This is a genomic window from Bradyrhizobium sp. th-b2, from assembly GCF_000426785.1.
GTDB classification, from domain to species: Bacteria; Pseudomonadota; Alphaproteobacteria; order Rhizobiales; family Xanthobacteraceae; genus Bradyrhizobium; species Bradyrhizobium septentrionale.
On sequence record NZ_AUGA01000004.1, the window covers coordinates 1 to 113,666 of the forward strand.

Sequence of the window (113,666 nt, forward strand, 5' to 3'; positions counted from 1 at the left end):
CTATACGAAGGCCACCGACAAGCGGATTCTGAAGCTGCTGCATAAGCCGCCACCGCAGGGGTTTGCGCGCTGGACTGGCCCGCTGCTGGCCGAGGCGCTGGGCGATGTTGATGTCCAATATGTCTGGCGGTTCCTGCGTAGCCACAAGATTGACCTTGCGGCTCGCAAGTCCTGGTGCAAGAGCAACGACCCGAACTTTACGGCCAAAGCCGCCGATGTTGTTGGCCTCTACGTCGCCCCGCCCGCGAAGGCCATTGTGCTATGCGTGGACGAGAAGCCCTCGATCCAAGCTTTAGAGCGAGCGCAGGGTTATCTGAAGTTGCCCAATGGCCGCGCCTTGACCGGCCAGAGCCACGATTACAAGCGGCATGGCACTACGACATTGTTTGCGGCGCTCGAAGTCGCCACCGGAAAGATCATCGCGGCTCATTCAAAACGCAGCTTCAGGAACACATCGATGCCTACGTCAACGCGGACAACGACAAAGCCGAGCCCTTCGTCTGGACCAAGAAAAAGGTTCGTCAACGCCCCTTCAAAGGCCGCCGTATCACTCAGCTCTGATTCCGGCTACTAGGATTGGTAGTTGACCGGGGCGCATCTCGGTATGAACGTTGCAGTCGCGGTCACCTCCTTGAGAGTCATGAGATGGCCGTCCATTATTGGGCGTCGCCGAAATTCAAAAGCGCATCCATCCACGATGATCGAGACGCTGGAAACGGAATGACAAATGATGATCGGCGCGACCATCATGGCCTCACCAAGACCGCCCGATGACGGCAACGATCCTGCGTGCGTTCATAAAGGCGATGAAGTCAAACGCTGTCGTCTTACAATCCGACATGCCGGCGCCTATGCCACCATCGCGCCGCAGTCCTGCATAGGAGTACCGATGTCCCTATTTGGCTCCGCGACTGGTCAGCTTCCTGAAAGCTAGAGCTATTGATCTGCAACTGCATCAAACGGAAAACATCGTCAAACGGAGTTACCATCGTCAAACGGAGTTACAAAGTGGTTCGTATCCATGACACGCTCGACGCGGCAGCATCGGTTTCCGGCAGCACATCACACGCCACTCAGCAAGATGAAACCACTGGCCAAGCGGCGTTCGACCTGCACCTGGATGAGATACCGCTGGAGCGGGAGCAACAAGCCGATGCAGGTCCTTCCCATGCTGTTGTCTCGGTTGACGTGGAGGATCGCCTCGATACGGTAAACCAGCAACCCGACATGAAGCTTGTTGTCGTTTCGAACCGCGTCGCGCCCTTCGACCCCAGTAAGCCCCAGACCGGCGGGCTTGCCGCGGCCCTCGAGCCGGTTGTGGAACGTTCCGGCGCGGTCTGGATGGGCTCCTCGGAGAAGCGCGGCGACGGGACCGAGCAGCCCCTCCCGCTCGTGAAGACCGGTGCAGGCGATGTGGCGAGGCTCGATCTGCCCGCCGCCGACTATCCTGGCTATTATCGAGGTTTTTCGAATTCGACGTTGTGGCCGGCATTGCACTCCCTACCGGACCGGATGTCGGGCTCGGAAGAGGATTATGGCAGCTATCGAAAGATCAACGACTTTATGGCACGTGCGGCGTTCGATTTGGGGGATCGGGACGCATTCTGGGTGCATGATTATCATTTGCTTCCGCTCGGTGCCGATCTGCATAAGCTCGGCATTGAGCGGCCAACCGGCTTTTTCCTACATACGCCATGGCCGGCGCCTGACATGATAGAGCGCGTACCACACCATCGCGAACTGATGACGTCGATGCTGAAGTACGATCTGCTCGGCTTTCAGACGAACCGGGATCTGAACAATTTCCTGGCCTGTCTCCAGACCCATTTCGGCCTGGAGAGCAAGGATGGCGTCGTGACCTCCGAGCGTGGTCAGACGCGACTTCGAAAATTCCCAATCGGTATCGATCCCAAGCAGTTCGCAGGGTATCTTGCGGCAGACCTCTCGCCCGCAGAGCAAGAAAAAATCTCGTCATTATTGCAGAATTTCGAGGGAGCGAAGTTTGCGATCGGCGTAGACCGACTCGACTACACGAAAGGTATCGACAAACGGGTCGAAGCTTTCAATCAGCTTTTAGCGGCCGAGCCGCACAGCATCTCGCTGTTGCAGATAGCGCCGTCTTCACGCGCCGACGTCGAAGAGTATCAAAAATATAAAGACGACGTGGAGAGCGCGATCAACCACGTTAATGCCGAGCATGGCACAGACGAGTGGAGTCCGATCCACTACAGGAATGACTCATTCAGCCAGGCTGCACTCGCGCGCCTCTACCGCGCGGCGCATGTCGGCGTCGTGACACCGTTGCGTGATGGAATGAATCTTGTCGCTAAGGAGTATGTTGCTGCACAAGATCCGAGGGATCCCGGCGTTCTGGTACTATCGAAGTATGCGGGTGCGGCTGAAGACTTCAACGAGGACGAGGCGCTGCTGGTGGATCCGAACCGTCCAGAAGAGATCGCGGCCGCAATTTCCAAGGCGGCCCACATGCCGCTTGAGGAGCGCGTCAAGCGCTGGCGGTCGATGATGGACAAACTTGAATCCTATACCATCCACGACTGGTCGGCGGACTACGTTCGGGAACTGGACAAAGGCCGCGTCACGGTTCCGGCTGATCAGTTCCAGTATCTCGGTCTCGGCTGGACCAACGAGGCCCAAATGCCCCTGTATCAGAACTATGCCGAGGCGCTGACCGCCTACAACGAGATCGATCCCTCGGATGCCGCTTTGAAGGAGGCCGCCTATGCAGACGTGAGGTCGGCCTTTGAGGCGTTAGCGGCTCCACTGAAGCATACGCAGGACAGACTCTGGGATCTGCCGGCGGCGACAGCTTCGCTCGCCAGTCGTCGCGGATAAGAGCCCGGTGCCGGGAATGACTGATTGGGAGAACGCGCTTCTGTAGCAGGACAGAGGAACAAGCCAGATCTGGGGCGCTGACGCGGTTCTCGCGGGCCGCGCAGGCCCGCATGGTGATCGGGAACGTGAATAAGCTGGGCTAGGGACCCCAACCAGCTCGCCAAGCGAATCATTGATATCGCCACTGGCGAGACGCCCGATCGCGATCTTACGCAGAGAAAGAGGGCAAAGACCCGGCTGCGGTGGCGCTAGGCAAGAAGGGCGGGAAGGCGCGGGCGGATACGCCATCGGGAAGGGGCACTCAGTAAGTGTCATATGGCGGGAAGCGAGATCGACACCATTTTCGGCTTCGAAAAGAGTCCACACCCTCACGAAACTGTCGGTGGGCGCAAAGTCGGTCGTAGTAGTCGGGTTGAGCCAAAGCGAATTTTTGACGCCATCGATGGTCGGATATTTGGACCGCCGTTTGGGCGTCAAGTCGCCCTGGTTCGCCGTTTAAGCACTACCGCTTTCCTCAATTAACCAAGCGAAATCTTTCGGGGGCAGTTTTCAAACTGACCCACTACCCAAAGCTGGCTAGGGGGCTAAAGCAGTCGAGGGCGGCCCCCAACGCCCTTGGAAGTTAAGCGAACCGCGTCAAACCCGTCTGGTCTTTATCGGCCGTGATCTGCCGATCAATATCCTCAAGCAAGGCTTTGAGGCCTGCTGCGCGTAACTGGCGGCATGCGATGGTTACTTGAAGCAAATGGGCAGCCTCTCGGTCTACGTCCGTTTACGCGCATTCACAAGGAGCGCAATGGGCGACGTCATTCGATTTACTCAAAGATCCGAGATCGAGCGGGCTCGTTTGATTCGAGAAGCTCGCGCGATCTACGCCAGCATATTCCCGCCGAACGATGCGGTCAGCCAACAGCCGGATGGCCGCCCCTCTCAAGGGACGCTACCGGGCGCATCGGATCCGATCCCTTTTTGCAAACTCGCAGTCGAGGGCGAATGACGGCATCCAACTTCTTTACGCAGCCAACTCTGCGTAACGGCTTCTGGTAAATTTGAGAAGTCGAGCAATGTCCGCTATTCGGTCGTTATCCGGGGGTAACCGGACGTATCGCGGAGACCGCATTCGGGCGCGAATGACTCATCGACCGCCCAGCAATCTATTTCAGAGCTCAAATCAAACATCTTCGGCGGGCAAGTCTGAGCCAGCATGAGAAGGAACTGCCAATGAAACGGCGAGCGTTCATATTCTGAGCCGATGGGGCTTGCGGCCCAGAGCCGATTAGTTTCGATTGGCTGGGATGATCTGGCTTATGCCGCCTACGGTGGCCCCTGCATGCTCGGTCTTCTATAAGAAAGCCCGCAAATTCTCTGACCCGAGCGGGATACCAAACATGTTCGTTTCATTTTTCCCCCGACCCAAGCTGTTCTTTCTGTCGGTAGTTGTCTGGACGGCGCTGGCAATGGCGGTTTGGTATGGCTTTGCCAAAAATTTCTTCCAAGCGGCTGAACAGCCGGTCGGCCTGGCGACGTTCTGGGCGGCACCGGCGCTCTGGTTCGATCTCTATTTTGCCCTGTGCGCCGCGCTCTTCGCGGCGGCCTGGATTGTGTTGGCGCCGCATCCCTGGGCGAATTGGTCTATTCTCGGCTCGGCGCTGATCCTGTTCACCTCCTACTTCCAGGTCCAGGTCAGCGTCGCGATCAACAGTTGGTATGGACCGTTCTACAACCTCGTCCAGGCCGCGCTTTCAAAATCAACGCCGGTCACGGTCGAGCAGTTCTACGGTGAATTGTCGACCTTTGCCGGCATCGCAGTGGTCGCGGTCGCGGTCGGTGTGGTGACGCGATTCTTCGTGAGCCACTACATCTTCCGCTGGCGGACCGCGATGAACGATTTCTATGTCACCAACTGGCCGCGGCTGCGCACGATTGAAGGCGCCTCGCAGCGGGTGCAGGAAGACACCATGCGCTTCGCGACCACCGTGGAAGGTCTCGGTGTCAATCTCATCAGTGCCGTGCTAACGCTCTTGGCCTTCCTGCCGGTTCTGATGAAGCTGTCCGGCGACATCACGGAGCTGCCGCTGGTTGGCGTCATCCCCTATCCGCTGGTGTTCGCCGCCGTGATCTGGTCGGTGCTCGGCACTGGCGTTCTCGCGCTGATCGGCATCCGCCTGCCGGCAATCGAATTTTTCAACCAGCGGGTTGAAGCGGCCTATCGCAAGGAGCTCGTGCTCGGTGAGGATGAAGCTGCCCGTGCCGATCCACCGACATTGAGCGTGCTGTTTGGTGATATCAGAAGGAACTACTTCCGGCTTTACCTGAACTTCATGTACTTCAACATCGGCCGCATCGTCTATCTGCAGACCGACGTCGTCTTTCCCTACCTCCTGCTCGCACCGACGATCATGGCCGGCAAGATCACGCTCGGTTCGATGAACCAGATTCTGAATGCGTTTTCGCAAGTGCGAACCTCGTTTCAGTATCTCGTCAATTCGTGGAGCACGATCGTTGAACTGATTTCGATCTATCAGCGGCTGCGGGCTTTTGAGGCTAAGATCGGTGGCCAGTCCCTTTCCTTCGATTGAGAGAGGGACGGAGCCCCTATCGTTGCGATGATCTCGCCTGCTGGGACGTCCGTATGAGTCCGTTCGTGGCACATAGCTGCCCCGGACGTGTGCGACGGCACGTCCGCAGTTGGCGAAAGCCGACACCGCATTCCAGGCGCATCCGTTGGCATCCAGCCCGAAAAAAATTCGGTCAGATACGAAGATGAGTCGAGAGCTGGCAGGTGAACCTGCCAGCGGAGAGCCGCGCCAAGCGGAAGCGCAAGGCGGGATAGCGTGGCTCAGCTGGGGCCATATACGCTAGGCCGGGGCCGTAGGGGCTCAGGGGCCTTTATATACTAAGCCGGGGCCTATTCGGGGCCTGAGCCTGCCAGCTCAGGTCCTTCGCTTTTCCAAGGCATTGAAAAGCCAACATTATTTATTCGCAAAGGGCTCTGGACAACAGGCCCACACGACTTCACCGTCCGCCTCATGCACACTCGTCACTCGCGCAATCGGCGTCCACCGCATCTCACCGCAACACCCGTGACGATGCGCAGCGCCCCTCGATCGGGTGAGACGGACACATTGAACATCTGAGTTGGGTGAAACGCCAAGCGGAATATTTTCTTATGCCGATATTGACAGGTTTTGCCGAGTTGCCCGTCGTGTCGAACCGGCAACACACCTCCGGGCCAACGCGGCGCCCAGGCGATCTTCGCTTTCCGGGATTCGAGCGCCGGAAATAGTCTCCGCCATCGTCGAGCTGCCGCTTCCTGCGATAAATCGTTGATCACCACGTCGCGCACAAATGGTGAACCGGAAATACCCACTCAGTTCGTGATCAAGGCGCAGGCAATCTCAGCCGCAGTTGCGCTGTGCCCGGACTGCTTCAGGGTTGCATCGGGACCGATCGGCGGCGTCGCACAAAAAATTGCTCGAACAATTCGTCACCACCGATATCTCTGGCGATTTCTCTCAATGCAAAGAATGGCATCAGCACAACAAACATGATCACCGCGAGCACGAGTTGTTCCAAAACACCCTGAGTCCCGATGCTGCTCATTACTGTCTTTCCCTTCCATAAGGCGGCCAGGCCTTCCTCGAGCAGATGAAATACAAGCAGAATAATCGAGAACACGGCAGACCTGTACGCGATCGGGTAGATCAAAGGCTTGTCTCGCAGCTCATCGGCGACGTGAAGCTCTTCTGCGACAAAAACAATCTTGGCCAGCACGAGGGCATTTATGATGGCAAAGCCCTGATGATAGAACGAGGCCTCTCCCAGAACGATCGATTTGTGAAGCGCGAACAGGCCGAGCAGTACCCAGAGATAAGCGAATATCCAAAGCAGCTTCTTTGCTTCGACGACGCCCTTCTCTTTCAGGCGGTTGAGCAGATCCTCGGCCATTCCTCGATCTCCTGCCAAATCTCGTTCGGTTAAATCACGCTAATGAACAAGTTTCGGCCGCTAGTTTCTGCCGGCCGTCGAACCGACGTTGGCGCGCTGAAATCGCTCCAATTCCTCCGCGAGGATCGGGACGCCGAGATTACAGGCCTGAACGCCCTGAACGACACACAACTTCAGGACCTCCATGATTTCTTCAATCGTTGCGCCGGCGACGAGCGCCCCCTTGATGTGGCGTCGCGTCCCGGGCGCATACATGTGGGTGTAAGACGCATCGAAAGCGACGCTTAAGAGCTCCACCTCTTTGGGCGCGAACGTGCCGCTTCCATAAACCCCCGCACCTGTCGCCATGAATGCGTCGGTCCAAACCGGGTCGAGCTGAAAAAACGGGTCCACGCCGTATTCCATTGACCGACCGACCTCATCTTGTCGCAGGCCGGTGTCGCGACCGGGGGCCTCGGAGCGGACCTAGCTCCGGCCGCTTTGCCTTCCTCAAGCAGGATAGGCGCGCCGAGGCTGCAGGAATGGATCGACATCACCGATGCCATCTTGAGGATGGTGAGAATCTCATCGCGGGTTGCCCCGGTCTGGAGCGCTGCGCGGATATGCCGCCGCGTACCTTCCGGATTGAGATTCGTGCAGGCGGCGTTGAGCGCTACGCCGACCAGTTCGACGAATTTCCGTGGCAGGACCCCGTCAACCCACGGATCGATTGTCATCTTCATGCACGCCGCAGCCCAGGCCGCGTCCCATTCGACGAGCTTGGCCCCGGCCGCGTCCCACGGACCCATCTCGCCCGGCGAGGCTGACGCAATTGCATGATCATTGATCATTTTTCTGCCTCGCTAGAATGAGAACTGGCTATCGGCATCCGGCGCCGTCCGCAACATCTGCCATAAGCCCCGCCCTCAGCCGAGGGCGGGACTTCGAAGTCTTCGTCAGCTAATTCCTCGCTGCCATCAACGCGGCTTGTGCAGCCCTGACCGGCTCTGGTGCGATCATGCACGCGGCGATTGGATGCGAGTCACCTCCGATGACGGCCGGTTTGATCTTCCCGTCGGTCGGCCACGTGAGGAAACCCGGATTGAACTCGGTAGGATTGGGCGGCATGCCGTTGTTTTGGAGCGTCTCGTCAACGCTGTTGTACCAGGTGCCGACCTTCATAATCTTGCGCGCCTCTTCTGCGGTCGCCACTTTGCGGCCGAACTCCTTGCAAAGCCGCACCACACCCTGAATTTGCTCGACCGTAGTCTTGCGCTTGCGATCGGCGCCCCAGAGATTGTCCTCGTTGCCGACGCGCACGTGCTGACCAAGCACAAGGGACATCGCGGAGATGGATATCAAACCTCTCATGCTGGACCAGAACGTGTTAACCGATCCCTGCGGCACGCGTTGCAGGAAATGCATCAGATCAAATGGATTTCGGCCGAGCGTCCCGCCGCCGTAAGCGCAGAGCGCCATGTTCAGCGGACCCATGTAAACGCCTGCACGGATCAACCGCTCGATGATCTCCCACTGGTGAACATGAGCGGGAACGAAGTAAGGCTGGATGCCATTCTTCCGAAGACGTTTGAGGTGCTCGACGTAGAAGGCAGGCGTCGAATCCACCACCATGCCGGACCACGCCGCAAGCACCTTGGGATCGTCCATGTGCGTCCCCTTGATGTCTTCCTTAGAGAACATCGAGGCGATGTCCCACAACGTGGTTCCGGTCGTAATCGTCACATATTCCGGCTTGGGGTCTATTTCCGTGAGCATGTGGCGGGTGTCGTAGTCGAGCCACTTCGCCTTGGCGTCATCCGTGTGCGGCGCGAACGAGATCGAGCCGCCGACTTGAATGATCATGTCCGGGACGGCTTCCTTCACCCGCCTCATCAGGTAATTGTACTCGTCGAAGTTCGTCGAACCCATACCGGTGGCCGGGTTGCGAACGTGGAAGTGCAACATGGTGGCGCCGGCTTCGTAGCAGTCCACCGCGGCCTGAACCTGCTCGTCCCAGGAGAGGGGAATATCACTCGCGTCACCCGGCAGCCACGCCGGACCGTACGGCGCCGCGGTAATAATGAGCGGTGCCATGTTTTCCGGGAGGATTGAATTGTCCGTGTAATACATCTTCGTTCCTTTCGGGTTGGCGTTAGCGGTCCATCGTGATCGTTTCGGAACTAGTCGGGCTCCGGCATCGGAAAGGCGGTCGGGTCGGCCTGCCAAATGCCGAAAGTGTTCTTCGCAGGGTCCGCCACAATGGTCACCCAGGCGGTCTTGGGCACCGCTGTCTTCGGGCGGATAATCGAACCGCCCAAGTGCAGAATCCGAGCAGCAGTTTCATCGAGCGAGGGCACGTTGACGAACAGCATCCAACCGTTCAAACCGGGAATCGCGCGATGCGTGAGCCCGCCATGCAATGCCGGTCCCTCGCCTGCGCCGGACTGGATGCGCCAGTAACCAATGCCGGGCATCTGCTCGACCTGCCAACCGAACGCCTTGCGATAAAAGTCGGCCAATGCGCGCGGCTGCTCACCGTAGATCTCAAAATGAGTGACTGTGTTTTTCATCATGATGATGGTTCAAGACGTCTGTCTTGCTTCGCCAATAATTTACGCCAGAAGCCCTTCTCGTCTTCGATCAGAGAATGCTCGTAGTGCTCTCAAAGTCGCTTTGTTAAATTGTATCGTCCTAAGATTGCTTGACGGCACGAGCCTTTCCCCGCGGCGTTGTATTCTTGTCAATGCGATCTATGACCGCACGCCAACTTGGGGTAAGGAGATCATGGCCAGAAATGAAATAAGATCGCTCGCTATTTTGCGACAATCCGATCTGATATTTTCCGCCGCGCAATGGCGGCTGTCACGCCGGGTCACAGCAGATGGATGGGCAACAGCGCGTCGGAGTTCTGGTCGCGCTCCCGCTAGTCCTGCAGGAGCTGGGCGAAGACCCCGCAAGGCTCATTGCCGGCGCCGGTATTGACCCTGAGTTGCTGCACAATCCCGAAAACTCACTCACCTTCGTTGAGCTCGGAAGACTTCTGGAGGCCTGCGTGACTGCGACGGGCTGCGAGCATTTTGGGCTGCTTGTCGGACAACGGTCGACCACCGAAAGCCTCGGACTGGTGGGACGGCTGATGCGGAATGCTCCGACGCTCAAGGACGCGCTTCTCGACCTGTGCACCAATCAAAAGCGCTACGTTCGTGGCGCGGTGGCGTACCTCGTTGTTCAGGACGAAATCGCTTTCCTGGGGTATGCCGTCCATCATCCGGCGATGTTGGCCATCGATCAGCTCAGTGACGGAGCAATCGCAGTAGGCTTCAACATAATTTCGGAGCTTTCAGGTACCGCACCTGATGAGGCCTTGCTGGCTCGCCGTGCACCCGGCAATCTCGCGCCTTACCGCCAATTCTACGGTTCTACCCCGAGGTTCGATGCACAACAGAATGCATTGGCCTTTCCTGCCAGCCTTCTCACACATCCCGTGCGTGGCGCCGATCGCGAGTTGCGCAAAACCCTGGAAAAATTGGTCGCCAGCTATTGGGCCGTCGAACAGCCGAGCGTTGCGCAAACGGTCACTCGCCTGCTCCGGGCTCGAATCGTTTTTCCCAACACGTCGCTGGAAACGGTGGCAACTGAGCTATCCATGCACCCCCGCACGCTCAATCGCCGATTGCAGGCGGAGGGCAAGAGTTTCCGGGACTTGATGAGTGAGGCGCGTTTTCAAGTCGCGCGTCAACTGCTCGAAGGGACCAGGATGGAGGTTACCGAGATCGCGCTTGCGCTCGGTTATGCCGAACCGAGCAGCTTCACACATGCATTTCACAAATGGTCAGAGATGACGCCCAGCGAGTGGCGCAAGCACGGAAACGCAGGACTTGATCGTCTGCAGTAGGCCTCGCGAGCCGTGGTGCAAAAAAGCCAGCGCCGCCGCGACACTTTGTTGATACGCGGAATATCCGGGTTGCACCAAAAGCCGGTCATCCACGACGCGACGGAATATCAGATTTTTTTTTGCGAAGGACCGCGCCTGGCTAGGCGTCAGGACCACACGACTTCACCGTCCGCCTCATGCATACTCGTCAGTCGCACACTCGGCGTCCACCGCATCTCACCGCAACACCCGTGACGATGCGCAGCGCCCCTCGATCGGGTGAGACGGATATATTGAACATCTGAGTTGGGTGAAACGTCGAGCGGAATATTTTCTTATGCCGATATTGACAGGTTTTGCTGAGTTGCCCTTCGTGTCGAACCGGCAACACACCTCGGAGCAAGATTGATGTGTTCGCAGCAATCGCTCTGCAATCAGGTCAATTGCTCGGGGGCAGCGGCACGCACGGCTCGGTAGATATTCACGATTACCGAGCTTCGAACAAAGGTCGCTATGTCCGAATCCCCGAGGGGCGCTGTTACGCCCGCCTCGATTGTTGACGCGCTGAAAGCTGTGGCCGGCGATCCGCCAAAGGCACGCGCGAGCTTTGCCAAAGGCCAGTGCGTCCACGGCACCTACATACCGTCCCATCAGGCGGAGGAAATCACGAAATCGCTGAGCTTCACGAGACCATCCCGCGTGCTGGCGCGCTTCTCCGTGGGCGGCGGCAATCCCGATGTGGCGGATACCGAAAGTCTCGTTCCGCGCGGCTTCAGCTTCAGGCTCGGCGACATCGGCCATCGCACGGATATCGTCGCGCAAAACTCTCCCGTTCATTATGCACGGACGCTCGCGCAGATGCTGGCGTTCCTGGAGGCGCGCATCCCGGGCCCCGATGGAAAGCCGGATATGGAGAAGGTCAGAGCATTCTCTGCCGCCAATCCGGAAACGCTGCATCACGTGAGCTACATCGCCACGCGGCCGCCTGGGAGTTTTGCCGGCACGACCTATTGGGGTGTGCACGCCTTCCCCGCCACCAATGCGATGGGCGAGATACGGTTCATCAAATTCAAGATCGCGCCGGTCGGCGGGGACGTGACGCTGGCGGGACCGGAAGCCAAGGCGAGGTCTGCCGACTTCCTGCACGACGAGCTCGAACAGCGGGTTGCTACGGGCAACATTCGCTTCAGCGTGCTCGCGTTGCTCGACCGCCCCGGCGACCCCACCATGGACCTGACTGTCCGATGGCCCGATGAGGATCATCGCGAAGCCGTGCGACTGGGGACGATCGTGATCACCGGCATCGAGCCAAACGAAACCTGCGATGGCTCCATCTTCGATCCGGCAAATCTCGCCGAGGGTATCGGTCACCCGCATGACGAGATCTTTGCAGCGCGCGCCACAGCCTACGCCATCTCACTGAAGATGCGTCGCTGATCAGACGGGCCGCTGCACATTGCCCGGAATTACGCATCCCCTCCGGACACGCCGAGCTTTTCGCGACGCCACACGCCCGGGCTGATCCCGACCACGGCCGTAAACACCCGCGTAAAGTGGCTTTGGTTGGCAAAGCCGGCCGATATCGCAATCTCGGCCAGGGGCAGCTCGCGCACCGTCATCAGTTGTTGGGCCACCTCGACACGCTGGCGGAGCAGCCACCGGTGCGGCGGTAGGCCGGTGGAGATTCGAAATGCGCGCGAAAAATGGCTGACCGAGAGGTCAAACTCGGCCGCGATTTGTTGCAATGGAAGCTTTCCACCGAGGTCGGAATCCAGTCTTTCGCAGGCGCGTTTCGTCTGCCACGGCGCGAGGCCACCGCGAGCCGGCTCGGCTCTGCGCTGCATTCCGCCATAGGTCTGCGCGACATGAACTGTAAATGCGAACAGCGAGTAGTCGATGAAGAGCCGATTGGTCTCAGTCGGCCGACGCAGCGCTGGCAGGAGCGCCCCACCGATATGACGGATGATCGGGTCGTCATGGCCGACGCCGAACTGACAGGGAAGATCGCCAACGCGCGGTGCGCGGGACTGCTCCGTGATGCCGTCGAGCGCCGAGCGCGGAAGATAGAAATGGAGGGAATGGAACGGCTTGTCGATGACGAATCGCGGATCGATCTTCATGTCGTACAAATATGTTGCGCCCGCTCGGATATCGGCCTTGGTGACGCACTTGCTGCGTGCCCAGAGCTCGCAGCTCGGGTAATCGTTAAGCTTCAGGCTGACAACATAGGAATCCTCAAGGACCATCCCGCCGGAAAGGCTCCGCACCGGGGCATCATCCCGGGTTTCAGTGACGGCGATCTCGGTATTGCGCAGTGAACGCGTGATCAACGAGGGCGGTTCATGCTCGAGATGCAAGAACCGCCTGACGTTCTGACCGTAGAAACCCCTCTGCGTCATGTGGGCCGTCCCATCGTCAGGAGTTGGGCCGGCTGCTCTCACTCGCATTGTCGCCTGCGCCATCTCATTGAAGACTCGCCGCTGATCGGACGAGCCGCCGCGCTGCCCGGAAATCACGCATCCCCTCCGGACACGCCGAGCTTTTCGCGGCGCCACACGCCCGGGCTGATCCCGACCGCGGCCGTAAACACCCGCGTAAAGTGGCTTTGGTTGGCAAAGCCGGCCGATATCGCGATCTCGGCCAGCGGCAACTCGCGCACCGTCATCAGCTGCTTTGCGGCCTTCACCCGCTGACGAAGCAGCCACTGATGCGGCGGCAGCCCGGTGGAGCTGCGAAAGGCCCGTGAAAAATGCCCGACCGAGAGGCCGAATTCAGCCGCGATTTGTTGCAGCGAAAGCTCTCCGCCCAGATCGGAGTCGAGCCTTTCACAGGCTCGTTTCACCTGCCAGGGCGCGAGACCGCCGCGGGCCGAATTAGTGACGCGCTGCAGTCCGCCATAGGCCTGTGCGATGTGCGCGCCGAACGCAAGCATCAGGTGATCGATGAAAAGCTGGTTCGCCTCGTCCGGCCGGCGCAGACCCTGCAGCAGCGCCGCGCCGACATGGCGCATCACCGCGTCGTCATGGCCGGTACCGAATTGACAGGCGAGGTCCTCGACGCGCGGCGCGCCGGCCTCTTCAGCGATACGATCGAGCGCCGAACGCGGCAGATAGAACTGGATGGAATGGAATGGCTTGTCGATGACATAGCGCGGATCCTGCCTGAGATCGTACAGCCATGTCGTACCAGCCCTGACATCCGCCTTGGTGACACACTTGCCGTGCTTCCAGAGTTCGCAGTCCGGATAGTCATGGAGCTTCAGGCTGACGATATAGGCCTCGTCTGCCATGGACCCGGAAAGACCCGGCACGGGGTTATCATTCTGCGTTTCGGCGGCAGCGAGATCGATGCCGCGCATTGAGCGCGTGATCACCGCGCTCGGCGCATCCTTCAAATGCAGGTAACGCCCTACCCTCTGCCCGAAGGTGCCTGCCTGGGTCATGTGGGTCGATCTCATCGTGAGGAGCTGGGCCAGGCGGCTCTGGGTTCGCCTGCGCGGTCGCCTGCATTATCCGGGATCGGCGCGCCGTGGTCTAGGTCTGCGGCGTATCGCGCGGCCATTGTGACCGTCTCGTGACGGGGACGATTTCCGCAGTGATTTCAACGCGCGGCATGCGACCGCGCTGATGACATCGATCAACGATGCTGACCTAACGCCCGCGGGCCCACCCGTCACACGACGCTTGCAGCAGGATCAGGCAAGGCGCGGCCGTTTTGGGAAAGAACCCGTAGTTCTCCGGGCCTAAAACGCGCAGCCAAAGCTCGCAGCATTGACCGGCAACAATACCGAACACCCGAAGCAACGGCTTCACGCCAACCCGGGCGTCGGGCCGGTGGCGCGCGCATGGCCTCGCAATACGAGTACAAGCCGATGAGCAAACCGATCCAGCACGATGCGCCAGAGCATTCGCAGGCAGCCCCCGAGGCGCGTCAAACCGACGTGCCAAGCAACGAGCACCGTACCGCCGATGCCGAGATGGCGCGCGTGCTCGGGACCACCCCGTTTCACATGGCTCTGGACTCCTCGGGTGCCGGGATCGCGCACTGGAAACATGATCCATTGCACGACGTCGTCGAGCCGATGACCCATCACGTCATCATGGCCTACAACGGCACGGTACAGCACGTGGAGCGGCGGTCGGGACAATCGGTTGCGACAGGAACGTTCCGGCCCGGCGTCGTGATCATCATTCCGGAAGGATCGAGCTCGCGATGGGATATTCCAAAACCCGTTGACGTGGTTCAGCTCTATCTTCCGCACGCCATGCTCACACGCGTTGCGGACGAGGTCGACGCGGCCACGCCGAAGGACATCCTGGAGCGCACGGGGCATCCCGATGCCATCACGTCCCGATTGCTGCTCAGCGCATCGGAGATCGTGGAGAGCAACGACGCGCTGGATACGTTGTTCAGGCAGCAACTGACCGAGTTGCTGGCCACCCGTCTCCTGCTGGCGCACGCCAGTTCGCCAACCACGATCCAGCCGGTCAGGGGAGGATTGGCGCCGAAAGCGCTGCTTCGCGCGATCGAGCGCCTGCGTTCGGACAGCGATTCTGACGTGTCATTGGCGGCGCTCGCGTCGGAGGCCGGCCTGTCGCGCTTCCACTTCTGTCGCGCCTTCAAGGAGAGTACCGGACTGTCACCCCATGCCTGGCTGCGCCAGCACCGGCTCGAGCAGGCAATGAACATGTTGCAAAACACCGATGAGCCAATCGTGTCAGTGGCGGCGGAGCTCGGCTACGCCTCGCAGACCGCCTTTGCCGCGGCGTTCAAGAAACTGACCGGCGAAGCACCGCGCGATTGGCGGCGACGCGCCCGTTAGCCGCAATCCATCTGCAAGCACGGCAATCTCGCTGGGGCAGCGGCAATGTCGATCCGATAGATCAGCATGGCCAACACCCGCAACGGATGGAGACTAGCGATGAACTGGAAGACATGCGTCACCGCCCTTCCTGCAATCGTTCCACCACGGCGAGCCATTGCGACCGCCCTCGTCTACGGTCTCTCGCTCGGCGTTCGTTTCACCTCAGCCACCGGCGAACAAGTGGAAGTTCACTCGCTGGCCACGGCGTCGATCATGACAACAGACGATACACCAACATCCGACAATGGCTGGCATCTGGGACCGGCGCAGCCGATTGCTCTGCGGCTCACCCAGCCGCCGGCTGCCGGGCGCTGTCATGCGGGGTGTGGACGCACCATGCCCATGGCATCGGCGCCCACATGCGGCGCTCCGTAAGCGTCGGATAAATTCCTCTCACATCTTCGTATCGCATGCGATCGCGCCGGTCCCTCAGGGATCGCGATGATGACGCGTGCATCCGGCATCACTGCCGGCGCCTCTCACCCGATTGAACTCTTGCGCCACAGCTTTCGGAGGACACCATGTCGACCCTTCCCTACGCCGCCGAGCAGAAAGCCGGCATCCACCCGTCTCCGTCGCGCCATGCCATCCGGCGCGCAGCATTCGCACTCGCCGCAGCGCTCGGCGTCGCCGGCACTGCCGATTTCGGCTACTACTACATCACCACCGGCCGCTACCTGGAAACGACCGACGATGCCTACGTCAAGGCCGACTCCACTATCGTCGCACCCAAGGTTTCGGGCTACATCGCCAAGGTGCTCGTATCCGACAACGAGCCGGTCAAGGCCGGCCAGACGCTGGCGCGGATCGACGATCGCGACTTCAGGGCCGCGCTGCAACAGGCCCAGGCGGATGTCGCCGCCTCCGACGCTGTCGTCAAGAACCTCAACGTGCAGATCGAATTGCAGGAGCCGCTGATTCAGCAACAGGCGGCCGAAGTCGATGCGATCGATGCCAGCCTGAAATTCGCGCAGCAGGAACGCGCCCGCTACGACGAGCTGATGAAGACCGGTGCCGGCACGATCCAGCGCGCCCAGCAGATACCGACGCGGCGTTGCGCGCGCAGACTGCGCAGCTCCAGCAAGGCAAGGCCGGATTGATCGCGGCCAACAAGAAGATCGAGGTGCTCGCGACCCAGCGCGCGCAGGCCGTCGCGCAACTCGGCCGCGCACAGGCGGTCGAACAGCAGGCTGCCCTGAACCTCTCCTATACCGAGATCACGGCGCCGGTCGGCGGTACGGTGGGCGCACGAACACTTCGCGTCGGCCAGTATGTGCAGGCCGGAACCCAGCTGATGGCGGTCGTGCCGCTCGACGCGGTCTATGTGGTCGCGAATTTCAAGGAGACCCAGCTCACCCATGTGCGCAACGGCCAGCCGGTCGAGCTGCGGGTCGACAGCTTCCATTCGACCAGGCTGAAAGGTCATGTCGACAGCCTGTCGCCGGCGAGCGGCCTGGAATTCGCTCTGCTGCCGCCCGACAATGCCACCGGCAACTTCACCAAGATCGTGCAGCGCGTGCCGGTCAAGATCGTGCTCGACGATGCGAGGCTGAGCGGCCGCCTGCGGCCGGGCATGTCGGCTGAGCCGACCGTCGATACGAAATCGGCCGCTGTCGCCGAGCGTCTCTCCGACAAGAAACGGCTCGCAACGCGCGACGCCGGTTCGACAGCCGACTGATGCTTCATCCCTCGCACGCGGTGACCACCATGACCACAGCGCAAGCCACCAGCGAAGTCGCTCCCGCCAGCGCAACTCCGTTGCCGGCCGCAGGTCCCGCCATCTCCACAAAGACCTGGCTCGCGGTGACGGGCGCGACGCTGGGCGCCTTCATGGCGGTGCTCAGTATCCAGATCGTCAATGCCTCGCTTGCCGACATTCAGGGCGGAATCGGCGCGGGCATCGACGACGGCGGTTGGATCTCGACGTCCTATCTGATCGCCGAGATCGTCGTGATTCCACTCTCCGGCTGGCTCGCCCAGGTGTTCTCGGTCCGCATCTATCTGTTGACCAACGCGTTCCTGTTCCTGGTGTTTTCCGCGGCGTGCGCGCTCGCGCACGACCTGCCGCAGATGATCGTGCTGCGCGCCGTGCAGGGCTTCACCGGCGGCGTGCTGATCCCGATGGCGTTTACGCTCATCATCACGCTGTTGCCGAAGGCGAAGCAGCCGATCGGGCTCGCGATGTTTGCGGTCTCGGCAACCTTCGCGCCTGCGATCGGTCCGACCATCGGGGGTTATCTCACCGAGAATTTCGGCTGGCAGTACATCTTCTACGTCAACGTCGTCCCCGGCGCGGTCATGATCGCCATGCTGTACGTCTCGCTGGAGGCTGCGCCGATGAAGCTGTCGCTGCTGCGCGAGGGCGACTGGGCCGGCATCATCACCATGGCGATCGGGCTCGCCGCGCTGCAGACCGTGCTGGAAGAGGGCAACAAGGACGACTGGTTCGGTTCGCCCTTCATCGTTCGGCTGGCCGTCATCGCTGCGGTCGCGCTGGCGCTGTTCCTCGCAATCGAGCTGGCCACCAAGCGGCCGTTGCTCAACTTACGCATCCTGCTCCGCTGCAATTTCGGGTTCGGCGTTCTCGCGAACTTCCTGCTTGGCGTCTCACTGTATGGCTCGGTCTATGTCCTGCCGGTCTACCTGTCCCGGATCCAGGGTTACAATTCGGAGCAGATCGGCATGGTGCTGGCCTGGACCGGCCTGCCGCAGCTGCTGCTGATCCCGCTGGTGCCCCAGCTGATGAAGCGCTTCGACCCGCGTCTCGTGATCGGCATCGGCTTCGTGTTGTTCGGGGGTTCGAACTTCATGAACATCCATATCACGAACGACTATGCGGCAGACCAGCTGTTTTGGCCGAATGTCATCCGCGCCCTTGGTCAGGCACTGGTGTTCGCGCCGCTTTCCGCAGTTGCGACCGCCGGAATCGAGCAGGAGAACGCCGGCTCGGCCTCTGCGCTATTCAACATGATGCGAAACCTCGGCGGCGCAATCGGCATCGCGGCACTGCAGACATTGCTGACGAAGCGCGAGCAATACCACTCCAATGTGCTCTCGCAGCACGTCACCATGCTCGAGCAGGCGACCCGCACCCGGCTCGATCAGCTCACGCAGTATTTCATCAACCATGGTGTGGTCGACCGGGTGGACGCCGTCCACCACGCCTATGTCGCGATCGGCAAGGTCATCCAGAAGCAAGCCTTCATTCTTGGCTTCAGCGACACCTTCTATCTGCTCGGCGTCTCGCAGATCGTCGCGCTGATCGCGGCGCTCATGCTCACCAAGCCCGATCGTCTCGACGCCGGCGGCGCGCACTGACCGTCAACGGCAACGCCTCACCGGGGTTGATGACGACCTAGCTCGGCCACGGCGTATTGCGAATCCGCGTGCAGGCGTTCGGCCTGTGGAACGTCGGATCGTGCTCGCAGACAAAATCGAAGTTGACCGTGCCGAACGTGGTGTGCGGCTTCTTCAACGCCGAGCAGGTTTGAACCGCGATGAACTCGTTCTTGAAATCACCGCGGGGAAACGCCGCGATAACGCCGTCGCGCTGCTCTGCCGTGTAGTCGTCGTATCCGACGCCGACGGCGTCGACCAAAACCCCGGCATTGGTGAGCGCGATTTCCGGCCGCATGTATTGCGGGATGCCGGGCGTGGTGTGCAAGGCAATCGCCTCCCACACCAGATCCGCCTTCGGCTCGGGAATGCCATGACTGCGGAGAAACTCGCGCGCCGCATCGGCTCCGTCGACCTCGAACCGCTTGGTCTCGGTATGGAAAGCGTCGGCAAGACCCAAATCATGGAACAGCGCGGCGACATAGAGCAGCTCGAGATCGAACTTCAGGTTCTGCCTGATGCCCTTGAGCGCGCCGAACATGAACACGCGGACCGAGTGATTGAACAACATCTCGGTCTCGTGCTGCCGCACCAGCTCGGCGGCTTCGCGTGCGATCCTGCTATCCGGGATCCGAACGCCGGAAATGATCTCGGCCATCGTCGCGCTCCTGTCTGCTGCGATATCGTTGGTCAATACGTAGCGCGCAAATGGCGAACCGGAAGTCTTCTGCTGAATGAAGATTTGACACTGAGATATTGAACCTGATGCAGCATCTCGCTCAGGCATCGAGCCTGCGGCGCGGCCGCCTGGCTCCGCGCGTCCGTCGCGATGGACAGCAAGAGACCGCCCGAAGGCGGTCCCTTACTCAGGAGAAAAGACGTTTCCGTCAGATATCGACCTGGATCGAAAGGTTGGAGCGTACCCAATCCGATTGCCCAGCCTTCAGCCGCTTGGCTTGAAATTCCGCGAAAGCCGGATCGGCACCAAGTGAGGCCAAGCTGCGCCCATAAGCCTCTATACTTTCGAAGCGAGCGACAAAGGCGTAATTCCCGACCTCGCCACCGATCACCGACCAATAGCTCACGTCGGCCCCGTGTTTCCTCCAGAGTACAGCCCCTTCCTTTGCAAGCTGCAAGACCGTCGCAAGATCGCCACCGGGTTTTGGATGTGAAACGAACTGCATGACAACTGCAGGCATTTTCCCCTCCATTGATAAATTATTGCGCCAAATAACTAGGTGGTCATTCAACGCCATGGAGAATTCCAAACAGGGCCGTCTCAGGCTTGATCTGGATCAATCCTTTTCCAGCAAACAGCCAACGGGCGATGAATGAAGCGGCCGTCATCACCGTCAACGCGCAGACCATCAATTTGGCGGCTCGCGCTGGATGCGATCTGGAGCACACCCGCGAAACCGGACGCAAATCGCCTGATAGCCCGGAGATCGATCTGCCGCCCGGCAAGGTCACCCTCCAGGTCGCGAGCGGCACGGCCGATATCCGGGAGTTCGAGGTCGCGGCCGACGAGACCTGGGGCCTGCTGGCCGGTCCGACCGGCGTCCCCCTCCCCATGCGGCTTTACTGACGCGAAATTGCGCTAAGCTGTCGGCACGCGTTGTCCTTGGTGGATCGAAAATGGTCCTCGCCTCGCCCTGAATCGGGAACAGCCCATGCCGCCTGCCATCACACCGGACTTGCAGACCATCGAGACCAACGGCATCCGCCTTCGTGTGGCATTGGCCGGCGCGGGCCCGCTCGTGATCTTGATCCACGGCTTTCCGGAGAGTTGGTATTCGTGGCGGCACCAGATCCCGGCGCTGGCAGCCGCCGGCTATCGCGTTGCCGCGCCTGACGTCCGCGGCTATGGCGGCAGCGACAAGCCGCACGCCATCGAGGCCTACGCGCTCAAGACCATCGCGGCTGACATCAACGGCCTGATCGCGGCACTCGGCGCGGACCGCGCCGTCGTGGTCGGTCACGACTGGGGCGCGCCGATTGCCTACGGCACGGCCTCGTTTCATCCCGAGCGCGTGCGCGCCGTGGCGGGCCTGAGCGCACCGGCGCTCGGCCGGGGACCGATGCCGAGCGTCCAGCTGTTTCGCAACATCTACAAGGATCGCTTCTTCTACCAGCTCCATTTTCAGGAACCCGGCGTGGCCGAGGCCGAACTGGAGGCCAACGTCCCGACCAGCCTGCGCAAGCTCTATTATTGGAGCTCGGGCGAAGGCCAAAAAGCCGGCGCGAAGATCGACAATCCGGCAGCGCGCGGCCTGCTCGATCGCCTGGTCGATCCCGATCCGCTTCCGGGCTGGCTGAGCGCGGCCGATCTCGGCTACTTCGCCAGCCAGTTTCAGAACAGCGGCTTCCGCGGCCCGCTCAATCGCTATCGCAACTCCGAGCGCGATTTCGAGGACATGGCCGTTTTCGACGGCAAGCAGATCACGCAACCGACCGCCTTCTTGGCCGGCAGCCTCGAGCCGATCCTGCGCATGATCCCCGGTGTCGATATGGTCGACCTGATGCGGCAGCGCTGCGCCGACCTGCGCCTGGTCCGGATCATGGAAGACGCCGGCCATTGGCTGCAGCAGGAGCGGCCGGCCGAGGTCGACGCAGCGCTGCTCGAGTTTTTGCGCGGCCTTCCGGCGGAGTGACGCGTGGCGACATTGCCGCGCTGCCGACGGCCGACGGCGACGGTCAGTCAGCCGGGCTGAAGCGCAGCGTGCCGGCCCGACGCGTCGGTTTCCCGGTGTCGTTGGTATGATTGACGCCGTCCATGACAGGCACTTCAGGGAAATCGAACGGGCTTACCCCGTCCAGGCAAGCCACGTTCACGGCATACAGGCTCTGGTCAGATCGTCGTTGATGATGGGTGTAGATTCCGCAGCGAGAACAGAAGAAATGCTGCGCCGATCCGGTATGGAAGCGGTAGCTTGTCAGCGCATCGTCGCCCTGCAGGAGCTTGATCCCGCCCATCTCCGCCATGGCAACGATGGCGCCTCGTATCCGGCAGTAGGAGCAGGTGCAGCGGCGGATCGAATTGATGCCGTCGCTGAGCGTTGCCTCGAAACGCACCGCGCCGCAACTGCACCGGCCAGCCCGAATGTTCGTGTCGCTCACCATGTTGCCCGTGCTGATTGAGACTGACCTCAACACGAAGCGTATCTCTGGAATGTGGGCCGCACAATTCAGAAAAATTCGCGCAACACGCGAGAAAAACTTGCGCGAAGGCAGGCAGCAACGGTGTTGGGCGTGAACTACACGTTACACGCCAGTCCGCCAACCCGCCGGCTCTGGTCTGTCTCGACGGCGCGCAGATGATCCAGCATCAGGCGGCTGGTGGCCGACAGATGCGCTGAGTCGCGGATCACGATCTTCAATTCGCGGCGGCCCCAGGCATCGCGCAGCGGAATCGCGCGAAGACCCATGCCGGCGCCGACCACCTCGAAGGCGCGATCGGGGATCAGGCCAAGCCCCATATTGGCTTGCACCATGCGGCAGACCGCATCGAAGCCGGGCACGTTGATGCGCAGCCGCATCGTCTTGCCGGCCTGGGTCGCGGCATATTGCGAACGCAGATAGATCGAGCTCGCGGTGTGCAGGCCGATATGGTCGAAATCGAGCGTCTCGGTGAACAGCAGACTGGCGCGGCCGGCCAGCCGGTGGTCCGGCCGCATCACGACCACCAGATTGTCGTAGCGGTAGTGGAAGGCCTCGAGCGCGCGGCTGTCGGCCTCGGCCGAGCAGATGCCGATCTCGGCCGCGCCCTCCTCGATGCCGCGCACCACCTGCCCGCTCGGCCGTTCCTGCAGGTCGACGCGGAGCAATTCATGCGCTCCGAAGAAGGCCGAGAGATCCTCGGGCAGATACTGCACGATCGCCGAGAGGTTGGCGAGCATGCGGACATGGCCGCGCACGCCGTGCGAATATTCCGACAGCTCGACCGCGATCTTCTCGACATTGAGCAGCGTGACCCGGGCGTGATGCAGCAGCGCCTCGCCGGCCGGCGTCAGCGCCATGCCCTTGGCGAGCCGCTTGAACAGCGTGACGCCGAACGCCAGCTCGAAATCGTTCATCCGCTTCGACACCGCCGACGCCGCGATCCCCTCGCGCTGCGCGGCGCGGGTGAGATTCTGCTCGTCGCAGACCGCGACGAACAGGCGAAGCGTGGTGAGATCGACGCGGCGGGTGAGCGCGGTCTCTGCGGGCGTGGGGCTGCGTTGCGTGTCTGATACGAGCGAGGCGAGCGGCATGGGCGGCGTCCTGGCGGGAGAGGACGCAAGGTTAGCCCCGGGGGTGGCGCGGAAGATTCCAAAGCAGCGCGGGATGGCGCGAATTGTTGGTAAATTATTCCAAGAATGCCACAGGAAAGCGAATTCCATCCCAAATCGCTCAGGGCAATCTCTCACCATCACCCCCGCGCAACGGCTTCGCCGTTGTCGCTGGAGGTGCGAGCGAAGCGAGCCTCGAAGGGCGACGGCCCGGCCCTCTCCACAAGGCGATCGTCACGCGCCGAAGCAGCGGGGCCGTGCATCCTTCGAGACGCGCGTTCCGCGCTCCTCAGGATGACGGGTTGAATGTGTGCTCAAACGAAAAACGCGGCGCCGGGGCGCCGCGTTTCCGATGCGTCGATCGCGCGCGTTCGTCAGCCCGCGACCTTGGACGCCGGCACGTCGCGCTGGCGCTTCATCACGATCTTGTTCAGCGCGCCGAGATAGGCCTTTGCGGAGGCGACCAGCGTGTCCGGATCGGCGGCGCGCGCAGTCATCGAGCGGCCCTCATGGGCGAGACGCACCGAGACTTCGGCCTGCGCGTCGGTGCCTTCAGTCACCGCGTGGACCTGATACAGCTCCAGCTTGGCCTCGTGCGGCACCAGGCGCTTGATGCAGTTGAAGACGGCGTCGACCGGGCCGTTACCCTCGGCCTCCTCGATCTTGATCTGGCCGTCGACGTCGAGCTTCATGGTCGCGCGCTGCGGGCCATGGGTGCCGGCGATCACGGTCAGCGAGGCCAGCTTGATGCGGTCGTGGGCGGCCGCCATCTCCTGGTCGACCAGCGCCTCGATGTCCTCGTCGTAGATGTCCTTCTTGCGGTCGGCGAGCGCCTTCATCCGCGTAAAGGCATCCTCCAGCTGATTGGCGCCGAGCTTGTAGCCCATCTCCTCCAGCTTGTGGATGAAGGCGTGGCGGCCGGAATGCTTGCCGAGCACCAGCGAGGACTGCTTCAGGCCGACCATCTCGGGACGCATGATCTCGTAGGTCGAGGCGTCCTTCAGCACGCCGTCCTGATGGATGCCGCTCTCATGGGCGAACGCGTTGCGGCCGACGATCGCCTTGTTGTACTGCACCGGGAACGAGGTGGCGGCCGACACCACCTTCGAGGCGCGGGTCAGCTGCGTGGAGTCGATCTTGTTCCAGTACGGAAACTTGTCGTTCCGCACATTGATCGCCATCACGATCTCTTCCAGCGCGGCGTTGCCGGCGCGCTCGCCGATGCCGTTGACGGTGCACTCGACCTGCCGGGCGCCGCCGACGATGCCGGCCAGCGAGTTCGCGACCGCCATGCCGAGGTCGTTGTGGCAATGCACCGAGAAGATCGCCTTGTCGGAGTTCGGCACGCGCTCGATCAGCGTTCGCATGAAGTGGGTGTATTCCTCCGGCACCGTGTAGCCGACGGTGTCGGGGATGTTCACCGTGGTGGCGCCGGCCTTGATCACGGCTTCGACGATCCGGCACAGATAGTCCATCTCGCTGCGGGTGCCGTCCTCGGCCGACCATTCGACGTCGTCGATCTGGTTGCGGGCGCGGGCGACCATCGCGACCGAAGTCTCGATGACCTCCTCGGGCGTCTTGTTCAACTTCACGCGCATGTGCAGCGGCGAGGTCGCGATCACGGTGTGGACGCGGCCGCGGCGGGCGAACTTCACGGCCTCCGCGCAGCGGTCGATGTCGGCCGGATGAGCGCGCGAGAGGCCGGCGATGACCGCGTTCTTGGAGCGGCGGGCGATCTCGCTGACCGCCTGGAAGTCGCCTTCCGAGGTGATCGGGAAGCCGGCCTCGATGACGTCGACGCCCATGTCATCCAGCAGTTCGGCGACCTCGAGCTTCTCCTCGAAGGTCATGGTGGCGCCGGGGCACTGCTCGCCGTCGCGCAGGGTGGTGTCGAAAATGATGACGCGGTCCTTGTCGGACTTGTTCGCGGTGGTCATGTCAGAAATTCCTTTGAGCTTTTGCGCCCGTCATGTTGCTGCTTGAGCGATTACCTGGGCGAATATCAGGGTCCGGTGATCTCGTACAAACCCCTGAGTGCCCAGGCGCAAACGCCCAGCCGGCCCTCAGGGGCAGGTAAGAAGCAGGCCGCCAATAAGCAGGGTGGGCCGCGCGGCCGGGATCGTGGCGGTAGCCTGCGCCACCTCCCCCGAAATCCCATCGATTTGGCCGCGAATCAGCATTGCCAGACCCTGTCGAGCGCCAAAATCCTCGGGCAAAACCGTTGACGGTTGGTTGCCGGGAGCGCTTACGCGCCGTCGTTCTAGACGATTATGGCAAGCCGCCGCAATGGGTAAAGATGGTCAGAGGGGTTGACCTAAAGGCGGGGCGGCGGGTTCGCTCGTGGACGCTGCACACGTGAGGGATGCACCGGCGGTAGGATTCCCTCCCCCCTTGCGGGGAGGGTTAGGGAGAGGGGTGGCCACACGACGTGCTCTCTCCATCTTCTGCCTGGATCATCACGATGCGATCGAGATTGTGAGAACGGCGGCCCTACTTGATCATCTCGCCCCCGGGGCCACCCCTCTCCCCACCCTCCCCCGCAAGGGGGGAGGGAGCCCGACCAGTCTGCTCACCTCACGAGATCGACGCCGTGAATCGTAGAATCGTAGAATGGGTAGAGCGAAGCGAAACCCATCGCCTTCCGACGTTGTCACGCCGGTCATCGCATCGTCGGCTGCGTTAGGCGCAGCGCGCGCTCGCACCCGTGCCGGGACAAGCGCAACGAAACCTGACGTACACCATGACACCATAAGCGACATCATCAGGCGCCACCCACGCCACCTACGCCGCCGGCACAATCAATCTTTGTTCAACTGGTTGCACCTAGTCTGCGGGCGGCGACCCGAGCGGACTCATTTCATGGCCGACGAGACGACCACCTGGTAGCCGCGGCGCTTTTGCCGGCGATCCAGGCGAAGACTTTTTGGTTAAGGAGATATGATGCCCGCGACGAAATTGGCCGAAGGGCTCGACCAGCGAGAAGAGTTCAACCAGCGAGAACAGCTAAACCAGCGAGAAGGGCTCAATCAGCGACAGGTCGGCTTCAATCTCTTTCTCGTCGGATTCCTGATCCTGTTCCTCGAGCTGGCCTGCATCCGCTGGTTCTCGGCCAAGGTCGTCTTCCTGCAGTTCTTCACCAACATCGTGCTGCTCGCGGCGTTCCTCGGCATGTCCTGCGGCTGCCTCGCCGCGCGGCGCAGCACCAACTGGCTAGCGCTGTTTCCGGGGCTCGCCTTCGTCACCTTCGCCACCGTGGTCGCGATCATGCTGCTGTATTCCTACTGGGGCGGGCTCGCGGTCGACGTCGGCAATCAGGCTTCGCCGCAGGAGGTGTTTTTCGGCACCGAGTATCGCAACCCCGATCTCGCCCAATTCGTCGTGCCGATCGAGGCGATCGCCGGACTGTTCTTCGTGCTGATAGCGCTGATGTTCGTCGGCCCCGGCCAGGCGCTTGGCCGCGCCTTCGACGCCTACCCCAACCGGGTCGCCGGTTATTCGCTGAACATCGGCGGCAGCCTCGCTGGCATCGTCGGGTTCTCGCTGCTGTCGTTCGCGCAGGCGCCGCCGGTGGTCTGGTTCGGCATCAGCTGCGCCGGCATCGTCTATCTGCTCTATCAGGACAAGGCGCTGTCGATCCTGCGTCTCGCGACACTGATCGTGGTGGTGGGTTTCATCGGGTTCTACACCGATCGCTCCGAGACCCATGAAAACCGCTGGTCGCCCTACTACGCCGTCGACCTCAACAAATCGAGCGGCGAAATCACCGTCAACAATATCGGCCATCAGGAAATGATGCCGTTCAGCGATCGTGGCTCGTCCTATTCGCTGATCCATCTGCTGCAGAAGCACAGCGGCGGCGCGCCGTTCAAGGACGTCATGATCATCGGCGCTGGCTCCGGCAACGATCTGGCGCACGCCTTGCGCTTCGGCGTCGACCGCATCGATGCGGTCGAGATCGATCCGGTGATCCAGAACATCGGCATCAACAACCACCCCGACAAGCCCTATCAGGATCCGCGGGTGGTGCCGCATCTCGATGACGGAAGGCATTTCCTGCGCACCACCGAACGCAAATACGATCTGGTGGTCTACGCGCTGGTCGACTCGCTAATCCTCCACAGCGGATACGCCAACATCCGCCTCGAAAGCTATCTGTTCACCGAACAGGCGTTCCAGGACGTCCGCCGCGTGCTGAAGCCGGACGGCATCTTCGTGATGTACAATTACTACCGCCAGGGCTGGATCGTGCAACGCGTCGCAGCGATGGCGAAACAGGTGTTCGGCTGCGATCCGCTGGTGCTGCCGCTGCCCTACAAGGAAACGCTGACGTCGTCGGAGGCGGTCGGCTTCACCACCATCATCGCGGGCTGCAATCCGCGCATCTCCACCGCGTTCCGCGACCGCGGCCAGTTCTGGCTGAACAGCCTGCCACCGGAGAACCTTTCGGTTGACGGCTTCGACAAGCCGCAGGACAAGGTACAGGTCAAGGCGCAAGATAAGCCGCAAGACAAGTCAGCCGCCAAGCACGGCGACTGGGTGCCGCTGGCGCCGGCGAAACTGGTGGTCGACAATGCAGGCGCCGGGCAATCGACCAGCGACGACTGGCCGTTCCTCTATGTCAGCGGCAGGCTGATCCCCGACCTGACCGTTCGCTCGATGATCCTGCTCGGCGTGCTCGGGCTTGGCCTCGTCTATCTGTTCAAGCCGAAGGGCGTCTGGCGGCCCAACAACCGGATGTTCTTCCTCGGCGCAGCCTTCATGCTGCTGGAAACCAAGGCGGTGGTGCAGATGGCGCTGCTGTTCGGCAGCACCTGGCTGGTCAACTCCGCGGTGTTCTTCACCGCGCTCGTGCTGATCCTCGCCGCCAATCTCTATGTGATCAGGGTGCCGTCGACCCGGCTGGTGCTGCACTATGCCGGACTGCTGGTGCTGCTGGCGGTCGCGGTGCTGGTGCCGCTCGACACCTTCCTGAGCGGCGGCCTCGTCTGGCGCTACGTGATCCCCTGCGCGCTGGCGCTCGGCCCGATGTTCTTCGCCGGCGTGATCTTCGCCCGCACCTTCCGCGACGAGGCCAACCCCGACCAGGCGTTCGGCTCCAACATCGCGGGATCAGTGATCGGCGGCCTCGCCGAGTCCTGCTCGACGCTACTCGGTTTCCGTTATCTCCTCATCGTGGCGATCGGGTTCTATCTCTTGTCCGCGTGGATGCCGTCGCGCAAGGGGTAGTGACGCTGCTGCTCCGTGACGACCTGACACGATACATCGTGCGAGCGTTAGGGAGTCACTGACGGTAGGGTTCCGTCCCCCCTTGCGGGGGAGGGTTAGGGAGAGGGTGGCCACACGGCACACTCTCTCGATTTGTCTCTCGACGACGCGCGATCGAAATTGCGAAGACAGCGCTCACGTCGACGATCTCGCCCAGGGCCACCCCTCTCCCCAGCCCTCTCCCGCAAGGGGGGAGGGAGCCTGACGAGCGTGCTCACATTACGTAGTTGGGCCGCGAGCGAGAAAAAACGCGGCGCTAGTTCTTCGCAGTGCTACTTCTTCACAGCCACCTTCTTCTCCGCCGCGCCGCCCTTGCCTTCCGCATCCAGCGCGGCGCGGACGCGCTTGAATTCGCTTAAGTCGGCCTTGTCGACCTCGGGGAATTTCAGCTCGAGCCGGTCGAGCGCATTGACGATGGTCGAGCCGATCACGACGCGGGCGAACCATTTGTGGTCGGCGGGCACGATGTGCCAGGGCGCTTCCTTGGTCGCGGTGTGGTGGATCATGTCCTGATAGGCGGCCTGATACTTGGCCCACAGCGCGCGCTCGGAAATGTCGGCCATCGAGAACTTCCAGTTCTTGGCCGGCTCCTCGAGCCGGGCGAGGAAGCGCTGACGCTGCTCCTCCTTGGAGACGTTAAGGAAGAATTTCAGGATCATGGTGCCGTTGCGCGACAGATAGCGCTCGATCGCGGCGATGTCCTCAAAACGCTCGCGCCAGATGTTCTTGGTGACGAGGCGCTTCGGAATCTTCTGCTTGGCGAGCACGTCGGCGTGCACCCGCACCACGAGACACTCCTCGTAGTAGGAGCGGTTGAAGATGCCGATGCGGCCGCGCTCCGGCAGCGCGATCATGGCGCGCCACATGAAGTCGTGGTCGAGCTCCCTGGTCGACGGCTGCTTGAAGGAGGAGACCTCGCAGCCCTGCGGGTTGACGCCCTCGAACACACTCTTGATCGCCGAATCCTTGCCGGCGGCGTCCATGCCCTGGAAGATCAGCAGCAACGACCAGCGGTCCTGGGCGTAGAGCTTCTCCTGGTAGTCGTTCAGCCGCTTGCGGTTGGCCTCGATGATCTTGCCGCCGGCATCCTTGTCGATGCCGCCCTTCTCGGCGGTCGGGTAAGATTTGAGATGAAACTCGCTCGAACCGTCGAAGCGGAACGGTGCGACGTAGGGTTTCAGTTCATCGGCGAGCGATGGGGGCGATTTGTTGCTCATGACCTCTCGACGGCTTGCGTGGCGATTTGACCAGGTCGATCACGCTACCAAGAATGCCCTTGGGCAGGAAGATGATGAAAAGCACCAGCAGCACGCCATAGACCAGATTGTCCCAGCCGACCGCCTTGGTGCCGAAGCCGATGCGCAGCACCTCGGCCAGCACGATGGTGATAACGGCGCCGACCGTGGGCCCCAGCGCGACATAGACGCCGCCGACGATCGCCGCAAACACCATCTGCAGGGAGACTGCGATGCCGCTCACCGTGTCGGGCGAGATGAACATCTGGTACTGGCAATAGAGCGCGCCGGCGAGCGCGGTCATCAGTGCGCTGATCAGGGTGATCTTGAGCTTCTCCGCGGTGACGTTGACGCCGGCCGCGGCGGCGGCGTCTTCATCCTCCGAGATCGCCTCCATGGCGTGGCGGATCATGCTGCGGTCGATCGCGCGCCAGATCACGAGGCCCAGAACCCAGACCGCGAGCGCGATCAGATACCAGGTGATCTTGTCGTCGAACTGCAGCGCGAACAGGCCCTTGCCGCTCGGCGCGCGCTGCGGCGTATAGCCGAGCGAACCGCCGGTATAGTCGCGGGTCGCGGTGATGACCTGGAGCACGATGCCCGACAGCGCCAGGGTCACCAGCACGAAATAATGCCCGGTGATGCGGAAGCGGAAGCAGGGATAGGCCACGATCAGCGCGAGCACGCCCGCGGTTGCCATGCTCAGGGGAATGCCGATCCAGGGCGAGACGCCGAGGTGGTTCCAAAGCAGCGCGGTGACATAGGCGCCGATGCCCATGAAACCGCCATGGCCGAGCGAGACCAGGCCGAAGCGGCCCATGATCGACCATGAAGTGTAGGCGAACGACCAGATCAGGATCAGCACCAGCACGTGCAGATGATAGGGATCGCGGTGCACGAAGGGCAACGCGACCAGCGCAATCAGCGCGACGACCCAGAAGGCGAGCTTGCTGTTCACGAGCGCCTCGCCAACAGGCCCGCGGGCCGGATGAACATCATGACGATGAAGAAGGCGAAAGCAAGCACGTAGCCCCATTCGAGATCGGAGAACAGGCCGCCGAGCGAGATGATCTCGGCGAACACGAAGGCGGCGATGAAGCCGCCGATGAAATTGCCGAGCCCGCCGAGCACGCAGATCAGGAAGGTGATCGGCCCGAACGACAGGCCGACGAACGGATGCACGTCATATTGCAGCACCAGGAGGCAGGCGGCGAGGCCGGCGAGCCCGCCGCCGATCGCCGAGGTGACGAGATAGATCCGCCTGGGATCGACGCCCATCAGCGGCATGATCTGGCGGTCCTGCGCGATGGCGCGGATCGCGGTGCCGGTGAAGGTGCGGGTCAGGAACAGATAGACGCCGATCATGCCGACCAGCGCCGCGCCGAACGACAATAGTCGTGCGTAACTGAAATTCATCTCGCCGAGCGCAAGCACCGGCAGGCGGATGCCGAGATTGCGGAAGTCGATGCCGAAGGCGACGGTGGCAAAGCTTTGCAGGATGAACAGCACGCCGCCGGTGGCGAGCAGCTGGTTGATCGGCGGCGCGGTCAGCAAGGGCGCGATGACCAGGAAATGCAGCGCGGCCCCCAACAACGCCACCAGCAGGATGACGAGCGGCGCCGCCGCCCAGTACGGCAAATGATAATACTGCACGAGATAGTACATGCCGTACATGCCGATCATCACGAGCTCGGCGTAGCAGATCCAGGTGACGTCGATGACGCCGAAGATCAGGTTGAGCCCAAGCGCCAGCAGCGCCAGCACGCCGCCAAGCAGGATGCCGTTGATCACGGCTTCCAGCAGGTAGATGTCGAAGATGTCGAGGAAGGATTGCATGGCTGCTGTCTTTCTTACCTCTCCCGCTTGCAGGGGAGGTCGGCGCGCGAGAGCGCGCCGGGTGGGGGCTCCCTCCGCGATACGACTCGTGGAGAGACCCCCACCCCGGCCCTCCCCCGCAAGCGGGAGAGGGAGAACGCCGATCGAGTGAATGCAATCATCCCCTATACCCCGAGATACGCCTGCTTGATGGTGTCGCTCGCTGCGAGCTCCGCCGCTGTGCCGGCGGCGCGGATGCTGCCGGCTTCCAGCAGATAGGCGCGGTCGACGACGCGCAGCACCTGCTGCACGTTCTGCTCGACGATCAACACCGTCAGCCCGCTGGCGCGGATGCGCTTGACCAGCTCGAACACCTGCTGCACCACGACCGGCGCGAGCCCGGCCGACGGCTCGTCGAGCAGCAGCAGCTTCGGATTCGACATCAGCGCGCGGCCGATCGCGCACATCTGCTGCTCGCCGCCCGACATGGTGCCGGCCATCTGGTGCTGCCGCTCCTTCATGCGCGGAAACAGCTCGAACACGAAGTCGAGCCGCTCGGCGTAATGCGCGCGGGCGCCCGGCATGTAGGCGCCCATCTTCAGATTGTCTGATACCGTGAGCCGCGGAAACAGCCGACGATTTTCCGGCACATGCGCGATCCCGAGGCTGACGATGCGATGCGGCGGCGTCGCGACGACGTCGGTGCCTTCCATCGCGATGGTGCCTTTGATCGGACGGATCAATCCGGAGATCACGCGCATCAGGGTGGTCTTGCCGGCGCCGTTCGGGCCGATCACGCCGACCGCCTCGCCCGCCCGGACGTCGAGGCTGACGTCGAACAGCGCCTGGAAGCTGCCATAACCTGCATCGATCGATTTCAGTTCCAGCATGCCGCTCACGCCCCGATCCGGCGGCGCGCCTGCTCGGCGACGGCGGCAGCCAGGCTCGCGTCGGCATCGGTGCCGAGATAGACCTCGATCACGCGCGGATTGCCGGCGACATCGGCCGGCAGCCCTTCGGCGATCTTCTCGCCGTGATCAAGCACCATCACGCGATCGACCACGCGCATCAACACGCCCATGATGTGCTCGACCCAGATGATGGTGATGCCGAGCTCGTCGCGGATCCGGCGCAGCATGTCGGCGGCCGCGTCCATCTCGGTCTCGTCGAGTCCGCCGAGGCTTTCATCCGCGAGCAGGAGTTTCGGGCCTGTGGCGAGCGCTTTTGCCAGTTCGAGCTTCTTCAATCCGGCAGCGCCTAAGCCCTCGACGCTGCTGTGGCGATCGGTCGGTAGCCCAACCATCGCCAGTGCGCGTTCGGCCGCCTCCTCGGCCTTGGCGCGGCTGTGACGGCCCTGGCCGTAGAAGCCGGCAAGCACGACATTCTCGAAAATGCTGAGGCGATGGAACGGCCGCGGGATCTGGAAGGTGCGGCCGATGCCGCCGACGATGATGCGATGCGGGGCCAGCCCCGCGATCTCGCGGCCGTCGAACAGGATCGAGCCCTCGGTCGGCGGCAAGGTGCCCGACAGCATGTTGAAGATCGTGCTCTTGCCTGAGCCGTTCGGGCCGATCAGGCCGAGGATCTCGCCCTGCGCGACGCGGAACGAGACGCTGTTGACGGCGCAAAAGCCGCCAAACCGCTTGACCAGGCCTTCGACGGCGAGCACGGCGGTCCCTTTCGCGAGCGAACTATTTGTAGCTGTAGGTGGTACCGGCCGGCAGCGGCAGCTCGGTCTCACGCTGCATCTGGCTCTTCGGCCACACCACATAGGATTTGTCGTCGATATATTGCAGCACCACCGGGAACGAGCGTTCGTTCTGCCCGGCGAACTGCTCGCCCTCGCCGAAGAATTTCACGCCGTAGCCGAGCATGGTGCCGCCCTCGGGAATGTCGGTGTCGAGCGCGGCCTTGCGCAGCGCGTCCGGATCGACGCCGCCATATTTCTTGATTGCGCGCGGCAGCACGTCGTCGAAGAACACATAGGCGTTGGATGCGCCGATGCCGACATGGGCGGAGCGGATCGGTACGCCCGGCCTGAGCTTGTCGAATTCCTCGCCGACCATCTTGATGACCGGCGGGAGCTTGGGATCCATGCCCTTCTGGTTGGCGAGCCAGATCGAGATCGGGTCGGTGTTGAAGAGATAGTTGGCGTCGGCGCCGAGGCCTTCCTTCAGCTTCTCATAGACGCCATAGCCCGCGCCATGGCCGACGATGGCGCCGAATTTCAGCCCCTGCTCGCGCGCCTGACGGAATAACAGGGTGATGTCCGGATTGTAGCCGGTGTGGAAGATCACGTCGGGCTTGGCGCGCTTCAGCTTCGTGACCAGCGCCGACAGGTCGGGCGCGGTCGCCGAATAGCCCTCCTTGAGCACGATATTGAAACCGGCCTTCTTCGCGCCGGCCTCGTTGCCCTTGGCGACGTCGACGCCATAGGCGCCGTCCTCGTGGATGATCGCGACGCGGAGGTCCTTCGGCTCCTTGCCGAACTTGGACATCGAATATTGCGCGATGAAGTCGGTCGTCATCATGCCGTACTGGTTGCCGGCGGCCTGCGGACGGAACACGTATTTGTAGTTCTTGCCGTCGAACACGCCTGAGGAGATGCAGGTCGTGATCCACATGAATCTCTTCATCTGCTCGACCCGGGCCGAGACCGGCACGCATTGCGCCGAGGAGAAGAAGCCCATCACCAGGTCGACCTTCTCCTGCTCGAGCAGGCGGACGGCCTCGTTGATGGCGATGTCGGGCTTGCTCTGCGCGTCGGCGTAGACCGCCTCGACCTTGTAGCCCTCGACGCCGGTCTTGACGTAGTGGTCGAGCATGATCTTGACGCCGGTATATTGCAGCTCGGAGCCGCCGCCGGCGAGCGGGCCGGTCAGATCGAAGATCACGCCGATCTTGATCTTCTTGTCCTGCGCATGCGCCGCATTGGCCACGCCGAGCGCCGCAATCGCAACAGACAGACCCGCGAGCCAGCGGGCAGCCCTCCTGACCGGCATGAATCCCTCCCCAGAGATTGTGCACTGCATTTTTTGTTGTCGTGCCGCCCTATCACAGGGGGAGCGGCCGATGATGTCAAGCGCGATGGCTGCGTCCGCACGGCGCAGGCCTGCGTAAACTTTCGGCGGAGCATCGCGGACGCGCGGCGCCGGCGCGGGTGCTCATCCTACCCGCGGCCGCTTTGCCCTCAAATCAAAAAAGGCCACCCTGTGGGTGGCCTTCTGGTTCACTTTTGCAGGCTTGCGGCGAACAGCTTGGCGGCTTCGGCCTTCGATTCCTGATCGGCCTTGGCATCGTATCTGAGCGGCAAATTGAACTTCTTGCCGAGCTCGGTGGCTTCCGGGTTGGTGAACGCGTGCACGGCGCCGGGATACTCGATGATGCGGTAATCGGCCTTCGCTGCGTCGAAATCCTTCTTCAGAGCATCGTACTGCTCAAGCTTCACGAACGGGTCGTCGGCGCCGTTCAGAATCAGGATTTTCGCCTTGACGGCTCCCGGCGCCGGCGCGGGCGTGTTGAGACCAAGTGTAGCGTGAAAGCCCGCAACGGCGGCGAGATCGGCACCGGCACGCGCCATGTTCAGCACCACCGCGCCGCCGAAGCAGTAACCGACGGCGCCGATCCGCTGCGGATTGACCGAGGCCTGCTTGGCGAGCTGCTCGCGCGCGGCGTTGAACCGCTGCTCCATCACCTTCGGGTTCTTCATCACCGAGCCAGAGAGCGCGCCGGCGTCCTTCGGGTTGTCGGCGGTCTTGGCGTCGCCGTACATGTCCGCGATGAAGGCCGTGTAGCCCTGCTCCGCGAACTTCCGCGCCTCAGTATGGATATGCGGGGTGATGCCCCACCATTCGTGCACCATGACGATGCCGGGCCGCTTGGCCTGGGTGGCGTCGTCATAGACGACAAAGCCCTTCATCGTGGTCTCGCCGTCCGTGTAGGTGACCGGCTCTTCCTTCACGGCAGCGTGTGCGCTCGCGACCATTGCGATGGCGCAAAGTGCTCCCATTATGCTTGTTCGCATGTTTGACCTCCTGCGGGTTTGGCACAACACTACATTGGCATGCCAACGATTCCTGCGCTAGGCTTTGAACAGCGGTGCTCGCTAGGGCCGCTCCATGCCGGCCCGCTTGATTGCCGCGAGTAAAATTTCGGTGTCCGAGGACAGAAAATCGATCAGGCGCCTGGCTGCTTCCGGCGCCTTGGAGTCGCTGACCACAGCGGCTGTGAAGGTTTGGACAAGCTGGAGATCTGGCGGCAGCAGACCAACCAGTTCAATGCCGTGCTCTTGAACCAGTTCGCTGGTCGGGCCGATCGAGAGATTTGCCTTGCCTGCCCTGAGCGCTTCGGCCGCCTCAGTGCCACGCGCCTCGAGGGTGAGCCTGACCGAGTCCGGCATGTTCAGCTTTGGGAAAACCTTGTCGCGGAAATACTGTCCGCTCGTGCTGCTTGGCGCCACGATTTGGCCCGCGTCGATCAAGGCTTTCCTGAGCGCGATAGCATTGCCGATATCCGGCTTCGGCGAGCCTGCCCGAACCGCGGCGGCCAGAGGCGCCGTCGCCAATCCGGCTTCGGATCTCGCACGAATCCGTCCGTCTTCGTTGAGCTTTCGAAGTCCCTCTCGCGACAGGATCACCACGTCCGCTTTGATGCCGTTGGCAAGCTGATGCCTGATCGTTTTCGGACCGATGCCCTCCGACGCGCCAGATCCGGTTTCCACCCTGATGCCGGTGCTTCGCTCGAATTCAGGCAGGACTTCCCGGTAGACCGCGGCGAAACCGCCCGAAATGATGACCTTGATCGTTGCGGGGGTGTCGGAGATTGCCGGCGCCGATGCCGCGGCAGCGGTGGGTTGCTCGATCATTGCATCTTCCTTGCTTACTGAGGTGAAACTAGCATTACCGGACTAGCCGACAAGCCAGTTGGTTCAGCCAGTTGGTTCTCACGGCGACTGGCTCCAACCGATCCCGGTTTGGCACGGTTACCAGACGCGCCAAGCATTTTCACTCAGCCGCGATCGCCGCTTCGACCGGGCGCGGAGCGACCGTGCGGGCTCGGCGGCGGCTGAAGCGGTGCAGCGCGAGGTAGACCACCGGCGTCGTGTAGAGCGTGAGGAATTGCGACACCAGCAGGCCGCCGACGATCGCATATCCGAGCGGCTGGCGGATCTCCGCGCCGGTCCCGTGCCCGAGCGCAAGCGGCAGGGCGCCGAGCAGCGCCGCGAACGTCGTCATCATGATCGGGCGGAAGCGCTTTAACGCCGCCTGGAAGATCGCCTCCTCCGGATCCATAGCCTCGGTCTGCTCGGCATGAATTGCAAAATCGATCATCATGATGGCGTTCTTCTTGACGATGCCGATCAACAGGATGATGCCGATCAGCGCGATGACGCTGAGCTCGAGGTTGAACGCCATCAGGACGAGAAGCGCGCCGACGCCAGCCGAAGGGATCGTCGAAAGGATCGTGATTGGATGGATCAGGCTCTCATAGAGCGCACCCAAGATGATATAAACCGCGATCAGCGCCGCGAGGATCAGGAGAGGCTGGGTCTTGAGCGAGTCCTGAAAGGCCTGGGCATTGCCCTGGAAGGTGGTGATCAGGGTGGCCGGGACGTTGAGGTCGTGCTTTGCCTTCTCGATCGCCTCGACGGCCTGTCCGAGTGCTGTGCCCGCAGCCAGGTTGAACGACAGCGTGATCGCGGGGAACTGGCTCTGATGGCTGACCGATAGCGACCGCACCGTGCGCTTTTGTTCGACCAGCGCGCTCAGCGGCACCTGCCGCCCGCTGCTGGACGGCACGTAGATCAGATCGAGCGCGCCAGGATCGAGCTGGAATTGCGGATCGACCTCCAGGATCACCCAATAGCTGTTTTGCTGCGTGAAGAATTGCGCGACCTTGCGCTGTCCGAACGCATCGTAGAGCGTGTCGTCGATCGCCTGCGTGGCAACGCCGAGCCGTGATGCCGTATCTCGATTGATCTCGAGCCGCAGGGTCGGACCGGCGATCTGCTGGTCGGTCGCGACGTCGCGCAGCAACGAAATTCCCTGCAAGGTGCGAAGCAGGATCGGCGCCCAGTGATCGAGCTCGTCGAGATCGCTGTCCTGGAGCGTGAGTTGATACTGCGTGCGGCTCGCGCGCCCGCCGACATTGATGTCCTGCGACGCCTGCATGAACAGCGCAACACCCTGCACGGCGGCAAGCTTCGGCCGCAGCCGGTCGATGATCTGGCTCGCGCTGGCATCGCGCTGGTTGCGCGGCTTGAGATTGATGAACATGCGGCCGTTATTCATGGTCTGGTTGACGCCGCCGACGCCGACCGCGGACATCACGCCGTCGATACCGGGATCAGCCATTAGAATACGCTCCAGCTGCGACTGCCGCTCCAGCATGGCTGGATAGGAAACGTCCTGCGAGGATTCCGATACGGCGACGATGAATCCGGTGTCCTGCTGCGGAAAGAAGCCCTTCGGAATCAGGACATAGAGATAGCCGGTCAGGATGATGGTCGCGATGGTCGCAGTCAGCGTGAGCCGCCGGTGACGCAGCACCCAGCGCAGGCCGGATTCGTAAACCGCGAGCATGCCATCGAAGAACTTCTCGCTGAAAGCGTAAAGCCGGCCGTGCCGCTTGCCCTTTTCGTCCTGTAACAGTTGCGCACACATCATCGGCGTCAGCGTCAGCGAGATGACGGTCGACACCAGGATCGCCACGCTCACCGTGACGGCAAATTCGCGGAACAGCCGCCCGATGATGCCGCCCATCAGCAATACCGGAATGAACACCGCGATCAGCGACAGGCTCATCGAGATGATGGTGAAGCCGATTTCGCGCGAACCCTTCAGCGCCGCCGCAAGCGGTGAGTAGCCCTGTTCCAGGTAGCGCGCCACATTCTCAACCATCACGATCGCGTCGTCGACGACGAATCCTGTCGCGATCGTCAACGCCATCAGTGAAAGGTTGTCGAGGCTGTAGCCGAGGACATACATCACCGCGAATGTGCCGACCAGCGACAGCGGAACGGTGATGCCGGGGATCAGGGTGGCCCAGGCGTTGCGCAGGAATAGAAAGATCACCATCACCACCAGCGCGATGGTCAGCATCAGCGTGAACTGAACCTCCTCGACCGAGGCGCGGATGGTCTGGGTGCGGTCGGTAACGATATGGACGTCGACGGCCGACGGGAGCGAAGCCTTCAGTCGCGGCAACGCCGCCTTGATGTGCTGGACGGTGTCGATGACGTTGGCGCCGGGTTGCCGCTGAATGATGAGAATGGCCGACGGTTGTCCATTAAAGGTGCCGGACCCGCGAATATTTTCGGCGCCATCCACCACGGTGCTGACGTCGCCGAGCCGGACTGGCGAGCCGTTGCGCCAGGCTACGATGACCGGCCGGTAGCCCGCAGCATTGAACAACTGATCGTTGTTCTCAAGCGTAAAGCCTTGGCGCTGGCCGTTCAGCGTGCCCTTGGGCGCGTTGAGCGTGGCGGTCGCGATCGCCGACCGCAGATCCTCGAGGCTCAGGCCGCGGCCAGCGAGTTCGAGCGGGTTGGCTTCGACGCGCACGGCGGGCTTTTGTGCGCCGGCGATCAGCACGGCAGCGACCCCGTCGACCTGAGAAAGTTGCTGCGCGAAGATGTTGTCGGCAAGGTCGCTGACCGTCGTCATCGGCAGCGTGTCCGAGGTCATCGCCAGTACCATCACCGGCGGGTCCGACGGATTGGTCTTCCGATAGGTCGGCGGTGACGGCAAATTCTTCGGCAACTGCCCGCCGGCGGCGTTGATCGCGGCCTGCACGTCCTGCCCGGCGGCGTCGATGTTGCGGGCAAGGTCGAACTGGATCGAGATCACCGATATTCCAATGCCGCTCACGGAGGTGAGCTGGGCTACGCCCGACATCTGCGCCAGCTGCCGCTCCAGCGGGCTTGCCACCGAGGAGGCCATCGTCTCCGGGCTCGTGCCCGGCAACTGGGCCGTCACTTGAATGGTGGGAAAGTCGACCTGCGGCAGTGGCGCGACCGGCAACAGCAAATAGGCGACGAGGCCGACCATTGCGAGACCCGACATCGCCAGCGCAGTTGCGATCGGACGTCGGATAAAGGGTTCGGAAATATTCATCGCGCGCCGCCTTGTTCCCGACCTTGGGCCGTGGACGCGGCGCGTTCCCGCGCGGGAGCTACCGGCGCGGCCGCGGTCACGACGCGTGCGCCGGGCCGGAGCTTGTAGTGGCCGTCGACGACGACGGTTTCATGGGCAGCGAGGCCGCTCTCGATCAGCGCCTCGCCGTTGCTGCTGGCGGCGATCCGCACGGGGTGGTTCTCGACCGTGGAATCCGGCCGGACGACGAAGGCGTAGCTGCCGTTAGGTCCCGATTGCAGCGCGGATTCCGGCACGACCGGCCCGCGGCGGACGCCGAGCAGCAGGCGGGCGCTGACGAATTGGCCGGGCCAAAGCCGCCCGTCGAGATTTTGAAAGATCGCCTTGAGCCGGATCGAGCCGGTGCCTTGATCAATCTGGTTGTCGATCAGTTCGAGACGGCCTTCGGCAAGCTTGATGCGGTCGTCCTGATCATAGGCCGATACGACAAGCGCGCCGCCCCGCATCGCATTGACGATCTCCGGGAGATATTTCTGCGGCAAGGTGAAGATCACGCCGATCGGCGCCACTTGTGTGACGACGACAAGTCCGCCCGGATCGGAGGCATGGACAATGTTGCCCTGATCGATCAGGCGGATGCCGGTGCGGCCGGCGAGCGGCGAGACGATCGTTGTATACCCCAGCTGCAGGCGCGCATTGTCAATCACCGCCTGATCATGCGCGATCGCAGCTTGATACTGTGCGACCAGCGCCTCCTGGGTATCGACGCTCTGGCGGGTGGCGAACTCCTTGACCACGAGCTTGCTGTAACGCTCCAGATCACGCCTGGCATTGGCGAGCAGCGCTTCGTCGCGCGCCTTATCGGCCTCGGCTTGATGCAGTTGCGCCTCATAAGGGCGCGGATCGATCTGCGCTATCAGGTCGCCGACCTGTACATCCTGGCCTTCACGAAAGGCGATCCTTTGCACCTCGCCATCGACGCGCACTTTCACGGTCACGGTGTTGTAGGCCTGGACCGTGCCTAGTCCCACGCGCGAAATCGCGAACTCCTGATCCTTCACCACACCGGTCGTCACCGGCACGGGCCGGGCAAGCGCGGGATTCGCGGCTGGCTTCATGGCGCTGGACGGAATGCCTTCGCGCCACAGATAAGTGCCTGACACCGCAAGCGCGGCTGCAGACAGGCCCGCAATCCATAATCTAGGAACGTTCATCGTGTTGTCCTGTCATGGAAGGGGCTGACTTGCTCATCCCTCCGCTGGCGCTTCCTTGGGAACCGGATTATTATTTATACGACGTATAACTTATACGGCGTAAAAGCAAGGCTGATGCCGCAAAACGCCGATCAGGGGGCTTGGCTCACAGGATCTTGAAGGCCGCCGACACCCTGTGGCAGTCGGACGGCGAGGAGGCGATGACGACCCGTGGCGTTAGCGGGGGTTCGGCACCGAGTTGAAGCCGAGCAAAAGACTCGGCTCGGACCAAAATCACGCGCAAGAATTTACTGCCTCAGGACCGAGAGCTCGGCTACGCCTTGCACCAGACCGCATACAGAGTCTGGCCGCTCGGGGTTTCGGGACTAGTCCACTGAGAAAAGAAAAGGACTGACTGAAACGAGCGGCGTTCCGTCGGCCGTTTGCTTCACTCTGAACTCTATTTCTTTTTCAGCGCTCGTGTCCAAAACGCTGACAGACAGTATCGCAATGCACGTGACTTCTCGCGTTGCCTTGTCCCTTGACTTCACGAGTATCGTGCGATCCAGGCTGTAGACAGCGCTTTTCTTTGCACCGTCCAAAATCGTCGATTTTTCAGCTTCCGATTTCGCAGCATTCATCATTGCGTCAAGCGAACTCGAGTATTTGAGAGTAAAAGTCACCAGCTTGTTATTTTGATCGTCCGAAAATACCTTGAGTACCGAACTCCGGGCATCCAAAGAACGACACTCCTGCTCCGCCAACTGATCCGCCGCTTCTCCACAGCCGCTCAACAAGAGCAGCAGAACGAAGCGTGTCAGAAGCGCCTGCCCTTCCCTCATAGGTCTCATTGGACTGCCCGCGTCGGATTGCCCCGATACGCCTTGCGCCAGACCGACGACAGAGCATGACCGCGGGCAGATTATTGCGCTGGAATTTCGGTCGGCCGAGCCATCGCACGGCCTCGATCCAAAGCGGACCATCCGGGCGCCCCAACGGTCGGATTCCGCTTGCGGTATGTGGTGGACGCCGCATCAAAGCGCCGGTCCACGCTACTTGAATTCGGCGGCATGGAGCTTCACGAAATCGTGCATGTTCACCGGTGCTTCTCCGGTGAGCTGGTACATGGTGTCCGTCATGCGGTCGTAACGCCCCTGCCGGTTCAACTCGGTCATGGCCGAGAGATGGCTGACGACGTGCTCAGGAAACCCTGCCCGCCGAAGGCCTTCGCTCCACGCCGCGAGCGGGACGTCGCGATATCGGATGGGCCTGCCGAGCGCCTCGGAGAACGCACGCGCATGGTGGTTCAGATCGGCGGATTCCGGCCCCGTCAGATCGTAGATTCGTCCGATATGCGGTGCGGGATCGTCGAGGATCGCCGCGACCGCGCGCGCCACATCGACCGCCGAGATCGGCGAGGTCTTGCCATCGCCCATCGGAAGCGCCAACTCGTCGGAGGCCCGCACGCCGGCGGCGGCGAGCATCAGAAAGAAGCCCTCGAGGAAGACTGTCGGCCGCACCGTCACGACCGGCAGTCCCGACCAGGCCAGAGCCTGCTCCGCCAGCCAGTGCAGCCTGTGCTGCGGGCTGTCGGTGGTCTCGTTGATGCTCATCTGCGAGACCGTCATCTGCGACATGTTCACGACGGCCTCGACGCCGTGGTGGCGCGCCACCGCGGCAGTGTTGATCGTGGCTTCCAGGTAGGCCGCCGAGACAGACATTCCGAAATAGATACGCCGGCAACCTTCGATGGCGCGGTGCATCGAGGCGAGGTCCGTCAGGTCGCCCTTGACGACCTCTGCGCCGAGCCGCCGCAAGCCTTCGGCGCGCGCGTCCTCGCGCCGAACCAAGGCGCGCACCTTGTGACCACTCTTGAGCAGGAATTCGGTGAGGTTGCGGCCGATGCCGCCCACAGCGCCGGCCGCTCCGGTCACGAGAATCGGCTTGTCGTGCATATGTTTCGTCGTCATGTTGCTGACCCCGGGGTTACGTTCAAAGGACGAAGTGGCTCAGAGACGGTGCTCGTTGTGCGGCGACCCGGCCTCAGCGCGTCGGCAATCCGGCCTGCCGCATGACGAAGCGCTGGATCCGCGGGATGACGATGATCAACATCGGGACGATCACGACGTAGCTCGTTGCCGCGGCCTTCAGCCAGCGCATGGCAAAATCGGGCTGGAACCCGTAGTTCAGGGCGAGACCGATGAACGACATGCTGGTCGACGTGATCAGGCCGGTGATCAAGGAGATCGAGGGTCCAATCAGTTTCGGGGAAAGGGCCATTTGCTTGCTCCTGGGTATGGTTTTATTATTTAGACGACGTATAACTTTTACATTGTAGAAGCAAGAGGGCCTATGCCGAGAACTGCCGATCCGGAGCTGCCTCACAGGATCTTGAAGGCCGCCGACACGCTGTGGCAGTCGGGCGGCGAGGAGGCCGTGACGATCCGCGGTGTGGCAGCGGAAGCAGCCACCACGACGCCGACGGTTTATAGCTACTACGCCGACCGGGAGGCGTTGCTGACGGCATTGCGCACGCTGGCCTTTCAGCGCTTCTCGGCCTACCTCGCAAAATCCCGCGACTTTCAGGACACCTGCGTACGACATCTCGAGTTCGGCAGCACCCACCCCCGCGATTATGAATTGCTCTACGGGCGCGGATGGATGGAACGCGTCACAACGGGTGCGCAGGCCGGCGAGATCGAACGATACACCACCCATATCGTGCGCGCCGGTGTCGATGAAAGCAGGGCCGCGCACATCGCCTATCCGATCATGATGATGCTGCACGGCGTGGTGATGCATCGGCTGTTGAACAAGAAGCCGGGTCCCCTCGGCCGGACGATTGCCGCAGCCTGCCTCGACGCCTGCATGACGCTGCTCGAAAGCGCGCGGCAGGGGAAATAGCAGATTGCGATTTAGAACCGCGGAGACGATTGGCCCGATGCGCTGAAAGCCAGCTTCCGAACACGGCCGCAATGGGGTCAAACGCGGAAGTCGGAGCGCGCAACCGTGACGTCCGCTTCACCCCCGACGCCGGACTTTCGATAGCAAGCGCTACGCTTCCGAAAAGGGCCACGAGCCGACTCATCCAATGCAGCAAACAGCACTCTTACTTGATCACCTCATCGATATTAAGATCGCTCGCCTCCGTTCCCGGCATTGGTGAGCGCTGAGTGCATGGCGTAGACCGCAATTGCCGCTATGAGAGCCGTGACAAAGAGCCCGAAAAAGCCAAATCCTATCGCAAGTGCGCGCGTCAACGTCTGCCTCGGGACGAGATCACCGTAACCAATTGTAAGGCCGTTAATGAAAGTAAAATAGACTGCATCCCCGAGAGACCAGCCCTCAACAAAACCGGTCAGCAAGCCCAGGGCAAGCTGAATCGCCAGAATTGCCGACAACACCGGCCACGTCACGTGAATGGCATGACCAAGCGCCAAGAAAAAACGCCGCTGCAACGTTTTCGGTGTTGGTCGGTTCATGTCGGGGCGATCTCCGTAAATGCCGCGCTGCAGAAGTGGCGCAGCTCATCAACGGATCGATACAAAAATTTAGTTCGGGCGCTTCGCGGTTAGAAGCTCCGTGTCCCGATTGCTGGCTGTGGACCCTCACCCACTACCGCCCATCTGATCGCGCCGATTTGTCAGGGCCGCTGGCGCTCGCGAGAAACACGTCGTGCTTGGGAAACTTCTCGAATAATTCCGGCGGTTGCGCGAAATTGACGGCGAGCACGTCAGCGGGGTTGCCGGCAATCCACTGCGACAGATTGATCGTCTCGTAAGTGCCGGCGTTGAACCCGATCAGGATGCGCGCAGGCGTATTGCCAATATTTTCGATCGAGTGCCCGTAGCCCTGCGGAATGTAGCCAACGTCGCCTTTCTCCAGCGTCTCGACGCGGAACCGTCCGTGGGATCCGAAAAGGGTGACGGACACCTGCCCGTCGATGACGTATTGCCACTCGTCCGCGTTAGGGTGCCAGTGCAGCTCGCGTAACGCGCCAGGATCGAGATCGAGGATGACGCCGGTCACGGTCGTCGAGATCGGGAACCGACTGGCATCGACGCGCCACTCCCGGCCGCCCTTGTAGACCCCGTGCGGTTCCTGGGCGAGCAAACGGTATTTGTGCGTCTGCGGCGGCAGATTTACGCCTTGCAACGGGGCGGCCGGCTGTGCCGGAGCGATTGCTCCGCGGGCAAAATAGACCTCCGTCTTCGGAAACGAGTCGAACGTCGCCGCGGGCACGCCGAAGTTCTTGGCCAGAAGAGTCTTCGGCGCGTGGCCGATCCAGTCCGTGATGCTGAAGGTGCCGAACTCAGAAAAGTACCCGTTGTCGAAAATGAGAATAAAGTGGCAGGCCTGGCTACCGAGACACTGCAGCATGTGGCCGTGCCCGCGGGGAAAGTACCAGATATCGCCAGGCTCGAATTCGTTGGTCTCCGCCCGGCCCTGCGGATCGATGACCGTGGTGCGAACGCCGCCCTCGATGACGAATGCCCATTCGGCTGCTGTGGCGTGCCAATGAAGCTCGCGCATCGCGCCAGGTTCGAGCCGCATGGAGACCCCAGCGATGCCTTTGGAAATCGGCAGCTGCTTGACCGTCGCCTCCTTGCCGTAACTTTCGCCGATAACTTTTCCCTCGGATTTCTCCAGGGCGAACTTGAAGGTCGGCAGGTCATCGGCCGCGAGAAGCGGATCGGGGACGTTGTTCATGAAGCTCGGATCGCCGGCCAGCGCTGGCTTTGCTGCGGCCACAGCTGCCGCAGCAAGCGCTGAGCCGATAAGAACGTCACGCCGCTGCACGTTTGACATGATGATATCTCCATGATGGCGTTGATCGTGATGTACCGAAACCACGCGCCCGCTCGGGCCATTCATTGCGGCAGGTTGCCCCGACACCTGATGTCGCACTGCCGAGCGACCGCGGTAAGTTGCTGGAAATATTTAGACCGCTCGCGGGCCGGCGCCCCGAATGCCTTGCCTCCTTTTGATGCAATGTTACAACTGGTCAAAACCACCGTACAGGGGTGCTAGTGTCAGCGTCGGGTCAAAAGCCGTCAATGACGGACGATCCAGGCAACGACCGCTTCACCCTCGGAAGCGGAGCTTTACGCGTACGTGCCTACGCCGGAAGCTGCGTTTCGATGAACGCGGTGACGAAGCGCGGCATTGCGGCGGTGAGATCGGCGCGGCTGCGCACCAGATGGATGCCGGCAAGCTCGGGGTGCTCCTGCCGCGCGAGGTTGGTCTCGATCCGCTCACGCAGCGCGTCCGCTGGCATGTCGACGCGCAGGATCTGCATCATCGCCAGCGCAACGCCGGTGTAGATGCAGTGCCAGTCGGCATCGGCTTGGCAATCCGCTGCGGTGAGGCCGGTCTCCTCCTCGAGCTCCCGCATCACGCTGCCGGCGATGTCGACCGTCTCGCCCCTGATATCGTCGAGATCGGGCGTGCCGGAGGGAAAATAGATCCGGCCGGCATTCGCGGTGTGCTTGCCCATCACCCCACACACAAAGGCGCCATCGTTCGTAAGCAGTGCGCCCATGCCAAAACCGTTGAAGATCTCCTTGTCCGGAAAGCCCCAGTCGCGCCAGGCCAGGAAGCTCGCGAAATCAGTCTCGAAATAGCTCGCGCTGAGTCGCTCGGCGGCAAACACCGGATCGCGCCCGAGCAGGACGCGGCCGTTCCACAATTTCGGGTTCAGCCGCTGCTGCTCGGCGAAATGCGCGTCGATCTCGGCGCGCCGTTGGTCCGCGAAGGGCCAGGGACGCCGCTGCAATGCGAGGTCGAGCGCGGTGACGCGACAGATGAGTGGAGACTGCATGTCACTCGCCAAGTAGTTTACTTCGCGCTTCCGGTCGTCTTCTTGGCCTGCTCGACGTATTTGTTGGTGTAGGTCTTGGTGACGTCGATGCCGGCCTTCGCGACCTCGGGCGAGCCCTCGCTGAACACGGCGAGCACGGCTTCCGCACCCTTGGGGTCCATCTTGCCGGTTTCCGAATACATCGGGATCGTGTTCTTCAGCGCGGCCAGATATTGCTCCTTGTTCTTGCCAACGAGCTCCTCCGGCATCTTGGCCATGATGTCCTCGGCGGAATGCGAATGGATCCAGGCCAGCGTCGCCATGATCGCATCGGTCAGCGCCTGCACCTCCTTCTCGTGGCCGTTGACCCAGGCGGTGGTCGAATAGAGCGCGCCGCCGGGATATTCGCCGCCGAACACCGCCAGCGTGTCGTGCTGGGTGCGGGTGTCGCTGAGGATCTTGAGGTCGGCGTGGCTGCCTTGCAGCACGGTGACGGAGGGATCGAGCATCACGGCGGCATCGATCTGGCCCTGCTCCATCGCGGCCACTGCAGTCGCGCCGAGGCCGACGCCGATCACGGCGGTACCCGCTGGATCGAGGCCGTTCTTCTTCAGCAGATATTTCAGGAAGAAGTCGGTCGAGGAGCCCGGCGCGCTGACGCCGACCTTCTTGCCGGCGAGATCCTTGATCGAACTGATCTCGCCGGTGTGCTTCGGCGAGACCACCAGCACGAGGCCGGGATAGCGGTCATAGACCACGAACGCCTGCATCTCCTGCTTCTTGGCGGCGATATTGACGCAATGGTCGAAATAGCCGGAGACGACATCGGCGCTGCCGCCGAGCACGGCCCTCAGCGCATCCGAACCGCCCTTGAGGTCGACCAGCTCGACTGCAAGGCCGGCCTTGTCATATTCGCCAAGCTGCTTGGCCAGCACGGTGGGCAGATAGCACAGGCAGGCGCCGCCCCCGACCGCGATGGTGATCTTGCTTTGCGCCGCGGCAAGGCCCGTGGACAGGGTCAGCGCCAGCAGCGTTCCGGCAAGCTTGCCAAGCAGTTTGTTCATGACGTCCTCCGTTCGACCGGCCGGCAAGATAGAGGAGCCGGCGCGGCTTGAGAAGGCGACTTTCCGACAACTGGTCAAGCCGGCGGCGGCGGCATAGCATCGCGGATACAAGGAAACGCCGAAGAAGCACCAAGCGAAACATCAAGAATAGTTCAAGGGAAACACCAAGGGAGGTCTTCATGAATCGGATTGCAACCGCGCTGTCGATCGGCGCCGCCTTCGCCGCCGGCTGTGGCGTCACCCATGTGCTGCGGCCGGCGCTCGCTGCCGAGAGCATCACGGCGCAGGTCATCCACACCGGCGAGATGGAGGGCGACAAGCTCGGCGACGCCAACAAGGTCGGCTTCCGCTCCAAGATGTTCGTCTCGGCCGACGGCGCCACTGTCTCGATCCAGGACGGCAACGTGCCGAAGCACCTGCACCCCAACACCAACGAGATGCAATTCGTGCTCGAAGGCACCGGCACGATCTGGCTCGGCGACAAGGAAGTGACGGTGATGCCGGGCGATTTGATCGTGATCCCGAAGGGCACGCCGCATGGCGGCAACAGGCCGGACGGCCGCGCCATCAAGTCGATCGCGATCAAGACGCCGCCGCAGGCGCCGGATGATACCAAGCTGTTGGACTGACAGCAGCCCTCTTCACGTCATTGCGAGCGAAGCGAAGCAATCCATCTCTCCTTATATGCGGACCGATGGATTGCTTCGTCGCTTCGCTCCTCGCAATGACGATCGTCACGGGCCAAAAGGCCGGTTCCATCACATGACCCCCAACAGATAATTCACTTGCCTCTGGTCCGGCCGCTTAACAATATGATGATCGTCATTTTATAGAGAGCCGGAACCATGAGCCTGGACGATCACCCCACGGTCAGGGCTGTGCGCGCTCGCGGCAGCCAGCACGTCCACGACGTCCCGGTTTCTTCGGAACTCATCAAGCGGATCGCGCGGGAGTGCGGCGCCGACGATGTCGGCATCATCGAGTTCGACCGGGCGGCGATCGCGCCGCAACGCGACTTCATCCGAAAGGTCTACGGCCGGACGCGCTCGCTGCTCGCGATCGCCTGCCACATGAACCGCGAGCCGGTGCGCTCGCCTTCCCGCTCGGTCGCCAACGAGGAATTCCACAGCACCTACGATCACGTCAACGAGACCGCACGCGCGATCGTTCGCGCGCTCGACGAGCACGGCATCCCCTCCTGCAACTCGGTCGCCGCCTTCCCGATGGAGATGGACCTGCCCAGGATCATGATGGTCCAGCACAAGCCGATCGCGGTCGAAGCCGGTTTGGGACGCATGGGAATCCACCGCAGCGTCATCCATCCGAAATTCGGCAGCTTCGTCCTGCTCGGCACCATCCTGCTCGGATGCGAGGCGGATGCCTACGACCAGCCGATCGACTACAATCCCTGCCTCGAGTGCAAATTGTGCGTGGCCGCCTGCCCGGTCGGTGCCATCAAGCCGGACGGCGGCTTCGATTTCCTGTCCTGCCACACCCACAATTATCACGACTTTCTCGGCAACTTCGCGCAGTGGGTGGAGAAGGTCGCGGATGCAAAGGACGCAAGGGATTATCGCGCCCGCGTTCCCCGCACCGAGACGCTGAATGTCTGGCAATCGCTGTCGTTCAAGCCGGGCTACAAAGCGGCCTATTGCATCTCGGCCTGTCCGGCCGGTGAAAACGTGATCGGACCTTTCCTCAGCGATCGCGACGGCCATTTCGCTGACGTCGTGCAGCCGCTGATCGACAAGGATGAGTTCGTCTATGTGATCCCGGATACCGACGCCGAGGACACGGTGACGCGACGCTTTCCGCACAAGAAGGTTCAGCATGTCACGTCCGGCCGCCATACCGGCAGCATCCAGGCCTACATCTTCTCGCTGTCGCTCGGATTTCAGCGCGGCAGGGCGCGCGGCCTGGACCTCGTGACGCACCTGCGCTTCACCGGGGCAAGCGCGCTGGATATGACGGTCACGATCAAGGGCAAGGATCTTAAAGTGGTGCCGGGACGGCATGTGGGAGAGGCTGGCTTGCTGATCACCGCCGATACAAAGGCATGGCTGGGCGTGCAAAACCGCGACCTTGCGCTTGCCGATGCGATCGCCGCAGAGTTGGTGAGCCACAGCGATGAGACATTGTTTGCGGCCTATATGCGGTGCTTCCCGCTCTGAGCCGCTGCGTAGGGTGGGTTAGGCGAAGCCGTAACCCACCATCTTCATTGCGCGGCATCGGCGGGTTACGCTTCGCTAAGCCTCCTGCGCGAAGTACGCGGGATGATCGATGTCGGCGATCAGCCCGGGCTGCTGCGGCTGCCAGTCGAGCCGTGACCGCGTCCGCGCACTCGAGGCTGGCACGTCGGCACCGGCGAACCTGCCCAAAAAGCCGAAATGCGCGACCGCTTCCTCCGGCGACTTCGACACCAGGGGAATGTTCAGGCGCCGCGCGATCACCTCGGCGATTGCCCTGAACGGCACGCCCTCGTCGGCGATCGCATGGAACGGGCCGCCCTCGACGCCGCGCTCGAGCGCGAGACGATAGAGCCGGGCCGCATCAAGACGATGCACGCCCGGCCAGCGATTGAGCCCTTCGCCGACATAGCCGGAGACCCCCTTCTCGCGCGCAATGGCGATGAGGCGCGGCACGAAGCCGTGATCGCCATGGCCATGCACGGACGGCGCAAGCCGGATGACGGTGGCGCGCACACCGCGCGCCGCCACCGCTGTTGTGGCCGCTTCGGTCATGCGCGGCAGTGCGGGCGAAGGCGGATGCGGCGCGTCCTCCTCGGTGGCAACGCGGCCCGGCGCCATGGTCGCAACGCCCGACGTCGTGATCAGCGGACGGTTCGAGCCTTCGAGCATGGCGCCGAGCGTCTCGATCGCGCGCCGGTCATCCTCGGAGTTCTCTGCGAACTTCGAAAAATCGTGGTTGAAGGCGCAGTGGATCACCGCATCCGCCTGCGCGGCGCCGCTTCTGAGGCTATCGAGATCCTCCAGCGTTCCGTAGTGAACCTCGGCGCCGGCGGCGGCGAGCGCTTCCGCTCCCTTGTCGGAACGGGTCATGCCGAGCACCTGATGGCCGGCGGCAATCAGATCGTCAGTGACGGCCGAGCCGACCCAGCCGGTCGCTCCAGTAACAAACACGCGCATCAGCAAGCCTCCAGGTTTTGCTGGAGACAAATTGGGGTCACCGCGCTATCGTGGTAAAGTAGTGACTTTATCATGGTATAATGGCTAACACGATGAGCGAGCCGCGCACCCAAGGGAATCTGCATGAGAAGCTGCATGACAACCTGCTCGGCGCCTATCTGAAGGACCGCCGCAGCAAGCTCGATCCTGCGACGTTCGGCTTTCCGCCGGAGCGGCGGCGCACGCCGGGCCTGCGCCGCGAGGAAGTGGCGCAGCGCGCCAACATCTCAGCGACCTGGTACACGTGGCTCGAACAGGGCCGCGGCGGCGCGCCGTCGGCCGACGTGCTCGACCGCATCGCGCGGGCGCTGATGCTGACCGATGTCGAGCGCGAGCATCTGTTCCTGCTCGGCCTCGGCCGCACACCCGAGGTGCGCTACCACCGAAGCGAAGGTGTGACGCCGCGGCTGCAACGCGTGCTCGACGCGTTGCTGCCGAGCCCCGCCGTGATCAGGACCGCGACATGGGACATCGTCGCCTGGAACCGGGCGGCGACCGTGATGCTGACGGACTATGGATCGCTGCCGCCGCGCGAGCGCAACGTGTTGCGCTTCATGTTCCTCGATCCGCGCGTCCGCGCCGCGCAGCACGATTGGGCAAGCGTGGCGCGCTTCGTCGTCGGCGCCTTCAGGGTGGACGCCGCCCGCGCCGGAGCTGCCGCCGAGGTGCAACCGTTCGTCGATGAGCTCTGCCGGCTGAGCCCCGAATTCGCGGCGCTGTGGCGCGACAACGACGTGCGAACCCATGGCGAAGGCATCAAGCAGCTCCGGCACCCGATCCTGGGGCCGGTCAAGTTCGAATATTCGGCGTTCGCGGTTGATGGCCGGCCTGACCTCAGCATGATCGTCTACAATCCGATCGACCCGGAGGTGACGGAAAAGATCCGCGGGCTGATGGACGCCGCGCCAGCGCACGAGCGCGCGTGATCGACGCGCGCTCGCCAAGCTCGTGCCGCCGGGATAGACTCGAACTGGATTGCGACCGTCATTGGGTCGATTGAATGAGACTGTTCTCGCACCGACTGACGTTGCGAACATGGCAAGAGGCCGATAAGGCTCGATTTGCGGAGATGTCAGCGGACTCCGCCGTCATGCAGCATCTGCGCCCCCTCCCGACACGAAAGTCGAGCGATGCCTGGGTTGATTTCCAGATCGAGCATCAATCAATCCATGGGTTCTGCATGTGGGCCGTGGAACTGAGCTCCTCCGGAGAATTTGTTGGCGCGGTCGGATTGCTGGTTGTCAATTTCACGGCTCAGTTCACGCCTGCTGTGGAAATCGGCTGGCGCCTGCCACGCGCATTTTGGGGACAGGGGCTCGCCACCGAGGCAGGTCACAAGGCGCTTGAATTTGGCTTCCGAGAGCTGGGTTTACCCGAGATTGTCGCGCATGCGAGCGTCCACAACACGCGCTCTCTTCGCGTCATGTCCAGATTGGGGATGTCGCACAAGCCGGCCGACGATTTTGACCATCCGCGTGTCAAGGAATCAGACCCGCTCCGGCGACAGGCGCTCTATCGCTTGAAACGCAATAACTGGCCTGTCACGGCCGAGCAGCCGCACCGATGAGTAGCTCAGATCTTTTCAAGCGCACGCGGCAGGCTAACGGACATGATCGTCGCTGCCTTTTACAAAGCGAAACGCGAATTGAGTTACCGCTCTGACACGACCTCAGGTATAGTCGCCCCACCACCGACCCAACGGTGGGATTTGGGAGAAGATAGCCATGAAAGCCTCGTTACTCCTCGCGGGCCTAGCTGTCGCGATCTTGTCGATTGCCCCCGCAAATGCTGAGAACATACCCGCCCCCGCTAGGCAGGCAACCTCGGGAGCAGCCTGCTCCGTCTCCAGTAGCTGGCCCAATCCTACGCCGGTCGTTTGCTGGCCAGAGGGCGTCAAACGTTTCCACAACTTCAACGAATGTAGGGAATCCTTTCTGAAGTTTGGCCACGATACCAACGGCATTTCGTGGTGGTGCCACAGCCAGGGATACAAGACCTGACGGTTTCGGACTCAGAACGCGTAGAGGCCGCCTTCGTTGGCGGCCTCTTTGATTGCAATGACGGTTAGTCCCGCGATACCGCCGTCGGCCGCCAAACCAGAAGCCGCTTCTCCACCGCCGTCACCGCCATGTCGATCAGGATGACGAAGGCCGACAGCACGAACATGCCGGCGAACACGCCGGCGACGTCGAACACGCCCTCGGCCTGCTGGATCAGATAGCCGAGGCCAGCCGCGGAGCCGAGATATTCGCCGACCACGGCGCCGACCACCGCGAAGCCGACCGACGTGTGCAGCGAGGAGAACATCCAGGACAGCGCCGACGGCCAGTAGACGTGGCGCATCAGCTGCCGCTCGTTCATGCCGAGCATGCGGCCATTGTCGAGCACCGTGGTCGGCACTTCCTTGACGCCCTGATAGACGTTGAAGAACACGATGAAGAACACGAGCGTCACGCCGAGAGCGACCTTGGACGAGACGCCGAGCCCGAACCACAACGCGAAGATCGGCGCCAGCACGACGCGCGGCAGCGCGTTGACCATCTTCACATAGGGATCGAACACCGCGGCGACGCGCGGCTGCCGCGCGAACCAGAAGCCGACCAGGATGCCGCCGGCCGAGCCGATCACGAAGGCGAGGATCGATTCCCACAGCGTGATCGCGAGATGCTTCCAGATCACCCCGCTCGAGAACCATTTTACAATCTGGGTGAAGACGTCGACCGGATTGGAGAAGAAGAACGGCGGCAGCAACACCTTGCCGAACACCGACACGGTGGCAAAGAACTGCCACAGCGCCAGCGTGACGACGGCGACCAGAACCTGCAGGAACAATAGCGTGACGCGCGACATCAAGCGGCCCCCGCCTGCGTCGACTGGACATAGCCCTTCATCACCTCGTCCTTCAGCACGCCCCAAATCTCGCGGTGCAGGGCATGGAAATCCTTCTCCATCCTGACTTCAGAGATATCGCGCGGCCGCGGCAGCGTGATGCGCCAGTCGCCGATGATGCGTGCGGAAGGACCTGCCGACATGATCACGACGCGATCGGCCAGCGCGATCGCCTCCTCGAGATCGTGGGTGACGAACAGCACCGCCTTGCGGTCGGCGCTCCACAATTCCAGCAGCAGATTTCCCATGATCTGCCGGGTCTGGGCGTCAAGCGGGCCGAACGGCTCGTCCATCAGCAGGATCTTCGGATCGCGGATCAGCACCTGCGCCAGCGCGACGCGCTTGCGCTGGCCGCCCGACAGCATGTGCGGATAACGGCCCGCAAAGGCGCCGAGCCCGACCGCTACGAGCCATTTCTGCGCGCGCGCGAGCGCCTCGGGGCGCGGCGTGCCGGAGATCTCGAGCCCGATCGCGACATTGTCGATCGCGGTCTTCCAGGGGAATAACGCATCGGCCTGGAACAGGTAGCCGGCGTCGCGGTTGAGGCCGCCCAGTGGCTTGTCGAAGATCCGCGCTGATCCAGCGGCTGGTTTCAAGAGCCCCGCGGTGACGTTGAGCAGCGTCGACTTTCCGCATCCGGTCGGACCGACAATGGCGACGAACTCGCCATGCGCCACCGCAAGATTGGCCTGCTCGACCGCGGTATAGACGCGTCCATCCGCCAACCGAAACGCCACCGTCGCACCGTCAAGCGCGACTGCCGTCGGCTCCGCCATCGCCACCGCATTCCTCCCAAACGTTCGGGGATGGCTTAGCGGGTCGAGCGGACAAGTTCAACGGAGGAAGATGGCGCAGGCAGACGAGGCTGCGGTCACGCGGTTTTCAGGCAGAACGGGTTGCGCATTGCGCCGACATCGCCGAGGCTACGGGCCAACGCGATGGACAAGGAGAAAAACATGCGGATCGCAGTGGTAGGCGCCGGAGGTGTCGGCGGTGGCTTTGGTGCGGCGCTCGCGCATGCCGGCGCTGACGTCACCTTTATCGCGCGCGGCGCCCATCTGGCCGCGATGCGGAGCGAGGGACTGAAGGTTCAGGGCGGCCGCGGCGAGACCCACCTGGTCCCGACCCAGGCGACCGACGATCCGGCAAGCGTCGGCCCGGTCGATATCGTACTGTTCTGCGTCAAGCTGTGGGACGTCGAAAGCGCCGGGGCGCACATCAAGCCGATGGTCGGTCCCGACACCGCCGTGATCCCGCTGCAGAACGGCATCGACGCGCCCGACCGGCTGATCCCGATCCTCGGACCTAACGCCGTGATGGGCGGCGTGGCGCAGATCTCAGCCTCGATCATCAAGCCCGGCGTGATCAACCAGGTCGGCACCTTCATGCGCATGATCTTCGGCGAGCTCGACGGCCGCATCACGCCGCGCAGCAAGGCGCTGCTCGAGCTCTGCCTGAAGGCCGGCTTCGATGCGACGCTGAGCGAAGCGATCAACACCGAACTCTGGATGAAGTTCGTAGGCCTCGCCACCAATGCCGGCATGACCGCGGTCACGCGGCTGCCGATCGGCAGGCTGCGCGACGATCCCGATTTGCGCCCGTTCTTCGTGTCGGCCTGCGAGGAGACAATCGCCGTCGCCCGCGCCAGCGGCGTCAAGCTGCCGCCGGATACGCTGGAGAAGGTGCTCGCCTTCATCGGGCACGCGCCGCCCGCCATGAAGGCCTCGATGGCGCTCGACCTCGAGCGCGGCAACCGGCTCGAACTGCCCTGGCTGAACGGCAAGGTGGTCGAACTCGGCCGCAAGCTCGGCGTGGCGACGCCGACGCACGACATGCTCTATGCGGTGCTGAAGCCCTATGCGATGGGCGCGCCGTCCTGAAATCCCAGCAGGACTGAAATCTGCCGGCCCGCCGCGCGGACCAGCCTGGAAAATTCCAGCAGCTTCTGCTCGTCGATGCGCGCGCTCGGCCCGTAGAGACCGACCGAGCCGACGACGCTGCCGCGGTGATCGAAACACGGCGCGGAGACCGCGACCGTGCCGGCGAAGATCTCGCTGTGGCTGGTCGCATAGCCGTTGCGCCGGGCAAATGCCAAGGCTTCCTCCAGCCGCGCACGGTCGGCACTCTTCGGGACGGTGGCGAGGAGTGCGGCCTGCCGCGACGGGTCCATGAAGGCCAGCATCGCTTTGCCGGTCGAGCCCCGGGTCAGGCTCGAACTGTCGCCGACGCCGCGGCTGATCGAGAGCACGTGACGGCTCTCGCATTCGAGGATGCAGATGCCGCGATCCTCCTGCATGCGGAACAGCGCCGCGGTCTCGCCGGTGGCCTCGCGCAAGCCTTCGACAACCGGACGTGCGACCGCGACGACTTCGAGCCCCTTCAGCCAGACATGGGACAGCTTCATCACGCCGTGCGACAGCCGGAAGCGCTGCGGATCGCCTTCGGCCTGGATCAGGTCGCGCTGCGCCAGCGTCTGCAGCAGGCGATAGAGTGTCGGCCGGCTCAGCCCGACGCGCTTCTGGATATCAATCACGCTCATCGCCGGCTGATCGGGCGTGAAGCATTGCAGGATCGCGATCGCGCGATCGACTGCCCGGACGCCTGACGCGCCCTGCTCGGTGTCCCGTTCCGTGCCTTGGGCTTCCGCCTTCGGTTTCTTCGCCATCGTCCACATCCGCAAATTTGGCAGGGCGCGCTGCATCCAGCGCGCTTGACCAATGGGCCCGCGCGGATACTATCTCAAATTATGAGAATAATGTCCACTACATGGACATAGCAGAAGTGGACGGGAGGATTGGAATTGCCTCAGACAGACGCCTCGCGCAGATGGGCCGCCGCTACGATCGCCACGCTGATGCTCTCGACGCCGCTGGCGCAGGCCGCGCCCGACGGTTCGGGCATCTCGGATGGCGTGGTGCGGATTGCGGTGCTGGGCGACTACGGCAGCGGCCGCGATCTCGGCGGGCCCGGTTCGGTGACGGCCGCCAAGCTTGCCGCTGAGGATTTTCACAACAAGGTGCTGGGCAAGCCGATCGAGATCATCTCGGCCGATCACCAGAACAAGCCTGATGTCGCGGTTGGGATCGCGCGGCAGTGGTTTGATGTCGAGCATGTCGACGCGGTGACCGACCTTGCGGTGAGCTCGGTCGGCCTCGCGGTCGCCGGGCTCGCGACGCAGAGCAACCGGACTGCCCTGGTCTCGGGCGCAGCGACCTCGGACCTCACCGGCGACAAATGCTCGCCCGTCATCACGCATTGGGCCGACGACACCTACGCCCTGTCGGCCGGCCTGGTCGGCGAGTTGGGCCGCCGCGTCGGCAAGGAATGGTTCTTCGTCGCGGTCGACTATTCGTTCGGCACCGCGATGGTGAAGGACGCCTCACGTGCTGTCACCGATGCCGGCGGCAAGGTGCTCGGCGCAGTGCGCTATCCGTTCAACACCACCGACTTCTCGTCCTTCCTGCTGGCCGCCCAAAACTCCGGCGCCAAGGTGGTGGCGCTGGCCGGCACCGGCGCCGACACCGTCAACGCGGTCAAGCAGACCCACGAATTCGGCCTGCAACAGGGCGGCCAGACCATCGTCGGCATGCTGACCTTCATCTCCGACGTCCACTCGATCGGCCTGCGCGACGCGCAGGGCATGTACATCGCATCACAATATTACTGGGATGACGACGACGGCACCCGCGCCTTCGCCAAACGCTTCATCGCGATCGAGAAGCGCGAGCCGACCAAGCTGCAGGCGGCGACCTATGCCGCCGTGCGCCATTACCTGAAGGCGATCGAGGCCGGCGGCAGCGACGAGGCGAAGGCGGTGAATGCCGAGATGCGCAAGCTGCCGGTGGATTTCTTCGGCCGCCCCGCGCACATCCGTAAAGACGGCCGCGTCGTCTACGACCTCTCGCTCTACCGCGTGAAGAAGCCGGACGAGAGCAAATATCCCTGGGACTACTACCAGAAGATCGCGGTCATCCCCGGCGACAAGGCGTTTCGCCCCGAAGGCACCGGCGGCTGCAAGCTCGACAAATAGGACGCACCATCATTCGCCGCGACGCAGCGTCGCGCAAACCAGACAAGGAGAAGCCGATGCCGCTTCGCAACGATTTCAAAGAGCTTGTTGACGTCAAGGGTGGCTTCATCAGCCGCGAGATCTTCGTGGACGCCGATATCTACCGGCAGGAGCTCGACAAGGTCTTCACCCGCGCCTGGCTCCTGGTCGGTCACGAGAGCCTGGTGCCCAATCCCGGCGATTTCTACACCTCGCGGATGGGTGAGGAGTCGGTCATCCTATGCCGCGACAAGAAAGGCGAGATCCACGTCTTCCTGAATTCGTGCCGGCACCGCGGCATGAAGGTGTGCCGCTACGAGCAGGGCAACACGTCGCTGTTCACCTGCCCCTATCACAGCTGGACCTACACCACCGACGGCAAGCTGCAAGGCGTTCCGCTGCACCGGACGCTCTATGACGGCGTGCTCGACCGCGAGGCCAATTCGCTGGTCTCGGTGGCGAAGCTCTGCAACTACAAGGGCTCGATCTGGGCAACCTGGGACAAGGATGCGCCCGACTTCATCACCTATCTCGGCGACGCCAGGATCCATCTCGACCAGGCGCTCGATTGCCGCGACGGCCGCGAGGGCGGCTCCGAGGTGATCGGCGTCCACAAATGGGTGTTCCCCGCCAACTGGAAATTCGCCGCCGAGAATTTCCTCGGCGACACCTATCACAATCCGAGCCACCGCTCGGTCGACCTGATCGGCATCGGCCCGAGCGCCGCCGCCGGCAAGAAGGGCCGCCGCGACGACGAGCTGGAGAAAGCGCAGCACGTCTGGATCAGCTTTCCGGAAGGCCATGGCGTGCACAGCGCGATCCAGCCGGAGGCCAACGAATATACCGAGTCCTTCCTCGACAATCCGATCCTGGAAAAATACTTCCGGCACTGCTTCGAGGAGCGCAAGCGGCGGCTCGGCGAAGGCGCGCGGCTGCTGCCGTTCGTCGGCACGATCTTCCCCAACACGTCCTATCACGGCCGCCAGCCGCGCGGATTGTGCACCTGGCATCCGCACAGCCCGACCTCGACCGAAGGCTGGCGCTTCTTCCTGGTCGACAAGGACGCGCCGCAGGAAGCCAAGGACTATCTGCGCCACTACTACATGCGCTACTCCGGCCCGGCCGGCATGACCGAGCAGGACGACATGGAGAACTGGCTCTATGCCACCGCCGCGAGCACCGGCACGGTCGCGCGGCGCTACCCGTTCAACTATCAGCAATCGATGGGCGCCTACACGAGCGACCATCCGCTCGGCGGCGATGTCTCGACCCAAGTCACCGAGCAGATTGCACGCGGCTTCTACCGCCGCTGGACCACCTACATGCAGGGCGGCGATTGGCATGAGCTGCTTGGATCGCCCGCAAGCAACCGGCAGGCCGCAGAATGACCGCGCCCCGAAAAACCGTCCTCGTCAGCGGCGGCACCTTCGGCATCGGCCGCGCCATCACGCTCGGCCTCGCCAGGCGCGGCCATGCAGTGGTGGCGTTCGGCCTCGAGGCGCCGCAGGTCTCCAGCACCGCGCAGAACGCCATTCCGGCCCTGCGCGAGGAGCTGGATCGCGAGGGCCTCTCGGCCGAACTGATGGAAGCCGATGTGTCGCAGACTCGCGACGTCGCGCGGGTGGTCGCGCACGCCATGACGCGGTTCGGCCGCATCGACGGCGTCGTCAACAACGCGGCGATCGGCCCGCTCGGCACCGTGCTCGACACCGACGAGGCGCTGTTCGATCGCATCATCGCTGTCAACCTGAAGGGACCGTATCTGACCAGCCGCGCCGCGATCCCCCACATGATCGCGCAAGGCGGCGGCTCGATCGTCAACATCGGATCCGGCGCCGGCTGGGGCAAGCCGAACATGGCGGTCTACAGCGCGAGCAAGGGCGGCGTTGTCGCGCTCAGCGCGGCGATGGCCTACGACTTCTTCCACCAGCGCATCCGCGTCAACACCGTCATCCCCGGAGGCGGTGGGATCGTCAGCGGCATGAGCCTCGGCCGTGCCGGCGGCGATGCGGCGCGCTTCGGCAAGGGCGCGTCGGGCACCGCCGCGGGCCGCGTCGCCGCCGGTGACGACATCGCTAATGTGGTGGCGTTCCTGCTGTCGCCGGATGCCGAGACGCTGTCCGGCACCGTGATCGATGTCGGCTGCTTCGCCCAGCAGGGCGGGCCGATCCCGCCCAAGCCGGCGTCCTGACAAGTCAGCGATGCCTGATGAGGAGATACCGATGACGACAACCGTTCAGGATCAGGACAGACAAGCGCAGGCTTCGAACGCCACGATCGAACGTTCGGCGGCCTACTACCGGCTGAAGGCCGATGTCGAGGATTTCTACTACCGCGAGGCCGACCTGCTCGATGACCGGCGCTTCCGCGACTGGCTCGATCTGCTCACCGAAGACATCAGCTATTTCATGCCGATCCGGCGCAATGTGAAATTCGGCCAGCAGGCCGCGCGCGAGAACACCAGACGCGGCGAAGGCATCAGCTGGTTCGACGAGGACAAGTGGACATTGACCAAGCGGGTCGAGCAGATCCTGACCGGCGTGCATTATGCCGAGGAGCCGCTGTCGCGGATCACCCACATGGTCAGCAATGTGCAGATCAAGGGCGCGCGGCCGGATATCGATGCGGCGCGCGAGCTCGATGTCGCGAGCCGCTTCCTCGTCTACCAGAACCGCGTCGAGTACGAGACCTACATCTTCGTCGGCCGCCGCAACGACACGCTGCGCCTGACCGACCTTGGCTGGAAGATCGCAAGGCGCGAGATATTGCTTGAACAGAACATCCTGCTGGCCAAGAATCTCACCACGTTCTTCTGAGCGAGGCCAAGGAAAGCAAGGGAAGCGATGATTGACGTGACGGCGATCAAGGTCGGGACGCGGCTCAAGTTAGAGGCCGGCGTCGTCGCCGAGGTGGTGGAGAACATGGACGATGGGCAGTGGCTGCAGGTGCGCTATCTGGACTCCCCTGCCCGTCCCGGCGACGTCGGCATGGTGGAGCTGTGCCACGCCCAGGATGTCATCAAGGTACTCAGCGAGTAGCTCCGGCCAACGGATAATCGATCATGCTGCGCTTTGAATACATGCCGAGCGATTTCCATCCGCTGTTCCTGTTCCTCGGCGAAGCCGCCGATCTCGCCGCGCTGGCAAAACTGTTGCGGCGCTTTGCCGAGAGCCCGCAAACCATTGCCGTGGCGGAGCGGATTCCCGGTGCCGTCTCGCGCAACGCGCTGGTGCTGGCCCCGGCCGACGACGAATTCGGCATGCGCGATCTCGGTGGCCGCTTTGCCTGGAAGCTGACGGATTGGCAGGCGCAGCGGATCGCCGAGCGCATCGAGCTGCTGACGCCTGAGGATAACAAGTCCGGCTCGGAAATCGTCGAGATCGGCAGCGAGGGCGAGATTCCGGTCAAGCTGTCGCGCGGCGAATTCACCGACGACTTCCTGATCACGCGCAGATAACGGCGGCATAGAGCGTGAGTGAACAACGCACACCAAAAGTCCTGATTGCCGGCGCCGGGATCGGCGGCCTCGTCGCAGGATTGGCGCTGCTGCAGCGAGGCATTGAGGTCGAGATTTTCGAGCAGGCGTCCGAGCTGCGCGAGCTCGGCGCCGGCGTCCAGCTCAGCGCCAACGGCACCAGCGTCCTGATTGCGCTCGGCCTCGAACGGGAGATGCAGGCGATCGCCTGCGAGCCCTCCGGCAAGGAGATCAGGCTGTTCAGCACCGGGCGGACCTGGAAGCTGTTCGATCTCGGCGCCTCCTCGCGCGCGATCTATGGCGCGCCCTACTGGATGGTGCATCGCGGCGACTTTCACCGCGTGCTGGTTGACGCGTTCAACGCACGCGCGCCTGGCAGGCTGCATCTCGACAGCCGCTGCGCCGGTTTTGACGAGGACGGCGACGGCATCTGGCTGCGTCTCGCCAATGGCGAACAGCACCGCGGCGGCGTGCTGGTCGGCGCCGACGGCGTGCACTCGGAAATCCGCCGGCAGATCGGCGGCAACACAAAACCGTTCTTCTCGGGCGTCGCCGCCTGGCGCGGCCTGGTGCCGATGGCACGGCTGCCGGCACGCCTCAGGCGCGACGTCGGCACCAACTGGGTCGGTCCCGGCGGCCACGTCATCACCTATCCGGTGCGCGGTGGCGAGCTGTTGAACTTCGTCGGCATTTTCGAGGGCGAGAGCTGGTCTGTGGAGTCGTGGACCGAACGCGGCACGCGCGAGGCCTGCAGCGGCGCCTTTACCGGTTGGAATCCGGAAATCCACAGCATCATCGACAACCTCGATGTACCCTACAAATGGGCACTGCTCGGCCGCGATCCGCTCGACCGATTCGTCGTCGGACGCGCCTGCGTGCTCGGCGACGCCGCGCATCCGACGCTGCCGTTCCTCGCCCAGGGCGCCAACATGGCGATCGAGGACGGCATGGTGCTGGCGCGCTGCCTCGAACGCTTCCCTCCCGAAGAGGCGCTGCAGCGCTACCAGACCGCGCGGCTCGCGCGGACCAATACGATCGTGGTGAAGTCAGCCGAGAATGCCAAGCGCTTCCATAATCCGGCGCTCGCTGACGCCGAAGGCGCCGATGCCTATGTCTCGCGCGAATGGCAGCCGGACCGGGTGCGCGAGCGCTATGACTGGCTGTTCACCTACGACGCGCTAAACGTGCCGGTCTGACGGCGCTCCCGCGTCAGTAAGCGCGATAATGCCGTCCGCGATGCGCCCGGCGCTTCGGGGGCGGTTGCGGGGCGAAAAAAGGATTCACCGAGCACATCGCGCCACGGCCCGATGCGCCCGCCTGGCACTGCGGGATCGAGGTGAAGCTGCAATCGATGTAGTTTCCGCCGAACCGGCCGCCATAGACATGCATGCACACCGGATAGTTCGGATCGTAGGCCTGCCCGGCGGCAGGTCCGGCAAGCACACCACCAAAAGCGGCGACCGCACATGCGGCGATCGCGAACAGTTTCAGGCGCATCGGTCTCTCCTTGTCGTCCGGAAGGTTTCCACGCAACTGCCGGAGTGTGTCAACAGCACCGGCGAAGCGTCCGCCATGCGGGCCGGCACGGGCGAACAATATGCCAGTGCCCGGGCGTGCTACTCCGTGCGTTGGCGTTGCCCCTTCTTCGGCGCTGTTTTTGGACCCTTGTAGAAGGGATTGACCGAGCATGTCGCCGATCGCCCGGAGGCCGTTGCCTGACACTGCGGAAGCGATGTGAAGCTGCAATCGATGTACTCGGGCGTCATCCTGCCCTCATAGACTTCCATGCACACCGGATAGTTCGGATCGTACCTTTGTGCGGCGGCTGGCCCGGCGATGCACACGCCAACGACCGCGGTGACAAGGGCTGCGGCGATGGTGAATTTCATGCGCATCGCGTTCTCCTCACGCCTGATCCGGAGCGCCGGGCATTATCGCTGGCCGTCTGCCGGCTTGCTGTCGTCTTCGCCGAGACAGCGGATCATGAAGGCCGTCGTGTCCCGCGGCAGCACTTGCGCGGCGCGCGCCTTGAGACGGCATTCGAGCTGCGCGATCTGGCGCGCCCGTTGCCGTTCCGACGGCAGCGTTGATTGCCGCAACCGGCGCAGCGTCATTGGCGAACCATCCGACTCGAAGCTCAGTTCGTACTTCTTGCCGTTCTGGTCGGTGGCGGCGCAGGTGATGGTGGACACCTGCCGCGTGATGAAGCTTCCGACCTGGCGGCAAGAGCCCGTCGACATCTCGACCAGGGGCACCGGCAGGCCGTCGACGCGCGGGCGGTCGCTCGACTTCAGCAGCATGCGGTCGACCGCAAGCTCGAACAGATTGTCCTGGGTGCGCTCGGTGCTCTCGCCGGAGAACGAGATGATGTGGCTCTTGTCGGCGGGATCGTCGAGCACCACGGTGAATTCGGAACGGCCGCGCAGGGTGTGGAAATAGGCCACCGCCTTGCAGCTATAGCTGCGGCCCGCGACGGTGACATTGCGGCAGGTGCCCGACATCAGCGCGTAGAGATCGACGTCGTAGACCGGGCCGGCGGCAACAGCGAGCGCAGGCCAGCAGACGATGGCAGTCGCAATCAGTTGAGCGAAACGGGAGATCATGCTGAAACGGTCGAGAACACGGTCGTTGGAGAAGTCCATGGCGCAGGGTCGCCGATTTCCACGGACTGTGCAACGATGAAGCAGGCCTAAATGTGGACGCCCCGCAACCGATGGGGGAATACAGGGCGATCCGTGCTGAAAGGCCGCGGCCCTGGCGTCAGATCTGCGGGCCGGACAGCGTGACCTCGCGCTCGGCGCGGAACACGTTGCTGTAGAGGTTCGCGATCCACTGGCGGCCGCTTGCCGTCATGTTCAGGCAGTTGATGGCGCCCTGGATGTGCGGCGCAACCATGTTCCAGTAAAATTGCGGATAGCGGTCGACGATATCGGCCGGCGATTCATAGCCGAGCTGGCGGTTGATGCCGACTTCCTCGAACTCGTGATAGAGCGCGTTGGCCTTCCTGATGTAGTTGGGATCGCCGAGCTGCCCGATGAAATCGGCCGCCCGGACGATCGCCGCCTCATCGTCATATTGCTGGCCTTCGGGCGCCGGAAAGCGCGTCCCCTCGATGTTGCGCGCGACGCGCTCGCGATCGAGCGGAAGCACGGCCTCGAGTCTATCAAGCACGTACAGCTTGGAGCGGTCGACATGATACGGCATCAGGCCCGCATCCGACGAGCCGCGCGGCAGCACCACCTTCTTGCCGGAGGCATCGATGACGTAGCCGTCCGGCCCATCTCCCTTCAGCAGGCCGCGTACATAACCGATGTCGTGGGTCAGGCAGGCGATGATCGTGTGGGTGTAGTCCTCGGCGGTGACGTGGGTGTGCAGCGCGCGGCCGCGGATGATGTCGTGCCCGGCCAGCGTGACCAGCATCGTATGTTCGACATTGTGATAGAGCGCATCGCTGTTGCCGATGCATTCCAGCGCGATGCGAGCGGCGGCCGGCAGCAATTCGCCGAAGCGCGCCTGCGAAGCTCCAAAGGTGCGGCTCACATGCGTTGCGAGAAACTTCTCCAAAGCACCTGCCGCCAACTCAGGTAACGTCATCATCGATGCAGCCCCGACCGCGCAACGTCCCTCGCTGGCCCCGATCTCACGTCGTAGTTGGGCGGCAACTATAGCGTATCTGCGCGCGTGCGGCTACGCGCTGGCGGACGCGGTGATTCGCTCCAGCCGTACTTTCCCGGTCTTGCCGGTCGCGGCGTCAAGGCTGCTGATAGTGGCATGAACCCTGCATGAGTCGGTACAGACCGGGTTAACCCCACCGATAAAGGCTATCATGCTCGTTACGCTCGTCGCCATCCTCTGCAATTCTCAGCTCTGTATGGAAAAGGTCGTTACCACCAGTGACCAATCCGGCATCACCATGGGAGCCTGCGCAGTGCATGCGCAAATCGGCATCGCCGACTGGCTCGCCAAGGGGCCATATCACGAATGGCACCTGCAGAGTTATAAGTGCATCATGGGCAAATACGTACCCAAGAACGAAGTGTGATGTATGCTCACAGCCCCCGAAGGGGCTGATCCACTTCAGTTGCCCGACTGGAAAAGCCTGCGGGGACCACGCGGCGCAGCCGCCTGCGCCTCAAGTCAAAGTCCGTTTTATGGGCTATCACTGTCGTTCACGATGGTGAGACATGAGGTTGCACTGGAATGCCCGCAACGCCGCTGATTGCCTACGCGCATGTCGGCAAGAGTTTTGACGATGGTCGCGTGGTGGCGGTCGACGACGTCTCGCTTGACGTGGCCGAGGGCGAATTCCTGGCTGTTGTCGGCGGCTCGGGCTCCGGCAAGACGACGCTGCTCCGGCTCGCCAACCGGCTGATCGAAGCCGACCGCGGCAACATCGCCGTTGAGGGCGAGGACGTCAGTCGCATCGACCCGATCCTGCTGCGGCGCCGCATCGGCTATGTCTTCCAGAGCGGCGGGCTGTTTCCGCATCTCACCGTCGCCGGCAATATCGGCATCACGCCGAAACTTCTCGGCTGGCCGCAGCCGGAGATCTCGGCGCGGATCGACGAACTGCTCGACCTCGTGCGGCTCGACCGCTCACAATATCGCGACCGTCTGCCGCACGAGCTTTCCGGCGGCCAGCGGCAACGCGTCGGCGTCGCGCGTGCGCTGGCTGCGAAGCCGCGCATCGTGCTGATGGACGAGCCGTTCGGCGCGCTCGATCCGCTGACCCGCGACGCGCTCGGCGACGACTATCGAACCCTGCACCGCGAGCTCGGCCTGACCACGGTCATGATCACCCACGACATGACCGAGGCGCTGCTGCTTGCCGATCGTGTCGCGGTGATGCGTGGCGGCAGGCTGCTTGCGCTGGGCACGCCGGCTGAGCTCACGGCCAGTACCGACGGCTATGTCGGCGAACTCATGCGCACGCCGCGGCGACAGGCCGAGCGGCTGGGCGCATTGCTGCCGCGGGACGGCGCGGCATGAGCCTGTCAACCGATCCGCGCTGGAGCGAGGCGCTTGCCCACCTGCCCGATTATCTCGGCAATCATGTGCGGGTCAGCGTCGCCGCGCTGGCGCTCGGACTTCTGATCAGCCTGCCGCTCGCGATCGTGGCCCGCAACCGGCCGGTGCTGCGCACCGCGCTGCTCGGGCTTGCCAGCATCGTGCAGACCGTACCCGGCCTCGCTCTGCTCGCGCTGTTCTATCCGTTGCTGCTGGCGCTCGCCGCGCTGACGGCGGCGTGGCTCGGCTTCAGCTTTTCCGCCTTCGGCTTCCTGCCCGCCGTGCTGGCGCTGGCGCTCTATTCGATGCTGCCGGTGTTGCGCAACACCATCACCGGACTGTCGGGCGTCGATCCCGCGGTGCTGGAGGCCGCCCAGGGCGTCGGCATGACGCCGGGGCAATCGCTCACCATGGTCGAGCTGCCGCTGGCTCTGCCGGTGATGATGGCAGGCATCCGCACCGCGGCGGTGTGGGTGATCGGCACCGCGACACTGTCGACGCCAATCGGCCAGACCAGCCTCGGCAATTACATCTTCGCCGGCCTGCAGACCCAGAACTGGGTGTTCGTGCTGTTCGGCTGCTTCGCCGCCGCCGTGCTCGCGCTGGTCGTCGACCAGTTGCTGGCGCTGATCGAGAACGGCCTGCGCAACCGCAGCCGGATCCGGACCGCGCTCGGCGGGCTCGGCATCGCCGCCCTGATCGCGGCAACGCTGGTTCCGGCGATCGCGCGTCCGCAGGCGCGCTACGTCGTCGGCGCCAAGACCTTCACCGAGCAATATGTGCTGTCGGCATTGATCGCGCAGCGGCTGCAGGCGGCCGGCCTTTCGGCCACGACCCGCGCCGGTCTCGGCTCCAACGTGATCTTCGACGCGCTCGCATCGGGGGATATCGATGTCTACATCGACTATTCCGGCACGCTGTGGGCCAACCAGTTCCACCACACCGATATCAAGCCGCGCGCCGAGCTGCTGGGCGAGCTCAAGACGACGCTGGCGAAGCAGGACATCACGCTGTTCGGCGAGCTCGGCTTCGAGAATGCCTATGCGCTGGTGATGCCGAGGAAGCGCGCCGACCAGCTCGGCATCCATTCGATCGCCGATCTGGCGTCGCGCGCCCCGACGATGTCGATCGCCGGCGACTATGAATTCTTCTCGCGGCCGGAATGGGCCGGCATCCAGAAGGCCTACGGCCTGACGTTCCGCGCCCAGCGCCAGATGCAGCCGGATTTCATGTACGCCGCCGTCGCCTCCGGCGAGGTCGACGTCATCGCCGGCTACACCAGCGACGGGCTGATCGCGAAATACGACCTGGTCACGCTCGCGGACGACAGGCACGCCATCCCGCCCTATGACGCGATCGTGCTGCTGTCGCCAAAGCGGCGCGACGACGAGGCCTTCAAGGCCGCGCTGCGGCCGCTGCTCGGCAAGATCGGCATCGCCGAGATGCGCGAGGCCAACCTGCGCGCGTCGGGCAATGACGCATCATCGTCGCCCGACGTCGTGGCGCGCTGGCTGTGGGAGAAGGTCGGGGGAAAATCGTAGGATCGCTAAAGTCCCTTGATGATCCCGGCGTCGATCAACATGCGGTTGAAGCGGCGCGCTTCCGCACCGTCCTTGCAGGAATAGAACGCGCCGTTGCAGCGAAGCATGATGGCCTTCTGCTCCTCGAACGACGGATCGAGCGGAATGCCCGCGGCCTCCTGGATCACCAGCGGCAAATAGGCGGCGTCGATCGTGTCCATCACCGCCGGGCTCTTCACCGGTTCGAAGTTGACGGCGTCGATCGCGTAATATGTCGCGTAGTAGCGCGGATCGTAATCCATCAGCTTCTTGCCGATGCCGGCCTCGTCGAGCTTGGGATCGAGCAGCTGCGGCGAGAACTCCGGCTGATGATCGCCATAGCGCACGATCAGGAACGGCTGCGCCGGGAACTTCTTCTTCAGCGCCGCGACGAAGCCGGCGTAGTCAGTGGCGCTCATCGCCTGCCGGCGCAGATATTCGTCGACCGACGGCGTGTTGCCCGGCTGCTTCCATGACGGCAGCAGATCGGGACGGAACTTGGTCTCCCACGGGAAATGGTTGGCGGCGAGATAGACGAAGGTGAACAGCGGCGTGGCTGATGTCTTCTGTTCCGCCATCAGTTTCAGCGCCTTGTCGTAGAAGAAGCTGTCGGGCTCGACGTCCTTGGCATGCAGATCATGCGCATCGTAGAACTGCTGGATGCCGGTCGTGGTCTGGAAGTTGCGCGCGCTCATGAAGGCGCCGAACGCCGGATACAGCGAGAGCGTCTCGTAGCCGCAGCGCCGCAGCGCCAGCGGCAGACCGCGCGCGACCCGGCCGGATGCGATGCGGGTGACGAAATAGGAGAAGCGGCCGAACGAGCGCGACGACAATCCCGCAAGCACGTTGTACTCGGTGAACCAGCTCGGCCCGCCATTGCTCTCGGCGAGGAACTTGCGCTCGACGCCGTCATAGGACTTGAACTGGCTGCCATAGCCCGGCGGCACCTTGATGCCGGAGGCGGCACGGATGTCGAAGCTCGATTCATCATGGATCATGATGATGTTCGGCCGCCGCCCGGCGGGATGGCAGGCGTCGACCAGCGGCACCTTGAGCTGCTCGCTCGCGGTTGGATCCGACTCCATGAAGCCATAGGCGACGAAGTCGGACACCGCGGTCACGCCGGAGCGCGCGAATTTCGACAGATAGCCGTCGTCGTAATAGCCGCGCCAGGCTTCATCGGGCCAGGCGAAGGCATAGCCCGAGAGCGCTGCCGTGCAGGCAAGGCAGGCGGCCGCGGCCGGCAGGCGGCGGATGCGGAACGGATCGAGCCACCACAGCGCGTACATCAAGGGTAGCGTGACGAGGCCGGCACCGATGATCGACCAGCGCAGGTTCGGGAAGATCGTGAGCAGGAACGCCGCGGTGTCGCGGTCGATCACCATCAGGTCGACGAAGTTCGCGGTCATCTGCACCACGTCGTGCTTGAACCGCGACAGCAGCACCAGCACCACGACCAGCGTCAGCGACAGCGCGCCCGACAGCGCCGGCCGGCGCAGCAGCGCGATGAACAGGAAGTTGAGAATTCCCCAGGTGAGCAGGAAGCAGAACCGCGAGCCGAAATCGGTCTCGGTCCGCAGCATCAGGATCAGCGCGCCGAGATGCGGCGCGGCGACCGCCATCAAGCGCCAGATGCCGAGCGCGACGAGACCGCCGGCGAGCGCGGCAACGGAAGAGTTTTGCTGAGGCGCGGGCGCCATGGGCGGGACGCAATACAAACCCGGCGCAATGGCACGGCCTTGACTGGCAATGGCCAGGAGGCACACCGCACAGCCGGTGTCTGCGCCGTGTCATAAAACCGTATTTGAATCGTCATGAACGCGCAATGAATTTACCCGCCCGGGTGTGCCGTGGCCGGCAGCGCGCGGCTTAGACCTTGGCCGCAGGTGCCGCGCTCCCCGCGATGCCGGCAATGAAGAGATCGACGATGGCCGCGGCCATCTGTTCGACCTCCGTTTCGCCGACACCCCAGCGCGGCAAGTGACCGTCGATGTGCATCCGCGCAAAGCCATAAACCAGCGCGCGGCCGGCGATCTGGACCTGCTTGAGGTCGCGCGCTGCGAGCTGACCGGCCGCAAATGCCTCCGCCAGCGTGCGCTCGGTCAGGCCGATCAGCTCGGCATTGTCGCTGGAGACGCCAGCCGAGCGGTCGTGGTCGAAGAAGCGGCGGCTGGAGATGATCTCGAAATGGGTCGGGTTCTTCATCGCCCAGCGCAGATAGGCGATCCCGAGGCAGCGGAAGCGGCCGAGCGGATCGCCCGGCGGCGCCTCGGCCAGCGCCGCCCCGATCTCGGCGCGGAAGCGGCGCTGCGCCTCCTCCGCCACCGCGTTCATCAGGGCGTCCCGGCTCGGGAAATGCCGGAACGGCGCCCCCGGCGAGACCCCGGCGCGGCGGGCGGCCTCGCGCACGCTGACCGCCTCCGGCCCGCCCTCGCCGACCAGTTGCATGGCGGCATCGATCAGGACCCGGCGGAGGTCGCCGTGGTGGTAGGGCTTGGCCGCCGGTGCCCGCGCTGGACGCGGCTTGGACGACCGGCGTCCGGCAGGTTGGCTGCTGGGGGATCTCTTGGCGGGACGGCGCATGGCGCACCTCTAGCATCACCCGCTTGTGAATGTAAGCACCGATTACACAGATTGACCTCCCGCACCCGCGACATGTAACTGGTGATTACATCAACAGCGGAGGCGGGATATGGCGACGGGTCGAAACTGGTTCGAGGGCTGGCGGCTGTTCGGCCTGCTCACGCTGACCCTGATCGGGCTTTCGATCTGGATCGCCGCGATGCGGCAGTTCGAGGTCGAGGGCGTGCGGATGGTGATCCGCTTCACGGCGCGGACCTCGCTGCTGTTGTTCTGCCTCGCCTTCTCGGCTGCCGCGCTGGCGCGGCTCTGGCCGAACGCCTGGACGCACTGGCAGCGCCGCAATCGCCGCTATGTCGGCGTCACCTTCGCGGCCTCGCACGCCATCCATGCGGTCGCGATCGCCGCGTTCGCGGTGCTCGATCCGGCAGGCTTCGCGGCCGCGACCTCGGTGGTGTCGTACGTCTTCGGCGGCATCGGCTATGTCGTCATCATCGCGCTGACCGCGACCTCGTTCGATCGCACGGCTGCGATGCTGGGTCCGCGCGCCTGGCGCACGCTGCACCTGGCCGGCGGCTATTATCTGCAGCTGCAGTTCATGGTCTCGTTCGGCAAGCGGATTCCGGAGATGCCGCTCTACGCGCTGTTCCTGGTGCCGCTTGCCGTCGTGTTCGCGCTCAGGATGATCAGCATGGCCGCGCGGCCCGCGCCACGCCCGGCACAGGCGAGCTGAGGCACGACCGGATCAGGTCCCCTCACACAAGGTGAAACTTGCGGCCGAGCTGGCGATGAACCGACAGCACCGCGCGATCGACGTCGCTGATCAAACTGTCGCCGAGCACGACGTTCGGAATCTCCCAGTTGCGCCCGATCTGCGCATCGGGCAGCGCGGCGACCGTCGGCACGCGCGCGGTCTCGCAGCCGGGCTGGGCGCGCAGCGCCGCCTCCGCAAGCTGGGTCAGTTCGTCCTGGTTTTTTCCGTCGCTCATGACCGCGGTCGTGACTCCGGAACATGGCTCACTGATGGCCAAGATTCTCCAGTTCCTTGGCCCGGGTCTCGGTCATGCTGCGCATGCACTCGCCGGCATCGAGGCGGGCGATGGTGCCCTCCCCGAGGTCGTAATACAGGCAGTTGGCGTCACGGTACTGGATCCACAGCCGTTGCGCGGTGCGGAGCTGCTCGCGCTGCTTGTCGCCGGCGGCATCCTTCAGCGCCTGCTGATAGGCGACGTTCATCCGCTTGTCCCATTGCGCGGTTTTGGCCTTCAGACACTCGACCATCTGGTAGGTGTTGCCGCCGCAAGACTGCTCGGGATCGCCCTGGTCGCCGGCATGAGCCGCCGAAGCGAGGGCGGTGACGAAAACGGCCATGATCAGAGGCCTTAGCTTAAACACCGTTTTCATGCCGCCGTCCCTTTCCGATCGATCCCCGCGATCGAACCATACATTAGTGCCGCTGCAGCGTATCCCGTTCACCCCGACCGCGCCGTGCAACCGCTAGCCTTCCCGATCCGCGCAGGATATTTCATGGATGTGGAGGGACCATGCGGCGCGCGGTGACGCCTGCGATCGTTCTGGCCGTGTTCGGCCTGCTCGTCGGCGGGCTGTTCCGCTACGCCTTCGACGAGTCCGACGAGGCCTCCGTCGCGAACTATGCGCGCAGTGCCGTCGAGGGCGCCGCCATCAGCCTGACCCTCTGGGCGACACATCTCTATCTGGTCGCGCGCGGCAGCTGGCTGCGACGACAGCCGCTGATTGTCGAGTTGATCGTCCGCTCCGTCATCCTGGCCGTCGTCGTCGCGATCGCCGCGATTGTGCTGGAGATCATCCTGTACGGGCATGGGCTCGAGGCGAAGTGGATTCGCGACACCTTCCTGAAGATCATCGGCGTCGGCCTCTTGATGTCGATCCCGGTCACGACGATCTACGAGCTGGTCCGGATGATCGGCGGGCGGACGCTGCTCAGCGTCGTGCTCGGACGCTACCGCCAGCCGGTGCGCGAGGAGCGCGTGCTGCTGTTTCTCGACCTGGTCGGCTCGACCTCGCTGGCGGAAGCGATGGGCGAGCTGCGGGTGCAGCAGTTGCTGACCCGCTTCTTCTCCGACATCGACGGCGCCATCGTGGCGCATGGCGGCGAGGTGCATGCCTATGTCGGCGACGAGGTCATCGTGACATGGCCGGCCGGTGCGGACGAGACATCGCGGCGCTATCTCGACTGCGTGTTCGCGATCGAGGACCGCCTGGCCAGGCGGGCCGATCACTACCGCAAGGAGTTCGGCGTGGTGCCCTCGTTTCGGGCCGGAATGCACGCCGGTCCGGTCGTGATCGGCGAATGCGGGGACTCGCGGCGACAGATCGCCTATTTCGGCGACACCGTGAACGTCACGGCGCGGCTGCAGGCGCATTGCAAGGAGGCCGGCCGGCCGCTGCTGATCTCGGGCGAGCTGCTTCGCCTGCTGCCTTCGGAGCAGGATTTCGTCATCGAGCCGCTCGGCTCGACCCAATTGCGCGGGCGCGCCGCATCGATCGACATCTTTGCCGTCGCGCGGCGTGCGTCGTCCTAAATAATCCCTTAATGCGCATTAGAGCGCTTTCGAGCGAAGTGGGCACCGGTTCGCGTGAAGAAAACGCGTCAAAACAAGAAGCTAGAACTTCGGTTCTGATTCAATCAGAACCGAAGCTCTAGCTCCGACGGCTCCGTCGAAAGCGCAAATTGCATCGTGTCCGGTCGCGCCCTGTTAAGGATGCGATGCACCCGTATTTGCACCGGGTTCCACCTTAACGCACGTGTAAGACCGCGCCCTGCATGGTGCAGATCAGGTGTCATTCAACAAAAACAAGGTTGCCCATCGATGGCGCAACAGGCGTCACAATCGATTATTGCCGAACTCGAAGATGCGGTCCGGGACGGAACATCCGCCAAACGCGTGCAGACGCTGCGGCAAGTCACCGATCTGTTCCTGAACGACGGCGACCGCCTCAACGATGAACAGGTCAAGGTGTTCGACGACGTGCTCTGCCTGCTCGTCGCGCGCGTCGAGACGCGTGCGCGCGCCGAGCTCAGCAAGCGGCTCGCGCCGCTCGACTACGCGCCGTTTGAGGTGATTCAGCACCTCGCCTGGGACGACGACATCGGCGTCGCGGGCGAAGTGCTGACCCACTCCAGCCGCCTCTCAAGCGACGCACTGCGCGAGATCGCGAGCAGCAAGGGACAGGATCATCTGTTCGCGATCTCGGCGCGGGAAAACCTGCCCGCTTCCGTCACCGACGTGATCATCGACCGCGGCGAGGACAGAGTGATCCGGCGGCTCGCCAACAACGCCGGCGCGCAGTTCTCCGACAACGGCTATTCCTCGATCGTCGCCCGCGCCGAAGGCGATGACGAGCTGGTCGAGATCCTCGGGCTGCGCATCGACATTCCAGCCAAGCTGCTGCGCGACCTGCTGCAGCGCGCCAAGGATACGGTGCGCGCCCGCCTGCTCGCGATCGCGTCGCCCAGGGCGCGCGAGGAGATCAGCCAGGTACTGAACGACATCGCGCAGGAAGAGGCCGCCGCTCCGCGCCGCAACTACGGCATCGCCGAAGAGCTGGTCAAGCTGATGAAGCAGCTGAACGAGCTCGATGACGCCGCCGTCTACAAATTCGCCGAATCCGGCAAGTTCGACGAGGTCACGGTCGCGCTCGCCGTGCTCAACGACATGCCGATCGCGATGATCGAACGCCTGATGCTCGGGCTGCGCTCGGACCTGATCCTGATCCCGTGCCGCTCGGCGCGGCTGAACTGGCCGACGGTCGAAAGCATCCTGCGCAAGCGGCCGCTGCCGCATTCGATCGACAACGCAACGCTCGAGATCGCGCAACGCGATTACCGGCGGCTGTCGCTGGAGACCGCGCAGCGCACCGTGCGGTTCTGGCAGCTTCACAACAGAATCGAGAAGCAGCCGATCGCGGCCGGTTAACTGCCGCTGACGTTCGTTCTGAATAAAGGGTGGGCAACGCGCCCACCCTTTTCGATTCGGTGCGTAGGGTGGGTTAGCGAAGCGTAACCCACCACTTCTCCCGCCGCGGCGCAAATGGTGGGTTACGCCTTCGGTTAACCCACCCTACGCGTCAGCCTTAGTTCTTGGTCTTGTCGACCAGCGCGCCCTTCTTGATCCAGGGCATCATGTCGCGCAGCTTGGCGCCGACTTCCTCGATCGGGTGCTGGGCGAGCTTGGCGCGGGTCGCCTTGAACGAGGTCTGGTTGACCTTGTTCTCCAGCATCCAGTCGCGGGCGAACTTGCCGCCCTGGATGTCGGCGAGCACGCGCTTCATCTCCGCCTTGGTCTCGGCCGTGACGATGCGCGGACCGGTGACGTATTCACCGTATTCGGCGGTGTTGGAGATCGAGTAGTTCATGTTGGCGATGCCGCCTTCATAGATCAGGTCGACGATCAGCTTCACTTCGTGCAAGCACTCGAAATAGGCCATCTCGGGCGCGTAGCCGGCCTCGACCAGCGTCTCGTAGCCGCCCTTGATCAGCTCGACCAGGCCGCCGCAGAGCACAACCTGCTCGCCGAACAGGTCGGTCTCGCACTCTTCCTTGAAGGTGGTCTCGATGATGCCGGCGCGGCCGCCGCCGATCGCCGAGGCGTAGCTGAGGCCGAGGTCATGGGCGTTGCCCGACGAATCCTTGGCGATCGCGATCAGGCAGGGCACGCCGCCGCCGCGCTGATATTCCGAACGCACGGTGTGGCCGGGGCCCTTCGGCGCGATCATCAGCACGTCGAGGTCGGCGCGCGGATCGAGCAGGTTGAAGTGCACGTTGAGGCCGTGGGCGAACACGAGCGCCGCGCCCTTCTTCATGTTGTCGTGCAGGTGCTCGCGATAGATGTCGCCCTGCAGTTCGTCCGGGGTCAGCATCATGACGAGGTCGGCCCACTTGGCGGCCTCGGCGACCTCCATCACCTTGAAGCCGGCGGCTTCCGCCTTCTTGGCCGAGGCCGAGCCCTTGCGCAACGCAATGGCGACTTCCTTGACGCCGGAATCCTTCAGATTCAGCGCATGGGCGTGGCCCTGGCTGCCATAGCCGACGATAACAACCTTCTTGCCCTTGATCAGGTTCAGGTCGGCATCGCGATCGTAGTAAACTCGCATCGTGGTTTCCTCGTTTGAAGGGGGCCAAAATCGGCCGATGAATCAGGCTTTCGGAAGGTCAGAACCGCCGGGCGCCCGCAAATTTCCGGCGTTGTCTAGAGCATTTTTCCCCTCAGGGGAAACCCCCATCTCGCATGGCGCGGTGCGGCATCATGCGTCCATGAAGACCGGGTAGAGCGAGGCCAGGAGCAGGATGGCCATGACTACGTTGAAGGCACGGATCGCCCGGGGCGAGGTCAGGATCGGCCGCAGCGCGGTGCCGAACAAGGCCCAGACGACGCAGGACACCGTCCCCAGGATCAGGCTCAGGCCGACCTGGATCGCGATGTTCCACGGGAAAGCGGCAATCGCCGCATAGGCCGTGATGGTGCCGATCACCATCACCCAGCCCTTGGCGTTGATCCACTGGAACAGGGCCGCGCCCCAGAACGTCATCGGGCCGCGGCCGCCCCTGTCGTCCTTGTCCGCCGAGGGCGGCTCGGCCATGGCGATGACGGCCGCGAGATAGACCAGATAGGCCACGCCGCCATATTTCAGGATCGTCTGCAGCACCGGATAGGCGATGAAGACCGCACCGAGCCCGACCCCGACCGCCCCGACCATGAAGGCGAAGCCGACCGTGATGCCGACGATGTGCGGCACGGTGCGGCGGAAGCCGTAGGTCAGCCCCGACGACAGCAGCATGATGTTGTTGGGACCCGGCGTGAAGAACATCACGACCGCGAACACGACAAAGGCGAACAGCAGCGAATTCGACATGGTGCCCTCACGCGACTTTCGGCAGCGTTTTTGGCCGCTTCGACAGCAACATCACGGCGATGCCGGCGATGACAGTGACCATGCCGGCCAGCCGCAGCGGCCCGAACTTCTCGCCGAACACGACGCTGGAGGCGGCGGAGCCGACGAACGGCACCAGCAGCGCGAACGGCACCACCTGCGCCGCCGGATAATCCCGCAGCAGCCGGCCCCAAAGCCAGTAGGCGATGCTGGTGGAAATGGCGCCGACAAACAGCATGGAGACAATGCCGGACGGCGATAGATGCGACAGCGCCTGCCAGATCGGCTTGGCGCCCAGCGTCAGCAGCGACAGGCCGAACAACGGGACCGCCGCACACAGGCACAGCCATGCGAACAGGTCGAACATGCGCGCGCCCTGCGCCGGCCGCAGCAGCAGGTTTCCGACTGCGAACGAGACCGGCGAGATCATCAGGATGGCAAAGGCGGTGACGCTGAAATCGTAGCCGACAGTGCCGCAGATCATCAGCAGGCCGATCGCGGCGATGGCGATGCCGGCGGTCTGCGGCCGCGACGGCAATTCGCCGAACAATAGCGCGGCAAAGCCGATGGTGAACAGCGCCTGGCTCTGCACGATCACGCTGGTGAGCCCGACCGGCACGCCATGGGCGATTGCGATCGACTGCGCAAGGAACTGGCCGAGGAACAAGGTGAGGCTGATTCCGATCAGCAGCGGCCACGAGACCTGGCGCGGCTTGCGCAGCAACAGGCACGGCAGGGCCGCGATGCCGAAGCGCAGCGCCGTCATCAATTCGGGCGGCAACTCATCGAGCGCGATCCGGCTTGCGACGAACGCAAGCCCCCAGATCACCGCGACCATGACGGCGATGCCAACATCGGCCGGCTTCATTGTTGTTCTTCTTTTGCTTCCGTTACGGCCGGGATCTAGATTTGTTGGTCCGGCATCGGTTTGCGCAACAGGTAGGTACCGTGCAGCGGCGCGTGGTAATCGACGGAGACCAGCGTGAAGCCGGTCTCGGTCAGCATGCGCTCCATCACCCAGCCGAAGGTCGAGTATTCGTCGCGCATGTGGGTGATCACGCTTTCGCGCTCGAAATCGTGATTCTTGATCGAGAAATCGGCCCACCCTTCGACATCGCGATCGACGCCGTCGGGCATGCTGACGAACACCATGTCGCGCAGATAGAAGTTCGCGCCGGGCTTCAGCGCGTTGAAGATCCGCGACAGCGCCACCGCCTTCCAGAAGTCGGGCAAATGATGCAGCGTGAACTCGCTGACGATTAGATCGTAGGAATTCGGCTGATAGGCGAAGGACAACAGGCCGGCCGGCTGGGTCCGGATCTTCGCCTTGCGGTCGCGCGCATAGATTTCGGCGAGCCCGATCATCGCCGGCGAGATGTCGATGGCGTCGACCTCGGCGCCCATCAGCGCCGCCTCGGTCGCCAGCACGCCGTTGCCGCAGCCGATATCGGCGATCCGCCAGCCCGGCTTGGCGCCGAGCATGGCCAGCGCCTGACGGGCACGGACGTCGCTGTCCTCGCTGACGTCATAGATCGAGGCCACCGCGGTATCGAGACCGACCTGCCGCCGTTGCGTGTAGTACCAGTCGCGCGCCAACATGATTCACATCCCTTCCGGCCCGCGCGTGATCGCGGCCACCCCGGTTCGTGACACCTCGACCAGCCCCAGCGGGCGCATCAGGTCGATGAACTGACTGATCTTGGACGAGTTGCCCGTGATCTCGAACACGAAGCTCTCGGTCGTGGCGTCGATCACCCGGGCGCGGAACGCATCCGCCAGCCGCAGCGCCTCGACGCGGTGATCGCCACCGCCCCTCACCTTGACCATCGCAAGTTCGCGCTCGATCGAGCTGCCGGTCAGCGTCATGTCGACGACGCGGTAGACCGGGATCATGCGGTCGAGCTGATGCTTGATCTGCTGGATCACCATCGGCGTGCCCGTGGTGACGATCGTGATCCGCGAGAGGTGTTTCTGGCTCTCTGTCTCCGAGACGGTAAGGCTTTCGATGTTGTAGCCGCGGCCGGAGAACAGCCCGATCACGCGCGCGAGCACGCCGGGCTCGTTCTGCACGAGCACCGACAGCGTGTGCGTCTCGTTGGGATCGTGACGCTCTTCGAGGAAGTAGGCGGATGCGGGCTGGTTCATGGTCGTCCCCTTACATGCTTTTCACGCCACCGCCCGCTGGGCGGCCGGCGTGGCATCCGTCCCGATCCAGGTCCGGAACAGATCGAAATCGATATTGCCGCCGCTCAGGATCAGGCCGACCCGCTTGCCGGCGAGCCTGGTCTTTTCCTGCAGCGCAGCCGCAAGCGGCGCGGCACCGGCGCCCTCGGCGAGGTTGTGGGTGTCGGTCCAGTAGGCGCGGATCGCGGTAGCGATCTCGTCATCCGTCACCTGGACGATGCGCGAGGCCCCTCTGAGCATGATCGCCAGCGCAGCCGCGTCGGGATTGCGGGTCGCCATGCCGTCGGCCAGCGTGTTGCTGCTGTTGGTGCTCACCACGGTGCGCGCAGCAAACGACAGCGCGTAGGACGGCGCCGCGGCCGACTGCACGCCGATAATCTCGGTCTTCAGTCCGAGCAGGTCGCGCGCCGCGATGCAGCCGCAAATGCCCGAGCCTTGCCCGATCGGGACGTAGAGAATGTCGAGATCGGGTGCACTCCTGAACAGCTCAAGCGCGTAGGTGGCAACGCCAAGGACAATGTTCGGATGGAACGCCGGCACCATGTGCAGGCCATCGCGCTCGGCCCGCCGATAGGCTTCCTCGCGGGCCTCCTGAAAATCGTTGCCGTACTCGATGAGGTTACCGCCGAACGCAACCATCGCACGGTTCTTCTCGACCGAGTTTCCTTGCGGCACGTAGATCGTCACCGGGAGGCCGTGACGACGCCCGGCGAAGGCGATGCTCTGGCCATGATTGCCACGTGTTGCCGAGATGATGCCGGGCACATCCGGCCGCTCGCGCTTCAGACATTCGAGATAGACCAGCCCGCCGCGCACTTTGAAGGCGCCGGTCGGGGTGTGGTTCTCATGCTTGACCACGACCTCGGTGCCGAGCCGTTCAGCCAGCAGCGGCCACGCATGCGCCGGCGTCGCCGGCACCGCGGTGCCGACGATCCTGTGCGCGCGCTCGAGCTCGTCGAGGTCAAACATGATCCGTCCTCACCTCACACCAGCGCCTTGCCACCCGCGAAGGCCCTCGCAGTGGCCTCATCGGTGGCTTCTTCCGGCAGCAGCATCTCGTTATGCGCCTTGCCCGACGGGATCATCGGGAAGCAGTTCTCCAGCGCGGCGACGCGGCAGTCGAACAGCACCGGACGCTTAATCGAGATCATCTCCTTGATCGCGCCGTCGAGATCGGACGGCTTGGTCGCCTGCAGGCCGACGCAGCCATAAGCGTCGGCGAGCTTGACGAAATCAGGTAGCGCCTCCGAGTACGAATGCGACAGCCGGTTGCCGTGCAATAGCTGCTGCCACTGCCGCACCATGCCCATGTACTGGTTGTTCAGGATGAAGATCTTGATCGGCAGCTCGAACTGAACCGCCGTCGACATCTCCTGGATCGTCATCTGCACTGAGGCGTCGCCGGCGATGTCGATCACCAGGCTGTGCGGATGCGCCACCTGCACGCCGACCGCGGCCGGCAGGCCGTAGCCCATGGTGCCGAGACCGCCGGAGGTCATCCAGCGGTGCGGCTCCTCGAAGCCGAAGAACTGCGCGGCCCACATCTGGTGCTGACCGACTTCGGTCGTGATGTAGGTGTCCTTGCCGCGGGTCAGCTCGAACAGGCGCTGGATCGCATATTGCGGCAGGATGATATCGTTGTTCTTCTTGTAGGACAGCGACTTGCGCGCGCGCCATTGCGCGATCTGCTGCCACCACGCCTTGATGTCGGGCTTCTTGGCTTCCGCCTTGAACACCTGCAGCAGGTCGCCGAGTATGTTGCCGGCGTCGCCGATGATCGGCACGTCGACGCGGATGTTCTTGTTGATCGAGGACGGGTCGATATCGATGTGGATCTTCTTCGAGCCCGGCGAGAACGCGTCGGTGCGGCCGGTGATGCGGTCGTCGAAGCGCGCGCCGACGCACAGCATGACGTCGCAATCATGCATGGTCATGTTGGCTTCGTAGGTGCCGTGCATGCCCAGCATGCCGAGCCAGTTCGGTCCCGACGCCGGATAGGCGCCCAGCCCCATCAGGGTCGAGGTGATCGGGAAGCCAGTCGCCTCCACCAGCTGACGCAGCAGTTGCGAGGCCTCGGAGCCCGAATTGATCACGCCGCCGCCGGAATAGATCACCGGACGTTTGGCATTGGCGAGCAGCGCCACCGCCTTGCGGATCTGGGTCGCGTCGCCCTTCACGCGTGGCGTGTAGGAGATGTGCACGTCCGACTTGCGCGGCGGATGATAGGTGCCGGTCGCGAACTGCACGTCCTTCGGCACGTCGACCACGACCGGGCCCGGCCGGCCGGTGGTGGCGACGTAGAAGGCCTCATGCAGCACCTTGGCGAGGTCGTTGACGTCGCGCACCAGCCAGTTGTGCTTGGTGCAGGGCCGCGTGATGCCGACCGTGTCGCACTCCTGGAAGGCGTCGTTGCCGATCAGATGGGTCGGCACCTGACCGGTGATGCAGACCAGCGGGATCGAATCCATCAGCGCGTCGGTCAGCGGCGTCACCATGTTGGTGGCGCCGGGGCCCGACGTCACCAGCACCACGCCGGGCTTGCCGGTCGAGCGCGCATAGCCCTCGGCGGCATGGCCGGCGCCCTGCTCGTGGCGGACCAGGATGTGCTCGACCTCGCTCTGCTGGAAAATCTCGTCATAGATCGGAAGCACCGCACCGCCGGGATAGCCGAAGACATGCTGCACGCCGTGATCGATGAGCGCGCGCACGATCATCGCGGCGCCGGTCATCTGATTGGGATCGTGGCTCTTGTCGGTCATGGTTCGCTCCGGATGCGCTTGTTTTTGCGCGGCTTTTGTCAGTTCTCGTCAGTTCGGTTTCGGGCAATAAAAAGGGGCCCCAGAGGCCCCATGCACACCGCCCGAATTTGGATGGCCGCTAGCCATCCCCGGCGGTGTGCCTGGGTACGACGGCGATAAGGAGTTTGGTAATAATGTTGCGCACGATACGACCCAGTCTTCCCAAAGGTTGCGCGAACATAGCGGCCAAAGCCCGAATGTCAAGGCAAGGCAGGCACTTTCGCGATTTTTGGAGTGTAACGGGGTTCCAGCCGTTCGGCGAGCATTTTTGCGCGGCGCAACGCGCATGGCAGACGGGCGGCTACCGGGCTACGGGATCCGCTCCTCCAGCCACTCCTTCGCCGCCTCGGGCGCGACCCATTCGAACTCGGGGAGCTGGTGGCGGAACCAGGTGAACTGGCGCTTGGCGTAATGGCGGGTGTCGGCACGACCGGTCTCGGCGGCCGCCTCCCGGCTGATCTCCCCCTTCAGGTGCCGGATCAGCGCCGGCACGCCGTGCGCCTTCATGGCCGGCAGCAGCGGGTCGAGCCCGCGCGCCGCCAATGCGGCGACCTCGTCGAGCACGCCGGCATCAAGCATCGCGCCGAACCGCGCGTCGATCCGCGCATAAAGCCAATCGCGCTCCGGCGCGAGAAACAGCGCGTGGAATTGGCCCGGCGGCACCAGCGGCGGCAGGCCCTCGCGATGCCAGTCCGGCAGCGGGCGGCCGGTGGCCTCGACGACCTCGAGCGCGCGCGCGATGCGGGTGCGGTCGCGCGGCTTCAGCCGTTCGGCCGACACCGGATCGCGCTTGGCAAGCTCGGCATGCAGCGCCTCGACGCCGTGCTGCTCGAGCCTGGCGCGGACGCCGTCGCGCACCTCGACCGGGATCGGCGGCACCGCCGACAGGCCGCGCGTCAGCGCCTTGAAATACAGGCCGGAGCCGCCGATGAAGATGGGCAGGCGTTTGTCCGCACGGGCCTTCCCAAGCACCTTGGCCGCGTCAGTTACCCAGGCGCCGGCGGAGAAATTCACGCCGGCGTCGACATGGCCGTAGAGCCGGTGCGGAACCAGCGCCTCCTCACCCGCCGTCGGCCGCGCGGTGATGATTCCCAGATCGCGATAGACCTGCATGGAGTCGGTGTTGATCACGACCCCGCCGGTGCGCTGCGCAAGCGCGAGCGCCAACGCCGACTTGCCGCTTGCGGTCGGCCCTGCGATAAGCACTGCCTTGTCCAACAATCCCGAATGCGCCTGCATGTCCCTCGTTGCCACGCTGATCTGCAATCCTGCAAGCCCCGCGCTCGACTCCACCACCGTCGACGGTGCGCGGGCCGTGCTGCCCTCACCCGGCCCGGCGCAGTGGCTGTTCAACGAAGTCGCCGTCGACATTCCCTTCGAGAGCCAAGATTCCAGCGGAGACCCCAGCAAGGACGACATCAAGGCGTTCGAAGAGCGCCTGCGCCAGGCCCGCGGCGACCTGCCGATCGACGTTGTCGTGCAACCTCGGATCGGCCGGCGCAAGAAGCTTTTTCTGGCCGACATGGATTCGACCATGATCGGCCAGGAGTGCATCGACGAGCTCGCCGACTTCGCCGGGCTGAAAGCCCACGTCGCCGCCATCACCGAGCGGGCGATGCGCGGCGAGATCGAGTTCGAGTCGGCGCTGCGCGAGCGGGTCGCGCTGCTCAAGGGCCTGCCGGTCAGCGTCGTCGACGAGGTGCTGGACAAGCGCATCACGGTGACGCCGGGCGGACGCGACCTCGTCATGACCATGCGCGCGCATGGCGCCTATACCTGCCTGATCTCCGGCGGCTTCACCCTGTTCACCAGCGTGGTCGCGGCCAAGGTCGGTTTCCAGGAGAACCGCGCCAACCAGCTGCAGGTCGAGAACGGCAAACTGACCGGCGAAGTGGTCGAGCCGATCCTTGGCCGCGCCACCAAGCTCGCCACCCTGATCGAGCTCACCGAATCCTTCGACCTCGACGATATCGACACGCTGGTGGTGGGCGACGGCGCCAACGATCTCGGCATGATCCAAGCCGCCGGTCTCGGCGTCGCCTATCGCGCCAAGCCGGCGGTCGCAGGCGCAGCCGCGGTGCGGATCGACCACGGCGACCTCAGCGCGCTGTTGTACGCGCAGGGCTATCGGCGGGACGAGTTCGTCGAGAGCTAGCCGATCACTGGCTCGTCATGCCCGGGCTTGACCCGGGCATCCATCATTCTGCGCAAAAGCTTTGTCAGTCGATGGATTGCCGGGTCAAGCCCGGCAATGACGCAATGTGTAGCGCAAGCTCTACTGCACGCCGAGCGCCACGAAGCGCAGTTCGCCGTCGCCGTTGGAGACCAGCAGCAGCACGGACTTCTTGCCGTCCTTCTTCAGCTGGTCGAGGCGCTTCTTGATGTCGGCGGCACTGGACACTGCCTCCTGCGCCACCTCGACGATGACGTCGCCGGCCGACAGCCGCTTCTCGGCCGCATCCGAGTTGCTGTCGACACCGGTGACGATGACGCCCTTCACGCTGTCCTTGATCTTGTATTTGGTGCGCAGGTCCTTGCTCAGCGCCGCGAGGTCGAGACCGAGCGCCTTTTGGGTCACAGGCTTCTCGGCGGTGTCGTCCTTCGACTTGGCGTTGACCTGCTGAACCTTGTCGGTGTCCTCGAGCCGGCCGAGCGTGACCTTGCGGGTCTCCTCATTGCCCTTGCGGATGATGACGACGTCGACTTCCTTGCCGACCGCGGTGTCGGCGACGATGCGCGACAAATCCTTCGGGTCCTTGACGTCCTTGCCGTCGAATTTGACGACGACGTCGCCGGGTTCGATGCCGGCCGGCTTGGCCGGGCCCTTGTCGTCGACGCCGGCGACCAGCGCGCCACGCGCCGGCTTGATGTTGAGGCTGTCGGCGATTTCGTCGGTGACCTGCTGGATGCGCACGCCGAGCCAGCCACGACGTAGCTCGCCGAACTTCTGCAACTGGTCGACGACGCCGGCCACCGTCTTCGACGGCACGGCGAAACCGAGACCGATCGAACCGCCGGTCGGGGAGATGATCAGCGTGTTGACGCCGATCACCTCGCCTTCGAGGTTGAAGAGCGGACCGCCGGAATTGCCGCGATTGATGGCGGCGTCGGTCTGGATGTAGCTGTCATACGGCCCCTGGCTGATGTCGCGGTTCTTGGCCGAGACGATGCCCGCGGTCACGGTGCCGCCAAGGCTGAACGGGTTGCCGATCGCGACCACCCAGTCGCCGAGACGGATCTTGTCGCTGTCGCCGAACTTGACCGCGACGAGCGGCTTCGGCGGCTTGAACTTGAGGACCGCAAGGTCGGTCTTCTTGTCGACGCCGACCAGCTCGGCCTTGATCTTGGTGCCGTCGTTGAGGATGACGTTGATCTCGTCGGCGTCGGCGATGACGTGGTTGTTGGTGACGACGATGCCCGCGGTGTCGACGATGAAGCCCGAGCCGAGCGAGTTGGTCTTGCGCGGCTGGAACTCGCCGCTCTTGTCGCCGCCCTTGCCGGGCGGCCCGCGGCGGTTCTTGAAGAAGTCGTCGAAGAATTCCTCGAACGGCGAGCCCGGTGGCAGCTGCGGCATCGCGCCGCCGCCCTTGTTGGCCTCGATGGTCTGCGACGTCGAGATATTGACGACGGCGTCGATCACCTTCTCGGCGGTGTCGGCGATGCTTTCGGGACCACGCGCGAACGCCGGCACGGAGCTCAGCATGCTCGCAGCACCGATCGAGATCGCGGCTCCCATCATGCGGAGGCGACGGCTCAGGGCTGGTCTGGCAGCGGTCATGTCGGAGTTTCTCCAGGCAAACGGGTTCGAAATCAGCTGCTTACAGAGTGCGCCCGAACGGGCGGGCGGCGCAAGCATCTCAGCCGGATATTTCGGCGAAAAACCGGCCGCAAGAGGCTCACGATTATGTTCATTCCGGCACGATGGGCGCGGCGGAACATTGCAACGCTCAGCGTCGCACCGCCCAGATCAGGACCAGGCCTGCGACCGCCGAACCGATGCCCACGATGCGCAGCAAATTGTCGGGTGTCGCCAGCGCACTCTTCATTGCCCGGCGCATCCAGGCGGGACTTGCCGCAAACAGGATGCCTTCGAGCACGAACAGGATTCCCAGACCGATGAGGAAGTCGCCGAACGCTATGGACTTCATCGGATGGCAGCCTCCCGCTCGATGCTTGTTGTTCTTGAGTGGCGGCGACGCGTTGTCCGCATCGCCGCCAAATCATGATGTTCACGTCGTGAAGTTCAAGTCGTGACGTTACTGTTTCGGCGCGGCGGCCGCCTCAGGCTGCCTGCCGTTGGCGCTGCCGAAATATCTGAAGAATTCCGAGTCTGGCCGCAACAGGAAACGCGTGTCGCCGGACTTGAGGCTGTTCTCGTAGGCCGTCATCGAACGATAGAACGCGAAGAAGTCCTTGTCCTTGCCGTAGGCCTCGGCGAACAACCGGTTGCGCTCGGCATCGCCGGCGCCGCGGGTTTGCTCCGCGGTGGAGTTCGCCTCGGCGACGATCACGGTTGCTTCGCGATCGGCCTTCGAGCGGATCTCCTGCGCCTTCTGGTCACCCTGGGCACGGAACTCGGCGGCCTCGCGCTGACGCTCGGTCTTCATCCGGTCGTAGACCGCCTGGCTGTTCTGCTCCGGCAAGTCGGCGCGGCGGATCCTGACGTCGACGACCTCGATGCCGTATCCGTCAGCCTCCTTGTCGAGTTGCTCGCGGATCCGCGACATCAGCCGCTCACGTTCGTCACGCACCACCGTGATGAAGCTGACCTCGCCGAGCACGCGGCGCAGCGACGCGTTGAGCAGTGTGGTGAGCTGCACATTGGCGGCCTGGATCGAGCCGACGCTGGTGTAGTAGCGCAGCGCATTCTTGATGCGATAGCGCGCGAAGGCGTCGACCACCAGCCGCTTCTGGTCGGAGGCGATCACCTCCTGCGACGGGTTTTCGAGATCGAGGATGCGCTTGTCGACATTGATCACCGAATTCCACGGCGCCTTGAAGTGCAGCCCGGGATCGGTGACGACCTCGACCGGCTCGCCGAACCGCAGGACGATGGTCTGCTCGGTCTGCTGCACGGTGAACACCGAGCTGTAGCCGACGGCAAGAACGATGAAGAGGATGATCAGGGACACAATGCCGGTGACGGGGGACCTCATCGGGTGGCTCCCTGCTGGCCGGTCGTGGCCGGTGCTGCCGCCGGACGCCGCGGCGTCAACTCGCCGAGCGGCAGATAGGGCACGATGTTCTGGCCCTGGCTGCCGTCATAGACCAGCTTCTCGGAGCTGCCGAGCACCTTTTCCATGGTCTCCAGATAGATGCGCTCGCGCGTCACGTCGGGTGCCTTCTTGTACTCGTCATAGACTTTCAGGAAGCGGGCGCTCTGGCCCTTGGCCTCGGCGACCGCCTGCTCCTTGTAGCCCTCAGCGGCCTGCAGGATCTGCGCGGAACGACCACGCGCATCCGGCACGACCCGGTTGGCGTAGGTCTGCGCCTCGTTCTGTTTGCGCTCGAGGTCGGAGCGCGCCGCCTGGACGTCGCGGAATGCGTCGATCACCTGCGCCGGCGGGTCGACCTTTTGCATCTGCACCTGCGCAATCTGGATGCCCGCATTGTAGGAATCGAGCGTCTTCTGCATCAGCTCCTGGACGTTCTGCTCGGTGACGTTGCGCGCCCCGGTCAGGATCGGCTGGATCTGCGAGCGGCCGATCACCTCACGCATCGCGCTTTCGGCAACCGCCTTCACGGTGCCTTCGGGATTCTGGATGTTGAACAGGTAGGCGCCGGCCCCACCCGGCTTGATGCGCCACAGCACGGTGAAGTCGACGTCGACGATGTTTTCGTCGCCGGTCAGCATCAGGCTCTCCTCCGGCACGTCACGCATGGTGCGGCCGCGGCGAGCGGGATCGTCGATCAGGGTCATGCCGATCGAGATCGTGTTGACGCGCAGCGCCTTCGGCAGCAGCACTGTCTCGATCGGATATGGCAGGTGATAGCGCAGGCCCGGCTGCGCATCGCGGACATACTTGCCGAAGCGCAGGACGACGCCAAGCTCTTCGGACTGTACACGGAAGATGCCGGTCGCGAACCAGATCGCCAGCGCGGCGACCAGCACCAGCGCGACGCCCATGCCGCTGAAATGACCGCCGGGCAGCCACTGCTGCAGGCGGTCCTGGCCGCGCCGCAGCAGATCCTCAAGATCCGGCGGCCTCGGCCCGGCTGACTGCGGACCGGTGCCCCATGGCCCTTTCGGACCCGAGCCCCAGGGCCCCCCGCCTTGATTTTTCCACGGCATCAAACATCTCCTCGGCAAGTCCGGACGGGACGCCCGGCCTCGATTGTCCGGCCCGGTTATAGGGGACCGCTAGGGCCCTTACAACGCAAGCTTCCTGGCCGGACGAGCTATGCGCCGGGCCATAATTGTCAATGCAAACATTAGTTAACGTTGGCTGCGCCGACGATATGTCACATAGGAGAAGTCGACGCTGTCGTCCGGACCTGCCGGATTTCGCACGCGCGCGACCTCGTCCCACTCCTTCGCATCGATTTTGTCGAACCGTGTGTCGCCGTCCGGCCTGGCGTGGACCTCGGTGATCTCCAAGCGATCAGCCACACCCATCCACTGCGCGTAAATCTCCGCGCCGCCGATGATCGCGATCTCAGTGGCGAAACGCCGCAGCGCGTCACCAAGCGCAATGGCGCGGGCGTTTTCGAACGACGTCGTGACGATGGCGCCGCGCGCGCGGTAGTTCGCATCGCGCGTCACCACGATGTTGGTGCGCCCCGGCAGCGGCCTGCGCAGGGATTCGAAGGTCTTGCGTCCCATCACGACGGGCTTGTTCAGCGTGATCGCCTTGAGGCGCTGCTGGTCGGATTTGAGCCGCCACGGAATGGCGTTGGCGCTTCCGATCACGCCGTTCTCGGCGACCGCGACGACCAGCACGATCTCCATCAGCGTGTCCCTTCCGCGAGCGTCGACAGCGCCGGGCCGGAGACGCGGCAGATCGTCCATTCGTCCATCATCTCGGCGCCGAGCGACTTGTAGAATGCGATCGACGGCGCGTTCCAGTCGAGCACCGCCCATTGCAGGCGCGCCCAGCCATTGGCGAGACATTGCTTCGCCAGATGCACCAGCAATGCCTTGCCGATGCCGTTGCCGCGCAGCGCCGGACGCACGAACAAGTCTTCGAGATAGATGCCGTGGCGGCCGGCGAAGGTCGAGAAGTTGACGAACCAGACCGCGAAGCCGGCCGACTCGCCGTTCCATTCCGCGATGTCGCAATAAAGCCGCGGGTTCGCGCCGAACAGCGCCTCGGCGATATCGGCCTCGCTGGCGTGGACCTCGTGCAGGAGCTTTTCGTATTCGGCGAGCTCGCGGACCAGCGAGAACACCAGTCCGGCCTCATCGGGCCGCGCGCGGCGGATGGTCAGCGACATTCAGCCCCTCAGACCGCAACTTCAGCCTTGATGTGCGGATGCGGGTCGTAGCCTTCGAGTTTGAAGTCCTCGTAGCGGAACGCGAAGATATCCTTCACATCGGGATTGATCGTCATCGTCGGCAGCGGCCGTGTCGGCCGCGTCAGCTGCAGGCGCGCCTGCTCGAGGTGGTTCGAGTAGAGATGCGCATCGCCGAGCGAGTGCACGAAATCACCGGGCTTCAGCCCGGTGACCTGCGCCACCATCATGGTCAGCAGCGCATAGGACGCGATGTTGAAGGGCACGCCGAGGAAGACGTCGCCGGAGCGCTGGTAGAGCTGGCAGGACAATTTGCCGTTGGCGACATAGAACTGGAACAGGCAATGGCACGGCGGCAGCGCCATCTTGTCGACCTCGGCCGGATTCCAGGCGCTGACGATCAGCCGCCGCGAATCCGGATTGCGCTTGATCATCTCGATCACGCCCGCGATCTGGTCGATGCTGCGGCCATCGGGCGCCGGCCACGAGCGCCATTGCGAGCCGTAGACCGGGCCGAGATCGCCATTGGCGTCGGCCCATTCGTCCCAGATCGTGACGCCGTTGTCGTTGAGATATTTGATGTTGGTGTCGCCGGCGAGGAACCAGAGCAGCTCGTGCACGATCGCCTTCAGCGGCAGCCGCTTGGTCGTCAGCATCGGGAAGCCGGCCGCCAAGTTGAAGCGCATCTGATGGCCGAAGATCGACAGCGTGCCGGTGCCGGTGCGGTCGTGCTTCTCCGCGCCGTCGGCGAGGATGCGTTCGAGCAGGTCGTGATACTGGTTCATGGCGTTGGTTTCAGGCTCTCTGGGCGGAGCGGCAATCTAGCGGCCGGGGCTGCCGGTCGACATGCCGATTCGGCTTCATGCACCGATTATACCCTGAAAAGTGAACACTCCTGCGGCAAACGACAAGGGCGGAACTCGCGTTCCGCCCTTGCCTATCCCTTGCCTATCCACTTGATCGCGCTGGATTAAGAGGCCGGCTTGAGCACCGGCGTCCATTTCGCGATCTCGCTCTTGACCAGGGTCGCGAGCGCCTCCGGGGTGCGGCTGGCGGGCGCCGGGATCACGCTGCCGAGTTCGAGCAGGCGCTTGCGCACGGTCTCATCGTCGAGCGCCTTGATGGCCGCCGCGTTCAGGGTGGCGATGATGGCGGGCGAGGTTCCCTTCGGCGCGAAGATCGCGTTCCAGGCCTGGGCCTGGAAATCCGGCAGGCCGGCTTCCGCCGTGGTCGGGACATTAGGCAGCGACGGATTGCGCTCGAGGGTCGCGATCGCGTAGGCCTTGATGGTGCCGGCATTGATCTGCGGCACCGCGTTGACGATCTGGTCGCACATGTAATCGACCTGGCCGGCGACCAGCGCATTCATCGCAGGTCCTGTGCCGTTGAAGGGCACGCCGACCGGCTTGATGCCGAGGATCGAGTTCAAGAGCTCGCAGGACACGTGGGAGACCGAACCGATGCCGGCATGCGCGGCGTTGACCTTCTCGGCATTGGCCTTCACATAGGCGACGAATTCCTTGAGATCCTTCGGCGGAAAATCCTTGCGGGCAAGGATCAGGATCGGCGTGCCGGCAAGCAGCGCGACGGGCTCGAAATCCTTTTCCGGGTGATAGGCAAGCTTCGGGTACAGCGGCACGGAGGCGGCGTGCGTGCCCATATGCCCGGTAACCAGCGTATAGCCGTCGTTGGCGGCGCGCGCGGCGCGCGTCGTCGCGGTGGTGCCGCCGGCGCCGACCACGTTCTCGATCACGATGCTCTGTCCCAGCGTCGGCGCCATATTCGCAGTGACGATGCGTGAAATGACGTCGGTCGGACCGCCGGCTGCGAACGGCACGATCATGGTGATGGTGCGGGTCGGGTAGTTCTGCGCGGACGCCGGCACGGCTGCGGCGCTCAGTGCGGCAAATGCCGAAAGGCATGCGCCCGCAAGCGAGCGAATGGAGATCATTTCGAATCCTCCCGGGAACGTTTGACCAATAAAAATGCCGGCCAAATCGGCCAGCATTTTCATTTCACGAGACGACATCGAGTGTCGATTGGACTTCCGCCTGCGGCGCGCCGACGCAGGGCCGGCAGTACGCTCAGCCCTCGGACTCCACGAACACTTCGTCGCGCTTGGCACGCAAGCTCGGCAGCACGGCAAGCACCAGCAGGCCTGCCGCGATCGCCAGCAGCACCGCCGATAGCGGCCGCGACAGGAACACGCTCCAGTCACCGCGCGAGATCAAGAGTGCACGACGCAGGTTCTCCTCCATCAGCGGGCCGAGCACCATGCCGAGCAGCAGCGGCGCCGGCTCGAAATCGTGTTTGATCAGCCAGTAGCCAACGAGGCCGAACGCGCCCGCGAGGACGACGTCGACCGGCGCGTTGTTCACCGAATAGATGCCGATCGCACAGAAGATCACGATCGAGGGGAACATCAGCCGGTACGGCACGCGCAGCAGACGGACCCAGATGCCGACCAGCGGCAGGTTGATGATGATCAGCATCAGATTGCCAATCCACATCGAGGCGATCATGCCCCAGACCAGATCGGGCTGCTTCACCATCACCTGCGGACCCGGCACGATGCCATGAATGGTCATCGCGCCGACCATCAGCGCCATCACCGCATTCGGCGGGATGCCGAGAGTGAGCAGCGGGATGAACGAGGTCTGCGCCGCGGCGTTGTTGGCGCTTTCCGGCGCCGCCACGCCCTCGATCGCACCGCGGCCGAACCGCGATGGGTCCTTCGCGATCTTCTTTTCCAGCGTATAGGCCGCGAACGAAGCAATCACGGCGCCGCCGCCCGGCAAAATGCCGAGAATCGATCCGAGGATCGTGCCACGCACGATCGCAGGCGCGGAGTCCTTAAGGTCCTTCCTGGTCGGCATAAGGCCGGTGATCTTCTGCTGCACCAGATCACGGCTCATCTCGGCACCCGCGTCGAGATTGCGGATGATCTCCGCAAAGCCGAACACGCCCATCGCCACGGTGGCAAAGCCGAGGCCGTCTGCGAGTTCCGGGATGTTGAAGGCCATGCGCGAGGCGCCGGTCTCGATGTCGGAGCCGACCATCGACAGCAACAGGCCGAACACGATCATCGCGATCGCCTTCAGCACAGAGCCCTTGGCAAGCACCACCGCAAAGATCAGGCCGAGCACCATCAGCGAGAAATATTCGGCCGGGCCGAACGCCAGCGCGAGCTTGGTCAACGGGGCGCCGAGCACGGCGATCAGCACGGTCGCGACGCAGCCTGCGAAGAACGAGCCGATCGCGGCGATCGCCAGCGCCGGGCCGGCGCGGCCCTGCCGGGCCATCTGGTGGCCATCGAGCGCAGTGACCACGGAGGTCGCCTCACCCGGAATATTGACTAGGATCGAGGTGGTCGAACCGCCATATTGCGCGCCGTAATAGATGCCGGCGAGCATGATCAGCGCACCGACCGGCGGCAGGCCGAAGGTGATCGGCAGCAGCATCGCGACGGTGGCGATGGTGCCGATGCCCGGCAGCACGCCGACCAGCGTGCCGACCAGCGCACCGATCAGGCACATCAGAAGGTTGATCGGCGAGAACGCGACGACGAAACCGTGGGCGAGATTGGCAAACAGCTCCATTTCGCCCTCACTGAATCAGGAAACGCGGGAACATCGGCATCGGAAGTCCCAGCACATAAGGAAACAGCAGCGCGCAACCGAGCGTCAGACAGCCGCCGACGATGATGGCCTCGATCCATCTTGTCTCATGCGAGCCAAGTGCTGCGATCAGGAAGGCGGCAAAGGCCGACACGACGAGCCCGAGCGGACGGATCGCCACGGCGAAGAACACGATGGCCGCGGATACGAACAGCGGGCCGCGCCAGGAATAGGCGGCGATATGCGGGCCGTCGTGCAGAAGTCCCATCAGCGCGACGGTGCCGCCGAGCAGCAGCAGCAGCACGGCGAACATACGCGGCGCGGTTCCGGCGCCGAACGAGAATCCGTGCATGCCCTGCAAGTCGCTCGAGGCCCACAAGGCAAACAGCGCAACCGCCATCATCGCGAGACCGCCGACAAAGTCCTGCGGACCGCGTACCCATTTCGGCAAGATCGATTTGACCGGCGCCTCGCTCGGCGTATCGCTCATGACTTCGCTTCCCCCGTCAGGGCTGTCCCGCCCGTTTTGATTGCATGGCTTGGCTGTGGTGCGTTGACCGCAAGCCTTGCTAGCGATTTTCATCAGATAACGCCAGCAAAACCCAAGAGGCCTCCGGCAAGCAACATCCACAAGGGGTTGATCCGCGTCGCAAACGCAAGCGCTGCAGCGACAATGGTGATCAGAACCGCGATCCAACTTTGGTCTGATGTCTGCGCCACGATCAGGCCGGAGGCGGCCATCAGGCCGATCGACAGCGGAACCAGTGCCGCCTGAATGATCGCCGGCCAGCGTGCACCGCGCGAGCGATCGAGGAAACGACTGACATAATAGGCAAGCAAAGCGGTCGGCCCGCACATCGCCACCGTTGCGGCCAACGCCCCGGCGACGCCTGCGACAGAATAGCCTATCAGCGTCACGATCAGCACGTTCGGCCCCGGCGAGAGCTGCGAGATCGCGAACACGTCGGCGAACTGCTTGTCGGTCAGCCAGTGATGCACGTCGACGGCGGCACGGTGCATTTCGGGTATAGCCGAATTGGCCCCGCCGACCGCAAACAGCGACATCAGGCCGAAGGTCCAGAGCAGCGCCGCGATCGGGTTGGGCTCCGGGCTCATGCCTTCACCATGCGGCGTGTCAGGATCGTAATCGCAATGCTGAGCGGGATTGCCACCAACAGTACGATCTGCAGCGGCCAACGGATCAGTCCGATCGCGACGAACACCGCCGCCAGAATGACCAGGCCTGTGACATCGCGCCGCTGCAACAGCGGCATCATCATCTTAATGACAACGGCGAACAGCAGCCCGACCGCGGCGCAGGCCACGCCGGCGAGCGTCCGGCGCAGGACGTCGATATCGCCATAGCGGGCGTAGAGCGCGGCAAGGATGGTCGCGATCACCATCGGCGGGCCGACCAGCCCGGCGAAGGCCGCGAGCCCGCCGGCAACGCCGCGAAACCGCGCGCCGAACACGACCGACAGGTTGACGATGTTCGGACCTGGCAGGAAATGGCACAGCGCGAAGGTCTCGTTGAACTCTTCCGCCGTCATCCAGCGGTGCTGCTCGACGATCGAGCGCCGGGCCCAGACCAGAACCCCGCCAAAACCGGCCAGCGACATCTTGGCAAAGGCCAGGAACAGCTCGAGCAGGCCGGGCTGGTGGGGCGGCGACGGAGCGGAGGGAGCCGGCGCCGGGGCGGCGACCGGCGGGGATTCCGGGGGCATGGGCGAAATCTAAAGCGGCTGGCGGACCCCGGCCAACCCAAATCGGCGTGTTTTCACACCTGAACAAGCCTGAATCGGCTCTGTTTTTCTCCGTCCGCGCCGCCTATATTGGCGGTGCCGGTTCGCCGGCTATGGAAATAAATGGCCGTCGCAATAAACCATTCGGACCCGGGGGCGGTACCCGGCGCCTCCACCAAAACCCATCATGGGTGGCTTTTGGCGGGGGCGAAATAGGATCGACGAGGGCGTAAAGGGCGTGTTTTTTCTCGGTATGGTTCCGCCGTTATCGGGCTAATGCAATAGTTGCCAACGACAACTTTGCTCCGGTTGCTCAGGCTGCGTAACGCAGTTTGAAAGACCATCTTAAAGTCCTAACGGGTTAAGCTCCGTTAGGCGGGGTTCGGAGGCACCTGGCAACAGAAGCCTCCACTTTATTTTCCGATCGGGCGTCCGCCCGTATTTCAGCCATCCACCCTGCTGATTTCCGGCTCCCGGCGGGGTAGCATGGCCAAAAGGGCGAGTCGGACGGTCCGGCGATGCCTACCGGCCAATTTTCGAAGCGACAGGATTACGATGGCGACCGATCACATCCGATATGACGTGTTGGCGCGTGACGCGCTGCGCGGGGTGCTGCGCCGGGTGTTGTCCGACGCCGCCGAACATGGCCTGCCGGGCGAGCACCATTTCTACATCACCTTCCTGTCGCATGGCGACGGCGTGAAGCTGTCGACGCGGCTGCTCGCGCAATATCCGGAAGAGATGACGATCATCCTGCAGCACCAGTTCTGGGATCTTGTGGTGACCGAGGATCGCTTCGAGGTCGGCCTGTCGTTCGGCGGGATTCCGGAGCGGCTGACCGTGCCGTTTGCCGCGGTGACGCGCTTCCTCGATCCGTCAGCGCCGTTCGATCTGCGATTCGATGTCTCGGACGCGTTGTCCGAAGAGCCTCCCGCCACGGCGCCGGCTTCTCCCCTCCCCGCACCTGCCGCCCGCGCGGCGGTCGAGACCGAGACGGCCGAGACCGAGCAGGAGCCCGCGAAGCCCAGCGAAGGCGCCGAGGTCGTGCGTCTCGATCGTTTCCGCAAGAAATAATCTAAACACAGATCGCTCCGCGACCTTGTAGGATGCCTGCCAGGACCGGGATGACAGATCGTCATCCCGGATTATCTTCGGCATGAACGTGCCTCCGCGCCGACGCATCGCGTTGCCGCGCGGGAAAACCAGCGCCGCGCCGGTTCACGTTCTCTTGACGCAACGGAGAGCATCCATGGCTCAATCGACGACACCATCCAGCGCCGCCAGCCGCAGCGAGACTGACAGCTTCGGCCCGATCGACGTCCCCGCCGATCGCTACTGGGGCGCGCAGACCGAACGCTCGCGGCAGAATTTCAAGATCGGCCACGACCGGATGCCGATTGCGATCATCCACGCGCTCGGCATCGTCAAGCTCGCGGCGGCCGAGACCAATCGCGAGCTCGGCCAGCTCGATGCACGCCGCGCCGACGCCATCATCAGCGCAGCGAAGGAAGTGATCGACGGCAAGCTCGACGATCATTTTCCGCTGGTCGTCTTTCAGACCGGCTCCGGCACGCAGACCAACATGAACGTGAACGAGGTGATCGCCAACCGCGCCAACCAGATGCTCGGCGGCGAGCTCGGCGCCAAGCAGCCGATCCATCCGAACGATCACGTCAACATGAGCCAGTCGTCGAACGACTCGTTTCCGACCGCGATGCATATCGCAGCCGCAAGCCGCATCATCGCCGACCTGATCCCCTCCCTCACCGAGTTGCATCAGGCGCTGCACCAGAAGCAGGAGGCGTTCGCCAAGATCGTCAAGATCGGACGCACGCATACCCAGGACGCGACACCGCTGACGCTCGGCCAGGAATTCTCCGGCTACGCCGCGCAGGTCGAGAGCGGCATCGCGCGGCTGCACGTCGCGGTGAAGGAGCTGTTTCCGCTGGCGCAGGGCGGCACCGCCGTCGGCACCGGCCTCAACTCGAAGCCGGAATTCGCCGGCGCTTTCGCCAGGCATGTCGCTGAGATCACCAAGCTGCCGTTCACCAGCGCGGCAAACAAGTTTGAGGCGCTGGCTTCCAACGACGCCTATGTGCTGGTGCACGGCGCGATCAATTCGGTGGCGACCGGCCTGTTCAAGATCGCCAACGACATCCGCTTCCTCGGCTCCGGCCCGCGCTCGGGCCTCGGCGAATTGATCCTGCCCGAGAACGAGCCGGGCTCGTCGATCATGCCGGGCAAGGTCAACCCGACCCAGTGCGAAGCCATGACCATGGTCTGCTGCCAGGTGTTCGGCAATCAGACCACGATCACCGTCGCCGGCAGCCAGGGCCATTTCGAGCTGAACGTGTACAAGCCCGTTTTGGCATATTGTATGATAAATTCCATTCAACTGCTGTCTGATGTTGTCCGCTCATTTACTGAGCATTGCGTTGTCGGAATACGCGCCGACGAAAAGCGCATCAACGAACTGATGCAGCGCTCGCTGATGCTGGTGACGGCGCTCGCGCCGAAGATCGGTTACGACAACGCGGCCAAGGTCGCCAAGACGGCACACGCGCGCGGAACGACGTTGAAGGAAGAGGCTTTGCGGCTTGGATTTGTTTCCGCGGATGAATTCGATCGCCTCGTGCAGCCGGACAAAATGACACACCCGGGCTAAAGCGAGGCGCGCAATGTCCGGATAATTACGGTCAGCGCACGTGATATAATTATGGATCATAACGCCTAAAGACTAAGGCTGCTTACCTATGAGCCCTGCGCTGGCGCGTGGTACAGACGTCTAGTTTTCGCAGAGCGAAACGGATTCTTTGATGCTATCAGAGGCATCAAATGGGGATTCGGGATGAATATCGAGCCGGGCGCGCAGCGCGATCGCTCTTGCTTTCGTCACGATGCATCACCAAGTCCGCTGTGGGGACGATGAGGACGACGAGCATGGGCGACGTGGTCAACCTGAAACGATTCAAGAAGCGCGGTGAGCGCGAACAAGCGGCAAAGCAGGCCGAAGCCAATCGTGCGCTATTCGGTCGCACCAAATCCGAACGCGCGCGTGACGAATTTCTCGACGAGCGCAGCGCGCGACAACTCGATCAGCATCGCATCGAAAGTGGAGACGCATCATGAAGTCTCCCGTTGTTAAGCGCTCGATCGTCGTCGCCGGGCACAAGACCAGCGTCAGCCTCGAAGAAGCCTTCTGGAACGGCATGAAGGAAATTTCCGGACTGCGGAACATGACGCTGTCGGAATTGGTCGGCGAGATCGACAACAACCGTCAGCAGGGAAATCTGTCGTCGGCGATCCGGCTGTTCGTGCTCGACTACTTCCGCTCGCGCGCCACGCCGGCCGTGCCGACGGATGTCAGGCCGCAACAGGTCGATACGCGTCAGCAGGCCTGATGCCTCTCCGACCGTCGCAGACGGTCGCTCGCTGAGCGAGCTTCAGCATGAAGGTCAATCGCATCGTCGCGAACGTTGCCGCATCAGACATCGCGGCGGCGAAGTCGTTCTATCGGGACATCCTTGGCCTCGAGTCGCTGATGGATTTCGGTTGGGTTGCGACTTACGGTTCATCCGAAACGATGCAGGTTCAAATCAGCTTCGCATCCGAAGGTGGCTCCGGCACGCCGGTGCCCGATCTTTCAATCGAGGTCGATGATCTCGCTGAGGCGCTGCGCCGCATGCAGGCGGCGCGGGTTGCGATCGAATACGGACCGGCCGACGAGCCGTGGGGCGTGCGGCGCTTCTTCGTCCGCGATCCTTTCGACAGACTGATCAATATTCTCCAGCACCAATCGTGAGCCAGCGCGTCGCTTGACGCGTTTTCGTCACGCGACGGCACCCACTTCGCTTTAAGAGGCCCTCAGTTCTGCAAGGCCGGCCGCGGTGATGGATTGGCAACCTGCGGCGTCAGCGATAGCGGGGGCCGCAGCGGCTTCGGCCTGACTGCGCCGGGCAGCGGCTTGACCTCGATCGGCGGCGGCAGCGGCGCGAGCTGCGGCTGGCTCGCAACCGGTGCAGGCGGCACGACAGCGGGCGCGGTGGCGATCGGCGGCACGATCGGCGGGATGATCGACGGGGTGATCGACGGTCTTGGCGCCACGATCTTCGGCTTCGCCGGCACACGGCGCGGATCGCGGCCGGGCACCAGCGTGTCCGCGGGAGACACCGCGGAAGGGTTGGACGCATCCGGCGCCGGCCCGGCCGGTGGCGGGACAGCGGCCGGGATCGGTGGCGGCACCGGTTCACCGCGCTCGATCGCGTCGAGCCGTTTGGTCTCGCGATCGATCGCGCGCACCGCAAGCCATGACGACAGCGCCGCAATGTCGATGCTGCGCGACAATCCGTCAGGCGTGCCGATCGCAAGCAGCTGGATTTCCGGGCGGCTAGTGGCCGTGCCGACCTGCGTCGATGCCAGTGCGGCGCGGATGTCGGCCTGGTCGGCCGGAATGTCGTAGCCCCCGGACACGATGGCGTCGGCGCCGTTGGCCGCAAGCGTGGTCGCTGCGACACGAATACGACCGTCGCGGATGTTGAAGGGAATTTGCGCCGAGGCGATCGACAGCGCACCGGCTGCGAGCACGGGTTCGACGATCTGCCTCAACCGCGTGTCGTCAGTCGCCTGCCCGGAATCGCTGGCGCGGATCGCTGTGTCGAATGCGCGCGGATCGAGACCCGGAAGGTTCAACCCCTCCAGCGTCACGGTGCCGCTGCCGGACAGCGCGCCCGTCAAAGCCGAGGCGCTGCGGCCCTGCGTCAACAGCGTCATCTGCATCGAGGCCCGTCCCTTGGGCATCGCGAGATTGCGGTAGCGCAAGGCCGAAGCATCGACGCCCGACAGCTGCACGTTTGCATTGAGCGCCAGTCCGTTGCCGCCCTGTCGCACATCGATGGTGGCGGTCGCTTCGCCGCCGCCGATCTTGCCCTTGATGCCGTCGAAGGTCAGCGACTGTCCGTCCGACCTGATGGTGCCGCTGACCGGCTGCAGCTCGGCGCCGCCCGGCAGCAGGCCATGCAGCGCTTCGAACGTGACCTTGCCGCGCCAGGCGCCGGTGAGCCCCGCACCGAGCGGCTCCGTCGCATCGTGCCCGGCGGCACCGATTGCAGTCGCGAATATCGGCGCCAACGTGATCTGATCGAGGCCGATTTCACCTTCGACGCTCTTCTGATCGGCAAGCGTCAGCGCGAGGCGGCCACGCAGCCGCGAGCCGGCAACGATGCTGTCGAGATCATCGAAGGTCAGCCGGTCGCCTGCGAGCGTCACGCGCGACGACAGGCGGATGCTTGCGACCGGGTCGGATGATTTCAGATTGAGCAGCGGACTGATGTCGGCGCTGCGGACGCGCAGGCTGACGCTCGATTTGGCGTCCCTGGCGGGCTCCTTGGCGGCGTCCTTGGTGGCTTCCCTGTTGGATTCCCTGGCCCACGGCTCCGCGGTCCCGTCGGCGTCGGCGTCGAGCCCCGCCCCCCAGAGCCTGACCTTGAGCCGCAACGGCGCGCGCCACGCGCCACTCACGGTGCCCTCGATCTGCACCGGGCCCGCGCCGGCCGCGACCACGCGGTCAAGTCCGAGCAGCGCGAGCAAGGCATTGCCCTCGCCCGTGAAGAATCTTGCCTCGGCGGCAACATCGCTGTGGGTCAGCGCGTCGAAATCCAGCGCACGGATCGCAGCGACCTGCGGCGTCGCCGAAATCACCGTATTGCCCTTGAGCTGCGGCGTGTCGAGATCGAGCGCCGCGCGCGCGCTGACGCGATCGGCCGCCTTGCCCTTGCCGAGGTCGAGCGCAAGCCTGGCGCGGACCGGGCCGGCATCCGCGCGGAGCACGCCGAGCCGCGCGGCGAGCGCCGGCGCGAACGGCTGGACGACAGCGGCAAGCCGGCCAAGCGACGCAGCGGTCGCATCGACCGTGAGCTTGCCGGTCGCATTGGCGCGGTCGAAATTGCCGCTGCCGTCGAGCGTGACATTGTCGGGCTGTCCGACCTTCACGCGCTCGAGCACGATGTCCTTCGGAGTATAGGCGATCTTCGCCAGCAGCGGCCGCAATTCCTGCCCGGAGGAGATCGCGCGCCCAACATCGAGCGACAGCTGCGCCTCGTCGGGCCATTCGGCTTGCGGTCCGGCCAGCGAGCGGATGAAGGAAGCGGTCGCATCGAGATCGAGCCGCTCCGCCTTCAACTGCGCCTCGACCTTCGATCCGCTGGTCGCCTCGCGATGCGCGACCGCAATCCGGCCCTCGACCGTGCCGCCGTCGATCTCCGCCTTCATCGCATCGATCGCAAAACCGGCCGGCGACACCGTGACGTCGCCGCGCAGCCGCAGCGGCTTCTGGTTGCGATAGGCAGCATCGCTCCGCCCCTGCAGCCAGGTCATCAGCGCGTCGGGATCGGACGATTCGATGTTGAGCCCGGTCTTGAAGCTGTTGGCAACTCCGGCTTGCGCGCTGGCGCCGCTCATCGAGACCCGGGTCGAGCCCGGCGCGCGAAACTCCAGCCGGCGCACCGTCCAGGATTTCGCATCCGATTGCAGCTCTGCCGAGATATCCTGCAAGGGACGACCGCCAAGCATGATCTGCTCGGACGCCAGCTCGAGCTGTGCCGGAATCGGGATTTGCGGCAGGCCCGCCAGGACCGCGCGCATCGCCGGCAGCACCCGCACCGGCTCGACATTGCCGTTGTTGCTATCCTTGGCGGCAAACTTGTCGCCGTCGAGCTGCCGCGCGGTGAGCGAGGCGCGCAGCAGCGGCGCTGCGCCGAAACGCAGATCGCCGGTGCCCGCGAGCTTCAGCGCGCGGTCCTCGGCGCCATAGCTCACCTCGACCTGGTCGAGCCGCGCTGCCGAGTAATCCGACTTCACCTTGGCCGCGATCCGCCACGGCGGCACATCGCTGCCGCCGCGCTGGCCCGGCGTGCCCGCCAGCATCACGGCCCCTTCGAAGCGCGGCGCACGCGCCTCGAAGCTCAGGATGCCGTCGAGATCGGCCGAGACCGGCCGCTGCCCGGGATCAATGTTGAAGTGCATGCGAATGCCGTTGCCGTCCGGAGTCTGGCCGGACGAGATCCGAAACGGGTAGCGGTTGCCGTCGAACATGAAGTTGCCGTCGCCGCGGATCGCGCCGGCCAGCGAGCGGACATCCCCGCTGAACGCGATGTCGTTGAGCTCGAGCGTGCTGCGGCTCGCGGCGTCATGCAGCGCAATGCGGCCGGTCAGATTGAGGCGGTCGATAGCCAGCGAGGCGAGGTTGAAGGTGCCGCTCGACGGCGACCAGTCGACCCGCCCCTTCGGATCGAGCCCGAGATCCAGCGACACGCCATTGACGGTGAGCTCGGTCGCCCGCCACTCGGCACGCATCAGCGAGCTCAGGCTGAACTCGACGTCGAGGCTGGCGGCGCGGACCTTGCCGAGGTCGTTAGCGCCGCCGACGCTGACGGTTTTCAATCGCAGCGAGGGGGCCGGCAGCAGACGCGCGTCGAGATTGCCGGCAACCCGGACCGGCGCGCCGATGATCTTACTCGCCTCCGCCTCGAACTGCGGCCTGAACCGGTTCCAGTCGACGAAATACGGACCGACCAGCGCGGCGACCAGTGCAAGGATGAAGGCAATTGCCAGTCCGAGCAGCGTCGTCTGCACGGTGTCTCCCTTTGAGCCAGCTCCGCGGCTGCCTGCTGATGCTGAACCGTTGGCCAACCTTGGCCGGAGCAGCCCAAATATAGAGACAAGTATGGCGAAGTCACAGCGGCATTACCGCCGTGACTTCAGGCAGAAGGTGGTTTTCCGCTCAAGCGTGCGTGCACGCCGGCCGTCGCGGCAGAATCGCCGTCCTGCCGCAAATCCGGTTTGTCACCAGCTCGCCGGCAGCCGCTTCAGCCCGCGCAGCACGAAGGTCGGCCGCCACTCCGGGTTTTCCGCGTCATCGAGCCGCAGATCCGGGATTCGCCGCAACAGGGTCGAGATCGCGACCTCGGCCTCGATCCGTGCCAGCTGCGCGCCGAGGCAGAAATGGATGCCGCCGCCGAACGACAGCGGCTTCACGTTCGGCCGCTGGATGTCGAGCTTTTCGGGGTGATCGGGGTAGACAGCCGGATCGTGATTGGCCGAGCCCAACAGGCACAGCACGCTCTCGCCCTTCGGGATCCGCTTGCCGCCGAGATCCTCGATGTCTTCGAGGGCGACGCGGCCGGTCAGCTGCACCGAGGAATCGTAGCGCAGGAACTCCTCGATCGCATTGGTGATCAGGCCGGGATTGGCCTTCAGCAGCGCGAGCTGGTCCGGGTTGCGATAGAGCGCGAGCAGACCGTTGCCGATCAGGTTCACGGTCGTCTCATGGCCTGCACCGAACAGCAGGATGATGTTGCCGGTCAGCTCCTCATTGGTGAGCTTCTGGCCGTCCTCTTCCGCCTGAACCAGCTGCGTGGTGAGGTCGTCGCCGGGCTGCTTGCGGCGCAGCTCGAACAGCTGATGGAAATACATCGCGGCCATCGCATTGGCGGCGTTGCCCTGCTTGATCTCCTCGGGCGTCAGCGGCACCGGCTCGAGGATGCGGCCGCCGTCGCGCGAGCCGCTGTAGAAGGCTTCGCGATGCTCCTCGGGGATGCCGAGCATGTCGCAGATGATCGTCACCGGGAGTCGGAAGGCGAAGTCCTCGATCAGGTCCATCCTGCCCTGCGGGATGATGCGGTCGAGCGTTTCGTCGACGACGTGCTGGATGCGGGGCCGCATGTCCTCCACGCGTCGCGCGGTGAAGGCCTTGACGACAAGGCCACGCAGCCTTGTGTGGTCAGGCGGGTCCTGCTGCAGCATCCAGTGGCTCATGCTGCGGAAGACCGGCTCCTCGAGAATCTTCGGGCCGTAACGGCGGATGCTGCGCTCGGCAAAATCCTTGCCGAACCGCTTGTCGCGCAGCACGAGGCTCGCCTCGGCGTGACGGCTGGCGACGAAGGCGCCGTGCACATTGACATGCATCGGGTCGAGACGCCGCAACCGCTCGTAATGCGGATAGGGGTTGCGAATGAATTCGGGCGCGAGTGGATTGAAAAGCGGCTCGCCGCTGGCCGGCTGAACTTGCTCGTTCATGGTGACCTCGTTCGTTCGCTACACCGGTGTCTGCACACTGGCGCGCCTTGGTGTCATCCTCAAGACCGCACCATCACGGGTGCGGCTATTCTGCTTCTGTCAAATGCAACTCGATACACTCTTGTATCGAGTTGCATTGTGCCCTAAAATGCGCCGATGTCAAGGGTTCGAACCAGACCGACACGGGACGACACCTGCGAGAAGCTGTTCGAGGCTGCGGCGCGGGTGTTCGAGGATCAGGGAATCGGCGGCGCCAGCATCGAGGCGATCGCGGCCGCGGCGGGATTCACTCGCGGCGCCTTCTATTCGAACTTCAAGAGCAAGGACGAGTTGATCATCGCGATGCTCGAGGATCACGTCGAGCAATCGATCCGGCGATGTCTCGACCTGCTTGCCCAACACCAGAACCTTGCCGACTTCCTCGAGGCGCTCCGCACCATGGATCGCAGCCGGCAGGACCCGCTCGGCCGCTCCCCGCTGCTGCACATGGAGATGATCCTGTTTGTCGCACGCGCAGAGAAGCGGCGGCCCGAACTGGCAAAACGGCTGCGCGCGCGGCGCAAGCTGATCGCGGATATCGTCACCACCACGGTGAAGAATGGCGGCCGGAACGGCGCGCTCAACCCGGAATGGACCGGCTCGATCGTGCTGGCGCTGGAGGACGGTTTCCGGCTGCACCGCCTGATCGATCCGGAGACCACGCCGGCGGACAGCTTCCTGCGCGCGATCACCGATTTGCAGCGCGCGATCGGCGTTTCGTCCGCCCGCTAGAGCGTTTTCGAGCGAAGTGGCTACCGGTTCGCGTGAAGAAAACGCGTCAAAACAAGAATCTAGGGCCCCGTTCTGATTCCATCGGAACGGAAAAGGCTCCAGGCTCAGGCCGCGCTCGCGATCTTGTGTATTTGTCCGGCGACCGCGCGCACCTTGCCGGGCGACGCCTGCCAGATCGCGAAGGCGGACAGCAGGCTGACGGCGATCCCGAGCAGGAACGCGCTCGTATAGCTCCCCGACAGATCATAGAGCTGGCCGGTGATCCAGGGACCGGCAGCCCCGCCGGCCAATGCAGCTAGCATCACGGTACCGAAAATGCTGCCGTAATGCCTGCCCTGGAAGATCTCCAGCACCACCGGCCCCATCACCGATGTCAGGCCGTAGCCGAGCGCGCCCTGAGTGAAGACCATCAGATAGATCAGCGCCATGCTCGGCCAGTATTTCAGCGCAGCCAGCGCGGCAAAGCAGATCACGAAGCCGAAGCAGGCGATCGCCCAGACCCATTCACGGCCGATACGGTCGGAGAGATGCCCGAGCCAGATCTGGCCGGGAATGCCGAGCAGACTGACGACGCCGAGTGCCCAGACCCCGACATTGGAGCTGAAGCCGATGTCGAGCAGGAATTTGGTCTGGTGCACCTGCACCGCATACCAGATGTACAGCCCGCAGAAATAGCCGATCGCGATCCACCAGAACCGCGCGGTGCGCAGCGCCCGCGACAGCGTCCAGTCGGTGCCGGCCCACACCGGATCGACGATGTTCGATGCCGGCTTGGCCGAAGTCGCCGTCGGCGCGGCATCGCCGTCCGGCTGCAGGCCGATATCCTCCGGCCGCTTGTGCAGCAAGAGATTGATCGGCGCCAACACGACCAGGACCACGATCCCCATGGCGGTGCAGGCGGTGCGCCAGCCGGTCTGCTCGATCATGTGCTGGACCCATGGCAGCAGGGTCACCGAGCCGATGCCGACGCCGGCGAAGGCGAGCCCGATCGCCAGCCCGCGGCGGCGGATAAACCAGTTCGGCACGAACAGCGACTGGCCGGAATAGCCGAGGCAGACGCTGCCGGAGCCGACCAGCACGCCGATCGTGAGATAGAGGTGCCAGGGTTGCGTGGTCAGCGGCGCCAGCAGCAGCCCTGAGCCCATCAGCAGCACGCCAAGCTCCATCACCGCGCGCGGACCGCTGCGGTCCATCAGCCGGCCGATCAGCGGGCTTGCGATCGCCGAGGCGACGAAGCCGAACGAGAATGCCCCCGCCGTGACACCACGCTCCCAGCCGAACTCGGAGATGATCGGCGGATAGAACAGCGAGAACGCGGTGCGCGCGTTGACGCCGATCGCCATGGTAACGAAGGTCACCGCGACGATGATCCAGCCGTAGTAAAAGGGGAGTCGCATGGCAACACTGTGGAATGGGATGGATAAGAAGCCAACCGGACCGGGGGGCTCACGAAAAGCATTGCCTTTGCATCATGCACGGTCAACTCTGTGAAGCAATTCATAGACAGCGGAGCGAACCGGTGGTTGTACCATCGGACAGCCATCCGCTCACAGCTAGCCGGAAGCCGGGAAGCGGGCTATCATGGCTTTTTCAGGAGGAACACAATGGGTGGATTGGTTGCCGACAGTTACGTCCCCGACGTTCTGCAACAGATGAATTCCCGGCTTATTGGAGAAGCCCTGACCGAAATGGTCCAGTTTCAGAAGGAGTTCAAGGTCTTCTCGTCGCAACATACGCTGGAGACGTCCTTCAAGTTGCTCAATATTGCGCCGGTTAGCGATGCGGATCGCAAGGGGTTTTTCAAATTTCTGGGCCTGCTGAAGAAGACGGGCGCGTCGGTCGACGGCAAGGCAACGAAGCTGAGCGGACACGATCAGATCATCGCATCGCTGCAGGACAATCTCGAGGGCAGCAAGCCGTTGTCGGTGCACTTTACCTCGCACCCGGCGGAGTCTCCGAAGGGCGTCGTGAAGGTGACTTCAGGCGATCACGTCTTCAATTTCTCCTCTCTGGCTTTTCTCACGATCTCGATGCCAATGATCAACGCCAACCGCCCCAAGGCCGGCGCGCGCAAGAAGTGACCTGACCTCGGCGATGCTCGATCCGCACGCCAAGGTTCGCGACTATTATTCAGGAACACTGGAGCGTCACGGCCCGACCCCGCTCGGGGTCGACTGGCCGAACGTGCTCTCGCAGTATCTGCGCTTCGTGCAGCTCGTGAAGCTGTGCGATTTCGGGCAGCCGTTCAGCCTGAACGATTTCGGCTGCGGCTATGGCGCGCTGTTGGAGTTCCTGGCAATGCGGCATGGCGATGCCGAGGTGACCTATCGCGGCATCGACATTTCGCCGGCGATGATCGCGGCCGCCCGCGCCCGCTGGGTCGGCAACACGAAGGCCGTGTTCGCCGAGGGTTCGCAGTGCAGCGCACTCGCCGACTATTCTCTGGCAAGCGGGATATTCAACGTCCGGCTCGGTCATCCGGTCGCAGCGTGGGAAACGTATGTCGAGGCGATTCTCGCCGATCTTGCGGCCCACAGCCGGATCGGCTTCGCCGTCAACTTCATGCTGCCGCGTGACGAAGGGCGCGCCGAAACCGGGCTTTATCGGATCGCGCCGGAGCGCTGGATCCGGTTTTGCGAGCAGTTCGGTCACGTCGAAACGGTCGCCGATTACGGCATGCCCGAATTCACGCTTCTTGTCCGCAGGACGACGACTGCACGACCGGGAACAGGCGTTCATAAGGTGAGGCGCCGGTCTCCTCGATGAGAAGCCGGGCCCGCGCAAGCAGCTCGCTCAACCGGTACTGCGGGTAGCGCAAGCTATCCGCGTTGACCACATGCGCCAGCACCAGCGTCGAGCGGCATTCGGCGAGCCGCGCCCGCCGCTCCCTCGCGACCGCGATCCCCTGTTCAGCGGCGCCGAAGGCCGCGGCCAGGCTGTCACTCCTCAGATGAATCTCGGCGAGGAATGCCAGCATGTCGCTTTCATATTCGAGGCCGGCGAAAGCCTCCCGCGCGAGCCGGATCGCCGATTCAATCTTCTGGATCGCCGCAACGTGTTCCCCCGCCAGCGACAGCGCCAGTCCGCGGCAGACGCTCGCATACACCGCGACATAGGGTGTGTCGTTTCTCCTGGCGATCTCCTCGATACGCAGGCTGTGAAGATCGGCAAGCTTTTCGTCCCGCGTCAGCCAGGCCATCTCGACTCCGGCATGATGCGGAATGAACAGGACCGCCGGATCGGGATGGCCGCTCTCGCTGGCGACCAGTTTGGCGATTCTCTCTCGCGCGACATCGAAACTGCCCGTCCGCGCCAGCAACCGCGCATGCAGACCCTCAACCCATCGTTCCACATTGAAGCCGAGCGGCGCTTCATGGGCCTTCTCGATGCTCGCAATGTGCTTGAGCGCCGTCTCGCCGGCCGCAAGTGCTTCCCGAAGCTTGCCGGCATAGCCGTAGGCCTGACACAGGAACACCTGCATCATCGTCCTGATGCTCGGGTCCTCGGAGACCTCGATCGCCTCCAGCAGCTGCCTCACATATTCGTCCGCCGAGCCCGTACCGGCGGAGACCCGGCCAAACGCGGCGAGCAGCAGGACCTCCCAGAGCGAGTCCTTGAGGTCCCGCGCGGCAGCCAACGCCTCGCGGAAGAACGGGGCAGCCTCTTCGGCGCTGATACCTTCGCGCCAGCCAAGGATCAACACCTGACCGGATGCGTGCATGCGCAGCCGATCGGTTTCCGGCGAGCGCGGCAGCGATTGCAGCAACAGCCGAACCTTGAGCCACGACTTCATGCCCAGCCGCGAATTGGTCGTGCCGATCCAGCTCGCCGAACGGGCCAGGTAGTTGGCCGCGGATCCGAAATCCTTGGCCGATTCGAAATGATACGCGATCAAATTGGCGTATTCGCCCAGCCGGTTATGGTAGAATCGCTCGAGCGCGCTCGCGACCGCCTGATGCAGTTCGACGCGGCGGGTGCGCAGCTGCATCGCATAGGCGACCTCCTGGATCAGCGGATGGCGGAACGCGTATCGATCGTGCTCGATCTCGCTGGCGACCTCCTGGATCAACTCGAGATGCGACAATCGGCCGAGTATGCCAACGAGATCGTGGTAGCTTGCACGTGCCACTTCGGCCAGCACTGAAAACGGGAATTCCCGCCCGATCGTGGCGCCGACCTGCAGCACTTCCTTGTCCATCGGCGCGAGACGGTCGATGCGTGCGCCGATCACAGTCTGGACCGTAGCCGGCAGCGTCTCGGGCGATGCCTGCCCGGACATCTCGTATTCGCCGGGCCGGCCGGTCAGATCGCCACTGTCTATCAGCGAACGGACCAACTCCTCCGCGAAGAACGGATTCCCGCCGCTTCGTTCGACGATGCGGTCGGAGATTGCGGCCGTGGATGGATGATCGCCGATCATGTCGCTGATCAGCGCGGAGACATCCTCGTCGCGCAGTTCGTCGAGCCGGATTTCGTGGAATCCCGGCCCCTCCTGCCACGGCGCATGATAGGTCGGCCGGTACGTGAGAATGATCAGGGCGCGGCTGACCTGCGCGACATTCACCAGCGCCGAGACGAACTCGATGCTCGCCTCGTCGAGCCAGTGGATGTCCTCGATGATGATCACCGACGGTGTGCGCGTGCCGTCACGTACGAGGCTTGCGACGAGATTGACGAGCCGCGTATGCCGCGTCTTTGGATCCAGCCCAGGCGCCGGCGATTTCGTGTCGCGGATGCCGAGAAAATCGGCGAGCAACGCCACGTCGTCCATCAAGTGGGGGACCGATGACTCGATCCGCGCCGCGACCTTGGCGCGCGCCGTCTCCGCATCGTCGCTCGAGGCGATCCGGAAGAAGTTGCGGAAGAATTCGAGCAGCGGCTGCAGCGGACCGGAATGGTCGTAGGGCGATGCGCTTGCCTCCTGCACCGGCACCAGACGCTCCTTGACGCTGCGGGCAATTTCGAAGCACAGGCGGCTCTTGCCGAGGCCTGGCGGCGCCGAAATTCCGATCACCTTGCCGGCGCCCTGCTCGGCTCCGGCAAATGCCTCATGGAGGATGGCAAGCTCGGCATCGCGCCCCCGATAGGTGCCGACGACGGCATCGCGGAACGGCGCGCGAGACGGCTTCATGCCGACCAGCCGGTAGACGCCGATCGGCCGCGGAAATCCCTTCACGTTCTGGTGGCCCAGGGCACGCGCATCGCAAGATGCCTGCACCAGCTTGAAAGTCGACTCCGTGACGCAAATGTCGCCCGGCTGCGCCATATGCTCGAGCCGGCTCGCCAGATGCACGGCGGCGCCGTAGACGCTTTGCTCCTTGGTGAATTTGTCGGGCACGCCCGCGACGATTTCGCCGGAATGGATGCCGACGCGCAGCACGATGCCGTTGTCCCGCGACGACTGCATCATGGCGAGCGCGGCCTGGCAGGCACCGAGCGCGTGGTCTTCCTGCGCGTGCGGAACGCCGAAGATCACCATCAATCCGTCGCCCATGCTGCGCATGATGGTGCCATGAAACTGCTGGACCGCATTGCCCATCCGCGCCAGCGCGGGCGGCAGGCGATCGAGCGCCAGCTCGGGATCGTTGTCCCCGATCAGCTCGGTGGAGCCGACGATGTCGGCAAACATCACGGTGACGACCTTGCGCTCGCCGACCGGCTGGACCTGGCCCAGACGCTCACCACAGGCGCTGCAAAATCGCGCCGCCTCGAGATTGGGATGCCGGCAATTCGGGCAGACGGCAGAAAAATTCAGCCCGCACGACCGGCAGACGCCATCTTCGGTCAGGGTCTCGGCTTGACAGGCCGGGCACAGCATTCACACCACCTTCCCGATCCCGTCCGTTTACAGGCTCCGGCACATCCTAACACAATCGGGGGGCCGGCCGCATGAGGCCTCATGAAGCCAGAATCGGCGTCCGGCGCCAAGTCTTACCTTTAAGCAGACGGGTTAAGGCGGGCTCAAGCACCCAGCGCGTGGCTTTCATGGCCGAAATAGGCGCGCTCGAGCCTGTGCGCGAGGTCACTTTCGCCGGTCGGCGCCTCCAGCGCGATCGCACCCTGCACCAGCGCGTAGACCCGATCGGCACAGGCCAGCGCCTTCTCCAACAATTGTTCGACGAGCAGCACCGAGGTGCCCTGCTCCCGCAGCCGGCCGATCACATTGAGGACGCGATCGACCAGCACCGGCGACAATCCGGCCGAGGGCTCGTCCAGCATCAGGACCCGGGGGCGGCGAACCAGGCCTTGCGCCACGGTCAGCATCTGCTGCTGCCCGCCCGACAACGCGCCGCCGCGCTCATGGCGCTTCTCGGCGATCTCGGGGAAGAACGCCAACGCCTCTTCGATGCGTACAGTCCGTTCGGCGCGCGGCAGGTCGTAGCCGGCGAGCAGCAGATTGTCGGTGACCGAGATCTGCGTGAACACGCGATGCCCCTCGATCACGTGCACCAGACCGGCCCGCGCGGCATCGCGCGGCGAGGCGTTGGTCATGTCGCGTCCGCCGAACCGGACCCGCCCTGCAGTGACCGGCAACAGTCCCGACATCGCGCGCAGCAGCGTGGTCTTGCCGGCGCCGTTCGGACCGAGCAGCGCCACGACCTCGCCGGCGGCGATCGTCATGTCGATGCCGTGCAGCACGCGGATCTTGCCGTAGCCGGATTCCAGCGCGCTCACGTTAAGCAGGGGTTCAGCCGCCGAGATAGGCACTGACGACCTCCTTGTGGACACGGATCTCCGCCGGCGTTCCCGCCGCCAGCGTGCGGCCGAGATTGAGCACGGTGACCTGGTGGCAGATGTCGAAGATCAGATCGGCATGGTGCTCGACCAGCAGCACACCGGTGCCGCGGGCGCAGACCGCCTTGATCAGGATCGCGAGCCGCTTGATCTCGTCATTGGAGAGGCCCGCCGCCGGCTCGTCGAGCAGCAGGAAATCCGGATCGAGCATCAGCGCCCGCGCGATCTCGATGAAGCGTAGCTCGCTGTGCTGCAAACGGTCGGCGCGCACATCGGCAAGCGCCTCGAGGCCAACGACGCCGAGCAGTGCCCGCGCCTTGGCGGCAAGCAGACGCTCGTCCGCACCGTTGCGCGGCAGTGCCAGCATCGCCTCGACGAAATTGGCGCTACCCTCGATCGAGCCGCCGATCATGACGTTCTCCAGCACCGAGGCTTCGCCGATCACGCGCGGGGTCTGGAAGGTGCGCGCGATGCCGCAGGCGGCGCGCATCACCGGCTGGCCCGCGGCCAGCACCTCATCGCCGAGCGTCATGCTGCCAGCCTTCGCGGCGTAGTAACCCGAGATCACGTTCAGCGTCGTGGTCTTGCCACTGCCGTTCGGCCCGATCAGGCCGTGGATCTGGCCGGGCGCGACGTCGAGGTCGAGACCGTCGATCGCCTTCACATTGCCGAAGCTCAGCGCGATGCCGCGCAGCTGCAGCGTCTTGCCACCATCGCGCCGGCGCACGATGGCGGCGAGCGCGGCCGGGCGGGGCACGATGGCGCGGTTGCTGGCGAGCGGGCGACGGTTGCGGAAATCGAGCAGCGCCGCGATGCCGCCAGGCATCACCAGCACGATCACGAGCAGCAGCACCGCATAGAGGAAGGTCGACCAGGCCGCGAGCGGCGCCGCGATCTCCGGCAGGATGGTCAGGATGATGGTGCCGAGCATCGGGCCGAGGATCGAGCCGCGGCCGCCGATCAGGATCGCGATGAAGAACAGCACCGAGAGATCGAAGGTGAAGGCGTCGGGCGTGATGTAGGTCTGCAAGGTCGCGAACAATCCGCCGGCGATCGCCGCCAGCGCACCGGCGAACAGGAAGATCGCGATCAGCATTTTCGGCTTGGAGATGCCGCTGGCTTCGGCTGCAACCTCGGCATCGCGCACCGCGATCAAGGCGCGGCCGAACCGGCTGCGCGCGACATTGGCGCTCATCCACGTGGTGACGACCGCGAAAGCGATACAGAGGCCGTAGAACCCCCACGGCGTGTTGAACGGCGCCGGGAATTCGGGACCGGCAATGCCGATGCCGCCGCCGGTCACGCTCTGCCAGGCCAGCGCGATCTGGGTCACGATGGTCGCAAAGCCCAAGGTCGACATCGCAAAGTAGAAGGTGCGCAGGCGCAGCGCCGGCAGGCCGACGATCACGCCGAAGATCGCGCCGATGAGGCCTGCGATCGGCAAGGCGGCGAAAACCGGAATGGCCGGCATCATATTGCCGGCGACCAGCACGCTGGTGGTGTAGGCGCCGAGCGTCAGCAGCGCGACATAGCCGATCGCAAGATGGCCCGCAAAGCCGACCACCAGGTTGAGGCCAGACACCAGCACCCAGTAGATCGCCGCGCGGGTGCCGATCAGCACCCAGTAATCATTGCTGACGAAAGGCAGCAGCAAGGCCAGCACCAGAATGCCGAGGAACGGCAGGAGGTGCGGCAGCGCGGCGCGCCATGCGATGCTGTCGGTTCGGGGCGGAGCGGCGGCGACCGATGTCATCACACCCTCCGCGCAGTCGAGGCGCCGAACAGCCCCTGGGGAGCCGCTAGCAGCACCACGATGAACAGCGTGAACACCGCGACCGAGGAGAAGATGCCGCCGACCAGGAAGTTCGCCGCCTGCTGGAACAGGCCGAGCGCCAGCCCGCCGATGATCGCGCCTCTGTTGTTGCCGAGCCCGCCGAGCGCCACCGGCACGAAGCCGTAGAAATTCAGCAGCGCGCCATTGGCGAAGAAGGCAAGCAGCAGCTGCCCGCCGGAAAATCCGGCGATGCCGCCGACCACGCCGGCGAGCGCGTAGCTTGCGACACGCAGATTGCGCTCGGGCAGGCCGAGCGCGCGTGCCGCGAAATTATCCTCGGCGATGGCGAGGAACGCACGGCCGACCAGCGTGCGGCGGTAGAGATATTCGAGACCGATGATAGTGACGGCGCAGGCGGCGACCGGCAGCCAGAATTTTTCGTCCCAAACGCCCTCGCCGAATCCTACGATGCGCGGGAACGGCTGTGGCTCGGTGCCCCATTTGATCGCCGTGACCTGCTGGATCATCAGCGCGACCGCGAGCGTCGACAGCACGTAGAGATGCTGGTCGAGGCTCTTGAGCACCGGCCGCACCGCGACGAACTCGGTGATGATCCCCATCACGGCGCAGCACAGCAGCGTCAGCACGAAGCCGACCGCGATCGGCAGGCCGAGCTTCAGCGTGAACATCGAGCCGAACACGCCGCCCAGCATCGCAAGCTGGCCTGCGGTGAAGCTCATCACCCGCGAGGTCGAGAACATCGTGTTGTAGGTGACGCCGACCAGCGCGTAGATCGCGCCCGCCGCGAGACCGGATGCGAGGATCGAGGCCAGCATCGGCTCGCCCCCGCCCTTCTATGTGTATCCCGGCGCCAGCGCGAAGGTGCCGTCCTTGGCGGTAGAGGCCTCCGACATCACGATCTCTTCGGTCAGGTAACCGTTATGCTGGGTCGGCGAGAAGCGAAAATTGCCGAAATAGCCGGGATAGGTCGACAGCGAGTTCCAGTAATTGATAATGCCGGCGCTGTCGGTCGAGCCGCTTTCCGCGACCGCCTTGGCGATCAGCTCGATGCAGTCGATACCACCCGCGATCCACCACAACAGCGTGTCGTTCAGCGCGACATTGGCCTTGGTCAGGCGCGCGACCAGGTCCGCGCTCTTCGCCGGCAGCTTGCCGCCCCCGTCATAGCTGCAGCTCTTGTAGCCGATCGCATAGACCTTCTTCCAGTTCTCCGGTTTTGCAACCAGGTTCGCAAGCTCGCCGGAAGCCATCGACGGG

108 protein-coding genes, 1 other RNA gene and 4 pseudogenes (1 of these 113 running past the window's edge) are annotated in these 113,666 nt (G+C 63.7%); 44 read left to right on the top strand and 69 right to left on the bottom strand.

Going from position 1 to position 113,666, the window contains the following annotated elements; translation table 11 throughout:
- The 5 genes and pseudogenes from K359_RS51360 to sbmA all read left to right on the top strand — a co-directional run.
- Positions 1-561: pseudogene (locus K359_RS51360) on the top strand (hypothetical protein); the annotation flags it as partial.
- Positions 562-1,008: 447 nt separating this feature from the next.
- Positions 1,009-2,853: a trehalose-6-phosphate synthase gene (locus K359_RS51365; protein ID WP_051346048.1), complete on the top strand. Its 1,845-nt coding sequence runs from the start codon at positions 1,009-1,011 to the stop codon at positions 2,851-2,853.
- Positions 2,854-3,445: 592 nt separating this feature from the next.
- Positions 3,446-3,568 (top strand): annotated as a pseudogene (locus tag K359_RS61125) (GTP-binding protein); the annotation flags it as partial.
- Between the two features lie 81 nt (positions 3,569-3,649).
- Positions 3,650-3,850, top strand: coding sequence for a hypothetical protein (locus K359_RS58650; RefSeq protein ID WP_084518314.1), 201 nt, complete (start codon positions 3,650-3,652; stop codon positions 3,848-3,850).
- Between the two features lie 391 nt (positions 3,851-4,241).
- Positions 4,242-5,432, top strand: a complete 1,191-nt coding sequence (gene sbmA / locus K359_RS0107370; RefSeq protein WP_029078764.1) for a peptide antibiotic transporter SbmA — start codon at positions 4,242-4,244, stop codon at positions 5,430-5,432.
- A gap of 850 nt (positions 5,433-6,282) precedes the next feature.
- On the opposite strand, the gene K359_RS0107375 is transcribed toward sbmA, so the two are convergent.
- The 5 genes and pseudogenes from K359_RS0107375 to K359_RS0107390 form a co-directional block, all read right to left on the bottom strand.
- On the bottom strand, positions 6,283-6,801 hold the full coding sequence (locus tag K359_RS0107375) for a hypothetical protein (protein ID WP_029078765.1): 519 nt from the start codon (positions 6,799-6,801) through the stop codon (positions 6,283-6,285).
- Between the two features lie 60 nt (positions 6,802-6,861).
- Complete coding sequence (locus K359_RS51370) at positions 6,862-7,206, bottom strand: carboxymuconolactone decarboxylase family protein (protein WP_156928402.1); 345 nt, start codon at positions 7,204-7,206, stop codon at positions 6,862-6,864.
- A gap of 137 nt (positions 7,207-7,343) precedes the next feature.
- Positions 7,344-7,631 (bottom strand): annotated as a pseudogene (locus K359_RS66145) (carboxymuconolactone decarboxylase family protein); the annotation flags it as partial.
- 109 nt (positions 7,632-7,740) lie between these two features.
- Positions 7,741-8,910: a 3-keto-5-aminohexanoate cleavage protein gene (locus K359_RS51380; RefSeq protein ID WP_084518315.1), complete on the bottom strand. Its 1,170-nt coding sequence runs from the start codon at positions 8,908-8,910 to the stop codon at positions 7,741-7,743.
- Positions 8,911-8,960: 50 nt separating this feature from the next.
- Entirely contained in the window at positions 8,961-9,353 is a 393-nt protein-coding gene (locus K359_RS0107390; RefSeq protein ID WP_245284537.1) for a VOC family protein, read from the bottom strand.
- A gap of 308 nt (positions 9,354-9,661) precedes the next feature.
- Between K359_RS0107390 and K359_RS51385 the strand changes: the two genes are divergently transcribed.
- Positions 9,662-10,675 (top strand): AraC family transcriptional regulator, encoded by a 1,014-nt coding sequence (locus K359_RS51385; RefSeq protein ID WP_051346049.1) that lies wholly within the window; start codon positions 9,662-9,664, stop codon positions 10,673-10,675.
- Between the two features lie 492 nt (positions 10,676-11,167).
- Positions 11,168-12,091 carry a catalase family peroxidase gene (locus tag K359_RS0107400; RefSeq protein WP_029078767.1) on the top strand — a complete coding sequence of 308 codons (924 nt, stop codon included), beginning with the start codon at positions 11,168-11,170 and terminating at the stop codon, positions 12,089-12,091.
- Between the two features lie 29 nt (positions 12,092-12,120).
- Here the strand turns inward: K359_RS0107400 and K359_RS0107405 are convergent, their stop codons facing one another.
- Both K359_RS0107405 and K359_RS0107410 read right to left on the bottom strand, forming a co-directional pair.
- Positions 12,121-13,053 (bottom strand): helix-turn-helix domain-containing protein, encoded by a 933-nt coding sequence (locus tag K359_RS0107405; RefSeq protein ID WP_029078768.1) that lies wholly within the window; start codon positions 13,051-13,053, stop codon positions 12,121-12,123.
- Between the two features lie 113 nt (positions 13,054-13,166).
- Entirely contained in the window at positions 13,167-14,096 is a 930-nt protein-coding gene (locus K359_RS0107410; RefSeq protein WP_029078769.1) for an AraC family transcriptional regulator, read from the bottom strand.
- A 429-nt stretch (positions 14,097-14,525) separates the two neighbouring features.
- Here K359_RS0107410 and K359_RS0107415 point away from each other — a divergent pair, with 429 nt between their 5' ends.
- The 4 genes and pseudogenes from K359_RS0107415 to K359_RS0107430 all read left to right on the top strand — a co-directional run bounded on the left by K359_RS0107415 (position 14,526) and on the right by K359_RS0107430 (position 18,836).
- Positions 14,526-15,476 (top strand): AraC family transcriptional regulator, encoded by a 951-nt coding sequence (locus K359_RS0107415; RefSeq protein ID WP_029078770.1) that lies wholly within the window; start codon positions 14,526-14,528, stop codon positions 15,474-15,476.
- A 99-nt stretch (positions 15,477-15,575) separates the two neighbouring features.
- Positions 15,576-15,893, top strand: a complete 318-nt coding sequence (locus K359_RS61135) for a hypothetical protein (protein ID WP_156928404.1) — start codon at positions 15,576-15,578, stop codon at positions 15,891-15,893.
- Between the two features lie 146 nt (positions 15,894-16,039).
- Positions 16,040-17,196 (top strand): annotated as a pseudogene (locus K359_RS51390) (HlyD family secretion protein).
- Between the two features lie 29 nt (positions 17,197-17,225).
- On the top strand, positions 17,226-18,836 hold the full coding sequence (locus tag K359_RS0107430; protein WP_029078771.1) for an MDR family MFS transporter: 1,611 nt from the start codon (positions 17,226-17,228) through the stop codon (positions 18,834-18,836).
- A gap of 37 nt (positions 18,837-18,873) precedes the next feature.
- Here K359_RS0107430 and K359_RS0107435 read toward each other — a convergent pair whose 3' ends face one another.
- Positions 18,874-19,512 (bottom strand): HD domain-containing protein, encoded by a 639-nt coding sequence (locus K359_RS0107435; RefSeq protein WP_029078772.1) that lies wholly within the window; start codon positions 19,510-19,512, stop codon positions 18,874-18,876.
- A gap of 229 nt (positions 19,513-19,741) precedes the next feature.
- On the bottom strand, positions 19,742-20,110 hold the full coding sequence (locus K359_RS0107440; protein ID WP_156928405.1) for a hypothetical protein: 369 nt from the start codon (positions 20,108-20,110) through the stop codon (positions 19,742-19,744).
- A 29-nt stretch (positions 20,111-20,139) separates the two neighbouring features.
- Between K359_RS0107440 and K359_RS51395 the strand changes: the two genes are divergently transcribed.
- Positions 20,140-20,439 (top strand): hypothetical protein, encoded by a 300-nt coding sequence (locus K359_RS51395; protein WP_156928406.1) that lies wholly within the window; start codon positions 20,140-20,142, stop codon positions 20,437-20,439.
- An 85-nt stretch (positions 20,440-20,524) separates the two neighbouring features.
- Entirely contained in the window at positions 20,525-21,505 is a 981-nt protein-coding gene (locus K359_RS0107450; protein WP_029078775.1) for an alpha/beta fold hydrolase, read from the top strand.
- A gap of 43 nt (positions 21,506-21,548) precedes the next feature.
- Here the strand turns inward: K359_RS0107450 and K359_RS0107455 are convergent, their stop codons facing one another.
- The 3 genes from K359_RS0107455 to K359_RS0107465 all read right to left on the bottom strand — a co-directional run bounded on the left by K359_RS0107455 (position 21,549) and on the right by K359_RS0107465 (position 25,059).
- The gene (locus K359_RS0107455; protein ID WP_029078776.1) at positions 21,549-21,974 is read right to left on the bottom strand and encodes a GFA family protein; all 426 of its coding nucleotides are present in this window, start codon (positions 21,972-21,974) and stop codon (positions 21,549-21,551) included.
- Positions 21,975-22,108: 134 nt separating this feature from the next.
- Positions 22,109-23,104 (bottom strand): LysR substrate-binding domain-containing protein, encoded by a 996-nt coding sequence (locus K359_RS0107460; RefSeq protein ID WP_029078777.1) that lies wholly within the window; start codon positions 23,102-23,104, stop codon positions 22,109-22,111.
- Between the two features lie 392 nt (positions 23,105-23,496).
- A complete protein-coding gene (locus K359_RS0107465; protein WP_029078778.1) occupies positions 23,497-25,059 on the bottom strand; it encodes a 2-isopropylmalate synthase in 1,563 nt (520 codons plus the stop codon).
- 42 nt (positions 25,060-25,101) lie between these two features.
- On the opposite strand from K359_RS0107465, the gene K359_RS63200 reads away from it, so the two are divergent.
- Positions 25,102-25,347: a hypothetical protein gene (locus K359_RS63200; protein WP_198031126.1), complete on the top strand. Its 246-nt coding sequence runs from the start codon at positions 25,102-25,104 to the stop codon at positions 25,345-25,347.
- Positions 25,348-26,062: 715 nt separating this feature from the next.
- Complete coding sequence (locus K359_RS57150) at positions 26,063-28,348, top strand: hypothetical protein (protein WP_198031127.1); 2,286 nt, start codon at positions 26,063-26,065, stop codon at positions 28,346-28,348.
- A 311-nt stretch (positions 28,349-28,659) separates the two neighbouring features.
- On the opposite strand, the gene K359_RS0107480 is transcribed toward K359_RS57150, so the two are convergent.
- The 13 genes from K359_RS0107480 to K359_RS0107540 form a co-directional block, all read right to left on the bottom strand.
- On the bottom strand, positions 28,660-29,604 hold the full coding sequence (locus tag K359_RS0107480; protein ID WP_029078780.1) for a polyphosphate kinase 2 family protein: 945 nt from the start codon (positions 29,602-29,604) through the stop codon (positions 28,660-28,662).
- Positions 29,570-30,580 carry a branched-chain amino acid ABC transporter permease gene (locus K359_RS0107485; protein WP_029078781.1) on the bottom strand — a complete coding sequence of 337 codons (1,011 nt, stop codon included), beginning with the start codon at positions 30,578-30,580 and terminating at the stop codon, positions 29,570-29,572. The genes K359_RS0107480 and K359_RS0107485 overlap by 35 nt, the downstream gene beginning before the upstream one ends.
- Positions 30,577-31,458, bottom strand: coding sequence for a branched-chain amino acid ABC transporter permease (locus K359_RS0107490; RefSeq protein WP_029078782.1), 882 nt, complete (start codon positions 31,456-31,458; stop codon positions 30,577-30,579). The genes K359_RS0107485 and K359_RS0107490 overlap by 4 nt, the downstream gene beginning before the upstream one ends.
- Before the next feature lie 164 nt (positions 31,459-31,622).
- On the bottom strand, positions 31,623-32,327 hold the full coding sequence (locus K359_RS0107495; RefSeq protein WP_029078783.1) for an ABC transporter ATP-binding protein: 705 nt from the start codon (positions 32,325-32,327) through the stop codon (positions 31,623-31,625).
- A gap of 5 nt (positions 32,328-32,332) precedes the next feature.
- A complete protein-coding gene (locus K359_RS0107500) occupies positions 32,333-33,106 on the bottom strand; it encodes an ABC transporter ATP-binding protein (RefSeq protein WP_029078784.1) in 774 nt (257 codons plus the stop codon).
- 22 nt (positions 33,107-33,128) lie between these two features.
- Positions 33,129-34,439, bottom strand: a complete 1,311-nt coding sequence (locus tag K359_RS0107505) for an ABC transporter substrate-binding protein (RefSeq protein ID WP_029078785.1) — start codon at positions 34,437-34,439, stop codon at positions 33,129-33,131.
- A gap of 227 nt (positions 34,440-34,666) precedes the next feature.
- A complete protein-coding gene (locus K359_RS0107510; protein WP_029078786.1) occupies positions 34,667-35,461 on the bottom strand; it encodes a dienelactone hydrolase family protein in 795 nt (264 codons plus the stop codon).
- Positions 35,462-35,542: 81 nt separating this feature from the next.
- Positions 35,543-36,301 (bottom strand): substrate-binding domain-containing protein, encoded by a 759-nt coding sequence (locus K359_RS0107515; protein WP_029078787.1) that lies wholly within the window; start codon positions 36,299-36,301, stop codon positions 35,543-35,545.
- Between the two features lie 139 nt (positions 36,302-36,440).
- Positions 36,441-39,551: a multidrug efflux RND transporter permease subunit gene (locus tag K359_RS0107520; RefSeq protein WP_029078788.1), complete on the bottom strand. Its 3,111-nt coding sequence runs from the start codon at positions 39,549-39,551 to the stop codon at positions 36,441-36,443.
- Positions 39,548-40,744, bottom strand: a complete 1,197-nt coding sequence (locus K359_RS51405; RefSeq protein ID WP_063618915.1) for an efflux RND transporter periplasmic adaptor subunit — start codon at positions 40,742-40,744, stop codon at positions 39,548-39,550. Before K359_RS51405 ends, K359_RS0107520 begins: the two co-directional genes overlap by 4 nt.
- Before the next feature lie 365 nt (positions 40,745-41,109).
- The gene (locus K359_RS0107530; RefSeq protein ID WP_029078789.1) at positions 41,110-41,565 is read right to left on the bottom strand and encodes a hypothetical protein; all 456 of its coding nucleotides are present in this window, start codon (positions 41,563-41,565) and stop codon (positions 41,110-41,112) included.
- A 210-nt stretch (positions 41,566-41,775) separates the two neighbouring features.
- Positions 41,776-42,693 (bottom strand): SDR family NAD(P)-dependent oxidoreductase, encoded by a 918-nt coding sequence (locus K359_RS0107535; protein WP_029078790.1) that lies wholly within the window; start codon positions 42,691-42,693, stop codon positions 41,776-41,778.
- A 73-nt stretch (positions 42,694-42,766) separates the two neighbouring features.
- The gene (locus K359_RS0107540) at positions 42,767-43,003 is read right to left on the bottom strand and encodes a DUF2798 domain-containing protein (protein WP_084518317.1); all 237 of its coding nucleotides are present in this window, start codon (positions 43,001-43,003) and stop codon (positions 42,767-42,769) included.
- A 72-nt stretch (positions 43,004-43,075) separates the two neighbouring features.
- On the opposite strand from K359_RS0107540, the gene K359_RS57155 reads away from it, so the two are divergent.
- The gene (locus K359_RS57155; RefSeq protein ID WP_029078792.1) at positions 43,076-43,627 is read left to right on the top strand and encodes a TetR family transcriptional regulator; all 552 of its coding nucleotides are present in this window, start codon (positions 43,076-43,078) and stop codon (positions 43,625-43,627) included.
- Positions 43,628-43,854: 227 nt separating this feature from the next.
- Here the strand turns inward: K359_RS57155 and K359_RS0107550 are convergent, their stop codons facing one another.
- The 4 genes from K359_RS0107550 to K359_RS0107565 form a co-directional block, all read right to left on the bottom strand.
- Positions 43,855-44,205 carry a potassium channel family protein gene (locus tag K359_RS0107550; protein ID WP_029078793.1) on the bottom strand — a complete coding sequence of 117 codons (351 nt, stop codon included), beginning with the start codon at positions 44,203-44,205 and terminating at the stop codon, positions 43,855-43,857.
- Between the two features lie 133 nt (positions 44,206-44,338).
- Positions 44,339-45,532: a cupin domain-containing protein gene (locus tag K359_RS0107555; RefSeq protein ID WP_029078794.1), complete on the bottom strand. Its 1,194-nt coding sequence runs from the start codon at positions 45,530-45,532 to the stop codon at positions 44,339-44,341.
- 310 nt (positions 45,533-45,842) lie between these two features.
- A complete protein-coding gene (locus K359_RS0107560; RefSeq protein WP_029078795.1) occupies positions 45,843-46,544 on the bottom strand; it encodes an NUDIX hydrolase in 702 nt (233 codons plus the stop codon).
- A gap of 17 nt (positions 46,545-46,561) precedes the next feature.
- Positions 46,562-47,587, bottom strand: a complete 1,026-nt coding sequence (locus K359_RS0107565; RefSeq protein WP_029078796.1) for an ABC transporter substrate-binding protein — start codon at positions 47,585-47,587, stop codon at positions 46,562-46,564.
- 179 nt (positions 47,588-47,766) lie between these two features.
- On the opposite strand from K359_RS0107565, the gene K359_RS0107570 reads away from it, so the two are divergent.
- Both K359_RS0107570 and K359_RS0107575 read left to right on the top strand, forming a co-directional pair.
- The gene (locus tag K359_RS0107570) at positions 47,767-48,216 is read left to right on the top strand and encodes a cupin domain-containing protein (protein WP_029078797.1); all 450 of its coding nucleotides are present in this window, start codon (positions 47,767-47,769) and stop codon (positions 48,214-48,216) included.
- 216 nt (positions 48,217-48,432) lie between these two features.
- Entirely contained in the window at positions 48,433-49,758 is a 1,326-nt protein-coding gene (locus K359_RS0107575; RefSeq protein ID WP_029078798.1) for a 4Fe-4S binding protein, read from the top strand.
- A 75-nt stretch (positions 49,759-49,833) separates the two neighbouring features.
- Here the strand turns inward: K359_RS0107575 and K359_RS0107580 are convergent, their stop codons facing one another.
- On the bottom strand, positions 49,834-50,733 hold the full coding sequence (locus K359_RS0107580; protein ID WP_029078799.1) for an SDR family oxidoreductase: 900 nt from the start codon (positions 50,731-50,733) through the stop codon (positions 49,834-49,836).
- Between the two features lie 92 nt (positions 50,734-50,825).
- Here K359_RS0107580 and K359_RS0107585 point away from each other — a divergent pair, with 92 nt between their 5' ends.
- Entirely contained in the window at positions 50,826-51,698 is an 873-nt protein-coding gene (locus tag K359_RS0107585; protein WP_051346050.1) for a helix-turn-helix transcriptional regulator, read from the top strand.
- Between the two features lie 74 nt (positions 51,699-51,772).
- Complete coding sequence (locus tag K359_RS0107590) at positions 51,773-52,339, top strand: GNAT family N-acetyltransferase (protein ID WP_029078801.1); 567 nt, start codon at positions 51,773-51,775, stop codon at positions 52,337-52,339.
- 497 nt (positions 52,340-52,836) lie between these two features.
- On the opposite strand, the gene K359_RS0107600 is transcribed toward K359_RS0107590, so the two are convergent.
- The gene (locus K359_RS0107600; protein WP_029078803.1) at positions 52,837-53,622 is read right to left on the bottom strand and encodes an ABC transporter permease; all 786 of its coding nucleotides are present in this window, start codon (positions 53,620-53,622) and stop codon (positions 52,837-52,839) included.
- Entirely contained in the window at positions 53,622-54,437 is an 816-nt protein-coding gene (locus K359_RS0107605; protein ID WP_029078804.1) for an ABC transporter ATP-binding protein, read from the bottom strand. The genes K359_RS0107600 and K359_RS0107605 overlap by 1 nt, the downstream gene beginning before the upstream one ends.
- 180 nt (positions 54,438-54,617) lie before the next feature.
- Here K359_RS0107605 and K359_RS0107610 point away from each other — a divergent pair, with 180 nt between their 5' ends.
- Positions 54,618-55,541 (top strand): ketopantoate reductase family protein, encoded by a 924-nt coding sequence (locus K359_RS0107610; RefSeq protein WP_029078805.1) that lies wholly within the window; start codon positions 54,618-54,620, stop codon positions 55,539-55,541.
- On the opposite strand, the gene K359_RS0107615 is transcribed toward K359_RS0107610, so the two are convergent.
- Positions 55,517-56,326 carry an IclR family transcriptional regulator gene (locus tag K359_RS0107615; RefSeq protein ID WP_029078806.1) on the bottom strand — a complete coding sequence of 270 codons (810 nt, stop codon included), beginning with the start codon at positions 56,324-56,326 and terminating at the stop codon, positions 55,517-55,519. The two genes, K359_RS0107610 and K359_RS0107615, sit on opposite strands and share 25 nt — an antisense overlap.
- A gap of 129 nt (positions 56,327-56,455) precedes the next feature.
- Here K359_RS0107615 and K359_RS0107620 point away from each other — a divergent pair, with 129 nt between their 5' ends.
- Genes K359_RS0107620 through K359_RS0107650 form a run of 7 tightly spaced genes read left to right on the top strand, consistent with a single transcriptional unit; the run spans position 56,456 to position 62,380 of the window.
- Positions 56,456-57,691, top strand: coding sequence for an ABC transporter substrate-binding protein (locus K359_RS0107620; protein WP_029078807.1), 1,236 nt, complete (start codon positions 56,456-56,458; stop codon positions 57,689-57,691).
- A 56-nt stretch (positions 57,692-57,747) separates the two neighbouring features.
- Entirely contained in the window at positions 57,748-59,097 is a 1,350-nt protein-coding gene (locus K359_RS0107625; RefSeq protein ID WP_029078808.1) for an aromatic ring-hydroxylating dioxygenase subunit alpha, read from the top strand.
- Positions 59,094-59,900 (top strand): SDR family NAD(P)-dependent oxidoreductase, encoded by an 807-nt coding sequence (locus K359_RS0107630; RefSeq protein ID WP_029078809.1) that lies wholly within the window; start codon positions 59,094-59,096, stop codon positions 59,898-59,900. The genes K359_RS0107625 and K359_RS0107630 overlap by 4 nt, the downstream gene beginning before the upstream one ends.
- Before the next feature lie 31 nt (positions 59,901-59,931).
- Positions 59,932-60,525 (top strand): 3-phenylpropionate/cinnamic acid dioxygenase subunit beta, encoded by a 594-nt coding sequence (locus K359_RS0107635; protein ID WP_029078810.1) that lies wholly within the window; start codon positions 59,932-59,934, stop codon positions 60,523-60,525.
- A 27-nt stretch (positions 60,526-60,552) separates the two neighbouring features.
- Positions 60,553-60,747, top strand: a complete 195-nt coding sequence (locus tag K359_RS0107640; protein ID WP_029078811.1) for a hypothetical protein — start codon at positions 60,553-60,555, stop codon at positions 60,745-60,747.
- Between the two features lie 23 nt (positions 60,748-60,770).
- The gene (locus K359_RS0107645; protein ID WP_029078812.1) at positions 60,771-61,166 is read left to right on the top strand and encodes a hypothetical protein; all 396 of its coding nucleotides are present in this window, start codon (positions 60,771-60,773) and stop codon (positions 61,164-61,166) included.
- Positions 61,167-61,180: 14 nt separating this feature from the next.
- Complete coding sequence (locus K359_RS0107650; RefSeq protein ID WP_029078813.1) at positions 61,181-62,380, top strand: FAD-dependent monooxygenase; 1,200 nt, start codon at positions 61,181-61,183, stop codon at positions 62,378-62,380.
- Positions 62,381-62,393: 13 nt separating this feature from the next.
- On the opposite strand, the gene K359_RS0107655 is transcribed toward K359_RS0107650, so the two are convergent.
- From K359_RS0107655 to K359_RS0107670, 4 genes are all read right to left on the bottom strand, one after another.
- Complete coding sequence (locus K359_RS0107655) at positions 62,394-62,681, bottom strand: DUF3551 domain-containing protein (RefSeq protein ID WP_029078814.1); 288 nt, start codon at positions 62,679-62,681, stop codon at positions 62,394-62,396.
- A 119-nt stretch (positions 62,682-62,800) separates the two neighbouring features.
- Positions 62,801-63,079, bottom strand: a complete 279-nt coding sequence (locus tag K359_RS0107660) for a DUF3551 domain-containing protein (RefSeq protein ID WP_029078815.1) — start codon at positions 63,077-63,079, stop codon at positions 62,801-62,803.
- Positions 63,080-63,115: 36 nt separating this feature from the next.
- Positions 63,116-63,826 carry a hypothetical protein gene (locus K359_RS0107665; RefSeq protein ID WP_245284539.1) on the bottom strand — a complete coding sequence of 237 codons (711 nt, stop codon included), beginning with the start codon at positions 63,824-63,826 and terminating at the stop codon, positions 63,116-63,118.
- 118 nt (positions 63,827-63,944) lie between these two features.
- Positions 63,945-64,781: a hypothetical protein gene (locus K359_RS0107670; RefSeq protein ID WP_029078817.1), complete on the bottom strand. Its 837-nt coding sequence runs from the start codon at positions 64,779-64,781 to the stop codon at positions 63,945-63,947.
- Positions 64,782-65,010: 229 nt separating this feature from the next.
- Here K359_RS0107670 and K359_RS0107680 point away from each other — a divergent pair, with 229 nt between their 5' ends.
- The 3 genes from K359_RS0107680 (at position 65,011) to K359_RS0107690 (ending at position 67,732) form a co-directional block, all read left to right on the top strand.
- Positions 65,011-65,226 carry a hypothetical protein gene (locus K359_RS0107680; protein ID WP_029078818.1) on the top strand — a complete coding sequence of 72 codons (216 nt, stop codon included), beginning with the start codon at positions 65,011-65,013 and terminating at the stop codon, positions 65,224-65,226.
- Between the two features lie 158 nt (positions 65,227-65,384).
- The gene (locus K359_RS0107685) at positions 65,385-66,173 is read left to right on the top strand and encodes an ATP-binding cassette domain-containing protein (RefSeq protein ID WP_029078819.1); all 789 of its coding nucleotides are present in this window, start codon (positions 65,385-65,387) and stop codon (positions 66,171-66,173) included.
- On the top strand, positions 66,170-67,732 hold the full coding sequence (locus tag K359_RS0107690) for an ABC transporter permease/substrate-binding protein (protein WP_029078820.1): 1,563 nt from the start codon (positions 66,170-66,172) through the stop codon (positions 67,730-67,732). Before K359_RS0107685 ends, K359_RS0107690 begins: the two co-directional genes overlap by 4 nt.
- 5 nt (positions 67,733-67,737) lie before the next feature.
- Here the strand turns inward: K359_RS0107690 and K359_RS0107695 are convergent, their stop codons facing one another.
- Positions 67,738-69,450: a sulfatase-like hydrolase/transferase gene (locus K359_RS0107695; RefSeq protein WP_029078821.1), complete on the bottom strand. Its 1,713-nt coding sequence runs from the start codon at positions 69,448-69,450 to the stop codon at positions 67,738-67,740.
- Between the two features lie 169 nt (positions 69,451-69,619).
- The gene (locus K359_RS0107700) at positions 69,620-70,333 is read right to left on the bottom strand and encodes a TetR/AcrR family transcriptional regulator (protein WP_029078822.1); all 714 of its coding nucleotides are present in this window, start codon (positions 70,331-70,333) and stop codon (positions 69,620-69,622) included.
- A 109-nt stretch (positions 70,334-70,442) separates the two neighbouring features.
- On the opposite strand from K359_RS0107700, the gene K359_RS51415 reads away from it, so the two are divergent.
- Complete coding sequence (locus tag K359_RS51415) at positions 70,443-71,063, top strand: hypothetical protein (RefSeq protein WP_035976313.1); 621 nt, start codon at positions 70,443-70,445, stop codon at positions 71,061-71,063.
- A 22-nt stretch (positions 71,064-71,085) separates the two neighbouring features.
- Here K359_RS51415 and K359_RS0107710 read toward each other — a convergent pair whose 3' ends face one another.
- Positions 71,086-71,319, bottom strand: a complete 234-nt coding sequence (locus tag K359_RS0107710; RefSeq protein ID WP_029078823.1) for a hypothetical protein — start codon at positions 71,317-71,319, stop codon at positions 71,086-71,088.
- Positions 71,320-71,347: 28 nt separating this feature from the next.
- A complete protein-coding gene (locus K359_RS58290; protein WP_245284540.1) occupies positions 71,348-71,701 on the bottom strand; it encodes a lysozyme inhibitor LprI family protein in 354 nt (117 codons plus the stop codon).
- Between the two features lie 173 nt (positions 71,702-71,874).
- Here K359_RS58290 and K359_RS0107720 point away from each other — a divergent pair, with 173 nt between their 5' ends.
- Both K359_RS0107720 and K359_RS0107725 read left to right on the top strand, forming a co-directional pair.
- Positions 71,875-72,894: an adenylate/guanylate cyclase domain-containing protein gene (locus tag K359_RS0107720; protein ID WP_029078824.1), complete on the top strand. Its 1,020-nt coding sequence runs from the start codon at positions 71,875-71,877 to the stop codon at positions 72,892-72,894.
- Between the two features lie 288 nt (positions 72,895-73,182).
- Positions 73,183-74,289, top strand: coding sequence for a DUF2336 domain-containing protein (locus tag K359_RS0107725; RefSeq protein WP_029078825.1), 1,107 nt, complete (start codon positions 73,183-73,185; stop codon positions 74,287-74,289).
- 157 nt (positions 74,290-74,446) lie between these two features.
- Here K359_RS0107725 and ilvC read toward each other — a convergent pair whose 3' ends face one another.
- The 8 genes from ilvC to miaA form a co-directional block, all read right to left on the bottom strand.
- Complete coding sequence (gene ilvC, locus K359_RS0107730) at positions 74,447-75,466, bottom strand: ketol-acid reductoisomerase (RefSeq protein WP_029078826.1); 1,020 nt, start codon at positions 75,464-75,466, stop codon at positions 74,447-74,449.
- A gap of 150 nt (positions 75,467-75,616) precedes the next feature.
- A complete protein-coding gene (locus K359_RS0107735) occupies positions 75,617-76,225 on the bottom strand; it encodes a LysE family translocator (protein ID WP_029078827.1) in 609 nt (202 codons plus the stop codon).
- 7 nt (positions 76,226-76,232) lie between these two features.
- The gene (locus K359_RS0107740; protein WP_029078828.1) at positions 76,233-77,111 is read right to left on the bottom strand and encodes an EamA family transporter; all 879 of its coding nucleotides are present in this window, start codon (positions 77,109-77,111) and stop codon (positions 76,233-76,235) included.
- A 35-nt stretch (positions 77,112-77,146) separates the two neighbouring features.
- A complete protein-coding gene (locus K359_RS0107745) occupies positions 77,147-77,842 on the bottom strand; it encodes a class I SAM-dependent methyltransferase (RefSeq protein WP_029078829.1) in 696 nt (231 codons plus the stop codon).
- Between the two features lie 3 nt (positions 77,843-77,845).
- Positions 77,846-78,388, bottom strand: a complete 543-nt coding sequence (ilvN, locus tag K359_RS0107750; protein WP_016841057.1) for an acetolactate synthase small subunit — start codon at positions 78,386-78,388, stop codon at positions 77,846-77,848.
- Positions 78,389-78,409: 21 nt separating this feature from the next.
- Entirely contained in the window at positions 78,410-79,396 is a 987-nt protein-coding gene (locus tag K359_RS0107755) for a threonine dehydratase (protein WP_029078830.1), read from the bottom strand.
- Between the two features lie 14 nt (positions 79,397-79,410).
- A complete protein-coding gene (locus tag K359_RS0107760) occupies positions 79,411-81,186 on the bottom strand; it encodes an acetolactate synthase 3 large subunit (protein WP_029078831.1) in 1,776 nt (591 codons plus the stop codon).
- 348 nt (positions 81,187-81,534) lie between these two features.
- Positions 81,535-82,464 carry a tRNA (adenosine(37)-N6)-dimethylallyltransferase MiaA gene (gene miaA, locus K359_RS0107765; protein WP_029078832.1) on the bottom strand — a complete coding sequence of 310 codons (930 nt, stop codon included), beginning with the start codon at positions 82,462-82,464 and terminating at the stop codon, positions 81,535-81,537.
- Between miaA and serB the strand changes: the two genes are divergently transcribed.
- Positions 82,463-83,380 (top strand): phosphoserine phosphatase SerB, encoded by a 918-nt coding sequence (gene serB / locus K359_RS0107770; RefSeq protein WP_029078833.1) that lies wholly within the window; start codon positions 82,463-82,465, stop codon positions 83,378-83,380. The two genes, miaA and serB, sit on opposite strands and share 2 nt — an antisense overlap.
- Positions 83,381-83,500: 120 nt before the next feature.
- On the opposite strand, the gene K359_RS0107775 is transcribed toward serB, so the two are convergent.
- The 12 genes from K359_RS0107775 to K359_RS0107830 form a co-directional block, all read right to left on the bottom strand.
- A complete protein-coding gene (locus tag K359_RS0107775; protein ID WP_029078834.1) occupies positions 83,501-85,003 on the bottom strand; it encodes a Do family serine endopeptidase in 1,503 nt (500 codons plus the stop codon).
- 169 nt (positions 85,004-85,172) lie between these two features.
- Positions 85,173-85,373 (bottom strand): DUF2065 domain-containing protein, encoded by a 201-nt coding sequence (locus tag K359_RS0107780; RefSeq protein ID WP_029078835.1) that lies wholly within the window; start codon positions 85,371-85,373, stop codon positions 85,173-85,175.
- Positions 85,374-85,481: 108 nt separating this feature from the next.
- Complete coding sequence (gene hflC, locus K359_RS0107785; RefSeq protein WP_029078836.1) at positions 85,482-86,381, bottom strand: protease modulator HflC; 900 nt, start codon at positions 86,379-86,381, stop codon at positions 85,482-85,484.
- Complete coding sequence (gene hflK / locus K359_RS0107790; protein WP_029078837.1) at positions 86,378-87,517, bottom strand: FtsH protease activity modulator HflK; 1,140 nt, start codon at positions 87,515-87,517, stop codon at positions 86,378-86,380. Before hflK ends, hflC begins: the two co-directional genes overlap by 4 nt.
- Before the next feature lie 144 nt (positions 87,518-87,661).
- Complete coding sequence (locus K359_RS0107795) at positions 87,662-88,174, bottom strand: dihydrofolate reductase (RefSeq protein WP_029078838.1); 513 nt, start codon at positions 88,172-88,174, stop codon at positions 87,662-87,664.
- Positions 88,174-88,659: a GNAT family N-acetyltransferase gene (locus tag K359_RS0107800; protein ID WP_029078839.1), complete on the bottom strand. Its 486-nt coding sequence runs from the start codon at positions 88,657-88,659 to the stop codon at positions 88,174-88,176. The genes K359_RS0107795 and K359_RS0107800 overlap by 1 nt, the downstream gene beginning before the upstream one ends.
- A gap of 8 nt (positions 88,660-88,667) precedes the next feature.
- A complete protein-coding gene (locus K359_RS0107805) occupies positions 88,668-89,462 on the bottom strand; it encodes a thymidylate synthase (protein ID WP_029078840.1) in 795 nt (264 codons plus the stop codon).
- Positions 89,463-89,647: 185 nt separating this feature from the next.
- Positions 89,648-90,628: a tripartite tricarboxylate transporter substrate binding protein BugD gene (locus tag K359_RS0107810; RefSeq protein WP_029078841.1), complete on the bottom strand. Its 981-nt coding sequence runs from the start codon at positions 90,626-90,628 to the stop codon at positions 89,648-89,650.
- A gap of 133 nt (positions 90,629-90,761) precedes the next feature.
- Entirely contained in the window at positions 90,762-92,276 is a 1,515-nt protein-coding gene (locus K359_RS0107815) for a tripartite tricarboxylate transporter permease (RefSeq protein ID WP_029078842.1), read from the bottom strand.
- 7 nt (positions 92,277-92,283) lie between these two features.
- Positions 92,284-92,784, bottom strand: a complete 501-nt coding sequence (locus K359_RS0107820) for a tripartite tricarboxylate transporter TctB family protein (protein WP_029078843.1) — start codon at positions 92,782-92,784, stop codon at positions 92,284-92,286.
- Positions 92,785-92,876: 92 nt separating this feature from the next.
- A complete protein-coding gene (locus tag K359_RS0107825) occupies positions 92,877-93,410 on the bottom strand; it encodes a chromate transporter (protein WP_029078844.1) in 534 nt (177 codons plus the stop codon).
- Positions 93,407-94,018 carry a chromate transporter gene (locus tag K359_RS0107830; protein WP_029078845.1) on the bottom strand — a complete coding sequence of 204 codons (612 nt, stop codon included), beginning with the start codon at positions 94,016-94,018 and terminating at the stop codon, positions 93,407-93,409. The genes K359_RS0107825 and K359_RS0107830 overlap by 4 nt, the downstream gene beginning before the upstream one ends.
- Before the next feature lie 77 nt (positions 94,019-94,095).
- Between K359_RS0107830 and ssrA the strand changes: the two genes are divergently transcribed.
- From ssrA to K359_RS0107855, 6 genes are all read left to right on the top strand, one after another.
- Positions 94,096-94,449, top strand: a transfer-messenger RNA (tmRNA) gene (gene ssrA / locus K359_RS58295).
- 142 nt (positions 94,450-94,591) lie between these two features.
- A complete protein-coding gene (locus K359_RS0107835) occupies positions 94,592-95,110 on the top strand; it encodes an SspB family protein (protein ID WP_029078846.1) in 519 nt (172 codons plus the stop codon).
- Positions 95,111-95,285: 175 nt separating this feature from the next.
- Entirely contained in the window at positions 95,286-96,701 is a 1,416-nt protein-coding gene (gene fumC / locus K359_RS0107840) for a class II fumarate hydratase (protein ID WP_029078847.1), read from the top strand.
- Positions 96,702-96,976: 275 nt separating this feature from the next.
- Complete coding sequence (locus tag K359_RS0107845; RefSeq protein ID WP_029078848.1) at positions 96,977-97,165, top strand: DUF4169 family protein; 189 nt, start codon at positions 96,977-96,979, stop codon at positions 97,163-97,165.
- Positions 97,162-97,437: a ribbon-helix-helix domain-containing protein gene (locus tag K359_RS0107850; RefSeq protein WP_024580116.1), complete on the top strand. Its 276-nt coding sequence runs from the start codon at positions 97,162-97,164 to the stop codon at positions 97,435-97,437. Before K359_RS0107845 ends, K359_RS0107850 begins: the two co-directional genes overlap by 4 nt.
- Positions 97,438-97,484: 47 nt before the next feature.
- Positions 97,485-97,838 carry a VOC family protein gene (locus K359_RS0107855; RefSeq protein WP_029078849.1) on the top strand — a complete coding sequence of 118 codons (354 nt, stop codon included), beginning with the start codon at positions 97,485-97,487 and terminating at the stop codon, positions 97,836-97,838.
- 62 nt (positions 97,839-97,900) lie between these two features.
- On the opposite strand, the gene K359_RS0107860 is transcribed toward K359_RS0107855, so the two are convergent.
- Together K359_RS0107860 and K359_RS0107865 are read right to left on the bottom strand one after the other, a co-directional pair.
- Complete coding sequence (locus K359_RS0107860; RefSeq protein WP_029078850.1) at positions 97,901-101,665, bottom strand: AsmA-like C-terminal region-containing protein; 3,765 nt, start codon at positions 101,663-101,665, stop codon at positions 97,901-97,903.
- Between the two features lie 210 nt (positions 101,666-101,875).
- Positions 101,876-103,108 (bottom strand): cytochrome P450, encoded by a 1,233-nt coding sequence (locus K359_RS0107865; RefSeq protein ID WP_029078851.1) that lies wholly within the window; start codon positions 103,106-103,108, stop codon positions 101,876-101,878.
- Positions 103,109-103,264: 156 nt separating this feature from the next.
- On the opposite strand from K359_RS0107865, the gene K359_RS0107870 reads away from it, so the two are divergent.
- A complete protein-coding gene (locus tag K359_RS0107870) occupies positions 103,265-103,879 on the top strand; it encodes a TetR/AcrR family transcriptional regulator (protein ID WP_029078852.1) in 615 nt (204 codons plus the stop codon).
- Positions 103,880-103,983: 104 nt separating this feature from the next.
- On the opposite strand, the gene K359_RS0107875 is transcribed toward K359_RS0107870, so the two are convergent.
- A complete protein-coding gene (locus K359_RS0107875; protein ID WP_029078853.1) occupies positions 103,984-105,276 on the bottom strand; it encodes an MFS transporter in 1,293 nt (430 codons plus the stop codon).
- Positions 105,277-105,402: 126 nt separating this feature from the next.
- Here K359_RS0107875 and K359_RS0107880 point away from each other — a divergent pair, with 126 nt between their 5' ends.
- Together K359_RS0107880 and K359_RS51425 are read left to right on the top strand one after the other, a co-directional pair.
- Positions 105,403-105,960 (top strand): hypothetical protein, encoded by a 558-nt coding sequence (locus tag K359_RS0107880; protein ID WP_156928407.1) that lies wholly within the window; start codon positions 105,403-105,405, stop codon positions 105,958-105,960.
- A gap of 13 nt (positions 105,961-105,973) precedes the next feature.
- Positions 105,974-106,645, top strand: coding sequence for a methyltransferase (locus K359_RS51425; protein ID WP_051346051.1), 672 nt, complete (start codon positions 105,974-105,976; stop codon positions 106,643-106,645).
- Here the strand turns inward: K359_RS51425 and K359_RS51430 are convergent.
- The 5 genes from K359_RS51430 to K359_RS0107910 all read right to left on the bottom strand — a co-directional run.
- The gene (locus tag K359_RS51430) at positions 106,566-109,697 is read right to left on the bottom strand and encodes an adenylate/guanylate cyclase domain-containing protein (protein ID WP_051346052.1); all 3,132 of its coding nucleotides are present in this window, start codon (positions 109,695-109,697) and stop codon (positions 106,566-106,568) included. The genes K359_RS51425 and K359_RS51430 overlap by 80 nt on opposite strands.
- 143 nt (positions 109,698-109,840) lie before the next feature.
- Positions 109,841-110,587 carry an ABC transporter ATP-binding protein gene (locus K359_RS0107895; protein WP_029078855.1) on the bottom strand — a complete coding sequence of 249 codons (747 nt, stop codon included), beginning with the start codon at positions 110,585-110,587 and terminating at the stop codon, positions 109,841-109,843.
- On the bottom strand, positions 110,568-112,367 hold the full coding sequence (locus tag K359_RS0107900; protein ID WP_029078856.1) for an ATP-binding cassette domain-containing protein: 1,800 nt from the start codon (positions 112,365-112,367) through the stop codon (positions 110,568-110,570). Before K359_RS0107900 ends, K359_RS0107895 begins: the two co-directional genes overlap by 20 nt.
- The gene (locus K359_RS0107905; RefSeq protein WP_035976315.1) at positions 112,367-113,224 is read right to left on the bottom strand and encodes a branched-chain amino acid ABC transporter permease; all 858 of its coding nucleotides are present in this window, start codon (positions 113,222-113,224) and stop codon (positions 112,367-112,369) included. The genes K359_RS0107900 and K359_RS0107905 overlap by 1 nt, the downstream gene beginning before the upstream one ends.
- An 18-nt stretch (positions 113,225-113,242) precedes the next feature.
- Positions 113,243-113,666, bottom strand: the end of a protein-coding gene (locus K359_RS0107910) for an ABC transporter substrate-binding protein (RefSeq protein ID WP_245284541.1). The gene runs 773 nt beyond the window's last position; only the last 424 of its 1,197 coding nucleotides appear in the window; its start codon lies beyond the right edge, outside the window — the gene reads right to left on this strand; it ends in the stop codon at positions 113,243-113,245.

Excerpts from the sequence above, each read along its gene's own strand:
- K359_RS58650 (WP_084518314.1), top strand. The coding sequence starts at position 3,650 with ATGGGCGACGTCATTCGATTTACTCAAAGATCCGAGATCGAGCGGGCT.
- sbmA (WP_029078764.1), top strand. The coding sequence starts at position 4,242 with ATGTTCGTTTCATTTTTCCCCCGACCCAAGCTGTTCTTTCTGTCGGTA.
- K359_RS0107375 (WP_029078765.1), bottom strand. The coding sequence starts at position 6,801 with ATGGCCGAGGATCTGCTCAACCGCCTGAAAGAGAAGGGCGTCGTCGAA.
- K359_RS51370 (WP_156928402.1), bottom strand. The coding sequence starts at position 7,206 with ATGGAATACGGCGTGGACCCGTTTTTTCAGCTCGACCCGGTTTGGACC.
- K359_RS51380 (WP_084518315.1), bottom strand. The coding sequence starts at position 8,910 with ATGTATTACACGGACAATTCAATCCTCCCGGAAAACATGGCACCGCTC.
- K359_RS0107390 (WP_245284537.1), bottom strand. The coding sequence starts at position 9,353 with ATGATGAAAAACACAGTCACTCATTTTGAGATCTACGGTGAGCAGCCG.
- K359_RS51385 (WP_051346049.1), top strand. The coding sequence starts at position 9,662 with ATGGATGGGCAACAGCGCGTCGGAGTTCTGGTCGCGCTCCCGCTAGTC.
- K359_RS0107400 (WP_029078767.1), top strand. The coding sequence starts at position 11,168 with ATGTCCGAATCCCCGAGGGGCGCTGTTACGCCCGCCTCGATTGTTGAC.
- K359_RS0107405 (WP_029078768.1), bottom strand. The coding sequence starts at position 13,053 with ATGACGCAGAGGGGTTTCTACGGTCAGAACGTCAGGCGGTTCTTGCAT.
- K359_RS0107410 (WP_029078769.1), bottom strand. The coding sequence starts at position 14,096 with ATGACCCAGGCAGGCACCTTCGGGCAGAGGGTAGGGCGTTACCTGCAT.
- K359_RS0107415 (WP_029078770.1), top strand. The coding sequence starts at position 14,526 with ATGAGCAAACCGATCCAGCACGATGCGCCAGAGCATTCGCAGGCAGCC.
- K359_RS61135 (WP_156928404.1), top strand. The coding sequence starts at position 15,576 with ATGAACTGGAAGACATGCGTCACCGCCCTTCCTGCAATCGTTCCACCA.
- K359_RS0107430 (WP_029078771.1), top strand. The coding sequence starts at position 17,226 with ATGACCACAGCGCAAGCCACCAGCGAAGTCGCTCCCGCCAGCGCAACT.
- K359_RS0107435 (WP_029078772.1), bottom strand. The coding sequence starts at position 19,512 with ATGGCCGAGATCATTTCCGGCGTTCGGATCCCGGATAGCAGGATCGCA.
- K359_RS0107440 (WP_156928405.1), bottom strand. The coding sequence starts at position 20,110 with ATGGCGTTGAATGACCACCTAGTTATTTGGCGCAATAATTTATCAATG.
- K359_RS0107450 (WP_029078775.1), top strand. The coding sequence starts at position 20,525 with ATGCCGCCTGCCATCACACCGGACTTGCAGACCATCGAGACCAACGGC.
- K359_RS0107455 (WP_029078776.1), bottom strand. The coding sequence starts at position 21,974 with ATGGTGAGCGACACGAACATTCGGGCTGGCCGGTGCAGTTGCGGCGCG.
- K359_RS0107460 (WP_029078777.1), bottom strand. The coding sequence starts at position 23,104 with ATGCCGCTCGCCTCGCTCGTATCAGACACGCAACGCAGCCCCACGCCC.
- K359_RS0107465 (WP_029078778.1), bottom strand. The coding sequence starts at position 25,059 with ATGACCACCGCGAACAAGTCCGACAAGGACCGCGTCATCATTTTCGAC.
- K359_RS57150 (WP_198031127.1), top strand. The coding sequence starts at position 26,063 with ATGCCCGCGACGAAATTGGCCGAAGGGCTCGACCAGCGAGAAGAGTTC.
- K359_RS0107480 (WP_029078780.1), bottom strand. The coding sequence starts at position 29,604 with ATGAGCAACAAATCGCCCCCATCGCTCGCCGATGAACTGAAACCCTAC.
- K359_RS0107490 (WP_029078782.1), bottom strand. The coding sequence starts at position 31,458 with ATGCAATCCTTCCTCGACATCTTCGACATCTACCTGCTGGAAGCCGTG.
- K359_RS0107495 (WP_029078783.1), bottom strand. The coding sequence starts at position 32,327 with ATGCTGGAACTGAAATCGATCGATGCAGGTTATGGCAGCTTCCAGGCG.
- K359_RS0107505 (WP_029078785.1), bottom strand. The coding sequence starts at position 34,439 with ATGCCGGTCAGGAGGGCTGCCCGCTGGCTCGCGGGTCTGTCTGTTGCG.
- K359_RS0107510 (WP_029078786.1), bottom strand. The coding sequence starts at position 35,461 with ATGCGAACAAGCATAATGGGAGCACTTTGCGCCATCGCAATGGTCGCG.
- K359_RS0107515 (WP_029078787.1), bottom strand. The coding sequence starts at position 36,301 with ATGATCGAGCAACCCACCGCTGCCGCGGCATCGGCGCCGGCAATCTCC.
- K359_RS0107520 (WP_029078788.1), bottom strand. The coding sequence starts at position 39,551 with ATGAATATTTCCGAACCCTTTATCCGACGTCCGATCGCAACTGCGCTG.
- K359_RS51405 (WP_063618915.1), bottom strand. The coding sequence starts at position 40,744 with ATGAACGTTCCTAGATTATGGATTGCGGGCCTGTCTGCAGCCGCGCTT.
- K359_RS0107530 (WP_029078789.1), bottom strand. The coding sequence starts at position 41,565 with ATGAGGGAAGGGCAGGCGCTTCTGACACGCTTCGTTCTGCTGCTCTTG.
- K359_RS0107535 (WP_029078790.1), bottom strand. The coding sequence starts at position 42,693 with ATGACGACGAAACATATGCACGACAAGCCGATTCTCGTGACCGGAGCG.
- K359_RS0107540 (WP_084518317.1), bottom strand. The coding sequence starts at position 43,003 with ATGGCCCTTTCCCCGAAACTGATTGGACCCTCGATCTCCTTGATCACC.
- K359_RS57155 (WP_029078792.1), top strand. The coding sequence starts at position 43,076 with ATGCCGAGAACTGCCGATCCGGAGCTGCCTCACAGGATCTTGAAGGCC.
- K359_RS0107550 (WP_029078793.1), bottom strand. The coding sequence starts at position 44,205 with ATGAACCGACCAACACCGAAAACGTTGCAGCGGCGTTTTTTCTTGGCG.
- K359_RS0107555 (WP_029078794.1), bottom strand. The coding sequence starts at position 45,532 with ATGTCAAACGTGCAGCGGCGTGACGTTCTTATCGGCTCAGCGCTTGCT.
- K359_RS0107560 (WP_029078795.1), bottom strand. The coding sequence starts at position 46,544 with ATGCAGTCTCCACTCATCTGTCGCGTCACCGCGCTCGACCTCGCATTG.
- K359_RS0107565 (WP_029078796.1), bottom strand. The coding sequence starts at position 47,587 with ATGAACAAACTGCTTGGCAAGCTTGCCGGAACGCTGCTGGCGCTGACC.
- K359_RS0107570 (WP_029078797.1), top strand. The coding sequence starts at position 47,767 with ATGAATCGGATTGCAACCGCGCTGTCGATCGGCGCCGCCTTCGCCGCC.
- K359_RS0107575 (WP_029078798.1), top strand. The coding sequence starts at position 48,433 with ATGAGCCTGGACGATCACCCCACGGTCAGGGCTGTGCGCGCTCGCGGC.
- K359_RS0107580 (WP_029078799.1), bottom strand. The coding sequence starts at position 50,733 with ATGCGCGTGTTTGTTACTGGAGCGACCGGCTGGGTCGGCTCGGCCGTC.
- K359_RS0107585 (WP_051346050.1), top strand. The coding sequence starts at position 50,826 with ATGAGCGAGCCGCGCACCCAAGGGAATCTGCATGAGAAGCTGCATGAC.
- K359_RS0107590 (WP_029078801.1), top strand. The coding sequence starts at position 51,773 with ATGAGACTGTTCTCGCACCGACTGACGTTGCGAACATGGCAAGAGGCC.
- K359_RS0107600 (WP_029078803.1), bottom strand. The coding sequence starts at position 53,622 with ATGTCGCGCGTCACGCTATTGTTCCTGCAGGTTCTGGTCGCCGTCGTC.
- K359_RS0107605 (WP_029078804.1), bottom strand. The coding sequence starts at position 54,437 with ATGGCGGAGCCGACGGCAGTCGCGCTTGACGGTGCGACGGTGGCGTTT.
- K359_RS0107610 (WP_029078805.1), top strand. The coding sequence starts at position 54,618 with ATGCGGATCGCAGTGGTAGGCGCCGGAGGTGTCGGCGGTGGCTTTGGT.
- K359_RS0107615 (WP_029078806.1), bottom strand. The coding sequence starts at position 56,326 with ATGGCGAAGAAACCGAAGGCGGAAGCCCAAGGCACGGAACGGGACACC.
- K359_RS0107625 (WP_029078808.1), top strand. The coding sequence starts at position 57,748 with ATGCCGCTTCGCAACGATTTCAAAGAGCTTGTTGACGTCAAGGGTGGC.
- K359_RS0107630 (WP_029078809.1), top strand. The coding sequence starts at position 59,094 with ATGACCGCGCCCCGAAAAACCGTCCTCGTCAGCGGCGGCACCTTCGGC.
- K359_RS0107635 (WP_029078810.1), top strand. The coding sequence starts at position 59,932 with ATGACGACAACCGTTCAGGATCAGGACAGACAAGCGCAGGCTTCGAAC.
- K359_RS0107640 (WP_029078811.1), top strand. The coding sequence starts at position 60,553 with ATGATTGACGTGACGGCGATCAAGGTCGGGACGCGGCTCAAGTTAGAG.
- K359_RS0107645 (WP_029078812.1), top strand. The coding sequence starts at position 60,771 with ATGCTGCGCTTTGAATACATGCCGAGCGATTTCCATCCGCTGTTCCTG.
- K359_RS0107655 (WP_029078814.1), bottom strand. The coding sequence starts at position 62,681 with ATGCGCCTGAAACTGTTCGCGATCGCCGCATGTGCGGTCGCCGCTTTT.
- K359_RS0107660 (WP_029078815.1), bottom strand. The coding sequence starts at position 63,079 with ATGCGCATGAAATTCACCATCGCCGCAGCCCTTGTCACCGCGGTCGTT.
- K359_RS0107665 (WP_245284539.1), bottom strand. The coding sequence starts at position 63,826 with ATGGACTTCTCCAACGACCGTGTTCTCGACCGTTTCAGCATGATCTCC.
- K359_RS0107670 (WP_029078817.1), bottom strand. The coding sequence starts at position 64,781 with ATGATGACGTTACCTGAGTTGGCGGCAGGTGCTTTGGAGAAGTTTCTC.
- K359_RS0107680 (WP_029078818.1), top strand. The coding sequence starts at position 65,011 with ATGCTCGTTACGCTCGTCGCCATCCTCTGCAATTCTCAGCTCTGTATG.
- K359_RS0107685 (WP_029078819.1), top strand. The coding sequence starts at position 65,385 with ATGCCCGCAACGCCGCTGATTGCCTACGCGCATGTCGGCAAGAGTTTT.
- K359_RS0107690 (WP_029078820.1), top strand. The coding sequence starts at position 66,170 with ATGAGCCTGTCAACCGATCCGCGCTGGAGCGAGGCGCTTGCCCACCTG.
- K359_RS0107695 (WP_029078821.1), bottom strand. The coding sequence starts at position 69,450 with ATGGCGCCCGCGCCTCAGCAAAACTCTTCCGTTGCCGCGCTCGCCGGC.
- K359_RS0107700 (WP_029078822.1), bottom strand. The coding sequence starts at position 70,333 with ATGCGCCGTCCCGCCAAGAGATCCCCCAGCAGCCAACCTGCCGGACGC.
- K359_RS51415 (WP_035976313.1), top strand. The coding sequence starts at position 70,443 with ATGGCGACGGGTCGAAACTGGTTCGAGGGCTGGCGGCTGTTCGGCCTG.
- K359_RS0107710 (WP_029078823.1), bottom strand. The coding sequence starts at position 71,319 with ATGAGCGACGGAAAAAACCAGGACGAACTGACCCAGCTTGCGGAGGCG.
- K359_RS58290 (WP_245284540.1), bottom strand. The coding sequence starts at position 71,701 with ATGGCCGTTTTCGTCACCGCCCTCGCTTCGGCGGCTCATGCCGGCGAC.
- K359_RS0107720 (WP_029078824.1), top strand. The coding sequence starts at position 71,875 with ATGCGGCGCGCGGTGACGCCTGCGATCGTTCTGGCCGTGTTCGGCCTG.
- K359_RS0107725 (WP_029078825.1), top strand. The coding sequence starts at position 73,183 with ATGGCGCAACAGGCGTCACAATCGATTATTGCCGAACTCGAAGATGCG.
- ilvC (WP_029078826.1), bottom strand. The coding sequence starts at position 75,466 with ATGCGAGTTTACTACGATCGCGATGCCGACCTGAACCTGATCAAGGGC.
- K359_RS0107735 (WP_029078827.1), bottom strand. The coding sequence starts at position 76,225 with ATGTCGAATTCGCTGCTGTTCGCCTTTGTCGTGTTCGCGGTCGTGATG.
- K359_RS0107740 (WP_029078828.1), bottom strand. The coding sequence starts at position 77,111 with ATGAAGCCGGCCGATGTTGGCATCGCCGTCATGGTCGCGGTGATCTGG.
- K359_RS0107745 (WP_029078829.1), bottom strand. The coding sequence starts at position 77,842 with ATGTTGGCGCGCGACTGGTACTACACGCAACGGCGGCAGGTCGGTCTC.
- ilvN (WP_016841057.1), bottom strand. The coding sequence starts at position 78,388 with ATGAACCAGCCCGCATCCGCCTACTTCCTCGAAGAGCGTCACGATCCC.
- K359_RS0107755 (WP_029078830.1), bottom strand. The coding sequence starts at position 79,396 with ATGTTTGACCTCGACGAGCTCGAGCGCGCGCACAGGATCGTCGGCACC.
- K359_RS0107760 (WP_029078831.1), bottom strand. The coding sequence starts at position 81,186 with ATGACCGACAAGAGCCACGATCCCAATCAGATGACCGGCGCCGCGATG.
- serB (WP_029078833.1), top strand. The coding sequence starts at position 82,463 with ATGTCCCTCGTTGCCACGCTGATCTGCAATCCTGCAAGCCCCGCGCTC.
- miaA (WP_029078832.1), bottom strand. The coding sequence starts at position 82,464 with ATGCAGGCGCATTCGGGATTGTTGGACAAGGCAGTGCTTATCGCAGGG.
- K359_RS0107775 (WP_029078834.1), bottom strand. The coding sequence starts at position 85,003 with ATGACCGCTGCCAGACCAGCCCTGAGCCGTCGCCTCCGCATGATGGGA.
- K359_RS0107780 (WP_029078835.1), bottom strand. The coding sequence starts at position 85,373 with ATGAAGTCCATAGCGTTCGGCGACTTCCTCATCGGTCTGGGAATCCTG.
- hflC (WP_029078836.1), bottom strand. The coding sequence starts at position 86,381 with ATGAGGTCCCCCGTCACCGGCATTGTGTCCCTGATCATCCTCTTCATC.
- hflK (WP_029078837.1), bottom strand. The coding sequence starts at position 87,517 with ATGCCGTGGAAAAATCAAGGCGGGGGGCCCTGGGGCTCGGGTCCGAAA.
- K359_RS0107795 (WP_029078838.1), bottom strand. The coding sequence starts at position 88,174 with ATGGAGATCGTGCTGGTCGTCGCGGTCGCCGAGAACGGCGTGATCGGA.
- K359_RS0107800 (WP_029078839.1), bottom strand. The coding sequence starts at position 88,659 with ATGTCGCTGACCATCCGCCGCGCGCGGCCCGATGAGGCCGGACTGGTG.
- K359_RS0107805 (WP_029078840.1), bottom strand. The coding sequence starts at position 89,462 with ATGAACCAGTATCACGACCTGCTCGAACGCATCCTCGCCGACGGCGCG.
- K359_RS0107810 (WP_029078841.1), bottom strand. The coding sequence starts at position 90,628 with ATGATCTCCATTCGCTCGCTTGCGGGCGCATGCCTTTCGGCATTTGCC.
- K359_RS0107815 (WP_029078842.1), bottom strand. The coding sequence starts at position 92,276 with ATGGAGCTGTTTGCCAATCTCGCCCACGGTTTCGTCGTCGCGTTCTCG.
- K359_RS0107820 (WP_029078843.1), bottom strand. The coding sequence starts at position 92,784 with ATGAGCGATACGCCGAGCGAGGCGCCGGTCAAATCGATCTTGCCGAAA.
- K359_RS0107825 (WP_029078844.1), bottom strand. The coding sequence starts at position 93,410 with ATGAGCCCGGAGCCCAACCCGATCGCGGCGCTGCTCTGGACCTTCGGC.
- K359_RS0107830 (WP_029078845.1), bottom strand. The coding sequence starts at position 94,018 with ATGCCCCCGGAATCCCCGCCGGTCGCCGCCCCGGCGCCGGCTCCCTCC.
- K359_RS0107835 (WP_029078846.1), top strand. The coding sequence starts at position 94,592 with ATGGCGACCGATCACATCCGATATGACGTGTTGGCGCGTGACGCGCTG.
- fumC (WP_029078847.1), top strand. The coding sequence starts at position 95,286 with ATGGCTCAATCGACGACACCATCCAGCGCCGCCAGCCGCAGCGAGACT.
- K359_RS0107845 (WP_029078848.1), top strand. The coding sequence starts at position 96,977 with ATGGGCGACGTGGTCAACCTGAAACGATTCAAGAAGCGCGGTGAGCGC.
- K359_RS0107850 (WP_024580116.1), top strand. The coding sequence starts at position 97,162 with ATGAAGTCTCCCGTTGTTAAGCGCTCGATCGTCGTCGCCGGGCACAAG.
- K359_RS0107855 (WP_029078849.1), top strand. The coding sequence starts at position 97,485 with ATGAAGGTCAATCGCATCGTCGCGAACGTTGCCGCATCAGACATCGCG.
- K359_RS0107865 (WP_029078851.1), bottom strand. The coding sequence starts at position 103,108 with ATGAACGAGCAAGTTCAGCCGGCCAGCGGCGAGCCGCTTTTCAATCCA.
- K359_RS0107870 (WP_029078852.1), top strand. The coding sequence starts at position 103,265 with ATGTCAAGGGTTCGAACCAGACCGACACGGGACGACACCTGCGAGAAG.
- K359_RS0107875 (WP_029078853.1), bottom strand. The coding sequence starts at position 105,276 with ATGCGACTCCCCTTTTACTACGGCTGGATCATCGTCGCGGTGACCTTC.
- K359_RS51425 (WP_051346051.1), top strand. The coding sequence starts at position 105,974 with ATGCTCGATCCGCACGCCAAGGTTCGCGACTATTATTCAGGAACACTG.
- K359_RS51430 (WP_051346052.1), bottom strand. The coding sequence starts at position 109,697 with ATGCTGTGCCCGGCCTGTCAAGCCGAGACCCTGACCGAAGATGGCGTC.
- K359_RS0107900 (WP_029078856.1), bottom strand. The coding sequence starts at position 112,367 with ATGACATCGGTCGCCGCCGCTCCGCCCCGAACCGACAGCATCGCATGG.
- K359_RS0107905 (WP_035976315.1), bottom strand. The coding sequence starts at position 113,224 with ATGCTGGCCTCGATCCTCGCATCCGGTCTCGCGGCGGGCGCGATCTAC.